The following is a 115,343-nucleotide window of genomic DNA, read 5'->3' as shown; positions in this document are numbered from 1 at the left end:
GAAGCAGTGGCGCTTCCGGTGATGGAAACAGCATATCCCCAGACAGGCGATATCCGGCTTACCACAAGTTTAATAGGAAAGGTGGAGCCTTCGGATGTGGTTTACATTTATCCTAAGGCAGCCGGGGATGTGACGTCGGTAAATGTAAAGGCCGGGGATGTTGTGACAGAGGGACAGGTCATATGTACCATAGACACAAAACAGGTGGAGACAGCCAAAAGCTCCATGGAAGCAGCGGCCCTGACCCTTAAGGAGGCCCAGGCCGAACTGGGAAGGCAGCAGATTCTCTATAACAGCGGCGGCATTTCAGAACAGGCCTATGAGCAGTACAGGAACAAGGTGGACAGCGCCCGGATCCAGTATGAGCAGGCGGAGTTTACATACAAAACCCAGCTGGAATACAGTCAGATTACAGCTCCCATAAGCGGTTTGGTGGAAATCTGCGACATGGAGGTTTTTGATACCGTATCCCAGAATAATTTGATCTGTGTTATTTCCGGCCAGGGGGCACGGGTAGTATCTTTTTCGGCAACGGAAAGAATACGGGGTTACCTTCATGAAGGCGATGAAATAGAGGTTGAAAAAGAGGGAATAAAAGGCAGCGGCGCCATTTATGAGGTCAGCACAATGGCGGACAGCACCACGGGCCTTTACAAGGTTAAGGCGAGGCTGGAGGATGGCGATACATTCCCTACTGGTTCAGAAGTAAAGCTTTACGTGGTTTCCGAAAAAACCGAGGATGCAATGACCATACCTGTGGATTCGGTTTATTATGATAACGGCAATCCCTATGTATATACCTGTGAGAACGGAACGGTCCACAAGGTATTTATCGAGACTGGTATCTACGATTCAGAGACAATTGAAGTATTGTCGGGACTTACCATGGAGGACCAGGTTATTACAACATGGAGCTCGGAGCTGTACGAAGGAGCACAGGTAAGGGTGCTGGGAGAAGAGCAGGAGCCGCAGCAGGTTCCGGGGCAGATACAGACAGAGGTACAAACCCAGACAACAGAACAGACAACAGAACAGACAACGGAACAGTAAGGGGGACATAAAGGTATGATTAATTTAACAAAATATGTCCTAAAACGGCCGGTGACTACCATAATGTGCATACTCTGCCTTATATTTTTTGGTTATACGTCGGTAACCGGAGCCACAATGGAGCTGACGCCTGAAATGGATATGCCTATGCTTCTGGTCTTAACTAACTACTCCGGAGCCAACCCGGAGGACGTAAATGATCTGATAACCAAAGAGATAGAGGACCAGGTGGGGTCTCTCAGCGGCCTTAAGTCCATTACATCCGCCTCCAGCGAGGGTATGTCCATGGTAATGCTGGAGTATGAGTATGGTACGGATACGGATGAGGCGTATGATGACTTGAAGAAAAAAATCGATCTGGTGACCACTCAGCTGCCGAATGACGCGGATACGCCGGTAATTATGGAACTGAACATGGATTCAGCCGCGGATATTACTCTGGCCATTGACAATGCGTCTCAGAACAATCTGTACAGCTACGTGAACAACGAGCTGGTGCCGGAGTTTGAAAAGATAGCGGTTGCCGCTGATGTAAGCATTCGGGGCGGTTCAGATGAATACGTGAAAATCGAGGTGATACCGGAAAAGGTAAGCCAGTATAAGGTCTCTATCTCTTCTATCGCGTCGGATATCCAGGCTGCAGACCTTTCCTACCCGGCGGGGGATACGCAGGTGGGAAGCCAGGAGCTGTCAGTATCCACCCGTATGACCTATAACACAGTGGAAAATCTGAAGAAAATTCCTCTTACTGTGCCCAGCGGGGATACGGTATATCTGGAAGATGTGGCAAATGTATATACAACCACGGACTCCAGCAGCAGTATAGCCCGTTATGACGGAAACGACACGATTTCTGTTTCCATCAGCAAACAGCAGAGCGCTACTGCAATGGAACTGTCAAACCAGGTAAAAAAGACCATCAGCCGTCTGATGGCAGAGGACCCGGATTTGAATATCATTCTGGTGGACGACTCATCTGATTCCATTATGGAGTCCCTGATGTCTGTTGTTGAAACCTTAATCATGGCGGTTGTGATCTCAATGATTATCATATGGCTTTTTTTCGGAGATATTAAAGCCTCCCTGATAGTGGGCAGTTCCATACCAGTGTCTATTCTGGCAGCATTTATACTTATGGATCTGATGGGATTTTCACTCAATGTAATTACCATGAGCGCCCTGACCCTGGGGGTTGGAATGATGGTGGATAACTCGATTGTAGTGCTGGAGAGCTGTTTCAGAGCCACGGCTTCCTCTGAAAAAAAGGCGGGTCTGGTGGAATTTATGGACAACGCTCTGGAGGGAACCCGGGTCGTGGGCGCTTCCGTACTTGGCGGTACTGCCACCACCTGCGTGGTATTTATTCCTCTGGCATTTCTTGAGGGCATGACAGGGCAGCTGTTTAAACCTCTCGGATTTACCATTGTATTCTGTCTGACCGCTTCCCTGATATCCGCTGTCACGGTAGTTCCGCTGTGCTATATGATTTACAGGCCGAGGGAAAGACAGAAGGCGCCTTTGTCCAAACCGGTTTACAGGCTTCAGGACACATACCGCAGCGCGATGCGCGTGATACTGCCTAAAAAAAAGACTGTCATGTTCATTTCCATAGGATTGCTGATGTTTTCTCTGTTCCTGGCAACAAAACTGGATATGGAGCTGATGGGCTCAGATGATAACGGTGAGATTACGATATCTGTTGATACCAGACCGGGACTTATGACTGAAAAAGCGGATGAGATTCTCAGGGAAATCGAAGGGATTATTGTTCAGGATTCCAATCTGGAATCTTACATGACCAGCTACGGCGGAGGCGGAATACGTGCTGATGATTCAGCTACCATAAACGCGTATCTGAAGGACGACAGGGACATGGATACGGTGGATGTGGTTAAGATGTGGAAAAAGCAGCTGGCGGATGTGAGAAACTGCGATATATCCGTGGAAATGAGCTCATCCATGAGCATGATGTCCTCGGCTCTGGAAAGCTATGAAGTGATTCTGAAGGGCGCTGATTATGACGAAGTAAAGAGCATCTCCAATAAGATTGTGTCCCAGCTTATGGAGCGGGATGACGTGACAAAGATACATTCGGATCTGGAAAATTCTTCTCCGGTAGTGGAGATAAGAGTGGATGCCCTGAAGGCTCAGGCAGCGGGATTAAGCGCGTCCAAAATAGGAAGCGCGGTTCACAATGCGATCAGCGGCGTGGAATCCACTGAAATTGAAATAGACGGAAACGATATAGATGTAAAAGTGGAATACTCGGATGAGGATTATAAGACCATTGACCAGGTAAAGGGCCTTGTTCTGACCACGGGAAGCGGAGGCTCAGTGGCGTTGACGGATGTGGCTGATGTGCAGTTCGTGGACAGCCCGGCCAGTATTTCCAGGGAAGACAAGGAATATAAGGTGACAATCAGCGGTGAGTATACAGAGCTGGCCACAAGGGAAACCAAGATGCGGATTAACCAGGAAGTGGTAACGCCAAATCTTACTCCGTCTGTGAGTATAGGCCTCAATTCCATTGACAGTTCTATGAACGAGGAGTTTTCAGCCCTTTATAAGGCCATCGGAACGGCCGTATTCCTGATATTCGTGGTTATGGCGGCCCAGTTTGAGTCGCCCAGGTATTCCTTCATGGTTATGACTACCATACCATTCAGTTTAATAGGAGCCTTTGGACTGCTGTTTTTAACAAACTGTAAGATTAGTATGGTATCCCTTATTGGATTTTTGATGTTAATTGGTACGGTGGTGAATAATGGTATTCTGTTTGTGGATACGGCTAACCAGTACAGGGAGACCATGGACATGGACACCGCGCTGATTGAAGCAGGAGCAACCCGAATCAGGCCCATTCTTATGACAACCCTGACAACAATCATTTCCATGATTCCCATGGCCATGGCTATCGGAAACTCAGGAAATATGACCCAGGGACTGGCAATTGTAAACATTGGCGGTTTGACCGCTTCCACGGTTATGTGTCTGCTGATGCTGCCCGGATACTATAAGCTCATGAGCGGAAACAGGAAAATCATAAAGGAAAAAAGAGGCGGCGGGAGAAAACCCTGGCCGGTAAATGCAGGCAGCTTTAAGAAGAACCTTAAGAGAAACAGAAAGGATAAGGGGAGGAGTGAAGAATGAAACCACAGATGACCTTTATGGCAAATGGCCGCTGCATCCTGGTTCTGGCGCTGACAGCTGTCATGGGGGGCTTGTCCCCCATGGCAGCCCTGGGAGCCATTCCGGAATTTGCCAGGACAGAGCAGGAGTGGGCCCGGCTGCAGGACAATGTAATAGAATACGATGAAATTCCGGATTTGATTCATGAATACAACGCAACGGTTCAAAATAACCAGTATGATTACCAGAAATTCCGTGAGGACTATGGGGATACCAATTCCGATGTGGCTGACGCGTACAATGATCTGGCTCAGGATTTTTACGATGACATGTCTGGAGAGACAGACGCCGGTTCCATGATGTCAGACCTTCAGCTGGATATTCAGGCGAGGAATATGCTGAAACAGGCAGACAATACACTGGAGGACAGCAAAATATATCTCCTGACCTATGAGATGGCCGAGGATAATCTGGCGGCCACGGCGCAGTCCAACATGATATCCTATCATAAAAAACAGCTGGAGCTGGAGCAAAAGCAGACGGACTTGGAGCTGGCAAGGGAAAAATATAGTTTAGAACAGGTAAAGCAGGCAGCCGGCACGGTTACGGCAGTGGATGTGCTTACTGCAAAGGAAAGTCTGCAAAGCAGCGAGAACAATATAAAAGAACTGGAATCAGGGATAGAGAATCTGAAGGAGGAATTGTACATTTCCCTGGGATGGAAGCATAATGATTCGCCGGATATAAAGGAGCTGCCGCAGATGGATGTAAGCCGCATTGACGGCATGGATCCGGACCGGGATCTGGAGACAGCCCTGGAAAACAACTATACATTGAAAATAAATAAGCGCAAGCTGGAAAATGCCAGATCAAAGACAACAAGGGAATCTCTGGAAACTAAAATCAGGAATAATGAAAAACAGATAGGGGCATCCCTTTCCAGCGCGTATAAAAACGTGCTTTCCGCCAGGCTTTCCTATGAACAGGCGGTGGCAGAGGCGCAGTTGGAGGAAACCAATACAAATATTGCAGCCGGAAAGCTTCAGGCCGGCATGATGACCAGCCTGGAATATAAGGAGCAGGAGTATAAAATGGAAAGCAGCCGTTTAAATGCCGAAATGGCGGCCGTCAGCCTGTTCCAGGCCATGGAAACCTATGACTGGTCTGTGAAGGGGCTGGCGTCGGCAGAGTAGGAGACAATGGGCGGACGTGCAGGACAGACGGCGGGGAGCAGGCAGAGCAGGAGGTGCGGAAATAGAATGGACAGGATAACAGGCAGAGCAGAAAAAAGGAGAAGAACAGGAAGGAAGCGTTTTCTCATCACTATGCTTTCCTTGTCCCTGGCAGCCGGATTATCAGAAGTAACGGCATTGACGGCAGCCGCGGCTGCCCAGAACGGACCTGGAGATACGGACCGCCAGGAGGAGTATCTGGGACAGGAGAGGAATGAAAAACTGAAGGATGATGTGCTGGAGTATTCGGAACTTCAGGACATGATACGGACCTATAATCCCACGGTCCTGGAGGTGGCGGATTCCTATAACAAAACCATCATGGACTATGAGAATGCCTGGGCTGAATTAAAACTTTATCAGGGAAGGGCTGATTCTGACAAGGATGACGCTAAGGATGCAGGCAATGCGGAACAGTATACTTATTATACTGCCCAGGAACAAACCTACAAGGCGGCAGCCAGTTCCTATTATAAGATGCTGGACAATATGAAAAAAACTGCATCCTCCACCAGTACCCAGAGACAGACGGAACGGCAGATGACCGTGGCAGCCCAGTCTCTGATGGTGAGCTATGAGACGCTGAGGCAGCAAAAATATACCCTTGAGAAGATGGAGGAACTGTATAAGACACAGTACGAGCTTGGAACCGTAAAGGAGCAGGCGGGGACTGCTGCCGCGGCGGAGGTGCTCTCATTTAAGAATCAGGTGCTGGCAGCTCAGGCATCTCTGGCTGAGGTGGAAGCCAATATGGAAAGTATATATAACAGTCTGTGTCTGATGGTTGGACGTGAGGCGGACGGAAGCCTTCAGGTTGCGTCCATTCCGGCCGCGGACCCCTCCAGGATAGGAACCATGAACCTGGAGGAAGATACCGCAAAGGCAATAGGGAACAATTATACGCTGATCAGCGACCGTCATTCACTGAAGGTGGATTCCACATCCAGCTCCAATTATAAGCTTAGGACCATGGAAGACGGGGAACAGAAGCTGACATCGAAAATGAAACGTCTGTACGAAGATGCAGCCATAAAGCGGGATGCCCTGGAGCAGGCCAGGACAGGATATGAGAAGGCCCGGATAAATAAGCAGCAGGCAGATACCAAATATGCAATTGGTATGCTGAGCAAGGACGAGTATTTGATGGAAGAACTGGATTACGTGCAGAAGGAAGCAGATTATAAAGCAGCGGATTTGGCGTTGCAGCAGGCCATGGACACATACGATTGGGCGGTGCTGGGCATAGCTGATATAGAATAAGGGTCAGGCGAAAGGAGGGATATGGATGAAAAAAATCAGAGTGGCAGGATGGATGACAGGTATGGGGGCAGCGGCAGCGGTACTTGCGCTGTCCGCCCAAACAGCCTGGGCCGGAAGCTGGATTGAGGAACCCATGGGCTGGTTCTATGAGAAGGATGACGGGGAGACGGTACGAGGCTGGAACCAGATTAACGGCATTTGGTATTATATGGACACGGAAACCGGCGTGTGGCAAAAAGAGCCTGCCATCAACCGGGCAAACGCCCCGTATCTCATGGAAAATATGATGGCAGAGGCAGGGCTTTACCAGGATGAAGAAAAAGAGATGGAATACAGGGTGCAGTACGAGACAAAAGACACCATAGAGGTTTTGGCAGGTTGGGAAGAAAAGCCGGGTGTATTCCACTCTGTTAATACGTTTGAAATAAATAAGAAAACAAAGACCGCAATATCGAGTGTAACCAAGGAGGAGTATGGAGTATATTAACCATATGGTGGGAATCTGTGTTACCGAAAAAGGAGAAAATGTCAGGCTGGACATCTATTGCAACCAGGGCAGATATATGGAAAGAAAGACAGTGAGATACAGGAAGGAAGAATCTGCCCTGTGTGATGCTGCCCTGTACGGATTGCTGAAAAGAAGAACAGGTGATGCCCCACAGGACTGTGTAAAGGGAGGAATAGAGCCAAGTCCCTCTCTGAAGGAAAAGAGCGAATTGTGCCGCTGTCTGTCCAAAACCTATATGGTGGGAAAGCGCATAGGTCCCTTTTGGTGCTTCAAGGGAATGCTTTCAGGCAGGCTGGGGCAGAGGAGGCCGTTATCAGCCCTTTTATATGATACAGAATACGGCCAGATTGTGATAGTAGCCTGCGGCCCTGAAGTCAAAACATGGTATTTGTTTGAGGGAGAGGCAGGGGCAGATATAGGAAAAAATGGAATGGATAATGGATATATATTATCTATTTGGGGCATGGGGAAGGTTCTCCAAAAATTTTTCTTTAAAACAATAGTAAGCTATTGAAAAATGCAAGTGATTGTGCTATGATTTTTTGCAGTAATAAGGAGGTGAAGAGATGATTGCTCAGAATTCATGCGGCGCCTGTATTAAACAGATACATGATGCGCTGGAAAAAAATGCAAATAATGCGCTGCGCCATCAGGATTTGACCATGGCCCAGGTAGGAGTTTTGCTTGCTCTGAGCGGTGCGCCGGATTATCAGCTGACACTAAAGGAGCTGGAGCATGCACTTCATGTGGCCCAGTCTACGGCAGCAGGTATTGTGGCGCGTTTGGAACAAAAGGGCTTTTTAGAGGGCTTCGGGGACCCGTCTGACCGGCGCGTTAAGATGGTGAGGCTTACTCCGGCAGGGATAGAATGCTGCTGCGAAGCGGAAGATAACATGAAAAGGGCGGAGAGGATGCTTCTGTCCGGTCTGACAGAGACAGAACAGGGGATTCTGGGTAGCCTCCTTCGCAAGGTTCGGGACAGTTTGATATAAATACCCGCTGCGCACAGCGGGTATTTTGCAGCAAAAATAATAGCATGATATTGATATGATGGAATTTATCTGGCGCAGCTATTCAATTATTAACTTGCGGCGGAGTGCGCCATTTTCCAGGATAGGAGGAAAACTAAATGAAAAAAAGCAATGCAGCAGACATATTTGGCAAAGCGCCTGTGTTTCAGGCGGTTTTTAAAAATGCTCTCCCTGCTATGGCGGCTATGCTTATGGTATTGATATATAATCTGGCAGATACTTTTTTTATAGGCCAGACACATGATGCCCTGCAGGTGGCTGCCGTATCTCTGGCGACACCGGTATTTCTTATATTTATGGCGGCAGGAACGATCTTTGGTATTGGCGGTACGTCAGTTATATCCCGCGCTATAGGGGAAGGCAGGCATGAGTATGCCAGAAGCGTGTGCGCGTTCTGTATGTGGAGCTGTGTTGCCGTAGGCATTGTTATGGCAGCCCTGTTTCTTATATTTATGAATCAGATACTGGGATGGATGGGCGCCAGCGCGGATACCTGGGAGCTTGCTGAGATTTACCTGACTATTGTAAGCCTGAGCGGTCCATTTGTCCTTATTTCCAACTGCTATTCCAATATAATCCGCGCTGAGGGACAGTCGGGGAAGGCCATGATGGGACAGCTCTTGGGAAATCTTCTGAACGTAATACTGGACCCAATTCTGATTCTTGGCTTTGGCTGGAATATCGCAGGAGCGGCGATTGCCACAGTGATTGGCAATATTGTTGGTGCAGGATACTACATCCTTTATTTTAAGGGAGGAAAATCTTCCTTAAGCATTCAAGTGAAAGATTTTACAACCAGGAATCGGGTGTGCAGCAGTGTTCTGGCTATCGGTATTCCTGCGTCTCTGGGCTCCCTGCTTATGAGTGTTTCGCAAATTATTGTCAACAGCCTGATTGCGGAATTTGGGGATATGGCACTTGCTGGAATGGGAGTGGCCATGAAGATAACCATGATTACCGGTATGATATGCATTGGTTTTGGCCAGGGGATTCAGCCTCTTTTAGGCTACTGCGTGGGCGCGGGAATGTGGCGGCGGTTTAAGCAGGTGATGAAATGTTCCATCCTTTGTTCCTTTGGGCTTAGCGCGGTGATGACTATAATCTGCTATTTTTTTGTCAATCAGATTGTCAGCGTATTCCTGACAGAAGCGTCTGCTTTTAACTATGCGGCCCGGTTTGCCCGAATCCTGCTGTGTACCAGCTTCCTTTTCGGTATGTTTTACGTTCTTTCCAACGCACTGCAGGCCATGGGGGCTGCAACAGAAGCCCTTATTATCAATCTGAGCCGCCAGGGGATTATCTATATTCCTTCACTGTTCCTATTGAAAATGGCCATTGGACTGGACGGTCTTGCCTGGGCCCAGCCTGTGGCGGATATACTCTCTACAGGACTGGTGGCTATCCTTTACATCAGGACTGTGAGGAAGATGGAATATAATTGCTCCATTTTATCCGGCGGCTGTCAGATGGAATCTTAATTTGTGACAGCGGATGACAGAATGGGATATGCTGTGATGAAATAAAATATGATAGTTGGATGTGGTATTGGCGAGGCGATGATTAAATTGCCTCGCCAATTGTATGTTTGCGCGTCCTCCAAGACTGTCATGCTATCTGAGCGCCGCCTTTCATAAGAAAGTGGCGGTTGAGTAAAAAAAGACTAAAGGTTAGAAATGACGGAAAGTTTACTATAAAAATGAAGGGTAAACTTTGAAAGGTTTACTGAGAAAACGAAACAGCGGGAAATAAGAGGGGAAATAAAGAAATTACCAGTTTATGGTGATGATATATGTGATAAATGCATAAAATATAGGGAAAAATACTATGCAATATGCAAGAAAAATATTTAAAACAAAAGAAGATATTGACAATCATTGTGAATAGTACTATACTCCAAATATCGGTAAACCAATTTACTAAAACGTGACATTTACAGGGGACGGAAAAGATTGCTTGAAGATGTAGTAAACTAATAGGAAGTAAACCTGGAGGAAAACTGACAGGAGAAAACAAACAGGAGAAAACAAAGCAGGAGGAAGGAAAACGCATGACAGGAATCATTGTAACAGGACACGGAACGTTTCCGGAGGGCATTCTGAGCGCCGTCTCCCTGGTGGCCGGGAAACCGGACAACACGGAAGCGGTTAACTTTGAGATGGGACAAAGTTCAGAGGATTTGAAGGAGTCCATGGCAAAGGCCATGGAATCACTGGAAGGGGATGAGATCCTGATTCTGGCTGATTTGGTGGGAGGCACCCCGTTTAACACGGCAGCAGCCCTGAGAAAAGCGCGGGCAGACAAGCGAATCAAGGTAATTGCCGGTGTGAACATGGCAGCCCTGGTGGAAGCCGTGTTCTCCAGACCTATGTATGGGCTGGACGAACTGGCGGCGGCGCTGCTGTCAGCAGGCAGGGAAGGCCTGCGGGATTTAGATGCCCTGGACAGCGAAGAGGAAGCACCGGAATTTGAGGACGGACTGTAAGAACGGATTATAAGAACGGATTGCAGGATTGGTTAACATTCCAATCCGGCTCGATGTAAGGAAAGGATGGGGATTGAGAACGTGATTAAGAAGATTCATGTGGAACCAATCAACAGGAAGGCTGAATACGAGGCAGCGGGGTTTCTGACCAGGGAAGAGGTTACGGCAGCCATGGACCGGGTGGCGGACCAGGTAAGATGCAATATGGAGTACTTGGGCACCAGATTCCCTTCATCAGCCACCAGGAACCAGACATACGGAGTCATAGACAACATCGAATGGACGGACGGATTCTGGACAGGACTTCTGTGGCTGTGCTACGAGTACACAGGAGACGATGCATTTAAAAATCTGGCTCTTAAAAATGTGGATTCCTTCCTGAACCGGGTAGAGAAGCGCATTGAGCTGGACCACCATGATCTGGGCTTTCTCTACAGCCTGTCATGCGTGGCCGGATATAAGCTGACTGGTTCTGCAGAGGGCCGGAAGGCAGGGCTTCTGGCAGCCGATAAGCTGATGGAGCGGTTTCAGGAAAAGGGCGGTTTCATCCAGGCCTGGGGAGAGCTTGGAGCCAGGGACAACTACCGCCTGATCATTGACTGCCTGCTGAATATTCCGCTGCTGCACTGGGCTTTTCTGGAAACCGGAAACCCTGTATACCGGAACGCAGCGGTGCGGCATTATGAGGCGGCCTGCAACAATGTGATAAGGGATGACGCCTCAGCGTACCACACCTTTTATTTTGACCCTGGGACAGGGGAACCTCTTAAGGGCGTTACCAGACAGGGATACAGCGATGACTCGGCCTGGGCCAGGGGCCAGGCATGGGGAATCTACGGTATACCTCTGAATTACAGATACGTCAAGGATGACAGCGCCTTCAATCTGTTTAAGGGAATGACCAATTATTTCCTGAACCGGCTTCCGGAGGATCAGGTATGTTACTGGGATCTGATATTCACAGACGGTTCAAATCAGTCCAGGGATTCATCGGCGGCAGCCATTGGGGTGTGCGGTATTCATGAGATGCTTAAGTATCTGCCGGAGGTAGAATCCGATAAGAATACCTACCGCCATGCCATGCACTGTATCCTGCGCTCCCTGATGGAACGCTATACGGCGCCGGAGATAAAACCCGGAAATCCGGTGCTGCTCCATGGAGTGTATTCATGGCATTCAGGCAAGGGTGTGGATGAGGGGAATATCTGGGGAGACTATTATTATATGGAAGCCCTTATGCGGTTCTATAAAGACTGGAATTTATATTGGTAAGAAAACATGAAAACCCATGGAGAATAAACAAAATGGGCTTATAACAAGGAGGATATGAAATGGCAGTACCTAATATAGTAGCATTCAGGATTGACGAGAGGCTGATTCACGGACAGGGACAGCTCTGGATTAAAGCTCTCGGCGTGAATACGGTTATCGTTGCAAATGATTCGGCCAGCGAGGATTCCATGCAGCAGACGTTGATGAAGGCAGTGGTTCCAAAGACCATCGCCATGCGCTTTTTCTCTATCCAGCACACCTGTGACGTAATCATGAAGGCATCTCCGAAGCAGACCATCTTTATTGTCTGCAAGACGCCGGAGGATGCGCTTAAGCTGGTGGCGGGCGGAGTACCTGTGAAGGAAATTAATGTGGGCAATATCCATCACGCTCCGGGAAAGGAGGAAGTGAGCAAGTATATTGCACTGGGCGGCGAGGATAAGGCAGCCTTAAGGCAGCTGCGTGACACGTATGGAGTTGTCTTTAATACCAGGACAACTGCTTCCGGCGACGACGGGGCAGCCAGGGTGGATTTAAATAAGTATCTTTAATTGTAAAATACACGTTTAAGAGGAGGGAATTATCGTGACAATCAGTATGTTTCAATGTTTGTTAATCGGTCTGTGGACAGCCTTCTGTCTGGCAGGCATGCTGTTCGGAATTTACACCAACCGGTGCCTGGTCATGGCAGCCGGCGTGGGACTTATTTTAGGGGACCTTCCCACCGGCCTGGCCATGGGAGCTGTAGGCGAGCTGGCATTTATGGGATTTGGCGTATCCCAGGGCGGTTCCGTACCGCCAAACCCCATGGGCCCGGGAATTGTGGGAACCATCATAGCCATTACCATGAAGGATTCCGGTATTGATGTGGGCTCTGCCCTAGCTCTTTCATTCCCATTTGCAGTGGCTTTCCAGTTTGTGATTACAGCCACCTATACCTTTGCCACAACCCTTACAAGCTATGCTTATAAGGCCCTGGATAAGAAGAATTTCCGCGGCTTCAGGATAGCTGCCAATGCAACAGTCTGTGTATTTGCGGTGGTCGGCTTTATTATCGGATTCGGCGGCGCCTTCAGCTCCGAGGGACTCCAGAAGGTGATTTCACTGATTCCCGCATGGCTCAGCGCGGGTCTGGGCGTGGCAGGCAAGATGCTTCCCGCCATTGGCTTTGCCATGATTCTCAATGTAATGGCAAAGAAGGAACTGATTCCATTTGTACTGTTTGGCTATATCGCCATTGCCTACCTGAACCTTCCTGTCATGGGAGTGGCTGTTATCGGTACGGCCATTGCACTGCTTGTATTTTTCCATGCCGGCAAAGGAAACGGCGAATCTGTAGAAGAAGTGGAGGTTGAATTTGAAGATGGCATTTAATCAGCTGGAGAAAAAAGATTATATGAAAACATCCCTGCGGGCCTATTTCCTGCAGAATGGATTTAACTATGGCAATTACCAGGGCCTTGGCTATGCAAATGTACTTTATCCCGCCCTTCGCAAGATGTACAAGGACGACGATGACAAACTCCAGGAAGCATTGAAGGAGAACATAGAGTTTTTTAACACCAATATTCATTTTCTCCCGTTTATCACCAGCCTTCATCTGGTCATGCTGGAGAATAAGACTCCTTCCAATGAAATCCGAAACATCAAAATGGCTCTCATGGGACCGTTGGCAGGTATCGGTGATTCTCTCGCCCAGTTCTGTCTGGCGCCGCTGTTCGCCACCATTGGTGCGTCCCTGGCCCAGGACGGCCTGATTATGGGGCCCATCCTGTTCTTTGTGGCCATGAACGTGATTCTTCTGGCCATGAAGCTTCTCACCGGCATGTGGGGATACAAACTGGGCACCAACATCATTGCCACCCTCAGCACGAAGATGGAACAGATTTCCAACATCGCCAGCATGATAGGTGTGACCGTTATCTCAGGACTTGCGGTAAATTTTGTGAAGATTTCCACACCGATTCAATACGTTGCCAATATGCCGGGAGACCAGCAGAAGGTGGTGGCCATCCAGGAGATGATAGATGCCATTGCCCCCAAGCTCCTTCCTGTATTGTTCACAGGACTTATTTTCTACCTGATAAAAGTGAAAAAGTGGACCACCTATAAGCTGGTCATCCTTACCATTATCCTGGGTGTGGTGCTTTCTGTCCTGCATCTGATTGCCTAGAAAAAAGCGGGGAGGTACCCTTTGGCATGTATGCCTGAAGCATACAGCAGGGGTGCCTCCCTCTCTGGTTTATAAATATGGAAGATCACAGGGGGCGCAGCAGCCCGCCTGAATGAGAGAAAGACCAAATGGAATAAAAAGGAGTTATCTATGGGTGATGAACGGTATGTACAAGTAAGAGAAAGAGCAGTGGCCTACGCAGCCTGGTATGAGAAGGAACGGGTGACCGCCCATTTCACTGAAAACTGCCGGGAGGAGGCAAAACAAATTCTGGCGCAGGCAGACAGGCTCATGGCGCATACATTTTCGTTTGAGGACAGATGGGATATGGAACCCTGCCGTGAACCGTTTACCCTTAAGGAAATGATATGGGACAGAAGCCCCAACGGGGATCCGGAATGGATTTTCATGCTGAACCGTCACGAATACATGAACAAACTGCTTATTGCCGGCTGGCTTACCGGCGATACGTCATATGCTGAAAAGCTGAAATGGTTCCTGCTTCATTGGATACAGGCAAACCCCATACTGCCAGAGGGAACCGTGACCACCAGGACCATTGACACGGGAATCCGGTGTATGAGCTGGCAGTATCTGCTGCTTCATCTTCTGGGAGAGGGACTTATAGAGGAAAGGGAAGCGGGTGAAATCCTGGAGAGCATGAAAGACCAGTTTGCCAGTTTGAGGAAGAGGTACATTGGAAAATATACGCTCAGCAACTGGGGCGTCCTTCAGACGGCATCCATATGCAGCGGGTACCTGTGGTTTCGCGAATATTTACCTTCAGACGGAACAGAGGACTGGGCCTGGAAGGAACTGGAACGTCAGATTGGGCTTCAGGTGCTGGATGACGGAGCCCACTGGGAGCAGTCCATGATGTATCATGTGGAGGTGCTTCTGGCCTGTATGAAGCTGCTGGCCTCCTGCCGGGCCATCGGCCGGATTGGAAGCAGGACTGATAAGGCCGGCGCGGGATATGGCTGGGGTGAACCTGGCGGGGATGGAGATAGCCGGAAAGAATTTTGGCGCAGTACAGACTGGCTGGAGAAGGCAGTTGACAGGATGAGCCGTTACGTGCTTTTTGCCACGGGACCGGATCATGTTCAGATAGCCCAATGTGACAGCGATGTTACCGATGTGAGGGATGTGATGGTGAAGGCTGCTGTTCTAACCGGTGACGGCAGGTATAAGTATGCGGGATATGATACCGCGGACCTGGACAGCGCCTGGCTGCTAGGCAGTGCCGGAATCGCCGGATACCGCGCCATGGAAGGCAGAAAGCCGGAGAGCCGGTCCCTGGAAGCAGCGGATGCCGGGCATATTTTTTTCAGAAGCAGCTGGGAGGAGGACAGCCATTTTACCTACCTGAAATGCGGTCCCCTTGGAAGCGGTCACGGACATGCGGATTTGACCCATATATCGCTCTATTACAGAGGCCGTTCCGTACTGGCGGACAGCGGCAGGTACTCCTATGTGGAGGAAGAACCGCTGCGCCCGTTTTTAAAGAGCGCCCAGGCCCACAATGTATGCGTTATAGACGGAGAATCCCATGGAAGGCCCAGGGGTTCATGGGGGTATGACAGCTTTGGACAGAGCTTTAAAAATTATTACCGGGAACAGGGGCCGGTCCATTACGGGGAAATGGCTTATCACGGATGTCTTATGTCCGGCGAACATTATCTGGTCATCCGCAAGGTGATGGCGGTGGACCAGGGAATCTGGATGATTGTCAATGATATACGCTGCGACGGCAGCCATGAGGTAAAGGAGTATTATCATCTGGACAGTGCCGTGCAGGCTGCCCGAACAGGACCGGGCAAGGACGGGACCGGGGAATACTGGAGACTGTGCTGCGGCGGGGATGTGTCAATGACGGTGCTGGGATCACGCCCCTTTGAGTCAGAGACCTGCATTATATCCAAACAATATAACCAGAAAGAAAAAAGCACCTGTCTGGTCAGGAAAACCGGCTTTACAGACCGTATCACAGACTGGACCTGTCTGTTGGGTGAAGGAACAGAGGCTAAGAAAACCCCTGTTTTCCAGTATGGAAGCAGCCGGCCTGAGCCGGAGGAACAGGTGACGGCCATGAGCTTTTGCATCTCGCCGGATGAATCCTGGGATTTCCTGATCTGGAATCAGGAGACATGGCAGGGCGGTAAAATCCATTATTGCAAAGGGGTGCCGGTTTATGCAAAGGCAGCAGCCATTCACACCATAAATGGGAACACGACACTTTACCGATTAAGGATTTAATGGTATATTTATAAGAGCGATGCAGGATGAGGCGGGTGGAGGTCAGAATGAAGAAGTTGACAATTAATGAGATTGCTGAACGGGCGGGTGTTTCAAAGACAACGGTGTCCTTCTATCTCAACGGCAAGATTAATAAGATGTCTGAGGAGACCAAACAGAGAATACAGCATATCATTGATGAGACCGGATATGAGCCAAGTGCTGCAGCCAGGGCCATGAAGGCCAAGAGCAGCGGCGTGGCGGGGGTCATTCTGGCGGACACGTCGGAGGGATACTGCGCCAGAGCTCTCAAAGGAATTGAGGAGGCGGCCAGTGCCCTGGAGTACCAGATTGTGGTCGGAAACAGCGGTCTCGCTTTCCAGCATGAGAAGGATTATGTGGAACGCATGCTCCGGCTGGGGGTTGACGGTTTTATAGTCCAGTCCACCTACCGCTTCGGCATGCTGGCCTCAGACCTGGAAAAAAAGAAAAAGCCCGTCGTATACCTGGATGCCAAGCCCTATGATTTCAAGGGGCGGTATGTAAAAAGCAATAATTATGACTGCGTGTATCAGGTGATTTCGGAATGCATCAAGAAGGGATATGAGAACTTTCTCATGATTTCCGACGGCGACTCCAATATCAGCGCGGGTTTTGAGAATACCCAGGGATATAAGGACGCCATTCAGGACGCCTGGAAGGAGGGCGCCACCCAGTATCTCCAGGAGGGCGTGAAGTCCGATCAGGTGTATGAAATGCTGAAGGACCAGATTGACCTGGAAAAAAAGACGCTGATTTATGTTGCCAGTCCGGGACTTTTGCAGGTGGTGTACCAGGCGATCCGCAGATACCCGGATTATATGAGGCTGTTTCCTGACACACTGGGCCTTATCGGCTTTGACGCGGAGGGATGGACCAGAATGACGACCCCAACCATTTCCGCCATCATCACGCCCGCTTATCAGGAAGGGGTCAGGGCCATGGAAGAGCTGGCCGACATCCTGGACGGCAAGAAAACAGACGGGGAAGTGGTGTTTAAGAATATAGTCAAGTGGAGGGAAACCACCCTTTGACCCTTTGATTTTCGGCTTCTGTTTTTTGCCGGGGCGGAATCGTCCATGATGGAATGGAGACTCTGACAGATGCGAAACAGGCTGAGGGCAGTGCCATTAGGCCGTTTCCTGTCATCCCAGGGTGAGCAGGGACAATGTTTACGTTGTTTCCAGGGTGGCCGTAAAATATTTATCATTTGTTTAGAAAGAAGTCAGAGTTTTTTAAATATAAATGTTGCCCAGTCTGCTATACTTGTAGAAAACAAAAGAAACGGACTGGACAAAGAATGAAATTCTGGGCTTACTTTTTAATTCCCGTATACACGGTTTTATTTACAAGAGGATATAATTGGTTTACCACCAATTTTTCTGTTATCGGCAATTTTTTTGACAGGAAAAAGTCGTTTTTCCTGTGGGGAGTTCTGGTGGGAAGTTATTTTTATATGATACACCGGAATATAAAATCCCGTGCAGCGCTGCACCCAATCTGCGCCAGATTGATACCGGCTGCACTGGTACTGTTGTTCTGCGCCATTACGACGCCCTACCTTCCGGAGGAATTGCCCCTCAAATCTGTACTGCATATCGTATTTGCATTTTTATCCGCAGTGCTGGTGCTTTTGTACCTGTTTTGGATAATCCGGACCAGGTATCAGACAGAGCCAGGAGCATACAGGCCTTTTCTGTATGGATGGGGAGCCATTGTGGGGGTGTCCGTAATCCTTTTGGCGGTGGCCGGAATCATCAGCAGCGCATTGGAGATTTATGTGACGCTGACATCCGTTGCCATGGCGCAGCGTCTGGCTTGCAGGGTTGCCGTACAGGAGGAAATGCCGGACAGCGGTGGAGACACATCCGAAAAAGCTTCGCGGAGAAAATCTCTGGGAAAACGCCGCAATCATCTATTGACATAAAAAACGGATTTACATATAATAAGGCTAGAAAAAACGTGCTTTTCCAGTGGATATACACGAATTCAGCCACAAAGAGAGAGTATATGGCACAGAGGTGTTATGACTCTCTCTTTCAATATCAGGGAGGATTTTTATGCCAGTATTTGATTTCAGCGACACACCAAAAAAGGAAGAAGAGCCACAGTGCACTTACACGGTATATTACTCCAATGAGCCGGCGGCTTCTCCGGAGAAGCCCATGCTTGTTCTGGATAACAGCAGCCGGGACTGGAGACACCATTCCTGCGGCGTTTTCACCAACCAGGCCAAGCGGACCGCTTTCGAGTTCAAGGAGGAGGACGGGACTGTCAGCGCGGATATCCTGCAGGTTGACGCCCGCTTCACCAGCCTGCTGCGCTGGCTGGGGGAAAACCATATCAGCGTCCGATTGTCCGGTCAGAACCGCGGAGACGGATACGCGGTCTATAAGATTCGGGAGGTGGCCTTTGGAGGAGGGACCAAGCTGTCTGCCGAGGACGGTTTTCTACAGTTTATGATTGAACGGCTGCTGGCAGGCAGCGCGCCGGAGCCAGAACTGGCAGAGGAGGACCAGGAGGAAAACGGTGACGACATGAAGCTGACCAGTATTCAGAGCCTTACTGATTTCATGAACTGCGCCGGCAGGACGCTGCCGGACAATATACGGATTTGGGCCCGCAGGAACCTGGCGGTGGCCCGCTCCCATGAAGTGACTCCGGAGGAGAGGCGCCATGCCCAGCGCGCCCTTTCCATCATGATGAACATTCAGTGGAAGAATCACTATTTTGAATCCATTGATCCTGTGGAGGCCCGCAGGATTCTGGATGAGGAACTGTACGGCATGGAACGGGTCAAACAGAGAATCATAGAGACCATCATACAGATTAACCGCACCCATACGCTTCCTGCATACGGCATGCTGCTGGTTGGCCCGGCAGGTACAGGAAAGTCACAGATTGCCTATGCGGTAGCCAGGATATTAAAGCTTCCGTGGACAACCCTGGATATGAGCTCCATCAATGATTCGGAACAGCTCACCGGCAGTTCCCGCATTTATTCCAATGCCAAACCCGGAATTATCATGGAAGCGTTCTCTATGGCAGGAGAATCCAATCTTGTCTTTATTATCAACGAACTGGACAAGGCGTCTTCAGGAAAAGGAAACGGCAATCCCGCCGATGTGCTGCTGACCCTCCTGGACAATCTGGGATTTACGGACAATTACATAGAGTGTATGATACCCACCGGCGGCGTGTATCCCATTGCCACTGCCAACGATAAGAGCCAAATCAGCGCGCCTCTCATGTCGCGTTTTGCGGTGATTGATATTCCGGATTATACGCCGGAGGAGAAGAAAATTATATTTTCAAAGTACGCCATGCCAAAGGTTTTAAAGCGCATGGGGCTGCATGAAAATGAGTGTGTGGTGACAGAGGATGCGCTTGACGCGGTCATTGAAAAATACGCGGACACCACAGGCATCCGGGATCTGGAACAGGCCGCGGAGCATATGGCCGCCAATGCCCTTTACCAGATAGAAGTGGACAATGTGGCTGCGGTGGTGTTTGACGGGGATATGGTGAGGGAGCTGCTGGGGTAAAGGCGTGTTCCTGCACAGAGCAGAACAGGGAGGAGCGTATCCAGATTCGCTGTGCAATCAAAAGATTGGGGAGGGAAATAGTATGTATTATACAACAGATTATATATCGCCGGTGGGCAGGATTAAACTGGCTGCTGACGGCGAAAGACTGGTTGGGCTGTGGCTGGAAGGACAGAAATATTTTGCCGGTACTGTTAAAGAAGAGATGACGGAGGCCCCGGAACTTGGGATTTTTAAAGATACAAAGGACTGGCTGGACCGCTATTTTGCGGGAAAGAGGCCTGAGTCCTCAGAGCTTTTGCTGGCTCCCCTGGGAGGAGAATTCCGGCAGGGTGTATGGGAAATCCTCTGTCAGATCTCCTATGGACAGCTCACTACGTATGGCGATATTGCAAAGAAAATAGCGGAGAAGATGAACCGGGAAACCATGTCAGCCCAGGCAGTGGGCGGAGCAGTGGGCCACAATCCTATTTCCATCATCATACCGTGCCACAGGGTGGTGGGCGCGGCCGGCAGTCTGACCGGATATGCCGGGGGCATTGATAAAAAGATATGGCTGCTGAAGCATGAAGGGGTGGACATGGAAGGCCTGTTTATACCTGAGAAGGGGACGGCACTTTGAAGGTAAAGAAATGTTACTGAAAAGCCCTGTTATGGGATTTGGCTGGGGACGATGACGGGGTGGTGGCGGGTGAGAAAGCAGGTTTGGTAACACAAATGGGCCGGCAGCTTCCTGCCGGCTCATTTTGTATGAGAAAAGTTGTATGAAAAGCATTACGCTTTATAAATCAAATATATCATCAAGGTATGAATAAGATATGAACAGGAATGACTTTTATTCTGTATTTTACCAACTATTTTACCTATACTTTTCTGACCGGACCATGACCAGCAGGAAGAGAGCGTAGGGACTGCATCTGTTCAAAATGCGGATAGAGAGACTATCTGGATGAGGATAAGGGGAAAAGGTGAGTCTCCCCCCAATCCTTTACGTGTTCCATTATGGGCATGAAGCTCTGTCCCAGGTCTGTCAGGGAATATTCCACCCTGGGAGGAAGCTCTTTATAGTCATGACGGCTGATAAAGCCGTCTTCTTCAAGGGAACGGAGCTGATTAATCAGGGATGATTCTGATATGCCGCCTATATGGCGGCGCAGCGCTCCAAATCTGTGTATATCCTGGAAACCAATATAGTACAGGATTTCAATTTTCCACTTCCCCCCAAGGACTCTCTGAACCTTCTGTATGATTTCACATCGTTCCGGAACTGATTTTTCTGTTTTCACGGTGACTCCCCCTGCTGCGTGCTTATAGTATTGGCTTTTATCAATATTCCGGCTGCTGTATCAGGAATATTGTTGAGTATGCAGAGTGATTATAACACCAACAGTATTGTTAAACAATGTACCACAAAAATTTTGGGTACTTTTCTTTTTGATGTATCATGTCTATAATCAGCGTATAACCAACAGGAGGGGAAAAAGATATGGAATCCGTGATATATTATTTTTCAGCAACCGGCAATAGTCTGCGTATTGCGAACATCATGGCAGAAAGGATGGATGGGCTGTTGCTTCCCATGTCAAAATATAAGGGGACAAAATGCAGCAGCCGGCAAATCGGCCTGGTTTTTCCCACATATTTCTGGGGCGTTCCCAGAACCGTGGCAGAGTTTGTGGATGAAATGAAAGTTGAGACAGATAACCCATATGTGTTTGCAGCCGCAACCTGCGGAGGGCTTGCCGGAGGTGTATTGGGGCATTTGGACGCACTTCTTAAGAAAAAGGGGCTCCATCTGGATTATGGAATAACGATTCCGTCTGTAGCGAATTTTATAGAGGAGTATAATCCCAAGACACGTTCGGCAGACAGAAAACTCAGGGAAGCTGATGAGATGGCTGAAAGGGCTTCGGCAGAAGTGATTGCAGCCAGGCGCAACGGACCATTTGGGTTCCATGTCTGGGACAGAATGTTTTATAAGCTTTATACGGATTATAAACTGAACAGAGACACAGGATTTCATGTGGATGATACTTGTGTCCGCTGCGGTATTTGCCAGAGGATCTGCCCCAGCCGGAATATTGTACTGAAAAATGAAAAACCGGAATTTCAGCACCGCTGCGAACACTGTGTAGCGTGTATCAACTGCTGCCCACAACAGGCCATCCAGTGGAAACATGCAACACAGAAGCGGGTCCGCTACCGGAATCCGGGTGTATCTGTTCACGATATCATAGAAGGTATGGGAAGTGCCCGGAATAGCTTTATATCGAAGGATCGAGACATATAAAGTGTGAAAACCATTCCCAAAAACCACTCCAAAAAATTACAGCTGTCCAAAACCAGTCTGAGATTGTACAGAATCAAAATTCAGTATATAATAAGTATGCTTTATTATGAATACTGGAGGAAGAAGAAAATGACATTTACGTACCCGGCGGTATTTACGCCTCATAAAAACGATAAAGGCTATCATGTAACATTTCCGGATCTGCAGTGCTGCGAGGCAGACGGACCGGACCTGGAGGATGCTGTGGAGCATGCCAGGGAAGCAGCCTACAACTGGCTCTATCTGGAGATTGAGGAGAAAACCTTTGAGTTTCCTCCCCAGACCCATATGGAGGATATCAGGCTGGAGGAAGGGGAGTTCCTGAAACACATCATGGTGACAGTAAAGCTGCTTCCGGATAATGATTGATTTTATTGCTTTTTTTTACATTAAGTGGTAGGATAAAGCATATCGAGTTAAGAACAGCTGGTGCCGCTGTCTGTCTTTGTCAGACAGCGGGTAATAGGGAAACAGGTGGAAATCCTGTACGATCTCGTCACTGTAAGTAAGGAGCCCATGGTTTATGTCAAGGACAGTCACTGATTCAGTTAGAATTGGGAAGGCAGCCATGGGTGTTGATATACGAGTCAGGAAACCTGCCAGTTGTTGGTACAGGAATAATTTTCCAAATCACGAGTAATTGGTTGTACCGATTTACGGTGTTTCGGCCGCGGATTTCTGACTCAGACGGTAACGGATTTTTACGCAGGGAAACTGTGTCCTGACGGAGGGTGATTCCCTCGGGGCACGGGTACGCTGCGTATTACATATCTGCAGAAAAACGTATATCCCCAGGACGCTTGCGGAATACGCTTATGCGCGTGTGGACTGCCGTTTGGGATTTGTCAGATACAGGCTGCATATTCCTCTACCTTGGTTTAACCGATACGGTGTCATAAAACAAGGAGGAAAGAGAAGATGAAGATGAAAAAACTGGCAGTATTTTTTGCGGCAGCAGCCCTGACAACAGTGACCGCAGCCGGCTGCTCCGGCGGGCAGAAGGAGACGGCGGCAGATGCCGCCAAAGATTCTGAGGCAGTGACAACTGCGGAGCAGACCACAGGGGCAAAAACAGAAGTACCAGAGACAACAGCAGAGGCAGCAGAGGCGGCAGCGGAGGCTGACGAGGAGAATTACGATACTGGCGATGCTTCAAAGGATAATGCCAGAAATCAGGATGGAATCGGTGAAAATGAGCTTCTGGTAGTCAGCTTTGGTACCAGCTACAATGACAGCAGACGTCTGACCATTGGTGCCATTGAGGACGCTGTTGAGAAGGCATTTCCTGATTTCGCAGTCAGGAGAGGATTCACCAGCCAGATTATTATTGATCACGTAAAATCCAGGGATAATGTTGCCATTGACAATGTAGGAGAGGCCCTTGACCGCGCGGAGAAGAACGGTGTCAGGAATCTTGTAATTCAGCCCACCCATCTGATGAACGGACTTGAGTATACGGATTTGGTCAATGAGGCGGCGGAGTATTCTGACGCATTTGACAAAGTGGCAATCGGAAAGCCGCTTCTCACCACAGAGGATGATTTCAGGGCAGTCATGAAGGCTGTCACAGAGGCAACTGCACAGTATGATGACGGTGAGACAGCCATCTGTTTTATGGGACACGGCACAGAGGCAGAGTCCAACCAGGTATATGCAAAAATGCAGGATATGCTTACAGAGGCAGGTTATAAGAATTACTATGTGGGTACCGTTGAAGCAGCGCCAAGCCTGGATGATGTCCTGGCAGCGGTGGAGGAAGGAAGCTACAAGAAGGTGGTTTTGGAGCCGCTGATGATCGTGGCAGGCGACCATGCCAACAATGATATGGCAGGAGACGAAGAAGGTTCCTGGAAGACTGCGTTTGAGGATGCGGGCTATGAAGTGACATGCCTTGTCAACGGACTCGGCCAGCTGGAAGCAATCCAGCAGCTCTTTGTAGAACATGCTCAGGCAGCGGTTGACAGTCTGACAAAATAAATCATAAGAATAAACGGGCGGTCGGGGCAATTTGCTGATCGCCCTTTTAGAGGTGGGAATATTGGAAGTAATATACATGAAAATGAAGCTCTGTGCCCTCCTGGCCGCCATAGGGCTGTGCGCAGGGAACCTTTCGGGCTGCGGAGGAAAGGCGCCGGCTGCCGCTGATACCAGTGCCGCCGCAAAATCTTCTATGGGGGAACTGGCCGATGTGGAACTGGCCGAAGCGGAACTGGCCGGAGGGGCATATGATGATGCCCCGGCAAAAAACACCCAAAACCAGGAGTCAGGCAGCCTCGGGGATGCGGTGAAAGACGGAATGGAGCCGGTTTCGGCGGATGCGCTGAAGGATGGGGTCTATGAGGTCAGGGTGGACTCCAGCTCCGGCATGTTCCGGATTACGGAGTGTGAACTTACGGTGCAGGATGGCGCTATGAGCGCGGTTATGACCATGAGCGGGACCGGTTATCTGAAACTGTATATGGGAACCGGGGCTGAGGCGGAGCAGGCTTCTGAGGCGGATTTTATTCCATTTGTGGAGAATGCAGATGGAAAGCACACCTTCAAGGTACCGGTGGAAGCGCTGGACAAGGAAATTAACTGCAGCGCCTTCAGCAGGAAAAAGGAAACATGGTATGACCGTGTGCTGGTATTTTGTTCCGGCTCCCTTCCGGCAGAGGCCTTTGCCGACGGTGAGGCGGCTACGGCGAAGAGCCTTAAGCTGGAAGATGGTTCGTATACGGTGGCAGTCAGGCTGGAGGGCGGTTCAGGCCGGGCGTCTGTGGAGACGCCGGCGGCGCTTAGGGTTGAGGACGGCAATGCATTTGCGGTTATTACATGGGGCAGTTCCAACTATGATTATATGAAGGTTGACGGGGAGAGGCTGGATCTGATAAGTACCGGGGGTAATTCTTCGTTTGAGATTCCGGTCCGTGTATTTGACCGGAAGATGCCGGTCATAGCGGATACCATTGCCATGAGCGAACCTCATGAGGTGGAATATACCCTTGTGTTTGATTCAACCACAATTAAAAAGGCTGAATGATGAGACGGATAAAGAGATTAATGGCAATTGCCGCCGCCGGAATCCTTATGACAGCAGTGTGTACAGGCTGTTCCTCGGCAGGGCGGACCGGGGCAGATCCGGCTGTCGCGAATAACCGGTCCCTGGGTTCCTCCCCTGCCCCGGTTCCGGAAGGCTGGAGCGGCATAAAGAGAACCGGCAGTATGGAGCTTCTCTATGCGGACCAATTTTCAGTGGACTATTACGATGGCGGTTACGCAATGATAACGATTAAGGACAGCGGCCGTTATCTGGTGGTGCCGGAAGGAAAATCACAGCCTTCCGGCCTTCCGGGTGACGTGGCGGTCATAAAGCAGCCTCTGGAGAATATTTATCTGGCGGCGACCTCGGCCATGGACCTGTTTTGCAGCCTGGATGGAACAGACCGGATTACACTGTCAGGGACAGATGCTTCCGGCTGGTACATAGAAGAGGCAAGGTCAGCCATGGAAGATGGCAGGATGCTCTATGCGGGCAAATACAACGCGCCGGACTATGAGCGGATTTTGTCCGGGTCCTGTGACCTGGCGGTAGAATCCACGATGATTTACCATTCCCCGGAAGTAAAGGAGCAGCTGGAGAGACTGGGGATACCGGTTCTGGTGGAGCGCTCCAGCTACGAGCGCCATCCTCTTGGAAGGATGGAATGGCTTAAATTATATGGGGTGCTGCTGGGCCGGGAGGAACAGGCAAACAGCTGTTTTGCCGGACAGGTGAAGCAGCTGGAACCTGTCATGGCTCAGGAGAGTACCGGAAAAACAGTATCATTTTTCTATATCAGTTCCAACGGCTATGTAAATGTCAGGAAGTCGGGGGATTATGTGGCTGAAATGATAGACCTGGCCGGAGGAACCTATGTGCCCCAGGGACTTACGGAAAATGAAAACGCGCTGTCCACCATGAATATGCAGATGGAAAGCTTTTATGCCGCCGCCAGGGATGCGGATTATATTATATATAACAGCACCATAGACGGTGAGCTGGACAATCTGAGCCAGCTTTTGGAGAAAAGCAGTCTCCTGGCTGATTTTAAGGCTGTGAAGGAGGGAAATGTGTGGTGTACGGAGAAAAGCCTGTTTCAGGAGACCATGGGCCTGGGGGATATGATTTTGGATATCCACCGTATACTGACAGAGGAGGAGCCGGAAGGCCTCAGGTATATGCACCGGCTGCGTTAAATAAGGAGTAGTCTGAATGATAAAAGGTACTTATATAAAAAACAGTATTTCATTTGCCCTTCTGGCGGTCATGATGTGCTTTTTATTTATCTGGAACATCAATTCCGGCAGTGTGCATCTGTCAGTGGAGGAAATAGGTGAAATTCTGTTCAGAAGGACAGGGGAGGCAGCCTCATACCGCATTGTATGGGACATACGCCTCCCCCGGATTCTCTCGGCCGTGATACTGGGCGGGGCGCTGTCCGTATCGGGTTTTCTGCTCCAGACGTTTTTTGCAAATCCCATAGCAGGCCCTTTTGTGCTGGGGATTTCATCCGGCGCAAAGCTGGTGGTTTCCCTTGTGATGATAGTTTTGCTGGGAAGGGGAATCTCCATCGGATCGGCGGGGATGATTCTGGCTGCCTTTGCAGGCTCCATGATTTCCATGGGATTTGTCCTGATGATTTCCGGTAAGGTGAAGAAGATGTCCATGCTTGTTATCTGCGGGGTGATGATTAGCTATATCTGTTCCGCCATAACTGATTTTGTGGTGACATTTGCAGAAGATGCCAACATTGTCAATCTCCACAACTGGTCCATGGGCAGCTTTTCAGGTACCTCCTGGGAGAATGTAAGTGTTATGACGGCAGTGGTTTTCCTGTCGCTGATTCTTGTTTTTCTCATGGCAAAGCCGATTGGAGCTTACCAGATGGGGGAAGTGTACGCCCAGAACATGGGGGTGAACATACTGCGGTTCAGGGTGGCCCTGATTCTTCTGTCCAGTATTCTTTCTGCCTGTGTGACTGCATTCGCAGGCCCTATATCCTTTGTGGGAATTGCGGTTCCGCATCTGGTGAAGAGCCTGTTTAAAACGGCAAAGCCCATACTCATGATTCCGGGCTGCTTCCTGGGCGGCGCAGTGTTTTGTCTGTTCTGCGATTTGGCGGCCAGGACCGTCTTTGCGCCCACGGAACTCAGCATCAGCTCCGTGACAGCTGTATTCGGCGCGCCTGTGGTCATTTACATGATGGTGCATAACCGGAAGGGTATGCAGTGAAATGAAGGAAAGATGCAGAAGAACTGCGGGTGAAATGCAGGAGAAATGCAGGTAAGATGCAGGAGAACTGCGGGTGAAATGCAGCAAAGATGCAGGAGAACTGCGGGTGAAATGCAGGAAAGAGGCAGGGAAAGAGCAGGAGAAATGCAAGCGAAATGGAGAGGCGGATTTCATGGCAGAAGATTACATATGGACAGAAAATATGACCGTCGGATACGGCAAAACGCCTCTGATACGGCAAATCGGAATTCATGTTAGGGCGGGAGAAATCGTGACGCTCATCGGGCCAAACGGGGCTGGTAAATCCACCATTCTGCGAAGCGTAATACGGCAGCTGGGACTGCTGGAAGGGACCGTTTACCTGGATGGCATGCCCATGAAGGGGATGGGGGAGAGGGAGATTGCAAAGAGGATGTCCATTCTGATGACAGAGCGGATTCACCCGGAGCTTATGAACTGTGAGGATGTGGTAGGCACAGGCCGCTACCCATATACCGGAAGGATGGGCATACTGACGGCAGAGGACAGAGGAAAGGTCAGGGAGGCCATGGAGCTGGTCCATGCATGGGATCTGGCTTCCCGGGATTTTTCGCAGATAAGCGATGGGCAGAAGCAGCGCATTCTTCTGGCCCGGGCCATCTGTCAGGACCCCAGTGTCATTGTCCTGGACGAGCCCACCTCCTTCCTGGATATCCGGCATAAGCTGGAGCTTCTGACCATTTTAAAGGACCTGGTACGCAGGAAGAAGGTAGCGGTGCTCATGTCCCTTCATGAGTTGGATTTAGCGCAGAAATTATCAGATTATATTGTCTGCGTAAAGGGTGAATACATTGAGCGGTGCGGAACTCCGGAAGAGATTTTCACCTCCTCCTATATTACCGGGCTGTACGGAATCACCAAAGGCAGCTATTATGCGGAATTTGGCTGCCTGGAGATGGAACCGGTGAAGGGTAAGCCTCAGGTATTTGTCATAGGCGGAAACGGAAGCGGGATTCCGGTTTACAGGAGACTGCAGCGCATGGGAATCCCATTCGCGGCAGGCATTCTCCACGAAAATGATGTGGATTACCCCATTGCCAGGGCGCTGGCCTCCCAGGTGATATCGGAAATGCCTTTTGAACCGATTCGGGAAGAGACATATGACCGCGCTGCAGAGGTTTTGGCGTCCTGCGGTCAGGTTATCTGCTGTCTGAAGGAATTTGGTACTTTAAATGATAAGAACAGGAAACTGGCTGAGCTGGGAAGGGATAAGCAGGGGGCTGACTTGCTGGTATAATCTAATCCACCTTTAACTGCAGCTCCGTCACCTGCTCCTCCACATGTTTTGTGGTATGGACGTCTATCCACAAAAGCTCCAGCAAGGGTCCCCGGATATTCATGGAATGTTCCCTGGCATAGTCCAGGAGCCGGGGAACATAGGTCCTGGTCTGGCGGAAGTTGCCGCTGTAGCAGACCGACAGATAGGTACCCTCCCCGATGCAGTGCTCGCCGTCAGGGTGAAGGATGAACACCGCGTCATACTGCTGGCATCGTCCGTCCATGGCATCAGACAGGCTGATAAAGGAGCCCATCTGGTTGTTGCCTATGATATACTGTCTGTCCGGTCCAAAGGAGACCAGCTGTTTAATGAGAATATCCATTTCTTCGTCCGTCTCGTAGCTCTGCATGATCCGGTGGCAGGCGCGGGGCGGCATTTCTTTTAATGTGATGGTCCCGAGAGGGAGTCCCCGTGCCTGGGAAATGGTTTCCCTGCGGGTGATGATATTGTCCCGGAGGGATTTAAGCCGTTCAATGTGCCGGTCAATCACATCCATCTCCTTCTGGAACAGTTCCAGGGAGGAATCAATGCTTCGGTTCTCAATATATGCCTTTATCTGCTCCATGGAAAATCCCAGTTCCCGCAAATCGCGGATAACATTCAGACACCACAGGTCCTCGGTGCGGTAAATGCGGTATCCGTTAGGCGCCCGGCGGGGGACCAGTATGCCCAGCTCCTCATAGTAGCGCAGTATATCCGTGCTTATGTTATAAAGGGAGGCAATCTCCCCGATTTTATAGAATGTTGACATGAATCTTCTCCCAAATATGGCAATATTTACTGTTTACCTTGGTATTATACCAAGGTTTATGATGGGAATGCAAGCAGAGCAGCAAAGTCATCATAAAGGAGTTGTATCATGAATTTAGAGGGAATGTCACTGAAGAAAAAGTTCTGGAGGTTTGTATGGCCTTCCGTGGTGGCCCAGTGGATCTTTGCGTTATATACCATGGTGGATGGAATGTTTGTGGCCAGGGGCGTGTCTGAGGTGGCCTTGTCGGCTGTGAATATTGCCTCTCCCTTTGTAAACTTCCTGTTTTCTGTTTCCATATTGTTTGCCGTGGGTACGTCCACCGTGGTGGCCATTTTCCTGGGGCAGGGCAGGCAGCGGGAGGCTAATCAGGCCAACACTCAGAACATGGTGGTGACAGGAGTCTTATCCCTGTTTATCATGCTCATGGTGTGGCTGTGCCTGGACCCTATTGTAAGCTTTCTGGGAGCCACACAGAGCACGCAGGAGTATGTAAACCATTATATTTTATCCCTGCTGCCCTTTACATGGTGGTTCATCATATCATATACATTTGAGACATTGGTAAAGACAGACGGATTTCCCCGGTTTGCGGCTGCGGCTGTGGCTTCGGGCGCCCTGGTAAACTGTGTGCTGGATTATCTGTTTGTCATGGTATTTCACTGGGGCATTGGGGGAGCCGGGGCAGCCACGGGACTTTCCCAGATGGTTCCGGTATTCCTGTATCTGAAACATTTCCTGGGGCCAAAGGCAACCATTCGCTTCGCCAGGCCGGTTTGGGACTTGGGACAGTTTATCCGGGTGGTGAAGATTGGCCTGTCCTCCGGTTTTACGGAGCTGTCAGCAGGCTTCACAGTATTTATGTTCAACCATGCCATTCTGCGGTATATTGGTGAACAGGGAGTGGTGAGCTACACAATCATCGCATATGTGAATACCATCGTGGTCATGTCCATGGCGGGAATCGCGCAGGGCATCCAGCCTTTAATCAGCTTTCATTACGGCAGACAGGAGCGGGATGTATGCAGCAGGCTTTTGAAGTACTCGCTGACAGCGTCCGTGGGCGTGGCGGGAATAGCCTTTATCTCTTCCATGGCAGGTGCTGACTGGCTGGTGGGTATTTTCATCTCTGAAAAGCTGGAAGGGCTCAGACAGTACTCTGCGTCTGTATTCAGGATATTCAGCCTGTCGTTTCTGGTGGTGGGATTTAATATTACAGGGGCAGGGTATTTTACAGCCATTGAGCGGCCGAAGGAGTCTCTGATTATCTCTTTGGGCAGAGGTATGGTTATCATAGCGGCCTCATTAGCAGTCTGTATTGGCGTGGGGGGAGGAGAAGGCATCTGGTGGGCGCCTGCTGTATCAGAGCTGATGTGCCTGGGCGTCACCCTGATTCTGGTGTATTTGTATACAAGAAGGGAAACTTTCAAATGCATATCTTGAAAAGGCAGAGTATCCTGTGCTAGAATGAAAAACAGAGGTATTAATTGCCCTTTGCCTCCATATATGGTACCATATTTAGTGTTTCGGACAAAACACCAGGTATGAGAAAAGAAAGAGGATTGAAAAATGGGAAAACTCTATGGAATCGGCGTAGGACCGGGAGACCCGGAACTGCTTACTTTAAAAGCGCACCGCATTCTCAATGCGGCGGATGTGATTTTTTGTCCTGAAAAGGAGGCCGGGGCAGGCAGCTTTGCCTTTGATATTATACAGGGACTTTTGGAGGACACAAAGGCGGAAATCGTAAATTTAGTTTATCCGATGCATTATCACGGCACGCAGCTGCGCGAAATGTGGAAGCAGAACGCGGGTTGTATCGCGCAGTATTTAAATGGGGACCGTACCGGCGCCTTTATTACGCTGGGGGATCCGGCGGTTTACAGCACATTTATGTATACCCTTCCCTACATAGAGGAAGCGGGCGTGGAGGTGGAGGTAGTGCCCGGCGTCACTTCCTTCTGCGCTGTGGCTGACTCCATGAAAATACCCCTGGTGGCCTGGAATGAGGACCTGGTGGTAGCCCCTGTGCGTAAAAACAGCAGTGAGGATTTGGGGAGGGTGCTCAGGGAACATGACAATGTGGTCCTGATGAAACCGTCCACTGACCCGCAGGCCCTGCTGAAGGCTCTTAAGGAGAACCATCTGGAGGACAGGTTTGTGCTGATTACCAAGACAGGCACAGGGGAGGAGCGTCTGGTGACTGACTTTGAGGAGCTGGAGCGGTATGATATACCGTATCTTTCCACGGTCATCATTAAGAAGCAGGGGAGGCAGTAATGATTCTATGTAATGACCTGCATAAACAGTTCGGTGATGTGGAAGCGGTGAAGGGTGTCTCCATGGAGATTCCCGACGGGATGTTTTTGGGCCTGCTGGGACCAAATGGGGCTGGAAAGACAACGCTGATGCGGATAATGACCGGACTTCTGGCGCCGGATACAGGCACCGTGGCCTTTGACGGACAGGTGATGGACCGGAATGCCGTGGCTGTCAAGCAGGCCATCGGCGTGACCAGCCAGCATGTCAATCTGGACAAGGAATTGACGGTGGAAGAAAATATGGAGTTTGCAGGCCGCCTTTACCGGATGGGAAAGGCGGATATTGCTGCGTCCACGGACCGCCTTCTGGCCTTTCTCGGACTGGACAGCGTCCGAAAAAGGGCGGCCCAGAACCTGTCAGGAGGAATGAAGCGCAAGCTGATGATTGCAAAGTCCCTGATTCACAATCCAAAATATCTATTTCTGGATGAACCAACGGTAGGCATCGACCCCAATGCCCGCCGGGATATATGGGATTTCCTGCACATACAGCACAAGGAGGGGAAAACCATACTTCTGACCACACATTATATCGAAGAGGCCCAGCACCTGTGCGATTATGTGATGCTGATTGACGGAGGGAAGATATTTAAGGAGGACACGCCCGCCGGACTGATTGATGAAATCGGGCAATTTAAGGTGGAGTACGAAGATGGGGACAGGATAAAGGCTGAGTTCTTTAAGGACCTGCCTGCTGCAAAGTCCAGGGCAGCCGGAATTGACGCGCTGTGCAGCGTGCTTCCTTCCACGCTGGAGGACGTATTTTTCCATTACACCAGCAAGGGGGTGGGAGGATGGAAATAACCACGATTTTGTGGCGGGAATGGCTGTTCCTCAAACGGAGGTTCTGGAGAGTTACATTTTCACAGATGGTATCGCCGCTTTTGTATTTTATTACCTTTGGGATGGGACTGGGGAGAGTGATGGAGATGGATGGAAGGCCCTATCTCTACTACCTGATACCGGGCCTCTTAGCCATGACCACCATGCGCAACAGCTACACATCGGTTTCCACCCGCATCAGCGTCATGCGCCTCCATGAAAAGAGCTTTGAGTGTTATCTGTATTCACCCACCAGGATGCATCTGCTGGCTATGGGCCATATCCTTGCGGGAGCCCTCCGCGGCATGTATTCCGGTGTGTTTATCGTACTGTTGGGAATCGTGTCGGGGGCCAGGCTGGCCATGAACGGGTGGCTTTTGACCGCGGTTATCCTGAATTCGCTGATCTTTTCCGCTCTTGGCTTTCTGGCAGCCATGATGATGGAGAGCCATTACGACATGAACAATTTTACTAATATTGTCATAACGCCCATGTCGTTTCTGTGCGGCACCTTCTTTTCCCTGGACGGCATACCGGAAGCGCTTAAGTGGGTGGTGAATATGATGCCGCTGACCCATACCACCCGGCTTATACGGGAAATTTCGTTTGGCGGCAGTGTCAGCTGGCCCTCCATGGCATCCGCGGTCTTGTTTGCGGCAGCGTTTACCGGAGGCTGCGTGTGGACGTGTTACCGGGAAGCAAAAGCATAAAAACAGGGATTATGGAAAAAACTATAATATTGAGGAAAATAGATTGAAGACAAAAAAGAATGAACATGTGATAAAAGAGGTATATCCCGGCTCTATTGCGCAGGAGATGGAAATAGAACCGGGCGATATACTGCTTTCAATCAATCATGAAGTGATTGAGGATGTATTTGACTACCGGTATCTGATTAAGGATGAGTACATTGAGGTGGTCATAAGAAAACCGGACGGGGAAGAGTGGCTGCTGGAAATCGACAAGGAGTATGACGATGACCTGGGTGTGGAGTTTGAAAACGGCCTGATGAGCGATTACCGTTCGTGCAGCAACAAATGCATATTCTGCTTTATTGACCAGATGCCGCCGGGAATGCGGGAGACCCTGTATTTTAAGGACGACGATTCCAGGCTTTCTTTCCTGCAGGGAAATTACATTACTCTGACCAATATGAAGGAGAGGGACATAGAGAGAATCATCCGTATGCAGCTGGCCCCCATCAACATATCGGTGCAGACTACCAACCCGCAGCTGCGCTGTAAGATGCTCAACAACCGTTTTGCGGGAGATAAGCTTAAGTATCTGCAGATGCTCTATGACGGCCATGTGGAGATGAACGGCCAGGTGGTCTGCTGCAAGAACGTCAATGACGGAGCAGAGTTAGAGAGGACCATCCGGGATTTATCCCGATACCTGCCTTTCCTGAGAAGCGTTTCCGTGGTACCTGCCGGAATTACAAAATTCAGGGAGGGATTGTTTCCCATTGAGTTATATACCAAGGAAGAGGCAGGCGCTGTCATCGACATGGTGGAAAGCCGCCAGCAGGAGTTTTATGAGCAATACGGCCTTCATTTCATTCATGCCAGTGATGAGTGGTACATTATTGCAGGCAGGGATTTCCCTGAGGAAGAGCGTTACGACGGCTATATCCAGCTGGAAAACGGCGTGGGTATGATGCGTATGTTCATCAATGAATTTAACGAGGCCCTGGAGGATGTGATCAGCAAAAAGGAGTATGAAGAGCTGGCCGGAACCGTTTCAAGGACCCTGACCATTGCAACGGGAAAGCTGACGTATCCCACCATCTGCGGCTTCGCAGGAAAGCTGATGGATGCGTTTCCCCATCTCACGGTTCATGTGTACGCTATAAGGAATGATTTCTTTGGGGAGACCATTACGGTATCCGGCCTTATAACGGGACAGGACCTGATAGGACAGTTAAAGGAACGGCAGGCAGCGGGGGAGGATTTGGGAGAAGTACTGCAGATTCCCTCCAATATGCTGCGGGTGGGTGAGCAGGTATTTTTAGATGATCTGACGGTCCGGGATGTGGAGCGGGAGCTGGGGATGAAGGTGGTGGCAGTGGAATCAGGAGGCAGGGAGTTCATTGACGCCATATTGGATCCGGAATACAGAATGGAACGAAGGAATGATAATTTTGTGTACATCCAGGCCTATGACCGGAAGTAAGATATAGTTTTAAACTATAGCTTCCCATAAAATTTACAAATTATCCCTTCCTTTTGTTTTGTGCTATGATTACTGCAATCAGAAAACATGAGCAGCCGGAAATCATGGCCAAGACTTATTGAAGGAAGGGAACAAACATACATGAAGACATCATCATTGTTCAACCATAAAACAGTACTGTCCCTGGAGGTTTTTCCTCCCAAAAGGACAGCGCCCGTTGACACGATTTATAACACGCTGGATGAGCTTAAGGGAATCACCCCTGATTTCATCAGCGTCACATATGGGGCGGGTGGCAGCGAGAACAGTCAGACAACGCTTAAGATTGCGTCTGCTATTAAGCATAAATACGGCATAGAGAGCGTGGCCCATATTCCGTGCCTGAACCTGACAAGGGACGATGTCCTGCTGATTCTGGAACAGCTGAAGGAACAGAAAATAGAGAATATACTGGCCCTGCGGGGGGACCGCACCGCGGACAGGGAGCCGGCTGGGGATTTCCGGTACGCGGCGGATTTGGTGGAGTTTATAAAGAACCATGGCGATTTTAATATAATAGGCGCCTGTTACCCGGAAGGCCATCAGGAATCCGGCGGCCTGGTAAGGGATATGAAACACTTAAAAGATAAGGTGGACGCCGGTGTCAGCCAGCTTATCACCCAGCTTTTCTTTGACAACGAGTATTTTTATCGTTTCAGGGAACGGATGGATTTGGTTGGAATCCATGTTCCGGTGGAGGCCGGAATCATGCCGGTGGTCAACAAAAAGCAGATTGAGCGCATGGTATCCCTGTGCGGCGTAAAGCTGCCGAAAAAATTCATCTCCATGATGGAGCGGTACGGGGATAACCCCATTGCCATGCGGGACGCGGGAATCGCCTACGCGGTAGACCAGATTGTGGACCTGGCAGCCGGCGGCGTGGACGGCATCCACCTGTATACCATGAATAATCCTTATATTGCCAACCGGATTTACGAATCCGTATTCCGGCTGATGGCGTCTTAGGGTAGGTTCTGCCTTAAGACTGACTGCTGATCAGCCGGTGTAATTCCTCCAGATATTTCCCGGCAAATTCGCTGAGATGGATCCTGGGGTCCCCAATCCATCCGATGACCATGTTTTCCTCTGTTTCCAGGGGAACTGCCATGATGGAGTCGCCGTTCAGGTTGCGGTTTAAAATGCCGCTGCATATGGTATATCCGTTTAGTCCGATGAGAAGATTGAACAGGGTGGCCCTGTCGCTGACATAGATTACTTTTTTTCTGGGAATGGTGCTGAGGATTTCCTCTGAGAAGTAAAAGGAATTTTTTTCGCCCTGCTCAAAGGCCAGGAAGGGGTAATCCTCCAAATCCTCAATGGCAACGCTGTCTCTGGCGGACAGGGGGTGGGTTACGCTGATGAATACATGGGGGCTGGCTTTAAACAGCGGATGGAATACAAGGCCGCTTTCCTTGAACAGCTTTTCCAGCACCTTCCGGTTAAAATCATTGATGTAGAGAATGCCCAGCTCACTCCTGTAATTCTTTACATCGTCGATAATCTCATAGGTGCGGGTCTCCCTCAGGGTGAATTCATATTCGTCCGTGTTCTGGCAGGATACCAGGTTGGCGAACGCATTGACGGCAAAGGCATAGTGCTGGGTGGATATGGAGCAGATACGCTTCACCGGTTTTTTGTTTGTGTAGTGCTGCTCCAACAGCTCGGCCTGCTCCAGCACCTGTCTGGCATAGGACAGGAACTCCATTCCCTGGGAAGACAGGGCAATCCCCTTGGAGCTGCGGTTGAAGATGGATATGCCCATTTCCTTTTCCAGCTCCCTTACTGAATTGGAAAGACTGGGCTGGGTTATGAAAAGATGTTTGGCTGCCTCGGAAATAGAGCCGCAGTTTACGATGGTTACAATATAGCGCAGTTGCTGCAGGGTCATGACTAATACCTCCATTGCATTTAATGCATGGAGGTATTTTAGCACGAAATGATATAGTTTAAAACTATGTCATTCCATATTTTTATGATTTTTGCGGTATCGTCCTGATGTCAGCCGGCTGATGCGTCTGTGAAGTTCGGAACAGATACAGTAAAAGGTTATGACGGTAAGGCAGACGGCTGTCAGCAGGAGGGCATAGTCTGTGAAGGTTTGGGGACTGTTTCTGTATGCCCTGTTAAGAAATGGTATCCCCAAAACAATGGAGAAATACCAGAAAGAAGGGGCAGCCCATCTTCCCAGGGCCCTTATGGGGTAAAATCCGGCCCGGGCCCGGCTGTTTCCCCGGTGGGATGTTCCGGGAGCAGCAGAGCATTTCCGGGAGACGTATTCTCCCAGCTGGCAGACGGCAAACAGGGCGGTAAAGTAAACAGCCGTTCCGATGATGGTATGAAGCTGTTTTGGCGTGAGCCATATGCTCCAGGCCCGGGCCGGTGCTGGGCCGGATGCTCCGGCCGTTTCTGCCCATGCAGAGCCGGATACGTCTGTCCATGCCGTGCCTGACATTCCCAGATATATGGGAATGAAAATGGAGAACAGGATACGAAAGCCGTTGACAAAGATGGTCAGCAGATAGGAAGCCAGGGCGCTTAGGGCCATCCATCCTATTTTTCCCTTTATGGTTCTCATCCGGTGAATATAGGAAAAGACCAGGGCTGTCATGGAAATCATCAGGAACTGGAGACCGGAGCAGGAGGCAGCTATGATGAAGCGGCAGGAGTGGCTGACATAACCTGTCTGAGGGACCTTTATGAAGGGAATTCCGCTAAGGGCGCTGACCCACCGGGCAGTGGGGGCCAGAATCCATGAGAGGCTGTCCGGGCCCCCGCGGCTGTAATAATATTTCATTCCCAGCAGCAGGAGGGCTCCTGCCAGATAGAAGGGGATGTTGCGGCGGATTAAAGATTTAGCGCTGGGAATGTCCATTGATTAAGCCTCCTCTGTTTTTCTCTTTTTTCTGTCAGCCCGGCTTCGGCGGATACAGCCTGCTGCCATTATGACTCCTGCGGCACACATCAGTATCAGGGTTCCTGGTTCTGAGCCAATGGTATATCCGGCTCCCACGGCAAAATTAGATACGTGCTGCGGCAGCGGAAGGGGCTGTTTCACATCCGCGGCAGAACCATCCTGGCTGCGGACTGTTTCAGTCACGGCAATAAAGGACGTGTAGGGCGTCATCATGCTGTAGTCCAGTCCCAGCTGTGTGACTGTTTTTTTGATCATGGCCTGTCTGACTGCATCCTGGACATCCTCCCGTGTGCCGTAATCTGTCAGACGTTCCACCTTTGTCCTGGCCCACAGATAGGGGATGGCCGTATTGTCTGCCGGGGCCTCTGCCCGGCCTACCGGTATTTCCTGCATATAATCCTGGTTTCCGGTTTTTCCGGTTATACGAATGGTGCCGGAAGGCTGGCCCCGCCATTTTCCAAACAGGACAATGGGTCTTTGGGCAAACAGGGTGGGAAGGATGTCCGGCTCTACATCGTAAACATCAAAACCGTCAAAGGAAACATTTATGCCGGTCATGACAGGGGACTGGATATAAGTGCTGAAATCACGGGCGGTGTCTGATGCCTGTGACGGTTCTGTTACAACAAAGGCTTCGCCGGAACCGGCTTTTGCGATTCCGTCGATTAAATAGCGGTTGACGGAGGTGCCGATTCCAAAGGAGAAGAAATCTGCTGTCTTAAGATTCCTGTTTATGAGGCTGAATATGGACGATTCATCGGACATATAGCCATCTGTGATAGTGACAATGCTTCTGGCCATCCGCGGGTCCCTTGGAAGGGAGACTGCCTGTTCAAGGGCCGGGGCCAGCTCCGTGCCGCCGCCTCCGTCCTGGCGCTCAATCAGGTCAATGGCCTGCCGGATGTTTTCTGCGGTGGCAGGTACGGATTTTGGCGCCATGGAAACGGCTGTATCTGAGAACAGGATCAGGTTAAACTGGTCAGAATCCCTGAGATTGCCCACCAGGTTCCCTATGAGCTCCTTCGCGGTGTCAAGGGGATACCCGAACATGGAGCCTGACACATCCAGCACAAATATGTATTCACGGGGCGGAATCTCTTCCGCCCTGACACGCTCCGGGGGCTGTACCATCAGCATGAAGAAATTTTCTTTTTCCCCGGTGTTCAGCATGAGTCCGCAGTTTATCTCCTGCCCGGTAAGTCTGTAATCCAGGATGAAGTCCCGGTCCCCTGCAAACTCCCCGGAATCAGAGAGGGTTACATGGGCAATGGATTCGCTTTCCTTTTCCACCTTGATTTTATGGGAACTGCTGGTCAGGCTGGAAATGGGGACGCCTGCGGAGAGGCTGACGGCAATTTCATAGGTACCCTGCGGGGCGGTCCCTTCCTCCAGGTAAGGACTTGCCGTCCACTCATCTCCCCCGCCTGTTTCCGGGGCAGAGCCGGCATACCGTGGGCCGGTCACGGTGGGGAACACAAACTGGTAAACCCCGTCCCTGGGGGATATCAGTTCGGTGTAGTGCAGTTCAATTCGCACCGTATCCCCGGGCATTACATTGGCTACATTCATGGTAAATACATTGGGACGCTGCTGCTCCAGCAGAGAGGCGCTTTTTCCTTCGCTTTTAGCTTCCTCGAATTCTGTTTTGGCCTCTTCCCTTTCCTTTATTTTTGCCGTGATTACCTCGTTCCCGATTTCCATTTTCATTCCATGTACCGTAACCCTGGCAGATGCCGGGAACACGTAACTGGCATTGATGGGTATTGTCCCTTCGTTGGCATAGGTCTGGATGACATAGGTTTCGGCAATGACGCCGTTTATTGTGGAGGACACACTTGTGTCCTTCAGGGGGAACTGGTCTGCCGCCTGTCCGGCGTCCTGTACAAAGAAATAGGGGGCAAGGGTCTTGTCCGCCGTATCCCCGTCCGGTTCCTCACCGTAGACCGCAGCAGGGGTCAGGGCCAGCATAAGTAGTGTCAGACATACATAAAGCCAGGTTTTCTTCCGTTTCATTGTTTGCACCTCGTTTGTTTTTGTTTGGGGTTTTCTTATAATCCAGATTACAATGGCCAGGCATCAAAATGGCATCAAAGATGCATCATATTTGCATCATATGAAAAAACAAGTGAAAACCAAATGAAAACCAAATGAAAAAGGAAATCATTGACATCCTGTAATTTTAGTTATAAAATAAGTACCGGGAATGAAGTTCTCCCTTAGTCTGACTAGAACCGCTTATAAAGCTGATGACTTCTGCATTATGTATTAACGCAGAAATGATCGGCTTTTTCTGCGTTTATAAGGAGGAAAAGGATATGCTGATTAGTATTGCTTTTATGTTGATGCTGGGAATGTTTCTGGGGTGGGTGTGCAGGAAGCTGCGCCTGCCCGGCCTTATGGGGATGATTTTTACCGGGGTTCTTCTGGGTCCCTATGCCCTGAATCTGATTGATGGGTCTATATTGAATATTTCTTCAGAGCTGAGACGGATTGCCCTTATTATTATATTGATGAGGGCAGGGCTTTCCCTGGATTTAAATGACCTTAAAAAGGTGGGGCGCCCGGCCGTGCTCATGTGCTTTCTTCCGGCCTGCTTTGAGATATTGGGAATGGTCCTTCTGGCGCCCCGATTGCTGGGGATTTCGGTTCTCGACGCCGCCATCATGGGAGCTGTGGTGGGAGCGGTGTCCCCGGCTGTCATAGTTCCCAAGATGTTAAAGCTGATTGAAGACGGGTACGGCACGGATAAGGGGATTCCGCAGCTGCTTTTGGCAGGGGCATCCGTGGACGATGTGTTTGTGATTGTGATGTTCACGGCGTTTACGGGCCTGGCCCAGGGCGGGAGCGTATCACCCATAAGCTTTGTTAAGATACCTGTTTCCATTCTGATTGGAAGTTTTATCGGACTGGCGGCCGGCTGGGGGCTGGCCGTATATTTTAAGAGAGTCCATATTCGGGATACGGTCAAGGTCATCATTCTGCTGTGTGTGTCTTTTATCCTGGTGACGTTAGAGGACAGATATTCGGATATTGTGCCCTTTTCCTCCCTGATTTCAGTCATGGGAATCGGAATCGCCCTTCAGAAGAAACGGGAGGAGGCAGCCCGCCGTCTTTCCGTTAAGTTCAATAAGGTGTGGGTCTGTGCCGAAATCATGCTCTTTGTCCTGGTAGGGGCAACTGTAAACATCCATTATGCATTGAGCGCAGGCGTGTGGGCGGTTATACTGATATTCGGCGTGCTGGTTTTCAGGATGGCAGGCGTGTTCTGCTGCCTGGCCGGGACCAGGCTTAATATGAAGGAGCGGGTATTCTGCATGATAGGTTATATGCCAAAAGCTACGGTACAGGCCGCCATAGGCGGGGTGCCTCTGGCCATGGGTCTGGCCTGCGGAGATATCGTGCTGACAGTGGCTGTGCTGGCCATATTGATTACCGCACCTTTGGGAGCTTTTTTGATTGACCTGACCTATAAGCGTTTTTTGCATGAAAGATTATAAGAAAGATCAGAAGAAAGATGAATCCTGCCATTGTGGAGATCAGAACCGCATGGTAAAATGAGAAAAGACTGGTTTGCACAAAGGAGAGGCCAAATGAAGGATGTAAAGAAAATATGCAAAATAGCTGTCATCCAGGCCGCGCCTGTCATGTTTGACAAGGATGCCTGCACACAGAAGGCCGTGGATTTGATTCAGGAGGCATCCCGGAGGGGAGCCCAGCTTATGGTGTTTCCGGAACTGTTCATACCGGGCTACCCTTACGGCATGACATTCGGGTTCCGGGTGGGCAGCCGCAGCGGGGAGGGAAGGCAGGACTGGAAGCTGTATCTGGATAACTCCATTCTGGTTCCCGGGAAAGAGACAGAAAAAATAGGCATGGCTGCGCGGGAAGCAGGGGCTTACGTCAGCATCGGTGTTTCCGAACGGGATGGGGTGACGGGAACGCTTTACAATACAAATCTGTTTTTCTCACCCCGGGGAAGCCTGGTTTGTGTACACAGGAAGTTAAAGCCCACAGGGGCTGAGCGGGTGGTATGGGGGGACGCCGACCGGGGATATTTTCCGGTTGAGGATACGCCCTGGGGGGTGATGGGAAGCCTGATCTGCTGGGAAAGCTATATGCCCCTGGCCAGGGCGGCCCTGTATGAAAAGGGAGTGGCCCTGTATATTTCCCCTAATACAAATGATAATCCGGAATGGCAGTCCACGGTACAGCACATTGCTCTGGAGGGAAGGTGCTATTTCATCAGCTGCGACATGTATATTACAAGAGACATGTATCCTGAAAGCCTGTGCTGCCGGGATGAGATTGACGGGCTGCCGGATACGGTGTGCCGGGGAGGCAGCTGCATTGTGGACCCATACGGGCACTACGTGACAGAGCCGGTGTGGGATAAGGAAGCCGTTATCTATGCGGATCTGGAGATGGACAGGGTAAGCGCCAGCCGGATGGAATTTGATGTCTGCGGCCACTATTCCCGTCCGGATGTGCTGAGGCTTCAGATTGACGACAGATAATCCAGAGGAAAGCAGGTTTTATGGGCGTGAAGACAGAATCAGATACAGGGCAGCATCAGCGGCTGGAGGATGTGAAGAAACTGGCCAGCCGTATTATGCACATGCACTATTGCGAGCATGATATAGAGGGAATCACCTCCTGCTTTTCAGAACAGTTTTCCTGGATGGGGGCTGGGGAGCAGGAGTATTTGTCAGGCCGGAAGGCCTGCGCGGACCACTTCCGCAAATTCAGGGAGAGCATACCTGACTGCAATATATGGGATGAGGAGTACGATGTGGTCTGTCCCATGGAAAACGTGTATGTTGTTATGGGAAGGATGTGGATAGCCACGGATCCCGGCACCCGGATGTACCTGAAAGTACATCAGAGGGTGACCTTTGTATTTCGGGATACGGAGGACGGGCTTACATGCTCCCATATCCACTGCTCCAACCCTTATCAGGAAATGCTGGACGGGGAAAGCTTTCCGGAGAAAATCGGCAGGCAGTCCTATGAGTATGTCCAGGAGCGCCTAAATGCTCTGGAGGAGGAGACAAAACAGCAGAACCGCCAGCTGGAGGTCATCATGTCCTCCATTGCGGGCGGATTAAAGATAAGCAATGACGATGAAACCTACTCCTTTGCATTTGTCAGCAAGGAGGCGGCAGCCCTGTTCGGCTATACCGTGGAGGAATTCATGGAGGTAACCGGGGGGACAGCTGTGGGCAACGTATATCCTCCGGACCTTCCCGGCGCCCTGGCTGACTGTGCCGAGGCGTTCAGGGACGGAAATCTTACATATTCCACCCGTTACAGGGTGCGCTGTAAGGACGGAAGCCTGAAATGGATCATTGACAGCGGAAAAAAAGCCCAGGACGCAGACGGGAACTGGATGGTCAACAGCCTGTACCTGGATGTGACCCGGTCAGAGGAGGACGCCCAGCGCCTGAGGGAGCAGACCCAGCTGCTGACCAGTATTTACGATACGGTTCCATGCGGCATCATCCGTTTTGTCAGGGACATAGAGGGCGGATACCGTCTTGTTTCCATCAACAGGGCCGTCCTGAATCTGATGGGCTACAAGGATATGGAGGAGGGTTTAAACGACTGGCACGACGGCGTCCTGGGAGCTGTGCTGGAGGAGGACCGCCTGATTCTGCAGGAGGCGTACCGCAAACTGAGGGAGATTGGTGACCGGCAGGACCAGGAATACAGGGTCAGGTGGAAGGACGGAAGTATCCACTGGCTGGAGGGGACCAGCATGGTGGTGGGGGTAACTCCCCAGGGTGAGGATATTTTACAGCGCACGGCTGTGGATATCACCCAGCGCAAGATTCTTCAGGAACAGCTGGAGCGGGAGCAGGAGATGTACCGGGTTTCCATGGAGGTCAGTTCAGCCGTCATGTTTGAGTACCGGATGGACGAGGATGTATTTATCAGCTATGAGCCAAAGACAGGACAGGGTGTGCTACGTAACGAACTGAGGGATTACTCCAGGACGCTGCTAAAACGGCAGGTGGTGCACCCGGATGATGTGCCCACAGTCATTGACAATATATGCAACGGCCGATCTGAGGTATTTGAAGTCCGCGTGTCCGTTCCCGGCGGTGAGCCCGGAACCTATATATGGCACAGGGTCAACAGCAGGCTGATGATGGAGAATGGGAAGCCCAGCCGGGTGGTGGGCGCGCTCCACAATATCCATTCCATGAAATCAAAACTGTCAGAGAACAGCGAGCGGCTGTATATGAGCCAGTCAGCGCTTCAGGCCATCAATGGCGTGTATATGAGTATTTTCTATGTGAACCTGCCGGAGGACAGCTATTATGCGGTAAGGCTGCCGGAGGCGCGCGGTGGGGCGGTGCTGCCGAGGAACGGGTGCTACTCCACAGAGCTTTGCAGCTATATCCTGTCCGATGTGGACCAGGCGGACAGAAAACGGGTGATGTCCATCTGTGAGCGTGAATGGCTTCTGGGGGAACTGGCCGGAGGAAACGAACACATTGAGGTGGAGTTCAGGCACGGCTTCTCTCCTCTGTGGCTGCGTCTGGAGGTCCACATGGTTGCCTCCAAGGAGGGCAGGCCCAGGACGGCTATTATAGCCCTGCGCAACATCAGCGCCGAGAAACAGCGGGAATTGGAGTATTATGATGAGGAGAAGAAGGCAAAGCACGCCCTGGAGGAGGCGTATGATTCACTGAACCGGGCCAACCAGGCAAAGTCGGATTTTCTTTCCAGGATGAGCCACGACATCCGCACGCCCATGAATGCAATCATGGGCATGACTGCCATAGCCCAGAGCAATCTTAACAACCGTGATAAGATAGAGGACTGTCTGTCTAAAATCAGTCTCTCGGGCAGCCACCTTCTGGATTTAATCAATAAGGTGCTGGACATGTCGAAAATAGAGTCCGGCAATGTGGGACTGAGCGAAGATGCCTTCTGCCTGGAGGAATTGGTGGAGGAGGTATCCCTTATCGTAAAACCGGATATGGACAGCAAAGGACAGGAACTGTCCATCAGCTTAAAAGAGATAGACCACCATGCCGTATATGGGGACGCGGTCCGGGTCAAACAGATTCTCATTAATCTGCTGTCCAACGCCGTGAAGTACACCTCTGACAGGGGGCATATAGCCGTATCCCTGGAAGAGAAGCTTTCCAGTGAAAGCGGGGTGGGATGCTTTGAGTTTGTGGTGGAGGACGACGGAATCGGCATGGCCCCGGAATTCCTGGAAAAGCTGTTCATGCCCTTTGAACGGGCTGAGGATTCCCGGGTCAGCCAGGTCCAGGGAACGGGACTGGGGCTGGCCATAACCAGGAATCTGGTGCAGATGATGAACGGCACCATCCGGGTGGAAAGCCAGCTGAACAGGGGAACCCGGTTCATTGCCACCATATATCTGAAACTTGCCGGGGAGGAAGATACCGGAGAACGGTCCCAGAACGGAAATACCCCCAGGACCCCGGCTTCATTTCCGCCCGGAACATGTGTGCTGCTTGCAGAGGACAATGAGCTGAACCGTGAAATCGTGGTGGAGCTGTTGTCTATGTTCAACATCACGGCTGTATGCGCTGTCAACGGCCGGGAGGCCGTGGAACGGTTTGAGACAGACCCGCCTGGGACCTACGCCCTTATCCTCATGGATATACAGATGCCGGTTATGGACGGTTACACGGCTGCCAGTGCTATCCGCAGCCTGGGAAAGACCGGCAGGCGGCCGGACGGGACTGGGATTCCCATTATCGCCCTTACGGCAAACGCATTTGCCGACGACGTGTACCGGGCCAAACAGGCGGGAATGGATGAGCATGTAACCAAGCCGCTGGAAATCAGCCGTCTGCTGGAAATCATGCACCGGTACCTGGACGTTCCAGCCCGGAACCGTACAGAATAAAAGTCCGGATTAAAAGTTTGTTAAAGAATGGGCCATCCCCTTGTGTAATCCCGGTTTATCCAATATAATAGGCCGTAAACAGAATTACATGAGGAGAAGACGGATTCCATGGATGACGAATTCGGCGGCACTGCCCCGAAGCATAGATATTTCGATACAATTTACCACATAAGTGGGATAAGGCATGGCTTGCGCACAATTGGGCGCAGGCCGTGTCTTTTTGTTTTTTACCGGCTTGCCCATAAAAGGTGCGCCGTCCATGGATGTTATTCCTGTCCGGACAGAAAGGAAGAATAATGAAGACCGAAGCAAGAAAAATATTTATCATTAACTGCATGTACTTTACAATCCTGCTGCTGGCAGCCTTTGTACTGCTGAAATACGGGCTGCCCATGGTGGCCCCCTTTGTCACTGCGTTTGTGATCGCGTATCTGTTAAGGAGGCCAATCTGCTTTGCGTCAGTCCGTCTGCACATGAACAGGAAGATTACAGCTATTCTTATGGTGCTCCTGTTCTACAGTGTGGCTGGGCTGCTGTTTACCCTTCTCTGCGTCAAGATGTTTTCCAACGGGAAATCGTTGGTGGCAAGCCTGCCGTCGGTTTATGCCAATTATGCGGAACCTGTGTTTACCGGGATTTTCGGAGGCATCGAACAATATCTTCTGCGGATGGACCCGTCTCTCCTTGGGGCCTTAGAGGAGCTGGAGGGACATTTTGTGCAGTCCGCGGGACAGATGGTATCAGGAATCTCCATGTCAGTCATGGGATGGCTTTCCGGCTTCGCCTCATCCCTTCCTGGTATGTTTATCAATCTGCTGCTCATGGTCATTACCACCTTTTTCATTGCGGCTGATTATGAACTGCTGACCGGATTCTGTCTGCGGCAGCTGGGGGAACGGCCCAAGGAGGTATTTATGGAGATACAGTCCTATGTGGTGGGCACCCTTTTTGTGTGTATCCGCTCCTATGCCCTGATTATGACCATTACCTTTGTGGAACTGTCCATTGGACTGACGCTTATTGGGGTGGAGAATTCACTGGTTATTGCGTTTCTTATCGCTGTATTTGACATTCTTCCCGTGCTGGGGACAGGGGGAATCATGATCCCGTGGACGGTCATCACTGCCCTTATGGGCAGCCACGGCCTGGCACTGGGGCTTCTGGTGGTGTATCTGGTCATAACGGTTGTGCGCAATATCATAGAGCCTAAAATTGTAGGGAGCCAGATTGGCCTTCACCCGGTGGTGACGCTGGTGAGCATGTTTGTGGGAGCGCAGCTTTTGGGGGTACTGGGATTATTCGGATTTCCCATTGGCCTGTCCCTGCTGCGCTATCTGAATGAGACAGGGTCCATCCGGCTGTTTAAGACGGCAGGGGAAGAATCGCAGCAGTTATTCCATAAGGAACAGATTTAAAGGAACAGATTGAAAGAACCAGATTTCAGGAACCAGATTTCCTTCCATCACGTATTGCATCCCTGCCGGTATGCTTGGTATAATGGTAGGGATAAGCGGGAGAGGAGGGAATGCAGAAGATTATGACTGAAAAAGAACGGATGTTGTCGGAAAAACTTTATATACCAATGGATGAGGCGCTTGCAGCAGACTGTGCCAGGTCCAGGCGGCTGGTCCGTCTGATTAATGGGACCACGGAAGAACAGGCGGAGTACAGGGTGCAGCTTTTTAAGGAACTGTTTGGCAGGACAGGGGAAAATCTATGGGTGGAGCCGCCTTTTCACTGCGACTACGGCTGCCATATTTCTGTGGGTGAAAATTTCTATGCCAATTTTGACTGTATCATTCTGGATGTATGTGATGTGACCATCGGAGATAATGTATTCCTCGCCCCCAGGGTTTGTATCTATACCGCAGGGCATCCCATCGACGCCGGAGTACGCCGCAGACAGCTGGAATACGGAAAGAAGGTAGTGATTGGGAATGATGTGTGGGTGGGAGGAAATACCGTCATCAATCCCGGAGTCACCATTGGGGACAATGTGGTCATTGGTTCAGGTTCCGTGGTTACGAAGGACATTCCATCCGGCGTCATTGCGGCCGGGAACCCCTGCCGTGTCCTCCGGCCTGTTACAGAGGAGGATACCAGGTACTGGGAGGAGCTTGAAAGAGAATATCGAAGGGACAGAGGAGAGTAAAGACATGGAACAGGAAGGCCAGAAGCATCAGCGCCGTGTGCGCTACAAGGGAACGCATCCCAAACGTTACGAGGAAAAATATAAGGAGCTCCAGCCGGAAAAGTACCCGGAAACCGTGGCAAAGGTCATCCAGAAGGGAAGCACCCCTGTGGGTATGCATATCCCTATCATGGTAAATGAGATACTGGAGTTCCTTCAGATACAGCCGGGCCAGACTGGCCTGGACGCCACCCTGGGATACGGGGGCCATACCAGCAGGATGCTGGAGCGCCTGGAGTCAAAGGGCCATATCTATGCCCTGGATGTGGACTCCATCGAGATGGAAAAGACCAGGCAGCGGCTTGAACATATGGGCTATGGGCCGGAGATACTCACCATCCGGAAACTGAACTTTGCCAATATAGACCAGATAGCCGGAGAATTCGGACCGCTGGATTTTGTGCTGGCAGATTTAGGCGTGTCATCCATGCAGATTGATAATCCGTCCAGAGGCTTTTCTTTTAAGAAAGAAGGCCCCCTGGACCTGCGTCTGGACCCTCTTAAGGGAGAGCCTGCATCAGAGCGGCTGAAGGGTCTTACCCAGGAGGAATTAACAGGCATGCTCATGGAGAATTCCGACGAACCCTACGCAGAGGAGATTGCCCGTACGGTTATGGGTGAAATCAAGCGGGGAAGGGAGGTTGCCACCACCACCAGGCTATATGAGATGGTAGACAGGGCGCTGGCGTTCATTCCGGAGGAGGAACGGAAGGAGGCAGTGAAGAAGTCCTGCCAGAGGACATTTCAGGCCCTGCGCATTGATGTGAACAGCGAATTCGAGGTGTTGTATGAATTTCTGGACAAGCTTCCCGGCGTATTAAAGCCGGGAGGAAGGGCAGCCATCCTGACCTTTCACTCCGGCGAGGACAGGATTGTGAAGAAATCATTTAAGGAAATGTACAGGGCAGGCCTTTACAGCCAGGTTGCCGGGGATGTGATACGTCCTTCGGCAGAGGAGTGCAGGATGAACAGCCGTGCCCATTCCACGAAAATGCGGTGGGCCATAAAAGCAGAAGACAGTAACAGTTAGGCAGAAACAGTTAGGCAGTAACAGTTAGTCAGAGGCAGGGAGGTATCATAATGAAAGCTTTATTTATAGGGGGAACAGGAACCATCAGCACAGCGGTGGCAGCGCTGGCCATGGAGAAAGGATGGGAGGTTACCCTTCTCAACAGGGGTTCCAAACCTGTGCCGGAGGGGATGGAGTCCATGGTTGCGGACATTCACGACGAGGCAGCAGTGGCCCGTATAATGGCGGGCAGGACATATGATGTGGTGGCCCAGTTCATTGCATATGGGGCGGAGGACGTGCAACGCGACATACGGCTCTTCCAGGAAAAGACAAGGCAGTATATCTTTATCAGCAGCGCGTCCGCGTACCAGAAACCAGCGGCAGGCTGTCCCATAACGGAGAGCACGCCTTTAATCAACCCTTACTGGGAATATTCACGTAAAAAGATTGATGCGGAGGAGGTGCTTACGGCAGCATACCGCAAGAATGGATTCCCGGTAACGATTGTGCGCCCCAGCCATACATATGATGGTAAAAAGCCGCCGGTAGCCATACATGGCCATAAGGGAAACTGGCAGATATTAAAGCGGATACTGGAGGGAAAGCCGGTTATCATACCGGGGGACGGCACCTCCCTGTGGACACTGACCCATTCCGCTGATTTTGCCAGGGGGTATGTGGGCCTGATGGGCAATCCCCATGCCATAGGCAATGCCTACCATATTACCAGCGATGAGTCCATGACATGGAACCAGATTTATGAAACGCTGGCAGAGGCATTGGACAGACCTCTTAACGCCCTTCATGTGGCATCTGATTTTCTGGCAGAGCACGGAAAGGAATATGATTTTGCAGGCCAGCTTCTGGGGGATAAGGCGTGTACAGTCCTGTTTGACAACACAAAAATCAAGAGGGCTGTGCCTGATTTTGTATGCACCGTATCCATGGCAGAGGGGATTAGAAGCTCGGTCCGCTATATGATGGACCATCCGGAGAGCCAGACACCGGATCCGCAGTTTGATGCGTGGTGCGACCGGATTGCCGGGGCATGGAAGGCTGCGGATGAGGCATTTGGAAAATAGGGATTGGTTGGGAAACGGTTGGATGCATCAGCAGTGAAAGCGGATATACGGCAGGAGGTCCGGGGCATATGGATGGATGTACATGGTGTCTGTGCAATGAAAAGATGAAGAAATACCACGATGAAGAATGGGGCGTCCCTCTTCATGATGACCACAGGCAGTTTGAGTTTCTCATGATGGAAGTTATGCAGTGCGGGCTGAACTGGAATATGATGATACAGAAACGGGAAATCTTCAGACAGTGCTTTGACGGGTTTGATTACGACAAGATTGCGTCATATGAAGAGGAGGATATTGAACGGATTCTGTCCTGTGAAGGAATGATTAAATCCCGCAGAAAGGTAGAGGCTGTTATCCATAATGCCAGGTGTTTCCAGAAGGTCAGGCAGGAATACGGCTCATTCAGCTCGTACATATGGGGCTTTTCCGGGGGAAAGACCATTCTCTACGCAGGCCATCAAAAGGGAAAAATCCCGGCCCAGAACGCCCTGTCCCAGCAGCTCAGCCAGGATTTGAGGAAACGCGGTTTCAAGTACCTGGGTCCGGTCACGGTTTACTCCCATCTCCAGGCCTGCGGGGTGATTAATGACCATGTGGAAGGATGTTTCCGGTATCATGATTTGATAGAGCATTACCCCACTGTGAAGAAGCGGGATAAGAAGTAGGATGTATCTATAATATTTGTCTGCAACATGGAGATGAAAGGGGTTCCAGGCTGTCCAGGGCTGGGAATCCCTTTTATCCGTATGGGCTGTTTTCTGCGGTCTCCGCCCGGAATTCCTCTGCTTTCTCCATACGACAGAAAAGCTTTAACTGAAATTAAGAATTACTAAAAGAACAAAGGCCCCATGTGTGCTACCATAGAATCATCAGAGATATCAGGGCGGTTGGGGAACCGGAAGCACCTGATGCAAGGAGGAGACTATTATGAAAATGAGATGGCGTGTGGCAGCGGTCATAGTATGTGTGGCGGCGTTGTCTTACTGTGCGGACAACAGGCCCGACCTGACGCTGGCTGAGAAACCGGTGATTTACCTGTACCCGGAACAGGCCCAGGAGGTCAGTGTCAGGCTGGACTATGATGGGAGGCTTACGGACACGATTCCGGCCTACGGGGATGGATGGAAGGTGACGGCCTGGCCGGATGGAAGACTGGTGGATCATAACGACGGGAAGGAATATCCCTATTTGTTCTGGGAAGGAGAAGACCGCACAGCGTATGACATGACGAAAGGGTTTGTGGTTTTGGGAAGCGGGACAGAGGCGTTTCTCAGGGAGAAGCTGGAGCATTTGGGGCTGAAGGAAAAGGAGTATGAAGCATTCATCGAATACTGGCTGCCCAGGATGGAGGGCAATCCTTATAACCTGATTACATTCCAGAAGGAAGCCTATGAGGAGACGGCCGGGCTTTTTATATCGCCAAAGCCGGACAGCATACTGAGGGTATTCATGGTATACATGCCGCTGGAGCAGCCTGTCCAGGCGGAGGAACCGGAGCTAGCCCCCTTTGAGCGCAGGGGCTTCACCGTGGTGGAGTGGGGAGGAAAGGAGATTTTGGCAGAATGAAAGTAACACCTGTTGTTTACTATAAGAAACCCGGATATCCCACCGGGGCTGACATGAAATCCCGTCCCGAACTGCTAAAAAAAGTGCCGCACAGATGGTCTGGGAACGGTGTGGTGCTGACGGCTCTGGGAATGTCCCTGGCATTGTGCGCATGCGCAGCCCGGGGAGATACGGAGCCGGGAGGTGTGAAACCTGGGAATACGGAACCGGGAGTTGGGGAGCCGGAAGATACAGGGGCAGGAGGTGCAGGTCAGGACTACCGGGGCAAAACAGAGGACGGAGAAGCTCATAAGGGGTTGGTGGCTCCTGTATTCATCCACGGGGAGGGGACAGGCGCCTATGGCTGTATAGCGGTGACCGCGCCATTTTTCCTGTCAGAGGAGGAGGCCTGGGAAATTATAAAATCCGAGGCGGAAAGCTACAAAGGGATTACATTTTCCCGGAACACCCCGCCTGTGCTTGAGGATGTAAAACTGCCGGAGAGCCGTCTGTTCAGCGGCAAAACAGAGAAAAAGCAGTCCCTCAGGGACGGTGATTTATGTCTGGACGGAGCGGACGCAGATAATAAGATAGCATTTGAATTCATCTCCCAAGATGATGTGTATGAATGGAGAAAGGAGAATGAGGAAGCCGCGGCCACCTTTACACTCTATGATACAAAGGGCACCGCAGAACAGCTGAGGGAGGAACTGGTTTCCTATGGACCTGACATAGCTCTGGGAATCTTTTATGACCCGTGTAATGATGTGGATATGGAAGGCGCGTATGACGCCATGGCAAAGGCAGAGGAACAGGGGATGACCTTTGACTGGGAAGGAGCCAAGCTGGAACAGGAGGCCATGGCAAGGGCAAAATCAGAGGAGGAGCTGCGCGCCCAGGTGCGCGATTTTCTGGATTGGCTGAAAGGACAGGGGGTAATCTGATGCATGTGACGCTTCACCTGACCAATGCCTGCAACCTGGCCTGCGGATACTGTTATGAGTGTCACCAGAAGGACTATATGACGGCGGAGACTGCCAAAAAGGCGGCTCTTCTGGCAGCCGGGAAAGGGCAGTCCTCCTGCGGCATCGTATTCTTCGGCGGGGAGCCCCTGCTGTGCAGGGATGTGATTTACCGCGCAACAGCTGCCTGCCGGGACATGGAAAACGCCCTGAATACCAGATTCCATTTTAAGATAACTACAAACGGAACGCTTTTAGACCGTGAATTTCTGGACTATTCCAGAAAAAACCGCATATTAATCGCGCTGTCCCATGATGGAACGAAAAGGGCCCATGACTTTTTCCGAAGGCATAAGGACGGAAGGGGCAGCTATGACGAACTGGAGTCCGTGACCGAAGAACTGCTGGCCGCCCACCCTTACGCGCCGGTTATGATGACGGTATGCCCGGAGACAGTTGGCGAGTATGCCAGAGGGATAAAGGAATTGTGGAATAAAGGTTTCCGGTATTTTATATGCAGCCTGAACTATGCAGGGGCATGGGACAAGGGATCCGTCAGCCAGCTGAAATCCCAGTACAGCGAACTTGCGGAATTTTACTATGAAATGACCTGCAGGGAGGAAAAATTCTATTTCAGCCCTTTTGAGGTCAAGATAGCCAGCTGGATTAAGGGGGATGCCTACTGCCATGAGCGCTGCGAGCTGGGCTTAAAGCAGATTTCCGTGGCTCCGGACGGCGTTCTCTATCCCTGTACGCAGTTTGCGGGCCACAGAGGCTATGCCATCGGCACTGTGGATGAGGGCATAGACCAGGCCAAAAGGCAGCGTCTGTATGCGCAGAGCCGGGGAGATAAACCTGAATGTAGCGGCTGCGCGGTAAAACAGCGCTGCAATTGCACCTGCGGGTGCCTGAATTATCAGGTGACAGGAAGCGTCCGACAGGTGGCGCCTATGCTGTGCACCCATGAGCGGTTAATCCTTCCCATTGCGGATAAGCTGGCTGCCCGGCTGTACAGGCAGAGAAACGGAATGTTCATCCAGAAACATTATAACGATATGTTTCCCTTGATTTCCCTGGTGGAGGACAAGACGGGAAAAGGAGGAAAAGAAAAATGAAGACGAGGACAGAGTACACATGTCCTTTGGAACTGACCCATGACATTACCAAGGGAAAATGGAAACCCATCATCCTGTGGCAGTTAGGCCAGGGGCCCCATTCCCTGGCCGGTTTAAAACGGGAGATAAAGGGAATCAGCCAGAAAATGCTCATAGAACAGTTAAGGGAGCTCTGTGATTACGGAATGGTGTCAAAGACATCCTATGAGGGATATCCTTTAAAGGTGGAATACGCGCTGACCAGCAGGGGGACTAAGATGCTGGAAGCAGTGGTTATCATGCAGGGAATCGGAATCGAGATGATGATGGAGGACGGAAAAGAAGAATTCCTGCGCAAAAAGGGATTGCTGGATTAAGGGGGTATCAGACACGCCTTACCCCATGGTTACAAAAAAGTGTGTAATTTACAGAGAGCATCTTTCATGTTAGAGTGTGGCTGAGGGAATGGGGACCGGCAGTATGCGCATTTCCAGAGGTAACAGGAAGAAATATGAAGGGAATATGAGAGGAGGCATTTTCATGAGGGATGCAGAAACAACCATAGGGAATCTGGCGGATAAACAGACCGTGGCCTTTATAGGAGCGGCGGATGAGGAGGGATTTCCCGTTGTCAAGGCCATGCTGGCGCCGCGGAAACGGGAGGGGATAAAGGTGTTCTATTTTACCACCAATACCTCATCCAGACATACAGCGCAGTACCGTGAGAATCCGAAGGCCTGTATCTATTTCTGCGACAGGCGCTTCTTCCGGGGGGCCATGTTAAAGGGAACCATGGAGATACTGGAGGACAGCGAAAGCAAGGAAATGATATGGCGTGAAGGAGATACCATGTATTATCCGGGAGGAGTCACGGACCCGGATTACTGTGTGATGCGTTTTACGGCTGTCTCAGGAAGGTTTTACAGCAATTTTCACTCAGAGGATTTTGAGGTGTAGGCAGAAAATACGTTGTGCCGCCGATACGTCATCCGTCATCTCTGGGGCGGTGTCCGTGACTTAAGAAAGGCCTGGTCTCTGTCAGCTTTTGCAGGGCAGAGGCCCTTTTTTGATCAAAAGGACCGGAGCCAGACGCAGCGGGCCGGCCGGTGAATGCAGATATGCCAATATGCAAAGGCTGCTTTTATCCCCTATTTTATCCGGTATTTTATCCGATATGGGATTACCATGTGATTTTCGCGTAATGCTTGCAGATGATTCCCAGGAAATGTTTGCAGGTGATTCACAGGTGATTTCCGGGTAATGTTCTTCTTGACAAAACTGGAATATCTGGTTATTATGATATTATCAAAAAGATAATAATTAAAAGATAATAACTGTAAAATAATATCTATCCGGTAATAACTGCCTGAGGACAACAGACAATGTCAGCCCCAGGGATTTACGGCAATGCAGCACAATGGCGGATTACACGGATTTCACAGTTTTCACAGGGAGGTAAAACACAATGGTATATACATGGGAAGCACTTAAAAAAGCATACATTGCAGGCCAGCATTTTAAATTTTTATTTTTCTGGGGACACACCCCATCGGCAGACGGGCTTATCACGGAAGCATGTCTGAGCCAGTGGTGGAAATGCAGCTTCACGGCAGACGGCACAGTTTATTCCTGCGCAGAGCAGTTTATGATGGCGGAGAAGGCTAGAATGTTCGGTGACAGGGACATGCTGGGGAACATTATGGAGGCCAGGGAGCCAAAAGCCATGAAAGCCTATGGGAGGGCAGTGAAGAATTTTGACAAGGAAACCTGGGATGCCGCCTGCTATGAACTGGTGCGCAAAGGGAATATGGCAAAATTTTCCCAGAATCCGGAGCTGTGGGAGTTTTTAAAATCCACCAGGAAACGGATTCTGGTGGAGGCCAGTCCAAGGGACCGTATCTGGGGAATCGGTATGGGAAAGAACAACCCGGACGCAGAGTGTCCGCTGAAATGGAAGGGCAGCAACCTGCTGGGGTTTGCCCTGACAGAGGCCAGGGATTTGCTGCTTGAAAAAGAGGAGGGGATGGACTGATATGGGAGAAAAGAAAGAAAACACTCCCTGTCTGCGGGACAGGAACGGTCTGACAGAAGAAGAGTTTCTGAAAAGCTACAATCCCGGTCATTATGCCCGCCCGTCAGTGGCGGCGGATATGGCCATTTTCACGGTGACGGACCAGGAGGAATCCAATTACAGGAAGCTTCCGGAAAAGAACCTAAGCATTCTCCTGATTCAGAGGGGAGGTCATCCCTATCTGGGATGCTGGGCCCTGCCGGGCGGTTTTGTGAGGCCGGAGGAGACAACGGAGCAGGCAGCCAGAAGAGAGCTGAGAGAAGAAACCGGACTGGATTATGGGTATATGGAACAGCTGTACACGTTCAGTGAACCGGGAAGGGATCCCAGAACCTGGGTCATGAGCTGTTCCTATATGGCATTGGTGGACTGCAGCCGGCTTACGATACAGGCCGGTGATGACGCCGACAATGCCAGATGGTTCCGCATTTCCTACAGGCTGACCGATGAACACCGGGATTACAGGCGCAGCCAGGATACCGGGCAGGTGGAGTCAGTGGAACATATACAGCACTATGAACTTAAATTATGGACGGATGATACGGTACTTTGTTCCGGAATTGAGAAGATAACCAGGAAAAACAGACAGGCAGAGACCGTGGAATATAAGATAACGGATAACCGGGGGCTGGCATTTGACCACGCCAGAATCATATCCTGCGCCCTGGAAAGGCTTCGCGGAAAGGTGGAATACACGGGATTGGCCCTGCATCTGATGCCGCAGGAATTTACCCTGACACAGCTGCAGCAGGTATATGAAGTGATTCTGGACAAATGCCTTCTGAAGCCTGCGTTCCGCCGCAAGATAGCTTCTCTGGTGGAGGAAACCGATTCCTTTACGGAACGGGAAGGCCACCGCCCCTCGCGCCTTTACAGGAGGAAATGGGAGGAATTTTAAGATATGGACAGAAAAGCAATTGCAAGACAGACATTGGACATTATGGAAAAGGGCTGGTATGAGACAGAGGGAACTGTGGTGGAAATCAGAGCCCGCCAGCAGGAGTCAGTGAAGAAAAGCGTGCTTTTTACGCCGGAACAGGGGGAGCGGCTGCTGGAGCAATATGAGACGGTTACTAAAAAGACAGCAAAATATAAGTGCTGTACATGGAATTGTTCCACAGTGGATGCCATTCTTAAGCTGGCAGGAGAGAATCAGTGCAGATGCGCTGTCCTTAATTTTGCCAGCGCCAAGAATCCGGGCGGCGGATTTATAAACGGAGCCATGGCCCAGGAGGAAAGCCTGGCTGCCAGCAGCTGCCTCTATAAAACACTTACGGCCCACGAAACGTATTATAGGATGAACCGGGCATGCAGTACCATGATTTATACAGATCACGCCATATTTTCGCCGGATGTGGTGTTTTTCCGGGACGGAAGGTTTGGCCTGCTTAAGGAACCTGTGGAAGCGTCTGTGCTCACCCTTCCGGCTGTCAATATGGGGCAGGTGATCCTGAAGGGGGAAGACAGGGCTTTAGCAGAGCAGTCCATGAAGCGCCGCATGAAGCTGGCCCTTGCCATCTTTGCCTCCCGGGGCTGCCGAAACCTGATACTGGGCGCCTACGGATGCGGCGTATTCCGCAATGATCCGGTTAAGGTGGCGGGCTGGTGGAAGGAGCTTTTGGAGCAGTATTTTCCCGGTGACTTTGACATCATTGTATACGCGGTTTTGGACCGCTCCGCCACCCAGGCGTGTTACAGGGCATTCCGGGATATCTGAAATGTGTGCATGACAGCTGCAGCAGTACCTATTGACTTTTAAAATGAGCCGTAGTATACTTGTCCCAACAATGAAAAGGGGTGCTGGAGTGGAATCCGGCTGAGATGGAATATGTTCTGAACCCTGATACCTGATCTGGATAATGCCAGCGTAGGAAGCCTGCAGAAGATGTGAATTTTTGTAAGTTTTATCCCGCCCGGACTATCCGGACGGGATTTTTTATTCCGTATGATTTGAAGAGAAAAGGAGAAATAATATGAACGCAAGCGTAGCAATCCAGTCACTTCCCAAGGCAGCAAATGACGAAGAATTAATCCGTATCGTGGACCAGGTCATCGACTACATCAAGAGTACGGGGTTAAACTATTATGTAGGTCCCTTTGAGACAACCATTGAAGGGGATTATGACCAGCTGATGGATATTGTAAAAGAGTGCCAGCATATTGCAGTCAGGGCAGGGGCGCCCTCAGTGGCTGCATACATTAAGGTTTCTTACCACCCCGAAGGAGATGTGCTTACCATTGAAAAGAAAGTCACCAAGCATCACCAGTAAACTGTGGTCTGTTTCAGCCATCTTCTCTATCCTTATCCTGTGGCAGCTTTCTGTATCCCTTGGTCTGGTGGAGGGATTTATGCTGCCTTCACCGGTCCAGGTAGCAGAGGCGTTTATAAAGGAATTCCCGGCCCTTATGGAGAATGCCAGGATTACACTGACCGAGGCAGGGATGGGACTTGTTTTGGGAATTGCCACGGGCTTTGGGGCGGCCGTGCTGATGGACCGGTTTGACAAGGCATACAAGGCATTTTATCCCATCATTGTACTGACCCAGACAGTGCCGGCTGTGGCCATTGCGCCTCTTCTGGTACTGTGGTTTGGCTATGAAATGACTCCCAAGGTCATACTCATTGTGATTACCACTTTTTTCCCCATAACGGTGGGGCTGCTCACCGGATTCAGGGCAGCGGACCCGGATGCTGTGAACCTGCTAAAGGCCATGGGAGCGGGCCGGTTCCAGATATTTTGCTATATCAAGCTGCCGGGTGCCATGGGCCAGTTCTTTTCCAGTCTCAAGATATCAGCCTCCTATGCAGTGGTGGGAGCCGTGATTTCTGAGTGGCTGGGCGGATTTGGCGGACTGGGCGTATACATGACAAGGGTTAAGAAGGCATTTTCCTTTGACAAGATGTTCGCGGTGATTTTCCTGATATCGGCCATCAGTTTAATTCTGATGTGGGCCGTGGAACTGCTTCAGAAAAAATGTATGCCATGGGAAACCAGTCAAAAACAGAAATAGAACATGGAACAGATATCCAGCGTTTCATTAAGAGGAGAGATTGAAAATGAAAAATAAGTGCGCAAGTATGCTGCTGGCCTCCCTGTGCCTGGGCGTACTTCTCACCGGGTGCGGCAAGGCTCCGGATTCAGGAGAGAATACCGCCCCTGTCCAGGCGGCGAAACAGGATGTAAGAAAGCTGACATTTGTCCTGGACTGGACGCCTAACACCAACCACACAGGCATCTATGTTGCCCGGGAAAAGGGCTATTTTAAGGATGCCGGCCTGGAGGTGGAGATTGTGCAGCCGCCGGAAAACGGGGCAGAGGTGCTGGCTGCCTCCGGAAAGGCTCAGTTTGCGATGTCCTTCCAGGACAGCCTGGCGCCGGCGTTTTCAGGGGATAATCCCCTTCCGGTGACAGCTGTGGCAGGCGTCATACAGCACAATACATCAGGTATTATATCCAGAAGGGGCGAGGGTATGGACCGCCCAAAGGGACTGGAGGGGAAAAAGTATGCCACCTGGGACCTTCCTGTGGAAAAGGCGACCATTAAGGATGTGATGGAAGCAGACGGAGGGGATTTTGATAAGGTGGAACTCATTCCCAGCACCGTGACGGACGAGGTGACGGCGCTGAAGACAAAATCCGTGGATGCCATATGGATTTTTTATGCATGGGCAGGAGTCAAGACAGAGCTGGAAGGTCTGGAAACTGACTACTTTGCGTTTGCGGACTTGGATCCTGTATTTGATTTTTATACGCCGGTTATCATAGCCAACAATACATTCCTCGCAGAGGAGCCGGAGACAGCCAGGGCGTTTCTGGACGCTGTCAGCAGGGGATACGAGTTTGCGATAGAACATCCCCGTGAGGCAGGGGAGATTCTGTGCAAGGCAGCTCCGGAGCTGGACCCGGAGCTGGTAAAAGCCAGCCAGGAATACCTGGCGGACAAGTACCAGGCGGATGCGCCCCAATGGGGATATATTGACCAGGAGCGCTGGGATGCATATTACGCATGGCTGAATGAAAAAGGGCTTACGGAAACGCCCATTGAGGCGGGAACAGGATGTTCCAATGAATACCTTCCGTAAGGCCGGGGACGGCAGTGCTGTGCCAGGAGGAGAACATGGAGCAACTAAAGGTAGAGGGAATCTCAAAATCCTTTGACGGGGAGCCGGTGCTGGCGGATATATCCATCACCCTGAATAAGGGGGAGCTGGTGTCTCTGCTGGGAATCAGCGGAGGCGGAAAGACCACCCTTTTTAACATTATTGCTGGTCTGTCAAGGCCGGACACAGGGCATGTCCTTCTGGACGGAGAGGACGTAACCGGATGCCCCGGGCGGGTGAGCTATATGCTGCAGAAGGACCTGCTCCTTCCCTACCGGACCATAGAGGACAATGTGGCCCTTCCTCTGATTGTAAAAGGAATGAAGAAGAGGGAGGCACGGGAGGCTGCCTTTCCCTATTTCCGGCAGTTCGGCCTGGAGGGCACCCAGAAAAAGTATCCGGCCCAGCTGTCCGGGGGCATGCGCCAGAGGGCGGCTCTGCTTCGGACGTATCTGTTTTCCGGCAGCGTGGCCCTGTTGGATGAGCCATTTTCCGCACTGGATATGCTGACCAAAAAATCCGTCCATAACTGGTATCTGAAGGTGATGGACGAAATCCATCTGTCCACCCTGTTTATTACCCACGACATTGACGAGGCCATATTGCTGTCCGACCGGATTTACCTGCTGACAGGCAGGCCCGGAAGGATAACGGAGGAACTTATCATAAAAGAGACAAAGCCCAGGGACAGGGATTTCGGCCTTACGGAAGAATTTCTGGAATATAAGAGGCATATACTGAGACATCTTGAAACCACCGCCTGAAAAATGAGGAGCCATGATAATGGTTCCTTATTTTATTGCGGTATTTTTAATCCGGCATTTTACGATAAGGTTGACGGGGACAGGTAAAGAAGATTATAATTAATATATTTCAATGAAAAGCTGCGTGCGGAAAAGAGGTACTTGCATGAGTACGAAAGGAAGCAGTGAGAAGACAAGCATCTATATCATAGACAGGGATTACAGGCTGGTGCATTTCAACGATGCCCTGAAGCGGCGGTTTAAGGATGTGCGCTGCGGTGACGTCTGTTATGAGAAGCTGTGCGGAGAGGACCGGCCCTGCCAGGGCTGTCCGCTGAATCGGGATTCGGACGGGGCTGTCATGTTTTATAATAAAGCGATCCAGCAGTGGGTGGAGGTGAGTTCCGGGAACATGGACTGGCCGGGCCTGGGGCCCTGCCGGGTGATTCTGGTGCGGGAAATCAATGAGGGCAACAAGAATCTCTTTTACAATCTTACCAGTATTTCTGCCTATGACGAATTGTTTGAGTTGAATTTTACCAGGGACTATTATAAGATACTGTACCATCAGGAAGGAAAGTATGTGATTCCTGCGCCGGAGGGAACCTTAAGCTCCATGGTGCAGGAGGTATCGGAACATATGATTCACCCGGAGGACGCCCGGCGTTTTTTGGAATTCTGGGAGCCGGGGCGCATTGCATCGTGCCTGTCGGACCAGCACGCAAGCCGTATCCTTAAAGGTGAGTTCCGCAAACGGAAGGTGGATGGAACCTGGTGCTGGGTGGCGCAGATTGTGGTGCCTATTTTAAGCGGCGCTGAGGACGAGGACATCGTCATGTGCTTTATCCAGGACATCGACGAACAGAAACGCAGGGAAGAATCCTTGGCCCTGGGAAATCAGTTGACAGAGGAGGGCTTAGATCCCATTACCGGACTTTGCAGGAGGCCGGTGTTTTTCAGGCAGTCGGCTGCCTTTCTTAAACATGTGAAAAATCCTGAAGATTACTGCCTTATGGCTATTGATATTGAGCATTTCAAGCTTTTTAATGACTGGTACGGACAGGAGGCGGGGGACCGCCTTCTGGCCATGATAGGAGAACTTCTGAACAAGACGCAGTCGGAGGAGGGCGGCCTTGCCGGATATATGGGCGGAGACGATTTCGTTATACTTCTACCTGATTCGCCTGCTGTCCTGCGCAGGCTGCAGGAGGAGATAACCAGGTATATGAAGGAGCAAGGCGGTACAGCCGGATTCCTTCCGGCCTTTGGCATCTATGGTATTGACGGCGGGGGCCTTGCTGTCAGCAATATGTACGACCTGGCTGTTATAGCCCTGTCGTCTGTGAAGGGCAATTACGCCCAGAGGGTCAGCCGGTATGACAGCCGCATGAAGCAGAAGCTGGAGGAGGACCACAGGCTTCTCTCTGAGATACAGCGGGCCCTGGAAAACGGCGAGATTACCTTCTATGCCCAGCCCAAGTGCAACATGAGGACAGGAAAGATTGTGGGGCTTGAATCTCTGGTGCGCTGGAATCACCCGGAGCGGGGCCTCATAGCTCCGGGGGTGTTCATCCCGCTTTTGGAGAATAATGGTCTGGTGACAAAGCTGGATCTGTATGTCTGGGAGGAAGTCTGTAGAAATGTAAAGAAATGGATAGACAGCGGCCGCAAACCGGTCCCCATATCGGTCAACGTATCCAGGATAGACATATATACCCTGAACGTGACCCGTGTATTCCAGGAACTCATCAGCCGTTACTGCCTGGATCCAAGGCTTATAGAGATCGAAATTACGGAGAGCGCCTATGTGGAGGAGTACAAGGTTATAACAGCCGTGGTGGAGGAACTGCGGTCCGCGGGCTTTACCGTGCTGATGGATGATTTTGGCAGCGGTTACTCCTCCCTTAACATGCTTAAAGATGTGAATGTAGATGTCCTGAAAATTGATATGAAATTTCTGGACATGGACCACGAAAGCGTGGGTAAGGGCATGGGAATCCTGGAGGCAATCACCCGCATGGCCAATATTGTGGGCATCCGTATGATTGCAGAGGGGGTTGAGAGCAAAGAGCAGATGGAGCTGCTTCAGGATATGGGCTGCACCTATGGACAGGGATATTATTTCTACCATCCCATGCCCATTGAGGTTTTTGAGCAGATCCTGTCAGATGAGGCCAACATTGACTTCAGGGGAATCAAGGCGCGACAGATTGAGCGAATCCGCCTTCAGGAGCTGATGAACGGGGACATGGTGAGCGATGCCATGATGAACAACATATTGGGCGCTGTTGCATTTTACGACCTATACGATGGAAGGCTGGAGCTGCTTCGGGTCAATGAGCAGTACTGTTCCGTCACCCGGACCACAGGCATGGACCTGGAGGAGGTGCGCAAAACCATTCTGGGCACCGTATTTGAAGATGACCGGGACCAGGTGATGGAAATATTCAGCCGGGCCAGGCAGAATCCTATAAAGGGGGCGGAGGGGGAACTGCGCAGCAGGCGGGGGGACGGCACCTCCATGTGGATGCATCTGAGGGTATTCTTCCTCAGGGAGCAGGACGGCCACTGGCTTTACTACGGGGCCATAAGCGACATATCCCAGCAAAAGCAAAGGGAGCAGCAGCTGGAGGCCTCCCAGCGCGCCCTGTCATCCGCGGTACATATATCAGAAAAGGACGAGTCCTTCATGACGCTGACCGAAGAGAACCGCAGGGCCGCAGCCGCCATCTTTGCCCAGATGACGCCCGGAGGCATGATAGGAGGCTACTGCGAGGAAGGATTTCCGCTGTATTTTGCCAATCATGAGATGGTAAAGCTGCTGGGCTATGAAACCTTTGAGGAGCTGTCAGAGGCAATCCGGGGAAAGGTGGTCAATACCATCCATCCTGATGACCGGCAGCGGGTGGCGGCAGACATAGGCCCGCGATATTACACCGGCCTGGAATACACCACCACCTACCGCATGCCCAAGAAGGACGGCACCTGGTTCTGGACCCTGGACAAGGGCCGTGTCATCGAGGCGGAGGACGGCCGCCTGGCCATCATCAGCGCATGCACGGACATCTCCGAGAGCATGGAAGCCCAGCGCCTGTTAAGGGAGCGCAACAGCGCTCTGGCCAGGGAAAATGCAGAGTTAAACATTCTCAACAACGACATGCCCGGCGGATACCACCGCTGCGCCAGGACAAAGGACTTTGACTTCACTTATATCAGCAGCCGTTTCCTTGAGATATTTGGTTACAGCCGGCAGCAGATAAAGGATCTGTTTGACAACAAATTTATCAACATGATACATCCGGAGGACCGCCGGAGAGTCACCGGAGAGGTAGACTGCCTGGCCTGCCAGGTAAGCTGCGGCATCATGGTTTACCGCATGCAAAGCTCACGGGGCTACATCTGGATTATGGACCAGACCAACTACCTGATTTACGAAGACAGGGAATACCTTCAGGGAGTGGTCACCGATCTTTCCGAGCTTCAGAGAATCATGGATTCAACCAAATCAATCAAACTGCCGTGACGCAAAAGACGGACCATCAGCTGTATGCCGATAGTCCGTCTTTTCCATACTCTCCCCAAAAGAACATGGCTGGTAATGAATTTTTTTACCAATGTTGTATTCATGCCCTCTGTCCGCTATAATGGTTAATGAACTAACAACCACGATGTAAGCGCAGACGTAACCCAACAGAAAGAGACAGCCCGTTTAACCAGCCTTATCCGCACAAGCGTACAGCATATCAGCCCACAGCCATAAAGGCAGAAGGAGACAACAGCCATGATTCTATATTTTTCAGGAACAGGAAACAGTGAATACACCGCGAAAAGAATCAGAGAAGAGACAGACGACAATATCATGAATCTGGGAGAGAAAATACGCAGCCGCGACTTTTCAAGCATACACTCAGACACCCCGTGGGTTGTGGCCGCCCCCACCTATGCGTGGAGAATTCCCCGCATTCTGCAGGAATGGCTGGAAAAAACAGAACTAACCGGAAACAGGACCATATACTTCGTAATGACCTGCGGCGGAAACATTGGAAACGCAGGCAGGTACCTAAAAAAGCTAACCGACGCAAAAGGCCTCAACTATGCGGGCTGCGCCCAGATAATCATGCCTGAAAACTACATTGCCATGTTCGCCACTCCCACCCAGGAAGAAGCAGCCGGAATAATCCGCGGTTCCCTGAGGGCAATAGACGAAGCCGCCCGGCAAATCAAGGACAGCAGGCCATTCCCCCAGCTTCCCATAACACGAAAAGACAAAATCAACAGCAGCATAGTAAACATCCTCTTTTACCCAATGTTCGTCCACGCCAAAAAGTTCCAGGCAACCAGCGCCTGCACATCCTGCGGCAAATGCGCCGCTATCTGCCCCTTAAACAACATCCGTCTGACAAACGGAACCCCGGTCTGGGGGAAAAACTGCACCCACTGCATGGCCTGCATAAACCGCTGTCCAAGCCAAGCCATCGAATACGGAAAACACACCCAAACCCTCCCCCGCTACACCTGCCCCAAAAGCATATAATGAAAATAAACCAAGCCCTATTTAATCCCACCCGCAAGCGTGGAAGCGCCAGCGGACATGAGAAAGAATAAGCTGGAAAAGGTGTGGGGGACGGGCGGGGAGTTTTGGAGAATTTTACCGAGGGATTACAGCCCCCTCTCCTGGATTAGAGACTGTTCCCGAGGGAACCATGAGCCAAACCTCCCCGCCCGTCCCCCACGCCTTTTCCCGACTCAAATCCCCCGTCCGCGTACCTTCCACCTTACAAATCCAACTTCAAATCCCCATCCTTTATCCACCCCATCCTGCGCAGTACCTCCCCAAACACAAAGGTCAGCACAGCAGGAAGCAGGAAGCACACCAGAAGGATGCCCACCCACATACTGGTTCCGCCGCCCATGGCCGTATATATGCCGATGGGGCCTACCAGCCCGCAGGTACCCATGCCTGACCCGGCCGGGATGTTTTCCAGGCGGAAGACCATGGTGGCTATGGGGCCGGTAATCATGGATGCCAGTGTGGGAGGTATCCAGATACGGGGATTGAGTACAATATTGCCCATCTGCAGCATACTGGTGCCCAGGCCCTGGGCCATCAGTCCGCCGATTTTATTTTCGCGGTAGCTCATAACGGCAAATCCAATCATCTGGGCGCAGCAGCCGGCTGTGGCAGCGCCTCCGGCCAGTCCGTCCAGGGACAGGGCAATGCAGATGGCAGCGCTGCTGATGGGAAGGGTCAGGGCAATGCCGATAAGGGCTGACACCAGGATCCCCATGATGAAGGGCTGCATTTCCGTGGCTGTCTTTACCAGATTTCCGAACCAGTTCATGAACCCGGCCACGCCTGGTCCCACGAACTGGGCCACCAGCACACCGGAGATAATGGTGATGCCGGGCGTTACGATGATATCAAGACGTGTTTCCTTGGATACAATCTTGCCCAGTTCAGCCGCCACAATGGTGGCGACCAGGGCGCCCACAGGACCTCCCAGGGCATTGCCCGCGATGCCTACCGTGGCAGCGGAAAACAGCACCAGCTGAGGTGCCTTTAAGGCGTGGGCAATGGCGATGCCCAGGGCTGCGCCGGTAGCGCTTTTGGCATAGTCGGCAATGACATTGAAAATTTCTATCTGGAACTGCTGGCCCAGGGTACCGAAGATGGTGCCGATGAGAAGGGAAGCAAACAGGCCGAAGGCCATGGCTCCCAGGGCGTCAATCAGATAGGTCTGCACCGTGATGTTTACATTTTTCCGTTTCAGGAATTCTTTCACACTTGATTTTGCCATACTCATATTCTCCCTTTATGGGGCTGAGGAATGTATCGGAATTTATACGCTCCGGAGCCTTTATTTTGTTAGGGATTTTATCACATATTTATAAAAATGCAAGGTTTTTGACTAAAATCGCATTTTTTGTTAAAATATTAACAGATTGCAAAATAATACTGTGTGGGATATAATGGTATGAACAGGGGATATTAACCTGGAAATGAGGTGGACGTTATCGAATTCCAGATTTTATATACACTGCAGGAACTTCGCACGCCTTTGGTAGACGGGCTTATGGTGTTCATTACCTCTCTGGGCGACCACGGATGGTTCTGGATCCTTATGGGTGTCCTGCTTTTTTCATTTCCCAGGACCAGGATATTAGGCGGATGTATGCTTATATCCATAGCAGCCGGATTTCTCCTGGGCAATGTAATGCTTAAAAATATAGCGGCCAGGCAGCGTCCCTGCTGGCTGGATCCTTCCGTGGAACTGCTGGTCGCTGTTCCAAAGGATTTCTCCTTTCCATCGGGGCATTCCCTGGTGAGCTTTGAGGGAGCGGTCTGCATCTTCCTTTTTAACAGGAAATGGGGGATTCCGGCCCTGATGCTGGCGGTGCTTACCGCGTTTTCCAGGCTGTATCTCTTTGTACATTTTCCAACGGATGTGCTGGCGGGAATTGTCATGGGAACCGTAATCGCGTGGTCCGTGGTGAGAACAGCGAAAAGGCGGATGAAAAAAACGGACCGGATGTCAGGGAAACCATGACATGGCGGCAGGCCGGACAACGGATATGGCTATAGAATGACAGAATGAAAGACAGGTGGAAGTTATGTTGGAACGCGCTCCGGGAATTTTTGAAGTGGAGCTTCACAGCAATCAGAAAAGCATTGATGAGATTAAGATATTCCTTATTCCGGGAAAGGATGGGGAGAGAAGCCTGATGGTGGACGCGGGCTTTCGCAGCAGGACGTGTCTGCACGTCATGGAAGAGGCGCTGGGAAAACTGGGAATCACCTATGACAGGCTGGATATATTCCTGACCCACAAGCATCATGACCACTGCGGTCTGGCCAGCGAGTATGCGGCCAGAGGCGCGAGGCTGTTCATGAATCCCCAGGAAGACAGGCATTGCTATGACTGTCTGTACTATAACCATAGCCATGGATCCACGGAGGACCAGCCCCAGGTGCTGCAAAGCGTCGGGGTGACAGAGGATGGGACGCCGGAGATATGGAACATGTTTATGGAAGTAAACCAAAGGATCCGGGAGAACAGGGGATGGGAATTCGAGATTCCGGGATATCCCTATACGCCGGTCAGTGAGGGACGGATTCTGAGCTATGGGGATTATGACCTGGAGACAGTGGGGCTTAAGGGACATACCTACGGGCAGATGGGGCTGTACGACCGGAACCATAAGATACTTTTTTGCGCGGACCAGGTCATTGACGGCATTGTGCCTATTGTGGGCACCACCTATCCCGACGAGCATCTGCTTAAGGGGTATTTTGACTCTCTGGAAAAGCTGAAGCACCAGTATGTGGACTGCCTGATTCTTCCGGCTCACAAGGAGCCCATCCGGGATGTGAAGCGGGTGGTGGACCGGATTGTCTTTGCCTATCTGGATAAGACGGATTTGATCAAGCATATCCTGGACCACGGCCACCACAGGATGACCACCAAGGAGGTGGCGTGTCTGGCTTACGGTATAGACCATGTGCCCAGGGACCAGTCTGAGTTCATCAAGCTTAAGATGGTCATAAGCAAGACCTTTTCCTGTCTGGAATACCTGTATGATGAGGATTTTGCCATCCGTACCCTGGAGAACGGTACCTATTACTGGGAAGCGCCGTAATAAGCCGCGGAGGAAGATGTCAAAAAAGTGCTTGCATATCTTCATATATAGTGTATAGTAGAAGGTACAATAAAAACAGAAGCAGAGTAGGTATATGTGCGTTAAGTGCCGGCTGGACAGGGAGTTGTCAGCTGGACGAAAGAGGATTCCCAAAGGGAAACTGTCTGCGGTACATATGCCGCATCCCGCTGCAACAGAGATAGATGGAGCGGCCTGTTTTATGTGCAGCCGGTTTACGCCGGCCAAAAGCGTGTGTGAAAATCAATGATACAGCACGTTCTCGCACAGGGAAGCCATGTCCGGGCATAATGGTGCACCGGATGGGTTTTCGGGGCCGTTTTTTGTATGCCAGGAAGAAAGGTTCCTGCACCTGCCATTGTATATCTCCGTTTGTAGTCCGTGAAATCTGCAAAGGAGGTAATGAATCATGAAGAAATTAGCAGAACTGTTCGGCAGCTCGTCCCGGGAGCTTAAGAGTGTCAGGACCATCACTGTGTGCGCCATGCTGGCGGCAGCGGCAATCATCCTGGTAAATTTCCGCATCGAACTGACGAACACCCAGAGAATCGGTTTTTCCGGCATACCCAACCAATTAGTGGCCTATCTGTTTGGCCCCGCAGTCAGCTGCCTGTTTGCGGGGGCGCTGGACATCATCAAGTATCTCATCAAGCCGGTGGGGGCCTTCTTTCCCGGCCTGACCCTGGTGACCATGCTGGCTGGCCTGATTTACGGGTTTTTCTTTTATAAGAAACCATTAAAGCTGACCAGGGTGCTGGCGGCCCATTTTCTGGTCTGCCTGGTGTGCAATGTGATTCTCAATACCCTGTGTCTCAGCATCCTGTACGGGCAGGCATTCATGATACTCCTGCCTCCCAGGGTCATACAGAACATAGTGAAATGGCCCATTGATTCCTTTATTTTTTTCAATGTGGCCAAGATGCTGGAGATGTCCGGCGTGTTCCGGGTGGTCAGAGGAAGCAGGGCAGCCGTACAGCGGTAGCAGGAAGAGGCAGCAGAAACCGGCAGAGAAACCGGCAGCAAAAACCGGCAGCCGCCAGGAGAAGATTAAAAGTTATTTATTTAACGGGTGAAGCATTTAACGAGAGCAGAGAGGGACAGATACCGGTTGTCCCTCTCTGTTTACAGCAAAATGCCCTCGGGATTCAGGTATGAACCTGTCCCGGGGGCATTTTGCTGTCAGGTGGTCCGGGCAGGTCAGAACAGTCCCTGAGAATTGCCGGTTTGTCCTGTTAATTTTGCGACGGGCTGTTTTGCAAAAAGTACACCGGCTCTGTTGATTCCCCTGTATGGCTGTGCTATGATTGGGGCTGCAAAAATGAGATGAGAGCAGTTTAGAGGAGGAATCATGCCATGGCAGTTCATGTAATCGACGAAGCCAACCGTTGTCTTCAGTGTAAGAAACCCATGTGTCAGCAGGGATGCCCAATCCACACCCCCATACCAGCCATGATTAAGGCCCTGAAAGAGGGGGGACTGGAGGAGGCAGGGGCCATGCTGTTTTCCAACAACCCCATGTCACTGGTGTGTTCCCTTGTATGCAATCATGAGCGGCAATGCGAGGGCCACTGTGTCCTGGGAAGGAAGGGGCAGCCGGTTCATGTGAGCAGCATAGAGAATTATATATCGGACACATGCCTGGAGCGTATTGACGTCCAGTGCCAGCCAAAGAACGGGAAAAAGGTGGCTGTTATCGGGGCGGGGCCTGCGGGTATCACAATCGCCATCCTTCTGACAAAGAAGGGGTACAGCGTAACCATCTTTGACTCCAGGGACAAGATTGGCGGCGTACTGCAGTACGGCATACCGGAATTCCGTCTGCCCAAGGCGATACTGGAGCGCTATAAGAAAAAGCTTCTGTCCATGGGAATCAGGATTCGTCCCAATACCACCATAGGAGGGGCTCTGGAAATCAAGGACCTGTTCCGGGACGGATATGAGAGCATCTTCATCGGCACCGGCGTATGGCGTCCCAAGAAGCTGGGAATCAAGGGAGAATCCCTGGGAAATGTGCATTTTGCCATTGATTACCTGGCTAATCCGGATGCCTACGACTTAGGGGACAGGGTGGCTGTCATCGGAGTGGGCAATTCCGCCATGGACGTGGCCAGGACCGTCATCCGAAAAGGGTCCCACCATGTGACCCTCTATGCCAGGGGAAGCCATTCGGACGCCAGCCTTCATGAGACGCAGTATGCCATGCTGGACGGAGCTAAATTTGAGTTCAGCAGGAATATTGTGGAAATCAATGACAACGGGCCTGTATTTCAGCAGATACTGTATGATGAGGAAGGCAATGTGACGGGGTATTCCGGGGAAAAAGAGCAGGTTTACGCTGACTCTGTTATTATTTCCATCAGCCAGGGGCCAAAGAGCAAGCTGGTCAATACCACAGAGGGGCTGAAGGCCACCAGAAACGGCCTTCTGCAGACGGACGAACAGGGGGAGACAACAGTGGAGGGAATCTTTGCCTCCGGCGATGTGGTTCTGGGAGCCAAGACCGTGGTGGAGGCAGTGGCCTATTCCAAGACCGTGGCGGATGCCATGGATGCCTATATGAAGGAAAAAGCCGGTAAAGAAAAAAATGAAAAAGACGGGAAAGGACTGGCAGACCGGGAATAACCGTGGTAAAATAGGACTTGAAAACGTTTGCAAAGGAGAAGGATCCATGAAACTGAATACAGGCATGAGATGCCATGATTTATGTCCGAAGATGGAAATGGAGAAGCTGTTTGCCCAGGTAAGGGAACATGATATCCGTCAAATCCAGCTGGCATTCGGAAAGTCCATCAGCGATTATGATTTTACCGCAGGCCATTACAGCTCCGGTTTTGCCCGGACCATTGCCCGGGAGCTGGAGAAGAACCAAATCCATGTGGCTGTGCTGGGCTGCTATATCAATCCTGTCAATCCCATTGAATCCAGACGTCAGGCAGAGGTGGCGCGTTTTATCGAACATATGAAATATGCCAGAATCATAGGGGCTGATATGGTGGGAACCGAGACAGGACGCCTGGATCCGGATTTCAGGGTCACAGAGGAATCCTATACAGAGGACGCCTACCAGCTGCTTTTAAGGAGCATGAGGGAGATCGTGGCTGCGGCTGAGAAGCTGGGAGTTATTGTAGGTGTGGAGGGCGTATTTAACCACACGCTGTACAGCCCTGCCCGGATGAAGCGGTTCCTGGAGGACATTGATTCCCCCAATGTGGAGGTGATACTGGACGCCGTGAACCTGATCCACCCCGAACAGGCGGAGCCGGAGGCACAGAAAGAGGTTATTGACAGGGCTTTTGCATATTACGGCGACCGAATAGGCGCCCTTCATGTAAAGGATTTTGTCTTTGACGGCCAGGAACAGCTGTTCCGCCATGTGGGTGACGGCCTTTTCCGGTATGAACCCCTTATGAGGCATGTAAAGGAGAGGAAGCCCCATATTGCCATGCTGTTGGAGAATTCCAGCAGGGAGCGGTATCATGAAGATGTGAAGTTCTTACAGACGATTTACGATCGGGTGTAGATATGGAACACCCCAAAGCTGATAAAAGGCTTTGGGGTGTCTTTTGATATAGGATAGCCCTATCTGTCCGTCAGATGCGGATACAATCAGGCATTGGCTCCCAGCTCCCGTTTCATTTTCCGGAAGGAAAGAAGGAACAGTGTTACCGTGGTGCATACGGCTATGGTATCGGCAATGGGTTCTGCCACGAATACCGCAAACACTTTGTTTTCAAAGAGGTTAGGCAGAACGTAAATCAGCGGTATCAGCAGGATGACCTTCCGCAGCAGAGCCAGGAACAGGGAGGTTTTGCTGTCTCCGATGGCGATAAAGGTCTGCTGGCATGCCAGCTGGGCTCCAAAGAGCAGGGACGCGGCCATATAGATGCGGATGGACCACTCGCTGAAGGCTGTCAGGGCTGCATCCTGGGTAAAGATGCGGATATACACCATGGGCACAAACATGGCCACAGCCCAAAGTACGGTTGAGTAGGTCATACATGAGGTCAGAAGCAGCCGGAAGGTCCTGCTTACGCGGTCCAGCTTTTTGGCGCCGTAGTTAAAGCTGATAATGGGCTGGGCGCCCTGGGTCAGTCCCTGAAGGGGCAGTAGGGAGAACTGCATCACGCTTCCCATGATGGTCATGGCCCCTACTGCCACATCTCCCCCGTACTTTAAGAGGGAGGTATTAAAGCAGATATTCAGGATGCTTTCCGTGAACTGCATGACAAAAGGGGCCGCGCCCAGCGCAATGGCCGGCATGAGAATTTCCCTTTTGGGCCGCATGAAGCAGGTGCGTATTTTAAGGTAGCTCTTATTCGATATCAGGAACAGGACAACCCAGGCAGCGGAGATTCCCTGGGATATGATGGTGGCCAGGGCAGCGCCCCGAACGCCCATGTGAAACACAAACATGAGAATGGGGTCCAGGATGATGTTGCATATGGCCCCGATGAGCACGGTGTACATACCTGTCTTGGCATATCCCTGGGCATTGATAAAGGCGTTGAGTCCAAGGGCCAGCTGTACAAAAATGGTTCCCAGGGAATAAATCTGCATGTAAGCCCACCCGTACTCTATGGTATTGCCGCTGGCTCCGAACATCAGCAGGATGCGGCGGCCGAAGATAAGGAAGAAGGCAGTCAGCACAACGGCCACGGTTATAAGGGCAGTGGTACAGTTGCCCAGGATGTTTTCTGCTTCGTCCTTCCTGCCCTTGCCCAGCATGATAGATGCCCTGGGAGCGCCGCCCATGCTTACCAGGGCGGCAAAGGCGGAAATCGCCATGATAACCGGGAAGGTGACGCCTACCCCTGTAAGCGCGTTGGCGCCTTCGCCGGGCAGGTGGCCGATATACATACGGTCCACCATATTATACAGAACGTTGATGATTTGGGCTGTAATGGCCGGCAGGGCCAACTGAAAAAGAAGCTTCCCCACGCTGCCCGTGCCCAGGTCCACCTCTTTTGCTTCTTTGTTTTTCTCCATATAAATCTCAATCCTTTCGTATTTCAAAAATAGCCATTTAAATACTATATCTCGAAACCAAGGGAAAGTCAACCAGAGGGCCGGCTGGCAAAAAGCCGAAAAAACAGGCCCTGCCGGACTAAATTTACTCTGCGGGGATACCGGATCTAACCTGTATGGCCTGCTTTTTTATGCGGCAGCCGGAAAGAGAGGAGAGAACAGAACTCACCTTAATTATACATATCATACAAAAAAATAGAATAATAGCGAAAAAAACAGTATTATTTTACAGCTATATGCATAAAAATGTAATTTTATATTGACAGGAATGTCAGATAATATTATAATGCAAATAACAATACAAGTTGTAATAACAATATGTAATAATAAATTGCCAGGAGGTAACAGTATGAGAGACAAAATTGCCGGAGCCCTTTACGGGATGGCCCTGGGCGATGCCATGGGGATGCCTGCCGAGTTGTGGGGAAGAAAGAGAGTAAAGGCCTTTTTTGGACGGATTGAGGGATTCTTGGACGGACCGGCTGAGAATGATGTGGCGTTCAACTATAAGAAGGGCCAGTTCACCGACGATACGGGCCAGGCCCTTGTTCTTCTGGACTCCATTGAGTCCACTGACTATGAACCGGACACCAGAGACATTGCCCTGAGGATGCTGGCCTGGGCTGAGAAGGAAAATGCCTTTGAAAACAATATTCTGGGTCCCACCTCCAAGGTGGCCCTGGCAAATTTCAGGGATAACATCCAGGATTCCAGGATTACGGATAAGGCGCTGTCCAACGGAAGCGCTATGAGGATAGCACCCATCGGCTGCCTGTTCCGGCCGGAACAAAAGGAGGACATTGCCAGATATGTCTACCTGGTGTCAAGAGCCACACACACCAGTGATGTGACCATAGCCGGGGCTGCCATGATTGCCGAGGCTGTGAGTTCGGCTATTGTGAAGGATGACTTTGAGAAAGTAATGGAGGATGTGTTTGGGATTGAGGAGATTGGTTACGGCATGGGCTGCGAGACCTTCAGTCCAAGGCTGGGAGAGCGCTTAAGGATTGGCCTGGACATCGCCGGATCCTATAAGGGGGATGATGAGGGATTTATCCATAAGCTCTACGATGTGGTGGGTACCGGGGTAGGTATTATTGAGTCTGTCCCTGCCGCCCTGTCCGTGGCATACTATGCCCAGGATCCAAACCTGTCCTGCCTGCTCTGTGCCAACATGGCAGGTGACACAGACACCATCGGAGCCATGGCCACTGCTGTCTGCGGGGCATTTACAGGGATGGGAAGGATAAAACCGGAATACATCCGGACCCTGAGGCAGCAGAATGATGCGGACTTTGACCATTACATCCGTATACTGGAAAAGGGAAGGGAGAGATTTGCATGAAAACCCTTGTAATAGGTGCGGCCATCATTGATATTATCATGAAAATAAAGCGTCTGCCTAAAAGCGGAGAGGATATCCTGTGCAGCGAAACCGTGTCCGCGGTGGGAGGATGTGCTTACAACGTGGCAGGTACGCTGCGGGGCTTTGGCGTGGACCACGACCTTTTCGTGCCTGTGGGAAGGGGCATGTACGGGGATATGATCGCAGGCGATTTGGAAAAGCTGGGATACCAAATCCTTATCAGGGAAGAGGAGTCGGACAACGGTTACTGCCTGTGCCTGGTGGAGGAGGATGGAGAGCGCACATTTATCACGGTCAAGGGCGCGGAAGGGCGCTTCAGGCCTTCCTGGTTTGAACAGCTGTCTCAGGATGCCTACGACAGCATCTATGTGGCCGGATACCAGGTGTGCGGTACCAGCGGCGGGGTCATTTCCGATTGGATGGCGGGCGCGAAGGACAGGATGAAGGAAAAACGCGTTTTCTTTGCCCCGGGACCGGTCATAACCGACATTGACCAGGCTGTGATGGAGCGCATCCTTTCAGTGGGTCCCATTCTCCATCTCAATGAAAAGGAAGCCTTTGATTACGCAAAGCAGCCGTCTGTGGAGGACTGCCTGAAGTACCTGTACGGCCTGAATCATAACCTTGTGGTGGTCACCATGGGAGCTTCCGGCACCATGTATTATGACGGCAGCGTGATGAGGCAGGTCCCTGCTTATAAAACACAGGTAAAGGATACCATAGGTGCAGGCGACAGCCATGTGGCTGCCATGATTGCCGGGTACTCCAAAGGGCTGGATACGGAACAATGCGTGAGGCTTGCCAACCGGGTGGCCTCGGCAATCGTTAGCATCCAGGGGCCGGTGATGACCGGGGAAATGTTTGAACAGCAGGATTTTGCGCCGTATATCCTGAACGGGTGCAGTAAACATACGAATGTGGAGGGGTAGTTTAAATGAATAAGATAAAAGAGTTCTTTCGTGATTGGAGTATATTTGAGAAAGTCTGGCTGATTTTCGTGTGTTCCCTGATGACTGTCATATGGTTTATCAACGGGGATACGCCGTTCATGCTTGTCTTAAGCCTTACAGGCAGCCTGAACCTGGTGCTGGGAGCAAAGGGCAAGGTGGCAGGACTTTATTTTGCCATCATCAACAGCGCCATGTACGCGTACCAGTGTCTGGGAATCCCGCTGTACGGCGAGGTCATGTACAATGTGCTCTACAGCATTCCGGTCAGCGCCACGGCCATCTATCTGTGGAAGAAGAACGCAACCAGCGACGGCGAGGTCAGATTCCGTACCATGACGCTTAAGCTTGTGGCAGGGGTAGCCATAGCCACAGCCGTGGGAGTCTGGGGATATTCAGAATTGTTAAAATACATGGGCGGTTCCTTTGCGTTCATGGATTCACTGACCACAGTGGTATCCGTTATAGCCAGTATGCTCTATCTGCTGCGTTATTCCGAGCAGTGGCTTATGTGGGTTATTGTCAACGCTCTGTCTATTATCATGTGGATTATGGTGTTTGTATCAGGGGACACCACGGCCCTGCTTATCATTGTAATGAAAACAGTGAATCTGCTGAATTCCCTCTACGGATACATGAACTGGAGGAAAATATCGCAGAAAACAGCGGAATGAACCCTTTTCTCTCTCCAATAAGTTGAAAGAATGTCGCTCTCAGTATATAATGATAAAAACAAAAAGAGAGCGGATTGAGGTTATTATGAGAGAGAAATTAGCCAAATATGAGCAGATCAGGCAGGATATCATACATAAAATCGAGAGCATGGAATACAGGCCCAACCAGGTCATTCCGTCGGAAAATGAACTGTGCGCATCCTATGGGGTAAGCAGGATTACAGTCAGGAAGGCCATAGACGAGCTGGTTCATGAGGGGCTGCTCTACCGAATCAAGGGAAAAGGAAGCTTTGTCAGGGACCATGGCTCGGAGGGGCTGTCGCGTATCTACAGCTTTACCGAGGCCATTCTCCATCAGGGAAAGACGCCGTCCAAAAAGCTGCTGTCACTGAAGGTGGAGGAAGCAGACGCGGATATAAGGCGAAGGATGGGGCTGGAGGAAGGGGAGGAGGTCTATGTCATCAAGAGCATTTATTATGCGGACGGCAGGCCCTACTGTATCAATACCTCTATCCTCCCAAGGAAGCTGTTTCCCAAGCTGGAGTTATTTGATTTCAACCGCAACTCCCTGTATGAAGTGCTTAAATCCTTTTACCAGCTCTCCTTCACAAAGGCGCGCCAGATTTTAAACGCAACAGTGGGAAGCAGTGAAATCTACGGATATCTGGAGACAGAGCAGAACCAGCCCTTGCTCAGAATCAACGCTGCCTCATTTTGTCTGTACCATGATAATGAAACTGTATTCGAGATATATGAATCCTATATATTGACGGACATCCTCAGCTATTATGTGGAAAAATATAACACGTAAGTACGCTTACGTTAATATATGGGCGGCAAAGCAAGAAAAGAGCGGTCCCTGTTTAAGGCAGGGGCCGCTTTTTGTGGAACAGGAGCAGAAGTCCCATGTAGCTGAAGCTCAGGAACAGAATCTGCACGGCTGTCATGATAAAGAGGGGAAGCTCCTTAAGCCAGAAGCAGGACTGGGAAAATGCCAGGTACATGCCGATGGAAATCAGTAAAAGGAGCACGGGCTTAACTATCATGTTGACGGTATCCCAGCAAAAGGGTACCAGTCGCTTTACCGCCAGGAAGCTCATGAGGGCCAGGGCCAGTTCACTGACCAGCATGCCCCACAGGTATCCCAGGATACCGTATCTGGGAATGGCAAAGAGTACAAACGCCAGCCGTATGACCATGGCAAACACATTCTGGAAAAAGGTGGATGAAGTCCTGCCAAGACCGTTTAAGATGCTTCCCATGGTAGTGGCCAGGTACATAAAGGGGCACAGCCATGACAGGATGGTGATATATGTACCTGCATTCTGATCGTGGAATACACTGACGCCCAGCTGGTTCCCAAAGATGGTAAATATGCCGATGCACAGCACACCCATATAGCAGCTGTAGCGCAGGGACATGGATATCATGGAGGAAATACGGGCCTCGTTGCCGTCGGCCTGGGCTTCGGCCACCGTGGGCAGCAGGAGCACGGCCATGGAGTTGGTGATGGCAGAGGGAAACAGGATGAAGGGCAGGGCCATGCTGGTCAGCACGCCGTATACGGACAGGGCCTCTGAGTTTGTGAGGCCGGAGCTCATCAGCCTGTTGGGGATCCATATGGCTTCCGCGCTTCCCAGGACATTTAATATCAGACGGTTTCCCATAAGGGGAAGGGCCAGAGCCATAAGGGGGGCCGCAGTGGCGCCAAAGGAAAGGGGGATGGCCGGAGCGCGGCGGGAATCCCCGTCTTTGCAGGGCGGGAAGAAGCCAAGGCAGAACACAGTGAACACGGCAGATGCCATCTCACCAATCAGGTGTCCGTATACAGCCAGGCTTACCGTAATCTGGCGTCCGGATTCCAGCCAGATGCTGGCGATGAGGAACACGGCGCCCATGCGTATGACCTGCTCCGCCACCTGGGAAAAGGCGGGGACACGGGCTTTCTGCATGCCGTAGTAGTAACCGTTGATACAGGCGTGGAGGGCTGCAAAGGGAACAGACACTGCCATCACCGGCAGATAGGGGGCGCATCTTGGTTCCAGCAGAAGCTTTTCTGCCAGGAAACCGGCATTTCCATAGATGACCCAGGCCAGGAGAAAGGACATGCCCATGGCAATGACCAGACCCGTCCTGAATACGGCCCTGCCCCTGGTCTGGTTGGCAGCCACGTACTGCGACAGGGCGGTCTGGATGGAGCCTGCGCAGACAGCGAAACAGATACTGAATATGGGGTGCACCATATTGTAAATCCCCAGTCCCTCGGCGCCGATGGTCCTGGACATGAAGATTCGGTAGAAGAATCCCAGTATCCTGCATATGAACCCGGTGGAGGTCAGGAGTAGGGTCCCGGTGATGAAGGCCATTTTCCTGGGTGACAAGCGCTTGGAGACAGGGGAGGATGCGGTCAATGAGTGATTCATAAACGCTCCTGGAGATGGGAATTATTAAAAATATATGATAAATTCCAGGATGTAGAACACATTGGACGGCGATTTAGAGGCCCTCTAACTTGTTAAATTCCCTGAAGATGCCCCGGATTATGACTAAGGTGAGAACCAGGGTTGCGATGTCGGCAACGGGCTGGGCCAGCTGGATGCCCAAAAGGCCCAGGAAATGGGCGGCGATGAGAAGCACCGGAATGAGGAACAGACCCTGGCGTGAGATAGCCAGAAGGGTGGCGCGGAATCCGTAGCCGATGGACTGGGACATCATGTTGCTCATGGTCAGAAATCCGTTCATCCACATGGTGGCTATCTGCAGGCGCAGGGCCAGCGTGCCGATGGCAATGACTTCAGGATCGTTTTTCCGGAACAGGCTGATTACATGACCGGAGACCAGGAAGCCGCCTGCGCACACCACAACCAGTATGCAGGTGGTAAATTTCACGCAGAACCAGTAGGCCTGGCGGACCCGGCTGTATTTTCTGGCGCCGTAGGAAAATCCGCACACGGGCTGGAACCCCTGGCCGAAGCCGATGACGGCTGAGTTGACAAAGTAAATCAGGCGGTTCACAATGGCCATGGCAGCGATGGCCGCGTCGCCAAATGGGTGGGCCGTGGTATTTAACACAATAGTCGCTATGCTGGCCATACCCTGGCGGGTCAGGGAGGGAAGGCCTCCGCTTAAGATCTTGCCGTAAAGGAAAAGGGAGGGACGGAAATTGCCAATGCGGATATGGATACACTCCCTGCGCAGGTTGCACTGGGCGAGGAGAATGCAGAAACTGATAAACTGGGACAGGCCGGTGGCAATGGCAGCCCCGGATGTGCCCAGACCAAGGCCGAAGATGAAGATGGGGTCCAGGGCAATGTTAAGGATGCCGCCGGCGGTGATTCCCACCATGGCAAAGGCAGCCAGGCCCTGGAGCCGCAGCAGGTTGTTCATGATAAAGGAACACATCATAAAAGGCGTGGCCAGGAAAATATAGCGGGCATATTCCACTGCATAGGGCTTGATGGTTTCCGTGGCGCCCAGAAGCATCACAACCTGGTCAATGTGGAACAGGCAGAAAACGCCCAGACAGGTACCCAGGAGGAAGCCGGTGAAAAACGCGACAGAGACAGCGCGTTCCCCGTCCTCATGGCGTCCGGCGCCCAGACACCGGGCCATGTAGTTGCCGCTGCCCATGCCGATGGTAAAGGACAGGGCCTGGATGATGGCCATGGCTGAGAATATGATGCCCACAGCGCCGGAGGCGCTGGTGCCAAGCTGGCTCACAAAAAATGTATCTGCCATGTTGTAGATGGCGCTGACCATCATGCTGATGATGGTGGGGACGGCAAGCCGCGGGATAACCTTGTGTATGTCCCCGTTCACCAGCATTTCGTACCGTTCGTTTTCTGATTCATTAGAGCTCATGATATACCGTCCTTTTGGAATATTGTTGAAGTTTTGAAAGGTATGGCCTCTATGTACGTATCATAATAGTTCATCAGCCTTCCTTCACAGGCAGAAACCAGCACCCTCCCGATAGCAGGACCGGGGCGGTAATTATGCATTTTAAGATAATCATAATAGATGGCCAAGTCATTATCAGCCGGATCCTCATATGAGCTTTTTAGAAGTACATGCAGATAAACACGCGGCGCATCATCCTTGGGACGAAGGAGCGTACCCGGATTTGCCGGGACGGCAGTAAACCGGCCATAGTCATATCTGGATGGGGTTTGCGGCTGTATCAGGATGACTAATTCCTTTTCGTGGTCATACAGGTGGGACAGGTTTTCTTTATTCAAAAGCTCATAAGCGCAGATGGCCGGAAGGGAGAGGGATAAAAAGCTGGGTTCAGAATACAACATTGTTCTGACGGTATTGACCTGGTCTGATTTAATGTCAATGTGTTTCAGCTTATCCTGTAGATCCTCAATCATATCACATATGTATTCACGGCGGCACTGGAGAAGGGAATAGATTTCTTCTGCATTTAATTCATGTATATGCTTTAAATCCTGGATGGGTATGGAAAGCTGCCGGTATAAGGTGATGTCGCACAAGGTGCGCAGTGTGTGCATGGACCAGGTGCGGTAGCCATTTTCTTCGCTGTGGTCGAATTTGACCAGGCCTTCCTTTCCCCAGTATCTCAGTGTTGCAATTGAAACGCTGAATAAATCGGCTATTTTCCCTATATAATTTTTTTTCGGCATAACACCATCCTTTTGTATTGATAAACATGTTGACTCTAAAGCTACTTTATGGTTTATAGTACAATCATACATTTTTTATATGTATAGCTTAATTTCCTGCAGGAATTGAGTACTATTGCATATTTTTTTCCATTATAACAAAAGGGAAAAAATATAACAATAGGAATAGTACCATAAAATATGAAGGGAAGTGATGTAAAAGTGGCACCTGTTATTGCAATCGTAATTTGCTTTGCCTTTGTTTCATTAGGGGATATTGTATCGTTGAAAACGAAAGCAAAATTTCCGTCCCTGGCAGTTGCTATTGTCGCGTATCTTATCGCCATATGGTGTGGAATGCCTAAGACCTATCCTGATGTATCCGGACTGGCGGCATTGGGGGATATATTGTTTCCTGTGTTTGTTGCAGGGCTTGCAACAAGTATCCTCCCAATATCAATTGTAAAGAACTGGAAATTTATCATCATAGGCTGTATTGCAGTACTGGCAGGTTTTTTATGTACCGTAGTAGTCGGAGGCCTTTTTTATGACCCGAGAGAGATGTTTGCGGCGGCAATGACGACCTGCGGCTCCGGCCTGACCGGAGGGCTGATTGTATTAGACCGTTTGAAGGGAACCGGCCTGACAGAGATGGTCACCATACCGCTCTTGCTGGCGTGTACCATTGACGCAATCGGACAGCCGGTGGGTTCGTTGATTACAAGAAAATATGCTGGGAAGCTTATTGCATCGGACGCTTATCTGACAGACAAAATTGTGGATCATTCCGATGGGGGAAAGCTCAACAAATGGGGGGCGCCTTTTAATTCTTCTGAAAATCCAAGTCCGCGGTTTTGTGCCTGGATTCCTCCAAAGTATGAGACAGAGGCAGTTGCCTTCTTACAGTTGATTGTCGTTACGGCACTAGCCATGTGGCTGGGAGGCATTACCGGCCTTGGCTGGTCAATCGTGCTGATTTTACTTGGCTTTGGCGGTACATTCATCGGACTGTTCCGGATGAACATGCTGGACCGTACGCAGACCGGAGGATTTGTAATGGCTGCTATCTACGCCCTGCTGTTTCAAATGCTCAACGATATGACGCTCCAGGAAATCATGGCTAAAATCGTTCCGCTGCTGCTGGTTATCCTGTTAAGCGGAGTGGGACTGGTTCTGGGCGGAATGCTGGGAGCGAAAGTATTTGGTTTTGATCCGTGGTTAGGCGCCTCGGCCACCATTGGTTTGTTTTACCTGTTTCCCGGTGTGAGGAATGTAATCAATGAGGTTGCCAGAAGTTTATCCAGGAATGAAGAAGAGAGGCTTTACCTTGTAGAAAAAATTTCTCCGTCCTGTATAATAGCGGCCTCCATGGGCAGTAAATTTTGTTTGTTGGCAGGAGTTCTATTGATGCCGCTTATCATCCGGTAATGTGATGCGGCAATGTATGAGTAAGAATCACAGGAGGTAATAAAATGAAGGTGTATATCAGTGTTGATATCGAGGGAACCGCCAATGCGGTTGGCTGGGACTCAACAGCGCCGGGCGGATTGGACTATGAGCGCAACCGTCTGGAGATGACAAAAGAAGCGGTTGCCGCCGCCAGGGGAGCACACGCTGCCGGGGCTGATGAAATCGTAATTAAGGATGCCCATGGCCACGGAAATAACATTCTCCCGGAATACATGCCGGAGTATGTGGAGCTGATCAGAAGCTATACATATGCCCCGGATGTAATGGTAGAGGGCATCGACGAGAGCTTTGACGCTGCTTTTTATGTGGGCTATCACAGCGCGGCAGGGTGTGAGGGCAATAATCTCGCCCATACCATTTCGCATTCAAAGGTACATTCCATCAAAGTAAATGGGGAGATAGCCTCTGAGTTTATGATTTACAGCTATATGGCAGCCTACCGCAATGTCCCCAGTGTACTATTGACCGGTGACAGAAGCCTGTGCCAGACAGGGAAGAAGTATCACCCATGCCTTGTGACAGTACCGGTAAAGGACGACATCGGAGGCAGGAATAGAGGAATCAGCGGGGAATTGGCATGTAAACAGATTGAGAAGGCTGCAAAGCATGCCTTGGAACAGGATTTGGCAAAAGCCAGAATTGTACTGCCTGGACATTTCGATGTAGAGCTGTGTTTTAAGGACCATACACTGGCGAAATCAGGAAGCTATTATCCCGGCGCAACCCAGAAAGATCCTTATACCATAACCTTCCAGTCAGATGACTGGTATGATGTGGGAAGATTCCTTATTTTCACCATTTTATAAAAGGATATCTGTATATAACAAATCCCATTGGAAAAAGAAAGCAACGGCGCTTAAGGACATAATGGTATCACATCAATGTCCCCAGGCGCCTTTTTCCATGATGTGAAAAGGAAATATATCCTCCTTGCCCTTATAACCTAATTGCGCAAAAGCCCGGCTGAGTGTGTAAACATGCGTTACTGCTATTATTCCTCATCCTCACAACCGCAGGTGGGATGCGTCAGCTGGTAGCGGTCCCCCATATTTTTATATCCCCAGTCACACATGAGGCTGAGAATCGGAAAAAGTGTCTTTCCGTGTTCTGTTATGGAATATTCAACCTGGACAGGAAGCGTGGGAATGACTGTCCGGTCAATAATTCCATCCTCCTCTAATTCTCTCAGCTGCGCGGTCAGCGTCTTTTTGGGGGCGGTTCCCAGATAACGCAGGATTTCATTATAACGTTTTACACCCCCGTACTGCAGGTAGTGCAGAATCAGCGGCTTCCATTTCCCGCCGATGACCTTGAGAGTCACCTCTATTTCGCTGGAAACAATTTTTATGTCTGGCATTCGTGACGCCTCCTTTAAGTGTTTTAAGGAACTGTGTTTATTATATCAGATTTTTTGCCTGTCTGCACTATACTTGTCTGTAAGATGAATGCGCCTGAAATGAAGGTTGGCAGAAAGCGGAAGGGAGAGCATGGGTAAGAAATGGAAGAAAGGGGGAAGAACGGGGAGGAAAGGAGAGGAAAGGGCGAGAGGGAACGTGATAAGCAGCAATAGGGGGAGAAACCTGCGGACGGGTTGCCCCCCTTTTTTGCTTGTGATTTGTTAGGCCAGGGGCCTGTTTTTGATGGTACTAGAAATTAAAATGCTCCGGATCCGCCCCAACCCTGGCTGCGCGGTTTAAGCGGGTGACTGCTTCCATGTCCTGGTCGGATAATTCAAAATCGAAAATAGACTGGTTGGAGACAATCCGCTCCCGGTGTGTGGATTTGGGAATGACTACCACATTTCTCTGGATATCCCAGCGCAGGACAATCTGGGCCGGTGTCCTGCCGTATTTTTGTGCCAACCGGACCAGCGTTTCATCCTGAAGCAAATTTCCGCCGGTTCCCCCCAGGGGACTCCATACTTCCACGGCAATATCGCGGCTGAAACAATAATCAATCAGTTCATTATTATTAAAGTAGGGATGGGATTCCACCTGATTGACGGCAGGCATGACGTCTGCCCTCTTCTCCAGTTCATCCAAATGGCATTTGTGGAAATTGCTGACCCCGATGGCCCTTATTCTGCCTTGTTTATAGAGCTTCTCCATGGCAGTCCAGGCCTCGGTGAAACCCTCTGCAGGCCAATGAATCAGGTAAAGGTCGATGTAATCTGTCTGAAGGGCGGCCAGGCTTTCATTAAATGCTTCCTCTGTCCGTCCGGCCCGTATATCATCATTCCACAGCTTTGTGGTAAGGAAAATCTGCTGGCGGGGAATTTTGCTTTCACGAATTGCGTCTCCCACGCTTTTTTCATTTCCATATATCTTTGCAGTGTCGATGTGCCTGTATCCGGCCTCCAGCGCCCAGCAAACAGCGTCCATGGTCTGCTGTCCGTCTGCGGTTTGATAGACACCCAGGCCTAACTGGGGAATTTTATTCCCCTGGTTCAATTGTACATAGTGCATAGGATACTCCTTCCTGTCCTAATGTGCGGCAGTCTTTTCAGGTCCATGGTCCGCCATTCTGTATATTGCCAGCATATCATCTTCATGAAGAACCATGGCAGAGCCTTTCTGCCCGCCGGACGCCACCGCGCATTTGCGGGCCATTGTCTTTAAATCCCCGTCCGTGGGCGCGATTCCCAGCTCCTGCAAGGAGGTGGGCATATGGATGGCGCGGTAAAAGTCCTCCATTGCGCAGATGCCCTTAAGGGCTGTATCATCAGGTGCGCCGAGGTCCTCAATTCCCATTACATTGACGGCAAAGCGGTGGAACCGGGGCAGGCAGTTTTTATAGACATATCTTGCCCAGCTTCCCCAGATTGCAGCCAGTCCGGCTCCATGGGCAACATCAAACAGTCCGCCGATTTCATGCTCCAATGCATGGGAGGCAAAGTCACCCCCGGCATTTCCGCAGCCGGTAAGTCCATTGTGGGAAAGGCTGCCGGCCCATAAAATTTCTGCGCGGGCATCGTAGTTAAGGGGATCCTCCGCAAGGATTTTTGCATTTTTAATGACGGTGCGCATCAGTGCTTCCGCCATACTGTCCGTTATTTCCATGTTGCCGCCGTTTGTGAAGTACCGCTCCATGGTGTGCATGAGGATATCCGTACACCCGCAGGCTGTCTGGTAATCAGGAAGTGTTTTTGTGAGATCCGGGTTCATGACTGCAAATCTGGGGCGGCTGAGGTCATTGCTGTAGCCGCGTTTGATCCATCCGTCTTCCTTGGTGATGACAGAGGAATCGCTCATCTCGCTGCCGGTGGCGGCAATGGTCAGGACAACGCCGATGGGGAGGCAGTGGGACGGCTGGCGCTTATAGTCATAAAAATCCCATACATCGCCCTCATTTACCGCTCCATAACCGATTGCCTTTGCAGAGTCGATGGCGCTTCCGCCTCCAACGGCCAGGATGAAATCAACGCCCTCTTTTTTACATAATTCAATGCCTTCATAGACCAAACCCAGCCTGGGATTGGGCACAGCGCCTCCCAATTCCACAAAATCCATGTGTTCGGCCGCCAGTGAAGCCTTAACCCTGTCAAGAAGACCGGAACGTATCACGCTTCCGCCTCCGTAGTGGATCAGGACCTTTTTGCCTCCCTGCTCCTTTACAAGAGATCCGGTCTGTTTTTCCGTGTCCTTTCCAAAAACCACTTTTGTAGGTGTGTAATACTGAAAATTGTGCATTTTCTTCTTCCCTTCTTTAATGAGTGCTGTGTGAATAGATGCTGTTTGTGTTTTCTTTACACTGCAAGTATAAGAGGATTGCCTGAAAAGCACAAGAAGGCACATTTTTTTCACCAGGGTACTTTAAAGTGCCCTTACGGCCTGTTTATTGCTTTTTTCCTTTTCCAGCACTCTTTTTGATTATCTGGTGCCTCAGGAGTATGGCTGCCATGCGGATACACACTGGGTTAAATTGTATGGGCCGGCGGACGGAGCAGGCACGGCGTTTGCAGGTGAATCCGGCGCGGCAGGCCAAAGAAGCCGCTGTCTGGAGATTTCCATGGAAGAAAAGCCATTTTATTTTTCAGCCATCCCATATACGCCCCAGGAACTGGAGAGCGCCCTTCACCGGGAAGAGCTTCCCGCTCCGCGCCGGACCGTGGTATCCATCCTGGGAGCCATGCGTGGCGTGGGCGGGATGGGGGAATACGAAGCTGTCCAGACGGCTTTGAGGCGAAATATAGCCGCAGCGGATTGTGCCCGGCAGCCGGATGGTTTATAATAGAGTCATTGGGTGATTTTACGGGAGGTATTATGAGAGAGCTGATTTGGGGGAAGACGCTGCGGTCCCGGCTGATCCGGTATAACTTTTTTATTATCTGGGTTATAGCCATATTTGTCAGTGTTTGTACCTATATTACGGCCAGCAGGAAAACGCTGGAGGTGGCCAAGAACTCGCTGCAGCATCATGTGGAGAGTATATCCTACCGGTATCAGCTGGCCTACGAGGAAATGATTAACATTGTCCTCAACTGTACGGAGAGAAAGACCTTTAACCTGGGGGAAATCGGGCGGGGACTTACGCCCGGGGCCAGGAAGAAGGGGCTGGATTACGCGGAGCTTATCAAGGATTACTGCGCTATTTCGGAGTATGGGGATTATATTGTGAAGCTGTCCGTGTTTGATGACCGGGGAGGGATGGTGCAGACCGGTTCTTCCTTTGGAAGCACGGATGATGCGAAGGGGATTCTGGATGGGGGATGGCTGGACCGGGAGCTGGATAAGACCATGGACAGCTATGAGCTGGATTTGGTGGACTCTCCCTTTTTCCAGCATGAAGGACAGGTCCTGCCCATTGCCAGGACACTGACCGGAAGCAGGGCGGTTCCGGGAGGATGGGTGGTGCTCTGCCTGTCCACGGATCTGTTTCAGGATGTGCTTAAGGATACCTCGGGAGGCCAGGAGGCCGTGGTGGTGACCAGCGAGGGAAAACGCATTGCCTCCCTCTATGAACCGGAGGACCATCGGGAGGAAAATGACAGGGTAATCAGGCAGCTGCAGCAGTCGGGGCAGGACAAGGGGCTGCTGGAGATGAAGATTCACGGCAGGAACAGCCTGGTGGCCTTTGAACAATATGACCGCAGCGGCGTCATGGTCTATGAGACCATTACCCTGGACAGTCTCAGCAATGACAGGCTCATGATTATCCAGACCGTCATCATCATGTTTGCGGCCTGCCTGATTTTCGGATTTATTCTGTCGGTGCTGATTACCAATCAGATTAAAAAGCCCATTGACCGGCTGGTCAGGCACATCGGCCATGTGGCTGCGGGAAATTTCACCAGGGACCCGGATATAGAGGGGGAGGATGAAATCGGCACCGTGGGCAAGGTTGTAAATGACATGTCGGAGCGGATTGATACCCTGATGGCGGAACGGCTGGAACATGAGAAGGAGAAGGGGGATTTGGAGCTGAAAATGCTTCAGGCCCAAATTAATCCCCATTTTCTCTACAATACCCTGGATTCCATACGGTGGATTGCCGTCATACAGAAGAACAGCGGGATTGTCAAGATGGTTACGGCCCTGTCCGGCCTGCTTAAGAATATGGCCAAGGGATTCAATGAAAAGGTGACCCTGCAGAAGGAACTGGATTTCCTGGGGGATTATGTCACCATCGAAAAGGTGAAGTATGTGGAGCTCTTCGACCTGGAGGTCCGGGTGGATGAGCCGGAGCTTTATGAGGCTCTGGTCATCAAGCTTACCCTTCAGCCCCTGGTGGAGAATGCTATTTTCAATGGAATTGAACCGGGAGGAAAGCACGGCACCATCTTAATCCATGCTTACAGGGAAGGGGATGTGTTCATCATCAAGGTGAGGGATAACGGAGTGGGAATTGCGCGGGAAAAGATGGCCTCGATTCTGAACCATACGGAAAAGGTAAAGGGCAGCTCCATGAGCGGAATCGGCCTTCCCAATGTGGACCGGCGTATCAAGCTTAACTATGGAGAGGAATACGGCCTTACGATTGAGAGCCAGGAAGGGGAATTTACAGAAATCACCATAAAAATGCCGCTTGAATATGAATGCGAAGGTGAATCCAGATAAAACAGGTAAGGGGAAGAGACAGATGTATCGTGTGATGATAGTGGATGATGAGCCGTTGATTCTGGCGGGTATCGCATCCCTTCTTGATTGGAATGAGTATGGATGTGAGATTTCCGGGAAGGCCGCAAACGGCCAGCAGGCTCTAAAGCTTATGGAGGAACAGAAGCCTGATATTGTGATAACGGATATCAAGATGCCTGGAATGGACGGAATCGGGTTTATGAAGGCCGTGAAGGAACGGGGATGGGATGATGTGATTTTTATCCTGCTGACCAATCTGGAGGAATTCAGCCTGGCCAGACAGGCATTGTCCCTGGGTGCCGTGGAGTATCTGGTAAAGATGGAGCTGACAGAGGAAAAGCTGGCGGACAGCTTAAAGCTTGCCATGGAACGGCGGGAGATGAAGCGCAAGGCAGAGGCGGCGGGTACGGCTGTGACTGTTTCCAGGGAAGAGGCTGTCAGGGGATACATCGAAAAGCTTCTGACAGATGGAGGAACATTTAGCGGAGGAGCCAGCTCCGGTAATGCAAGTGAAGCCAGCGCACAAAATCAGGGGGAGGGGTACGATTCGTGTCTGAGGCGGCCGGTGCTGGCCATTATCAGCTTTAACTACGGATATGAAGGATTCTCCTCTGATTTTACAAGGGAGGATCAGAAAAAGGTCATTTCCTTTGCGGAAAATATCATCGAACAGATGGTGAAGGGGTATTTTGACCACAGCTGCCTGGTGCGCCGGGAACTGAACAGTCTGGTGTTAGTGATGTCCACAGATGGAATAGAGGACTACAGGGAACAGATACGCAGCCTTGGGGAGAAAATCATATCCGTGGTTAAGGATTATTTTGAAGTGTCTGTGTCCGTGGCTGTCAGCAGCAGGAAGGAGAGCCTGGGAGAGTTCGGAGCCCTTCTGTACGAGGCCATGAGCGCCACCAACCATTATTTTTATCACTCCCTGGACCCGGTGGTATTCTATTCCGAGGAATGCGAGACCAGCGCCAGGCATACGGGAAGCTTCCACATCGGATTCCTGAAAAAGGATCTGTCCCAGGCAGTGGCTTTAAATGACAGCGGACGCCTGGAGGAGATACTGGACCAGGTGGCATGTCTGCTAAGGGAGCATAATCCTTCCAGGCAGCAGGCGGTCAATGCCTGCGCCAATCTGTATTTTTTCCTGTCCTCCTTCTTTGAGGACGGGGAGGAGCCGGATTTTCCCTATGAGGTCAATATTATGGAAAAGCTGGGACGGCTGGGGACCCTGGGGCAGATCATACAGTGGATTAACTGGTTTAAGGAGGCGGTTTCGGGGATTCTGGAGCGGCGCAGGGATACCAGGGTGGATAAGATTGCGGAGATGGTCAGGGAGTATGTGATGGAGCATTATAAGGAGCGCATTACCCTGGGACAGGCAGCCGAGGCGCTGAATATAAGCCAGGGTTATCTGAGCACTGCCTTTAAGAAGCAGTCCGGTGAATCCTTTACAAACTATGTGTCCGCCATCAAGATTGAGAAGGCAAAGGAGCTGATAGCCAGCCACCAGTATATGATGTACGAGGTATCGGATTTGCTGGGCTTTGATACGCCTTTTTATTTCAGCAAGGTGTTTAAGAAGGTTACGGGCATGTCGCCGAAAGAATATGAGGCCCAGTGCCTGAAGCAGAAAAAATTATAAAAACATGAAAATTTTATATAAAACAATAAAACCCATCTGAAAATTTTACAAAAAGTATGATTTGGGTCGATTCGGTTTGGGAATCGGTTCTGGTATAGTTATATCAGAATTTGAAATGCAAATTTTAAGGAGGGTTTTATTATGAGATTAAAGAAAACAGTGGCATTGGCTCTGGTGACCGCCATGGCGGCAACCATGGCAGCGGGCTGCGGCAGTTCATCCTCAGACAAGGGTTCAGCGGCACCTGAGAGCACGGCGGCAGGCAGCGAAGCAGCAGGCGGCGAGGCTGACAGCAAGGAGACAGAGAAAGGGGCTGCCTCAGGGGAAAAGCAGAAACTGACCGTATCTGTGTGGGACAACGACGCTACACCTCAGTTTACTTCCGTGACAAAGGCATTCATGGAAAAATATCCGGATGTGGAAGTGGAGTATATTGACGCCCCTTCTGATGAGTACGCAAACAAGGTGACTGTCATGCTGGCAGGCGGCGATGCTGACCCGGACGTGATTTTCATAAAGGATACAGAGAACCAGGTTACCATGAAGGACAAGGGACAGATTCTGAACCTGGATGAGTATATTGCAAAGGACGGAATCGACCTGACCATGTACAACGGTGTTGCCGACCAGTTAAAGATGGATGGCAGCAGCTACACCCTTCCTTTCCGTAAGGACTGGTATATGCTCTACTTTAACAAGGATTTATTTGACAAGGCAGGGGTTCCTTATCCTTCCGCAGACATGACATGGGATGAGTATGAGGAGCTGGCTAAGAAGATGACAAGCGGCGAGGGCAGCGCAAAGGTATACGGAACACACAACCATACCTGGCAGGCGCTGGTGTCCAACTGGGCCGTACAGGATGGCAAGAACACCCTTATGAGCGAGGATTACAGCTTCTTAAAGCCATATTATGAGCAGGCATTAAGGATGCAGGACGAGGGCGTGGTACAGAGCTATGCCAACTTAAAGACAGGCAGCATCCATTATATCAGCGTATTTGAGCAGCAGCAGTGCGCCATGATTCCCATGGGTTCATGGTTCATCGGAACCCTGACACAGGATAAGGACGCGGGCAAGTTTGACTTTAACTGGGGCGTGACCGCCATTCCTCACCCGGCTGATACAAAGGCAGGCGCTACGGTTGGTTCCACCACACCGGTTGCCATCAATGCAAAGTCCGATGTGCCGGATCTGGCATGGGAGTATGTGAAGTTCGTGACCGGCGAAGAGGGCGCCCAGGTACTGGCTGACAACGGAATCTTCCCGGCAGCAGAGTCCCAGGCCATCAGCGACAAGCTGGCAGCAATCCCCGGATTCCCTGAGGATGGACAGGACGCGCTTAAGACCACCAGCTGGGTACTGGACCGTCCGCTGGATGCCAAGATGGCAGCTGTGAGAAAGGTGCTGGAGGAAGAGCATGACCTGATTATGATTGGCGAGGAGGATGTGGACACAGGCATCGCCAATATGAACCAGAGGGCACAGGAAGCCAGAGAAGACTAATGGCAGAAACAGGATTGTGATGCAGTAAGAGTATTAGGATAACAAGCAAAGAGCGTCTGATTAACGTAACAGCGAGGGTTGGGCGCTCTTTTTGCGCCTTAAAATAAGGAAAATGGTGATTAAAATGACAGGAAAACAGAAAAAAAAATGGAAGAGGAACGCCATCGGTTACTCTTTTATCCTTCCTAATTTTATCGGATATTTTATATTTATCTTTGTTCCGGTAATATTGACATTTGTCTTATGTGTGATGAAATGGGACGGATCCAGCACACCTATGGAGTTTGTGGGGCTTAAAAATTTCGCGAAGCTGTTTCATGACAGCGGCTTTCGGATTTCTGTCACAAACACCCTGTATTACGCGGTGTTTACCGTGCCTCTTACCATGGTGGCGGCCCTTCTCATCGCTGTGCTGTTAAATTCCAAGATAAAGGGCATTGTGGTGTACAGGACTGCGTTTTTCTTCCCCTATGTGGCCTCCCTGGTAGCGGTGGGCGCAGTGTGGAACATGCTGTTCCAGCCGGAATTCGGCCCTGTCAATGAATTCCTCAAATTCATCGGCATTGCCAATCCGCCCAAGTGGTGCGCATCCACGGACTGGGCCATGACCGTTATTATCATTGTCAGCGTGTGGAAGTATATGGGGTATTACATGGTGGTGTATCTGGCGGCTCTCCAGGGTATTTCCCAGGATTTGTACGAGGCTGCCAGCATCGACGGCGCCACGGGCTTCAAGAAATTCCGCTATATCACCATTCCCATGTTAAAGCCAACCACGTTTTTCGTTATCATCATGATGACCATTCAGTGCTTTAAGGTATTCGACCTGATCTATGTCATGACTGGCGGCGGGCCCGGAAGATCCACCAATGTACTGGTGAACCATATCTACAACGCGGCCTTTGTGGACTTTAAGTTCGGCTATGCCAGCGCCAGCGCCCTTGTGCTCTTTGCCATTGTGCTGGTGGTGACCCTGGTCCAGTTCCAGGGCGAAAAGAAGTTCACGGATTACGTATAGGAGGGGCAGAGGATGGAAACGAGAACGTTAAAAAGTAAAATAGGTATCTATATGCTGCTGAGCGTGCTGGCAGTGCTGGTGGTCATTCCCTTTGGGTGGATGCTCCTGGCGTCCGTAAAAACCAGCAATGAGGTGTTCAGCATTCCCATGAAGCTGTTTCCAAAGGAATTCCAGTGGGTGAACTACCAGACCATCTGGGATAAGATACCCCTTCTGGTTTTCTTTAAGAATACCTTTAAGATAGCGGTGTGCACCACCCTGCTCCAGGTGCTGACCAGCTGTTTTGCCGCTTACGGTTTTTCCAAGGTGGAGTTTAAGGGAAGGGATTTCCTGTTCCTGGTATCGGTCACCACCTTTGCAGTGCCCTGGCAGGCATATATGGTGCCTCAGTTTGCCCTTATTTCCAGGATGGGCCTTACGGATTCCCATCTGGGGCTGATTCTTATGCAGGCTTTTTCCGGCTTTGGCGTGTTCCTAATCCGTCAGTTTATGATAGGGGTGCCCAATGAGCTTTTGGAGGCGGCCAGGATAGACGGTCTTTCCGAGTATGGGATTTTCGCGAAGATTGCCCTGCCCCTTGTGAAGCCAGGCATCGCAACCCTGGTGATCTTTACATTTGTAAATATCTGGAATGATTTTATGGGACCATTGATTTATTTAAACAGCACCAAGTTAAAGACCATCCAGTTAGGTATCCGCATGTTCATTTCCCAGTACGGGGCCGACTATGCGTTGATTATGGCGGCGTCTGTGTGCTCCCTGGTTCCGGTGCTGATTGTGTTCATGGTATGCCAGAAGTGGTTTGTGGAGGGCATTACGGCCGGCGGTGTAAAGGGCTGATGGATGACGGCCTGACAGGGGAATGTAAGTGACGCGCAGAAACAATTGACGCGCAGATACAACTGACGCGCAGATTCAACTGATGCGCAGATGTAAAACCGGGGAGGACAAAGATGGAGAATAAGAAGATTGACATGAAATGGTGCAGCGGATACTGCAGGCAGTACTGGCCGGAGGAATGTGCCCATATTCTGCGGATTGCAGATGACGCAGTGGCACAAAGATTCCTGTTTGACCTTCCCTGGGACATGGAACAGACCGTAAAGGCCGTGACATTTGAGGGAAAAATCGACTGGCGGCATATGCCCGAAGGCGACCCGGAATTCATATACCAGTTTAACCGCCACCGGTACTGGATCTGTCTGGGCCAGGCATATGCCCTGACCGGGGACGGGAAATATGCCGGGTGTTTTGTGAACCAGCTGTATTCCTGGCTGGAGGACAATCCCATAAACCAGGAGACAAAGAACACTACCTGGAGGACCATAGAGGCAGGTATCCGGGGAGAAAACTGGGTAAAGGCCATGGAATATTTTGAGGACTGTCCTGTGGTGACCCGGGCGGTAAGGGAACGGTTTCTGGAAGGGCTCCGGGTCCACGGGGAATATCTGATGGACTGCCGGGTGCCGTTCAGTGATAAGAGCAACTGGGGAGTGCTGGAAAGCCACGGACTGTTTGCCATTGGCGCATATCTTATGAAATGTAGAGGAAATGCCTCGGGCGCAGCTGCTCATGATACAGCTGCCCATGATACAGCTGCCACGGACGCAGCCGCGGGCCTTGCACGCCGGGGGGAAGCCTATGTAGCAGAGGCCGTCCTGCGCCTGGTGCGGGAACTGGATATCCAGATTATGGATGACGGAGTCCAGTGGGAGCAGTCTCCCATGTACCACAACGAGGTGCTGCGCTGTCTGCTGGAGGTGCTGCGCGTGGCAGGGCAACAGGGAATCAGCCTGCCCCGGTCCCTTCCTGAAAAAGCCAGGGCAATGGCCTTGGCGGACCTGGCCTGGATGAAGCCTGACAGGACCCAGCCCTTAAATGGTGACAGCGACAGGACGGACCTGCGGGATGTGTTCACCCCTGCGGCCTGGATTTTAAAGGATAACCGGCTCAGGTATGCCGGATACGACCGCCTGGATTTTGAGAGCGTCTGGGATCTTGGGGCGGATGCTGCCCTGGAATACGAGAGCATGAGATCCGAGACGCCGGAATGCCTTTTTCATGCCCTGGAGCAAAGCGGAAACTGGTGCCTCCGGTCCGGATGGGACAGAAATGCGGATTACCTCCACTTTAAGTGCGGTTCCCTGGGAGGCGGCCATGGACATTTTGACAAACTGCATGTGGATTTGTCCATAGCCGGGGAAGATGTGCTTATTGATTCCGGAAGATATACCTATGTGGACGGCAGCCTGCGCAGGCAGCTTAAGTCCTCCTGTGCCCACAATGTGCCTGTGGTGGACTGGCAGGAATATACCCAGTGCACCGGTTCCTGGGACGTGAAAGGAAGGACCGCGCCCGCGGGACAGGACTGGAGCCAAAAGGGGCCGTATACATTTTTACAGGGAACCCATCTGGGATATCTGCCTGCCGGGGTTCTGGTAAACCGCAGAATTATATCCATAGGAACCAGGATTCATGTGATCGCCGATGAATTTTATGGAACGGGAACCCATGTGCTGAGCCAGGTATTCCATCTGAATCCCGCCGGAAGCGTGGAAATGCGGGAGGATGTCTTTCTGTACCATGGAATTAGGGCAGAGGCAGCGTTTTACAGGGTGGCCCCGTGGTCTGGTGGGGGCGGCGGCAAAATGGAGCTGGAAGAGACTCCGGTGTCCTTTCACTATAACCAGCTGGAATACGCACCCTGCGTCAGTCTGTGGCGGGAATCCGCTCTGCCCTGCTCCATGCTGACAGTGGCAGCCGGATACGAAACAGGCAGCGGCAACCCCTATACGGTCAGCCGCGTATCTGTCACCTCCCCTGTTACCGGCAGATGCTTAAAGGACGAGGAGGCGGAAGCGGTGCGGATACAGGATGGAAAACATTCCTGGCTGGTAGTCCTGAACCATCTGGAAACTGGGGCGGACGGCGAATACATCGGCGCGGAAGGTAGATACGGCCTGGGGCGGGTCATGGTCTGCGACGAAGCGGACAGGGAAGGCCGGATGACCGTGCTCCAGTGGTAAACAGGACCAGTACCAATGCCGCCCGGCGGCACCAGAATCATATAAAGGAGCAGACAAAGGAGCAGACAAAGGAGCAGACAATGCAAACAAAGGACAGTTTACAAACCTATACAATCATGGAAAAGAGTGAAGCCGAAGCCTGCCTGGACCTGGCGGTAAGCCTGGTGCGGGAGAACCTGAAGACCTTTACCCGCTGTTTTCCGGATTCCAACAGCCGGAACCAATTCTATCCCCAAAGCAGCAACCGGGAATGGACCACCGGCTTCTGGACCGGGGAAATATGGCTGGCATATGAGCGGACCGGGGAGGAGGTATTTAAGGAGGCAGGAACCATACAGGCAGAATCCTTCCTGGAGCGCATAAAGGAGCGGGTGGACGTGGATAACCATGACATGGGATTTCTCTATACCCCTTCCTGCGTGGCCGCGTACCGTCTTACAGGCAATGAGACAGCCAGGAAGGCCGCCCTCATGGCTGCGGATAACCTGATGGGAAGATTCCAGGAAAAGGGACAGTTTTTCCAGGCCTGGGGAGAGCTGGGGGCAAAGGACAATTACCGTCTGATTATCGACTGCCTCCTCAACATGCCGTTACTGTTCTGGGCCAGTGAGACAACGGGAGACCAGACGTACCGGAAAAAGGCAGAAGCCCATATAAGGACAGCCATGGACTGTGTGATTCGGCCGGACCACAGTACGTACCACACCTATTTCTTTGACCCGGAGACAGGAGCTCCTGTAAAAGGCGTCACCCACCAGGGCAACCGGGACGGCTCTGCCTGGAGCAGGGGCCAGGCCTGGGGGATATACGGAAGCGCCCTGAGCTACCGGATTGAGAGAAAACCGGAGTATGCGGATGTGTTCCGGAAGGTGACGGATTATTTTCTAAAGCGTCTGCCGTCAGATTTAATCCCTTATTGGGATTTTGATTTTGACGACGGCAGTTCAGAGCCTAGGGATTCCTCCTCCGCGGCAATTGCGGCCTGCGGTATGCTGGAGATGGTTAAGTATATGGAAGGCGGGGAGGCGGCATATTATGGGGATATGGCCAGGCGTCTGGTGAAGGCGCTCAGTGACCGGTGCGCAGTGAGGTGTCATGAGGAGTCCAACGGCCTTCTTCTCCACGGTACCTATGCCAGGGCCAGCGCAGGCAATCCCTGCTCCAACCGGGGCGTGGATGAGTGCAATACCTGGGGCGATTATTTCTATATGGAGGCGCTTACAAGACTTGCGGGGGATTGGGAGCCGTACTGGTATTAATAGAATACGTAATAGAATATATAATAGAATATCCTGTTAAATGATGAGAGGGCAGAACGAATTTTTATATGATTCGTCTGCCCTTTTACGGTTCCTTTGGGCCTGAATAATCCGGCCTATGATTGTTTAAGCGCACACGTGCTTCATATAATAACAGTAGTACCATATAAAACAAGTATTCCTATTGAAATTGTAGGAATACTATGGTATAGTAAAAAGCGTAGATGAAGCTTTTAACTTTAGGACTACAGAAAGGCGGATTTTTATTATGAAGCAATTGATTTATCTGGATAACGCAGCCACCACAAAGACCAGGCCGGAGGTGGTGGAGGCCATGCTTCCATACTTTACAGAATATTACGGTAATCCCTCCTCGGTCTACGATTTTTCCACTGAGAGTAAAAAGGCTGTAAACCATGCAAGGGAGACCATTGCCCAGTCACTGGGGGCAAAGACCAATGAGATATATTTCACGGCCGGAGGCAGCGAGGCCGATAACTGGGCCCTGGTGGCCACGGCGGAGGCCTATGGAAATAAAGGAAAACACATCATAACCACCAAGATTGAACACCACGCCATCCTTCACACCTGCCAGTACCTGGAGAAAAGGGGATACGAGGTCACATATCTGGATGTGGATGAAAATGGAGTGGTCAAGCTGGATGAGCTTAAGAAGGCTATCAGGCCGGATACCATCCTCATATCAGTGATGTTTGCCAATAATGAGATCGGCACCATTGAGCCTATCAAGGAAATCGGGGCCATTGCCAGGGAAAACGGGATTCTGTTCCACACCGATGCGGTACAGGCATTTGCCCATGTGCCCATCCATGTGGATGAGTACAATATTGACATGCTCAGCTCCAGCGGACACAAGCTGAACGGGCCCAAGGGAATCGGATTCCTCTATATCCGCACAGGCGTAAAGATTCGTTCCTTTATCCACGGAGGCGCCCAGGAGCGCAAGCGCCGTGCGGGAACAGAGAATGTGCCCGGCATAGTGGGATACGGCAAGGCAGTGGAGCTGGCCATGGCCACCATGGAGGAACGGGCTGCCAGGGAAACGCAGCTGCGGGATTATCTGATGAAGCGGGTTATGGATGAGGTGCCCTTTACCAGAATCAACGGATCACGCACCAGCCGCCTTCCCAACAATGTGAATTTTGCTTTCCAGTTTATTGAAGGTGAATCCCTTCTCATCAAACTGGATATGGCGGGAATCTGCGGATCCAGCGGTTCCGCCTGTACCTCTGGGTCACTGGACCCCTCCCATGTGCTTTTGGCCATCGGGCTGCCCCATGAGATTGCCCACGGCTCCCTCCGTCTTACCTTAAGCGAGGAGAACACAGAGGAAGAGATGGATTATGTGGTGGAGCAGATTAAGGATATCGTGGGATACCTGCGCAGCATGTCGCCTTTGTATGAGGATTATATGAAGCACAATGGCAGTGAGAAAAAATAATATACAGGGAAAATCCTGTATGAAAGATAAACTTGCAACGATTCAGGAGGAATATAGATGTACACAGAAAAAGTAATGGACCATTTTGAGCACCCCAGAAATGTGGGTGAGATAGAGAACCCCAGCGGAATGGGGACAGTGGGAAATCCCAAATGCGGCGATATCATGCGGATTTACCTGGATATTGATGAGAATCAGGTTATCCGTGACGTGAAGTTCAAAACCTTTGGCTGCGGGGCTGCCGTGGCAACCAGCAGCATGGCCACGGAGCTGGTAAAGGGAAAGACAGTCCGGGAGGCCATGGCTGTTACCAATAAAGCAGTCATGGAAGCACTTGACGGACTGCCGCCTGTTAAGGTACACTGTTCTCTGTTGGCAGAGGAAGCAATCCATGCGGCCCTCTGGGATTATGCACAGAAAAACGGTATTACCATTGAGGGCTTAGAAAAGCCCAAGGATAATATTGAGGAAGAGGAAGAAGAGGAGAACTATTGAGCAGGAAGGTAGTAGTAGGCATGTCAGGAGGAGTTGACTCCTCCGTGGCAGCCTGGCTGTTAAAGGAACAGGGTTACGATGTGATTGGCGTGACCATGCAGATTTGGCAGGATGAGGATACTGAGGTCCAGGAGGCAGAGGGCGGCTGCTGCGGTTTAAGCGCGGTGGATGACGCCAGAAGGGTTGCCATGGACCTGGGTATCCCTTATTATGTCATGAATTTTAAGGAAGAGTTCCGTAAAAACGTGATGGATTATTTTGTGGGTGAGTACGTGGAGGGAAGGACGCCCAACCCGTGTATTGCCTGCAACCGCCATGTGAAGTGGGAGTCGCTGCTCAGGCGGAGCATGGCCATTGGGGCTGATTACATCGCCACCGGCCATTATGCGCAGATAGACAGGCTGCCGGGAGGGCGTTATTCCCTGAAAACCTCGGTTACAGCCGCAAAGGACCAGACATACGCTCTCTATAACCTGACCCAGGAACAGCTGTCCCATACCCTGATGCCTGTGGGAAGCTACCACAAGGAGGAGATACGGGATATGGCAAAGCGCCTGGGGCTGCCGGTGGCGCATAAACCGGACAGCCAGGAGATTTGCTTTATCCCTGACCACGACTACGCGTCGTTTATTGAGGAGTACACTGGAAGGGAGCTGCCGCCGGGAAACTTCGTGGACCTGGACGGCCATGTTCTGGGGCGCCATCGGGGCATTACACACTATACGGTGGGCCAGAGAAAGGGGCTGAACCTTTCCATGGGACGCCCTGTTTTCGTGGTGGAAATACGCCCTGAAACGAATGAAGTTGTCATCGGTGACAATGAGGATGTATTTACAAATGTGCTCCGCTGCGATAAACTGAACTGGATGGCAGTTGACGGACTTCACGGAAAGCCCATGGACGTCATGGCCAAAATCAGATACAGCCACAGAGGAAGCCCCTGTACCATCCGCGAAATCGGGGATGATATGGTGGAATGCTGTTTCCATGAGCCGGTCCGGGCTGTGACTCCCGGGCAGGCCGTGGTATTCTACGACGGGGATTATGTGGCAGGCGGAGGTACCATAATAAGATGAAGCGGAAGATAAGAGAAAGAAGCGCCGGATGTAAAAGCAGCGGGGCGCCCACAGACAGAATAGAACATAACGGAACGGCACGCAGCAAACGGCGGGCAAATGGTCTGGCCGCCATTGGTCTGGCAGGCATCCTGGCCGCCGGCATGGGACTGACCGGTTGCCAAAACTATGAGTCCAGCAGGGAGATGAAGGCCAGAATCCAGTCCGAAGGCGGGGAGGCGTCCTGGAGCCGGGAGAGCCCGGCAGCCGTCGGGGCCTCAGCTGTACAGGGAGAAGGCAGTGCGGATAATGGCAGTAAGGCTGAGACCATCAAACTGGACACAGAGCGGACCACAGCCCCCATGCCCCAGTTTGAGGATGTGTCGGACACGGTTTATGTGAAATCATCAGACGGCGGCAGTGTGCGTATACGCTCTGCCTGCGATACCGGGGATGATTCCAACATTCTTACATACGCCAGTCCCGGGACAGCGCTAAAGCGCACCGGGAAGGGAGAGCAATGGACCAGAATTGATTATAATGGGACAGCGGGCTACATATCATCGGGATATATAACCACCCAGGTTCCGGAGACCGCAGCTTTGCCGCCTCAGGCATGTGTGGACAGCGGGGAGATAACCCTGAATCCTTCGTGGAAATACGCGGAGTTTTCCAAGATTAATTCGGGTGCGGCAGTCCTGTACCGTTCCGAGGCAGCCAGTCCCAAGGGCATCACGGTTTGTGTCAACGCGGGTCATGGAACAAAGGGGGGAGCTTCTGTCAAGACGCAGTGTCATCCCGACGGCACTCCCAAGGTAACCGGAGGCACTACCGGCGCAGGGGCCACCTCTGCGGCAGCCGTGTCAGGCGGCATGACCTTTTCTGACGGAACTCCTGAGAGTAAGGTGACGCTGTCCATGGCAAAAATACTTAAGGATAAGCTGCTGGCGGCAGGATATGATGTGCTGATGATCCGGGAGAGCGACGATGTCCAGCTGGACAACATAGCCAGAACCGTCATTGCCAACAATGCAAGCGACTGCCATATTGCCCTTCACTGGGATTCCACCACCAATAACAAAGGGGCATTTTACATGAGTGTTCCCAATGTGGAATCATACCGCAGCATGGAACCTGTAAAGTCCCACTGGCAGCAGCACAACGCCCTTGGTGAAAGCCTGGTGGCTGGCCTTAAGGGGGCGGGAGTCAAGATATTTTCCGGCGGCTCCATGGCCATGGATCTGACCCAGACTTCCTTTTCCACGGTGCCTTCTGTGGATATAGAGCTGGGAGATAAGGCATCCGACCACTCTTCGGCCACGCTGGCCACGCTGGCAGACGGACTGGTGGCCGGGGTGAACCAGTATTTTGGACAATAAAGAACAATTGTAAATGTAAGGAAAACGTAAATCCTTCCACATTTACAAATAATACCTGATGCGTTACAATGGACATAACACCAAAGGTTTGTTTAAGACAAGGAGGGATTACATGAAATTGATGAAACGTCTGGCGGCAGTGGTTCTGGGAGTTGCCCTTTTATGTCCCATGACCGCCTATGCGGCCCAGTCACAGGAAGCATTGGAGCTGTACAAGGCAGTGGAAGCCAGAAACCAGAACATGACGGATATGAACGCCTTTTACGATTTCAAGATGAAGATGTCAGGCAGCCTGTTTGAGAATGAAGGTATTGATCCCGTTGATATGCGGCTGGAGATGAATATGAAGATGAATCATATACAGGATCCCAGCCAGATGCGCTACATGGCCTATTGCCGTATGACGGTTCCGGAAAGTGAGCCTATCACCTATTCCATGTATTATCTGGACGGTTATATCTACATGGATATGCTGGGCCAGAAGGTTAAGTACCCTGTGGCCATGGGAGACATGATGAACCAGGCCCTGGCGTCATCCAAGGCATTCGATGTGCCGGAAGATTTGGTTGGAGACTTTAGCCTGTGGGATGAGGGAGAGAACAAGGTCATCGGCTATACCATCAATGATGCCAAGATGAACGAGTACATGCAGATGGTACTGGGTTCCACCGGACTTACAGGCATGCTGGACGGCCTTGATATGAAGCTTCACAATATCCGCGGAGAATATGTGGTTAATCCGGCCGGCGACTGCATTAAGATGCGCCTTAAGATGGATATGGATATGACCATGCAGGGTGAGACCTTCAGTGTGAATCTGGACGGCGATGTGGGAATAGCGGATCCCGGCCAGCCCGTGGATGTGCCTGTTCCAAATCCTGCGGAATATACCGAGATGCAGGCAGCAGCCAGTTAGAGGAAATTTGAGGCTGTATGAAAGGCAGTTTTAGAATTTGCGAAAATGTCTAAAAAATTAACGCCAACTACTACACAAAACACGGATTTTAGTGTATAATGCAGTAGTTGGCATTTTTTTGGAGGAGTACCCAAGTGGCTGAAGGGTCTGGCTTCGAACACCAGTAGGTCGGTAGCACCGGCGCGAGGGTTCAAATCCCTCCTCCTCCGTTTATGCAATGAGGACAGTCCGTAAGGACTGTACCTGAAACAGAACACATACCAGCACAATGCCCGGAGCGGGCCGTATCTGCGGTCCTCCGGGCATTGTGCTGTTTTGTGCTGTGACGATTGCAGGCATCTGCGCCGGCCCGGGAAGGAAGGGGGTAAAAGTGCGCGGAAAAATGCAGCCCTGATTCATCAGGACTGCATGCGGTTTTCAGGAAATTCCTGAGGAAAATCATGGGTGGCGTTATCAGCACCGGGTAAATCTATTTCAGGAATGTCTCCATCCCCATAGGTGCTGCTGTTTCTTCCTGGAAGTTCCAGGGGTTCCTGTCTGCCGGGATCCTGCTTTCCGGGTGTCTGTATTCTGTCCATGTGCCATCATCCTTCCGTAAACATATTTTCCACGTAGTTGCGCATTTCCTCATGGCTCATTATGTTTCTGGCCCTGTTTACCACCTGTTTCTGCTCCGGCTCCGTAAGACCGGAGAAACGGCTCATGGCTTCGGGATTCATGGCCAGCTCCATGGTAAATCCAATGGGAAGTTCATCTCGCTCTATCATATTCATCACCTCAGGATTAGTATGGAAGGCGGGGATGGAAAATATGCATGGCAGGATTGGGTATTTAGCAGGATTCGGTATTTAAAATGTACCTGTAACGGAACCGGGAATGGTGAATTGTACGGCACCCATGTATCCCGGCGCCACATCATATTCATTAAAGGTAATCACAAGTTCGCCGTTTTCATTGAAGTAATAACTTTCATCGCCTGTTAGTCCCTTGAAATCCTCATCCGGCATATCGGATTGGTAGAAGTACACCACAGAGTCATCCTTTGCCATCTGTTGGGCCATCTGGCTCTTTATATTATCGCTGACGGCCTCCAGCATTTCCGGACGGTCATGGAACAGGTCTTTTAAGGAGATGATGCTGCCGGTAACCTTATCTATGGTAAATACCTTGACAAACTGAGTGCCGCTGGCCATGGTAAGGGTGGTATCAATGCGGATGGACAGGTATTTGCTGTTGTCTGTCACCACTTCATACTGTGAATCCAGGCCATAGTGCCCCTCTCCGTTGTCCCTGGACAATTCTTCCTCGTACATGGCGATAAGCTCATTGCCGTAATCCTCTATGGATTTGTTGGCCGGTACCTGGGCGCCCTCGGTCCCTTCAATCGTCACCTGGGGAACCTTGATATCTGCCTCAAAATTATCTTTTTTATCTTCATAGGTGCGGAAGGTTACCACCTTTGCAATGGATCCAATGACCGGAATCTGTTCCATGGCATTGGCAAGGGCCGGAGTGGCGTTGACCAGCACGGTAATGGCAATCATGGCAGCGGCAGCGGCCCCGCCTGTTTTTTTTGCGAATTTCATGATAATCACACCTTTCTGTTCTTTTTTTGCCTGGGCAATGCCCGCAAGCATGCGTTCCTTTGCTTCCGTTGGAACCGGTATGCTTTCATAATCTGATTTCAGCTTATCCATCGGTCTGTTTTCTTCCTGTTTCATGAGCATGGCTCCTTTCTGAAAAATGGTTCTGGTTTGCGCCCAAGGGCATTGGCTCCAGTTCCAGCCTTAGTTTTTTCAGGGTACGGTAAAGCCTGGCCTTTACTGTATTGAGATTTTCACCTACTATATCAGCAATATCTTCTAATTTAAGATCCTCAAAATACCGCAGTATGATGACGGTCCTGCTTTTGTCATCCAGCCGGTTTATCATCTGTTTTAAGTCCAGGTCCTGGTAATGGTCCTCTGTGGGAGTCTCCGGCATTTCTTCTGTGGGTGTTTCTTTCTTTTTCCTGCGCAGCATATCCAGGCTTGTGTTGACCACGATCCGGTAAATCCATGTGGACAGGTAGTCTTTATTTCTGACCCCTTTGCAGTCCTTAATTGCCCGATAGGCGCTTTCCTGGACTACATCCAGGGCATCATCCTGGTTTCGCATCAGCTTAAATGCCAGGCGGTAGTAGCGTTCATAATTTTCTGTAAGGAGACGTTCTGTTTCCGCCGTATTGTTGTATAAGCCCATGTATCTGCATCCTCCTTTCGTATCCTTCTGACTGTTAGACGTCTGAGGCGGGGATAAAGTTGCATCTATTTTAAGATTTTACAGATTGGTTTATAAAATGCAACATCCATTGTGTTTTAAGCTGAAAAATGTTATATTGTTCATGTGACAGAATCAGCGGAACATGAATCAATGAAAGGTGTACGAAAGGATGAAAGAGGAACGGACCAACGATATAGACAGGATGAGAGAATACGAAGATATCCGGCAGGTACCGCTGGAGCCCAACAGGCCTGCGTCAGGCCGGCAGAATCCTCCTGTGGGGGATTCCTACATAGGGGGCAGGCCCAGACGAGAGCGGATTTCCAGGAGAAAGCCCGGTATAGGAGATGGGGCGCCGGAGGCCAGAACGTCTGCAGCCAGAACATCTGCAGCCAGAAAGTCTGCTGACAGAACGGCGCAGGAGGTCCAGAACACCGGAAAGAAGGCTGACCGGTCCCAAAGAAGTAAAAAAGCAGGAAATTCAGGCTCAGGAGAACACCGGAACCGTTCGGGCAAAGGCGTGTCCTTCCTTGCACTTTTGCTGGTGCTCATATTGGGCGCCGGCGCCGGTCTGGGCGGAGGCTATTACCTCTGGGGATGGGAGCGGCCTTATACCGTGGATTTGAAGGCGGTGGAGGTGCCGGATTATGTAGAGCAGGATTTTATAAGGAAGAATATATTTTCCAGACCGGACGTGGGGCGTCAGAAGGTGGATAAGATTGTCATACACTATGTGGCCAATCCCGGCTCCACGGCCAAGAATAACAGGGACTATTTTGACAGCCTGGCTGACCAGGACCCGCAAAAAAGCGGTTCGTCTGCCAGCAGCCATTTTGTGGTGGGGCTGGAAGGTGAAGTTATCCAGTGCATCCCTGTAAATGAGATTGCCTATGCCAATGCCCCTTTAAACAACACCACAGTCGCCATAGAGGTGTGCCATCCGGACGACAGCGGAAAGTTCAATGATGCCACCTATGAATCCCTGGTGGATTTGACAGCCTTCCTCTGCAGGCAGCTGAAACTGACGCCCGGGGACGTTATACGCCATTATGATGTGAATGAAAAACTCTGCCCCAAGTATTATGTGGAGCATGAGGACGCATGGGAGCAGTTTCTTAAGGATGTAAAGACGGCCATGAAGACGGAAAGTGCGGGATGAGGTGCATAGACATATTAAACTAAATACATAAATATAATAAATGCCGTACAGTCTTGAGGTAAAAGATTGTACGGCGTTTTCAGACGCAGACGGAAACTCCCGGCTAAAGAGGAATGAATTCCGGCTTTCTGCCATGGTACACAGTAAAATATCTATAACCGCAGTCAGACAGCAGTTCGCGGCAGGTGTCAAAGGCATAACCCACATATTCCGGGGTATGGGCGTCGGATCCAATGGTTATCATCTCGCCTCCCAGCTCCCGGTAGCGCATGAGAATCTTCCGGCAGGGATTGGGCTGGCCCAGGCCGTACTTGAAACCGCCTGTGTTGCACTCCAGGGATTTGCCGTTTTCAATAAGAATCTTTAAGAGAGGGTCAATCCACTGGCTCAGATGCCGGTAGTCGTAAAAGTCATTCTGGTGGGGAGCGTAGCGCACCGCATAATCCAGATGGCCAAAGGAATCAAAGGTGCGGCACAGGTCTCTGACACGCACCAGGGAGGCTTCAAAGAAATCCTCAAAGCCGGGCACCTCGCCCCGCTTGTTCCAGTATTCCGGGTCATATGGGTCCATGCTCTTTACAAAATGGCTGGATCCGATGATGAAATCAAAGGAATCCCCGTAGCGCTTTACAAAGTGCTCCAAATATTCCTTAAGATGATCCTGAAGTCCCAGCTCGATTCCGATGTTGATGCGGATGCGGTCCCTGTACTCTGCCTGGAGCATGCGCAGGGACGTGAGATAGGTGGGGATATCCAGGATAAAATCACAGTCGCAGAATCCGGAATCGTAGTCGTGGTGGTCGGTAATGCACATCTCCTTCATGCCCAGTTCTATGGCTTTCTCAATCTGCAGGCTGATGGGGGTGTTGGAGTCACCGGAAAATTCAGTGTGCAGATGGCAGTCGTATATCATCGGAGCTTCTCCTTTGCTTCTATATAAATAATAGCTTCTTAATAAAAAAAACAGCAGTATTTTTATTAATACCGGCATTTTCATACGCATTTCATAACAACATTATAGCAGAAAATACCCGAATGGCAAGATTCCAGTCTTTTCTTCGTATAAAAAGGTCAAAGATCCGTAAAAATAAAAAAAGGACTTGCCATTTCTTTAGAAATTGATTACAATAGAGAGAAGTTGATTAATATTTAACAATAATATATTTTTTAACAAACTAGGAGGAATTGAATCATGGCAGTAAAAGTAGCGATTAATGGATTTGGACGTATTGGACGTCTGGCTTTCCGTCAGATGTTCGGAGCAGAAGGTTACGATGTAGTAGCTATCAATGACTTAACCGATCCTAAGATGTTAGCTCATCTGTTAAAGTATGATACAGCACAGGGCGGATATGCCGGCGTTTATGGCCAGGGTCTGCACACTGTTGAGGCTGGAGAGGATTCCATCACTGTAGACGGCAAGAAAATCACCATCTACAAGGAGCCAAAGGCTGCTGATCTTCCATGGGGCGAAATCGGCGTAGACGTAGTTCTGGAGTGTACAGGATTCTACTGCTCTAAGGACAAAGCTCAGGCACACATCGAGGCAGGCGCTAAGAAAGTTGTTATCTCCGCTCCTGCAGGCAATGACCTTCCTACTATTGTATACAGCGTTAATGAGAATGTACTGACAGCTGATGATAAGATTATCTCCGCAGCTTCCTGTACAACAAACTGCTTAGCTCCTATGGCTAAGGCTCTGAATGATTATGCTCCTATCCAGAGCGGTATCATGTCCACCATCCACGCTTACACAGGCGATCAGATGATTCTGGACGGACCACACAGAAAAGGCGATTTAAGAAGAGCAAGAGCCGGCGCAGCTAACATCGTTCCTAACTCCACTGGTGCAGCTAAGGCTATCGGCCTGGTTATCCCAGAGCTGAACGGCAAGTTAATCGGTTCCGCACAGCGTGTACCTGTACCAACCGGTTCCACCACAATCTTAACAGCTGTTGTTAAGAAGGCTGGTGTTACAAAGGAAGACATCAACGCAGCTATGAAGGCAGCTGCCAGCGAGTCCTTTGGATACAATGAGGATGCCATCGTATCTTCCGACGTTATCGGCATGAGATATGGTTCTCTGTTCGATGCAACACAGACCATGGTAGCTCAGATTGCAGATGATCTGTATGAAGTACAGGTTGTTTCATGGTATGACAATGAGAACTCCTACACAAGCCAGATGGTAAGGACAATCAAGTACTTTGCTGAGTTAGGCTAATTGTGACAACAGGACAGTAATTTCTAAGTAGACTCATGAAGGGTCCGGTCGTTTGGGCCGGGCCCTTTGTTCGCCAAATGTATCAATGACTCTGAAAGGGGAAAGAAATATGTTAAACAAGAAAACAGTTGATGATTTAAAAGATTTACAGGGAAAAAAAGTACTGGTACGCTGTGATTTCAACGTTCCGTTAAAGGAAGGCGTTATCCAGAACTATAACCGTATTGACGGAGCCATCCCTACCATAAAGAAGCTTCTTGACCAGGGCGCCAAGGTTATCCTGTGCTCCCATTTAGGCAAGCCAAAGGGCGAGCCCGTTCCGGAGATGAGCCTTGCTCCTGTTGCTCCTGCTCTGAGCGAAAGACTGGGCGTAGAGGTTAAGTTTGTGGACGATCCAAAGGTAACAGGGCCTGAGACACAGAAGGTAGCTGCTGAGTTAAAGGACGGAGAGGTTCTGCTTCTTCAGAATACCCGTTACAGAGTTGAGGAGACCAAATTCAAAGACGGCGATGCTGCAAGCGAGGCTTATGCAAAAGAGCTGGCTGACCTGTGCGACGGCATTTTCGTAAACGACGCATTCGGCACAGCCCACAGGGCACACTGCTCCAACGTAGGCGTTACCAGATTTACCAAGGAGAACGTGGTGGGATACCTGATGGAAAAGGAAATCAGGTTCTTAGGACAGGCGGTTGAGAATCCGGTTCGTCCATTCGTGGCCATTCTGGGCGGCGCCAAGGTTTCCGATAAGATTAATGTAATTAACAATCTGTTAGACAAGGTTGACACCCTGATTATCGGCGGAGGTATGGCTTACACCTTTGCAAAGGCACAGGGCCAGGAAATCGGCAATTCCTTATGTGAGGCAGATAAGCTGGACTATGCACTGGAGATGATTAAGAAGGCAGAAGAGAAGGGCGTTAAGCTGCTGCTTCCTGTTGACCATGTGGAAGGAAAGGAATTCTCCAACGACACCGAGCATAAAGTAGTGGATGTAATTGACGCAGGCTGGTCAGGATTTGACATCGGACCTAAGACCATCGCGCTTTACAAGGAAGCACTGCAGGGCGCCAAGACGGTTGTGTGGAACGGACCTATGGGCGTGTTCGAGTTCTCCAACTTCGCAGAAGGCACACTGGAAGTATGCCGTGCGGTTGCTGAACTGGCAGATGCCACCACGGTTATCGGCGGCGGCGACTCTGTCAATGCTGTGAAGAGACTGGGCTTTGCTGATAAGATGACCCATATCTCCACCGGCGGCGGCGCTTCCCTGGAATTCCTGGAGGGCAAGGAACTGCCAGGTGTGGCTGCAGCTGACAACAAAGCTTAATTCGGTTTTCCCATAAGTGATTACAGTGTGAAAGGGAGAGGTAAAATACAATGTCAAGAAAGAAAATTATAGCAGGCAACTGGAAGATGAACATGACTCCGTCAGAGGCGGTTGCCCTTGTAAACGAGTTAAAGCCATTGGTAGCGAATGAGGATGTGGATGTGGTATTCTGTGTGCCTGCCATTGACATTATTCCTGCTATGGAAGCAGCTAAGGGATCCAATATCTGTATCGGAGCCGAGAACATGTACTATGAGGAGAAGGGCGCTTATACAGGCGAGATTTCTCCCAACATGCTGGTAGACGCCGGCGTTAAGTACGTAATCATCGGTCATTCAGAGAGACGCGAGTATTTCGCAGAAACAGATGAGACCGTGAACAAAAAGGTGTTAAAGGCCTTTGAACACGGCATCACACCGATTGTCTGCTGCGGAGAGACACTCACACAGAGGGAGCAGGGAATCACCATTGACTGGATCCGCCAGCAGATTAAGATTGCATTCCTGAATGTGACAGCTGACCAGGCTAAGACTGCGGTTATTGCTTACGAGCCAATCTGGGCAATCGGCACCGGCAAGGTGGCTACCACAGAGCAGGCTGAGGAAGTCTGCGCAGCTATCCGTGTATGCATTGGAGAGATTTACGATGAGGCTACAGCTGAGGCAATCCGTATCCAGTACGGCGGCTCTGTATCCGCATCTTCCGCTCCGGAGCTTTTCGCACAGCCGGATATTGATGGAGGACTGGTAGGCGGCGCTTCCTTAAAGCCTGACTTTGGCAAGATTGTAAATTACAACAAGTAATAACGGAATGTGTGCCCTGCTCCTGACCGGAGCGTGACCCAATGCGGGATTCACGCGCCATAAGGCGGCAGGGCATTTAAAACAGAAGGAGATTGAAAATGAGTAAAAAACCAACCGTATTAATGATTTTAGACGGCTACGGACTGAACGATAACTGCCAGCACAACGCTGTATGCGAGGGCAAGACTCCGGTTATGGACCAGCTCATGAGCCAGTGCCCCTTTGTAAAGGGCGAGGCCAGCGGCATGGCAGTGGGACTTCCTGAGGGACAGATGGGCAACTCTGAGGTAGGTCATCTGAACATGGGAGCAGGCCGTATCGTATACCAGGAACTGACCAGAATCACAAAATCCATTCAGGACGGGGACTTTTTCCAGATTCCGGAGTTCCTCACAGCAATTGAAAACTGCAAAAAACATGATTCTGCCCTTCATATGTTCGGGCTGGTGTCTGACGGCGGCGTACACAGCCACAACACCCATATTTACGGCCTGCTGGAGCTGGCTAAGAAGAACGGCTTAAAGAAGGTTTATGTACACTGTTTCCTGGATGGCCGCGATACGCCTCCTGAATCAGGAAAGGGCTTTGTGGAGCAGCTGGAAGCAAAGATGAAGGAGATCGGCGTAGGCGAGGTAGCGTCTGTCATGGGACGTTACTATGCCATGGACCGTGATAAGAGATGGGACCGCGTGGAGCTGGCTTACAACGCTCTGACAAAGGGCGAAGGAAATCAGGCTGAAAGCGCTGCTGCAGGCATCCAGGCTTCTTATGACAGCGGCAAGGCAGATGAGTTCGTCATCCCCTTTGTGGTGATGAAGGACGGCAAGCCTGCGGCCACCATCCAGGATAAGGATTCCGTGATTTTCTACAACTTCCGTCCGGACCGTGCAAGGGAGATTACCCGTGCATTCTGCGACGACAGCTTTGACGGCTTCCCAAGGGAGAAAAGGCTGGACCTGGTGTATGTATGCTTTACGGATTATGATGAGACCATCCAGAACAAGCTGGTTGCCTTTAAGAAGGAGAGTATCACCAATACCTTTGGCGAATTCCTGGCAGCCCACAAAAAGACACAGGTAAGGATTGCGGAGACTGAGAAATATGCGCATGTGACCTTCTTCTTCAACGGCGGTGTGGAAGAACCCAACGAGGGTGAGGACCGCATTCTGGTTCCTTCTCCAAAGGAAGTTGCAACCTATGATTTAAAGCCTGAGATGAGCGCCAACGGCGTGTGCGATAAGCTGGTGGAAGCCATCAAATCCGGCAAATACGATGTCATCATCATCAACTTTGCAAACCCTGACATGGTAGGCCATACCGGGGTAGAGGACGCAGCCATCAAGGCCATCGAGACAGTGGACGCCTGCGTGGGCCGTGCAGTGGAGGCCATCAGGGAAGTGGACGGCGTCATGTTTATCTGTGCGGACCATGGAAATGCGGAGCAGCTGGTGGACTATGAGACCGGGGAGCCATTTACAGCTCATACCACCAATCCGGTACCATTCATCCTGGTAAATGCAGACCCATCCTGCAAGCTGCGTGAAGGCGGCGCCCTGTGCGATATCGTTCCCACTCTTATTGAGCTCATGGGAATGGAGCAGCCTAAGGAAATGACCGGCAAATCATTGCTGGTTAAGTAAGAAGAATGAAGTGAGAATAAATATGCGTAAAAGCCAGCTCCGAATGTCCGGGGCTGGCTTTTTTTGCCGAAGAGTGCTGGATTAGGCGCAAATGAATCTAAAATCAGTCAGACGACAGCATGCCTTGGGCGGACTTGCTGGGCCGATACCGTATCATTTGTATCATTGCCGGTGTCCGGGGCTTTTTTTCGTGTCTGTTCTTCCAAAGCCGCGGCGCCCGCTTTATGCACAGGCTGTTCAACTCCGTCTGCTTTGGCGATATCTGGTCCGCTTGCAGAAGAACTGCCGGCAATCACTTTCTCAGCAGCGGCCTTTTCAGCAGCGGCCTTCCCAGCAGCGGCCTTTTCAGCAGCGGCCTTCCCAGCAGCGGCTTTTCCAGCAGCTGCCTTATCAACAGCTGCCTTTCCCGGAACGCTTCCGGATAACTTGATGGAAGCTTTTGCGCAGGCAGGCCCTACCATTTCATACAAAAGCCCGCTGGACAGGATGATGGTTGAGAGCAGCTGGCCGCTTTCGGCAGGGAGCATGCGCTGCCCCAGCACAGCCAGGCCGATGGAAACGCCGGCCTGAGGAATCAGCGCCAGGCCAAAGTAGCGGCGGATTTCCGGTGAAGCGTGGGTAACCGCGGCGCCCAGGGCGGAACCGGTGTATTTCCCGGCAATGCGGACCAGAAAGTAAACAATACCGATCACGCCGGCAGCTGCCAGGCTGGGAATGGAAAGCCTCATACCGGAAAGCACGAAGAACATCACCAGGAGGGGAGGTGTGAACTGGTTTAACTGCTTAAATAAGTGTTTGTTGCCGCTGGCATTGATATAGGCTGCGCCGGAGGCCATACATGCCAACAGAGGAGAAACATTAAGAGAAGTACAGATTCCGGCCACGCCCATAATGGTGACACAGGCCAGAACCAGGCTGTGGTCCTTGCTGCGGCGCTTGTGTATCAGCCTGCTGAGCACCACACCGGATAGTCCTCCCAGCGCCAGGGCCAATAAGTTAAAGAGCACCGGAAAGGCAATCTGCGAAACCGTCACAGAGCCGTTTGAGGAGCTGGCCTGGACAAAGGCCGCGCACACGCTGAAGGCTATCAGGGACACTGCATCGTCCAGGGCAACCACCTGCAGGATGGTGTCCACAAAGGGCCCTTTGGCCTTGTACTGCCGGATGGTCATAATGGTGGAGGCAGGGGCCGTGGCGCAGCCGATGGCTCCCAAAAGCAGACTGAAGGACAGGGATAACCCCATAATCAGCATGACAATTGTGATAAAGATGCCTGCGGTCAGGGATTCAAACAGGGTCAGAATCACCATTTTCTTTCCATTGGCTTTCAGGGATGACAGTTTGAAATATTTTCCTACTCCAAATGCGATAAATGCCAGGGCAAGGTCTGTGATAAAATCCATCTGTCCAATATATTGTGAAGGGACAAGATTCAGGCACCAGGGCCCGATGATGACTCCCGCAATAATATAACCGGTAACATTAGGCAGGTGAAGCCGTTTTGTGATTCGTGTCAACAGAAAGCCGGATGCCAGCATGACTGCTATGGTCAATATGATTCCTGCTGCTCCCAGGTTTGATAAAAATAGTGCCATAATCAACACTCCTTTCTGCGTTTTTTTGTTTTGCTTGATTATAGTAGTGTTTGGTGATAAAATCAAATGATATTATTTGATTGGGATATAAAAAATATTTATATATGGAGGGGGACTGGCCTGTGTTTGACATGAAAGTAAAGACTCTTCTGGCTGTTATCGAGTCCGGAAGCTATACTAAGGCAGCTCAGAAGCTGAATCTGACCCAGCCGGCGGTGAGTCATCAGATTCGTTTGCTGGAAAATGAGTTCGATATAAAAATATTTTATAGGAGCAAAAACAAACTGAAGCTGACTCCCCAGGGAAAGATTCTGGTGCAGTATGCCCGCAGGGCAGCTGCCGTTTATTCCAACGCCTGCCAGGCTATTGAGGATAGCAAGACGGAGACCAGCCATCTGAATGTAGGCATCACTCCCACGGCGGGGGAGACCATTATTCCCCAGGTGCTGGCCACCCTCTGTAATGAGAATCCGGATATACATATAAATATTTCTGTCAATACCATTCAAAAAATTTATAGCCGCCTGAAGGCATATGAATTGGATTTTGCCGTGGTGGAGGGAGGGGTGCCGGATGCGGCGTTAGTGTCCACCACCCTGGACACGGATTACCTGTGTCTGGCTGTTTCGCCCATGCACCGTCTGGCCAGGGCCAAGACAGTGTCCGTGGAGGAGATACGCCATGAAAAGCTGATTCTGCGCAGCCGCAGCGCAGGCACAAGGCAGCTGTTTGAGAAACATCTGGGGGCCAGGGACATGAGCCTGGAAGAGTTTAACGTGATGATGGAACTGGATAACGTGTCCATGATCAAGGAGTTGGTAACCATGGATTTGGGAATTACCATCATTGCCAAAAGCGCCTGCCGCGAAGAACTTGCCAGCGGCCGGCTGGCCATTATACCCATTGAAAATTCCTCTATGGTGCGCCAGATCGACATGGTATATCAGAAGGATTTCCTGCATCCGGAGTTTATCCAGAATATTCGCGGTATCTATGAACAGCTGAAGGCAAAGTAATATTTCCTGTGAGGGGCTTTTCCGGCCGGGAAGATGGGCTGCCTGAGCGGTTGCGGCTTTAAAGCTGCGGCTTTCTGTAGGTTACCAAGATATTTGACAAAACCGAGACAGAGGAGGAGTAAGTGGGATATGGCGGGAAGTGACGGTATATCAAGGGTTTCGGCGGTTTTTAGAGGAAAATCGCTATTGACAAATAAAATGAGAATAATATAGAAAAAGGACCTTTTCCAAGAAAATTGCCGGAAAGGTCCTTTTTTTGAGCCGTTAAAAATTAACGTTAATCAATGTTATAGAATTATGTGAAAAGTACGTAAAATCAGGATTTGACGCGTTAACAAGGAGCGTTTAAAAGGACGCTTTGTAACACAATTTTGGAAAAAAGCAATTCTCATTTTGAACAACTTTAAAGAATGGTGAGAATTGGCATAAATACGTAGTTTTTTGGGCTTAAAGTAAACTAACAGCAATTCTCATATTTTGGACTATAAATAAACCAAAATAGACAAAAAAATTAAGCTATTTCGCTATTCCCTTCCATGTTGTTTTTTCCATGATTCGATGTTGATGATAACCCTTGGGAATGGGATTGCTCATAGATTTTATAGTTACAAAAATCCTTTAAAGAAGATTTATTTGCTGGATTTAATTTTCGATAATTTTCAACTAAGGATAGTTCATCAGGTGTTATTGGAAGTCCGTTTATTGTTGGTATAGGCGGTTCAGATATTAAAACATTATTTTGTTCAGAATTCCAATTTTCACCAGTAAGAATCCAGTCTATCGAACAATCTAAAACTCTTGATAGTTCTAGCAAAGCCTTGGATGAAGGAAGGTATTTAGCATTTTCGATGCCGCTTAAATTTCCTTTAGATATGTGGGTCATTTCGCATACTTGATTAAAACTTAATTTTAATTCAGCGCGTCTTTTTTGTATTCTTAAACCAATCATTTTGTCATTCTCCATAAAATATGCCTCCTAGTAACATATGCATAGTACAAAAAATAGAACTAAGGTACTAAAAACAGAACTTATCTATTGACAGGTTCTGATATCTGTACTATAATGCATATGGATGATTTATAAGCCACTACAAAAGTAACATACTTTGAAGATTACTTCAAGCAAAAGAACTTTAATTCATCA

General features: G+C 50.8%; 103 protein-coding genes, 1 tRNA gene and 4 riboswitches (1 of these 108 running past the window's edge). Of the genes, 84 read left to right on the top strand and 20 right to left on the bottom strand.

Annotated features, from left to right (window positions below):
• The 18 genes from LI015_RS12235 to LI015_RS12150 all read left to right on the top strand — a co-directional run.
• A protein-coding gene (locus LI015_RS12235) for an efflux RND transporter periplasmic adaptor subunit (RefSeq protein WP_002569553.1) crosses the window boundary here: on the top strand, window positions 1–1,050 show its 3' portion. 90 nt of this gene lie to the left of the window's left edge; only the last 1,050 of its 1,140 coding nucleotides appear in the window; its start codon lies beyond the left edge, outside the window; it ends in the stop codon at window positions 1,048–1,050.
• A gap of 15 nt (window positions 1,051–1,065) precedes the next feature.
• Window positions 1,066–4,200, top strand: coding sequence for an efflux RND transporter permease subunit (locus tag LI015_RS12230; protein ID WP_227125171.1), 3,135 nt, complete (start codon window positions 1,066–1,068; stop codon window positions 4,198–4,200).
• Window positions 4,197–5,372 (top strand): TolC family protein, encoded by a 1,176-nt coding sequence (locus LI015_RS12225; protein WP_227125169.1) that lies wholly within the window; start codon window positions 4,197–4,199, stop codon window positions 5,370–5,372. Before LI015_RS12230 ends, LI015_RS12225 begins: the two co-directional genes overlap by 4 nt.
• A 66-nt stretch (window positions 5,373–5,438) precedes the next feature.
• A complete protein-coding gene (locus LI015_RS12220) occupies window positions 5,439–6,671 on the top strand; it encodes a TolC family protein (RefSeq protein ID WP_002569550.1) in 1,233 nt (410 codons plus the stop codon).
• Between the two features lie 25 nt (window positions 6,672–6,696).
• Window positions 6,697–7,158 carry a hypothetical protein gene (locus LI015_RS12215; RefSeq protein ID WP_002569549.1) on the top strand — a complete coding sequence of 154 codons (462 nt, stop codon included), beginning with the start codon at window positions 6,697–6,699 and terminating at the stop codon, window positions 7,156–7,158.
• A complete protein-coding gene (locus tag LI015_RS12210; protein WP_227125167.1) occupies window positions 7,145–7,693 on the top strand; it encodes a hypothetical protein in 549 nt (182 codons plus the stop codon). Before LI015_RS12215 ends, LI015_RS12210 begins: the two co-directional genes overlap by 14 nt.
• A gap of 52 nt (window positions 7,694–7,745) precedes the next feature.
• Window positions 7,746–8,171, top strand: coding sequence for a MarR family winged helix-turn-helix transcriptional regulator (locus LI015_RS12205; protein WP_002569547.1), 426 nt, complete (start codon window positions 7,746–7,748; stop codon window positions 8,169–8,171).
• A gap of 137 nt (window positions 8,172–8,308) precedes the next feature.
• Entirely contained in the window at window positions 8,309–9,688 is a 1,380-nt protein-coding gene (locus tag LI015_RS12200) for an MATE family efflux transporter (protein WP_227125165.1), read from the top strand.
• Between the two features lie 569 nt (window positions 9,689–10,257).
• Window positions 10,258–10,692 (top strand): PTS sugar transporter subunit IIA, encoded by a 435-nt coding sequence (locus LI015_RS12195; RefSeq protein WP_117626300.1) that lies wholly within the window; start codon window positions 10,258–10,260, stop codon window positions 10,690–10,692.
• A 66-nt stretch (window positions 10,693–10,758) separates the two neighbouring features.
• Complete coding sequence (locus LI015_RS12190) at window positions 10,759–11,964, top strand: glycoside hydrolase family 88 protein (RefSeq protein ID WP_227125163.1); 1,206 nt, start codon at window positions 10,759–10,761, stop codon at window positions 11,962–11,964.
• Window positions 11,965–12,023: 59 nt separating this feature from the next.
• The gene (locus LI015_RS12185; RefSeq protein ID WP_002569542.1) at window positions 12,024–12,515 is read left to right on the top strand and encodes a PTS system mannose/fructose/N-acetylgalactosamine-transporter subunit IIB; all 492 of its coding nucleotides are present in this window, start codon (window positions 12,024–12,026) and stop codon (window positions 12,513–12,515) included.
• Window positions 12,516–12,549: 34 nt separating this feature from the next.
• Window positions 12,550–13,338, top strand: coding sequence for a PTS mannose/fructose/sorbose/N-acetylgalactosamine transporter subunit IIC (locus LI015_RS12180; RefSeq protein WP_002571274.1), 789 nt, complete (start codon window positions 12,550–12,552; stop codon window positions 13,336–13,338).
• Window positions 13,328–14,137, top strand: a complete 810-nt coding sequence (locus LI015_RS12175; protein WP_002569540.1) for a PTS system mannose/fructose/sorbose family transporter subunit IID — start codon at window positions 13,328–13,330, stop codon at window positions 14,135–14,137. The genes LI015_RS12180 and LI015_RS12175 overlap by 11 nt, the downstream gene beginning before the upstream one ends.
• A gap of 150 nt (window positions 14,138–14,287) precedes the next feature.
• The gene (locus LI015_RS12170; protein ID WP_227125161.1) at window positions 14,288–16,393 is read left to right on the top strand and encodes a heparinase II/III domain-containing protein; all 2,106 of its coding nucleotides are present in this window, start codon (window positions 14,288–14,290) and stop codon (window positions 16,391–16,393) included.
• A 47-nt stretch (window positions 16,394–16,440) separates the two neighbouring features.
• Window positions 16,441–17,445 (top strand): LacI family DNA-binding transcriptional regulator, encoded by a 1,005-nt coding sequence (locus tag LI015_RS12165; protein WP_002569538.1) that lies wholly within the window; start codon window positions 16,441–16,443, stop codon window positions 17,443–17,445.
• 266 nt (window positions 17,446–17,711) lie between these two features.
• Window positions 17,712–18,338: a hypothetical protein gene (locus tag LI015_RS12160; protein ID WP_002569532.1), complete on the top strand. Its 627-nt coding sequence runs from the start codon at window positions 17,712–17,714 to the stop codon at window positions 18,336–18,338.
• Window positions 18,339–18,471: 133 nt separating this feature from the next.
• The gene (locus LI015_RS12155) at window positions 18,472–19,956 is read left to right on the top strand and encodes an AAA family ATPase (RefSeq protein ID WP_002571267.1); all 1,485 of its coding nucleotides are present in this window, start codon (window positions 18,472–18,474) and stop codon (window positions 19,954–19,956) included.
• A gap of 82 nt (window positions 19,957–20,038) precedes the next feature.
• Window positions 20,039–20,578 (top strand): methylated-DNA--[protein]-cysteine S-methyltransferase, encoded by a 540-nt coding sequence (locus LI015_RS12150; protein WP_002569530.1) that lies wholly within the window; start codon window positions 20,039–20,041, stop codon window positions 20,576–20,578.
• Window positions 20,579–20,897: 319 nt separating this feature from the next.
• Here LI015_RS12150 and LI015_RS12145 read toward each other — a convergent pair whose 3' ends face one another.
• Window positions 20,898–21,242, bottom strand: a complete 345-nt coding sequence (locus tag LI015_RS12145; protein WP_002569529.1) for a winged helix-turn-helix transcriptional regulator — start codon at window positions 21,240–21,242, stop codon at window positions 20,898–20,900.
• Between the two features lie 200 nt (window positions 21,243–21,442).
• On the opposite strand from LI015_RS12145, the gene LI015_RS12140 reads away from it, so the two are divergent.
• The 7 genes from LI015_RS12140 (at window position 21,443) to LI015_RS12110 (ending at window position 28,815) form a co-directional block, all read left to right on the top strand.
• Window positions 21,443–22,246 carry an EFR1 family ferrodoxin gene (locus tag LI015_RS12140; RefSeq protein ID WP_227125157.1) on the top strand — a complete coding sequence of 268 codons (804 nt, stop codon included), beginning with the start codon at window positions 21,443–21,445 and terminating at the stop codon, window positions 22,244–22,246.
• A 129-nt stretch (window positions 22,247–22,375) separates the two neighbouring features.
• Window positions 22,376–22,654, top strand: a complete 279-nt coding sequence (locus LI015_RS12135) for a type II toxin-antitoxin system HicB family antitoxin (RefSeq protein ID WP_002569527.1) — start codon at window positions 22,376–22,378, stop codon at window positions 22,652–22,654.
• Between the two features lie 41 nt (window positions 22,655–22,695).
• A riboswitch (cobalamin riboswitch) is annotated at window positions 22,696–22,903 on the top strand.
• Between the two features lie 300 nt (window positions 22,904–23,203).
• Window positions 23,204–24,262 (top strand): sirohydrochlorin cobaltochelatase, encoded by a 1,059-nt coding sequence (locus tag LI015_RS12130; protein ID WP_007037681.1) that lies wholly within the window; start codon window positions 23,204–23,206, stop codon window positions 24,260–24,262.
• A gap of 31 nt (window positions 24,263–24,293) precedes the next feature.
• Complete coding sequence (locus tag LI015_RS12125; protein WP_227125155.1) at window positions 24,294–25,307, top strand: hypothetical protein; 1,014 nt, start codon at window positions 24,294–24,296, stop codon at window positions 25,305–25,307.
• A complete protein-coding gene (locus tag LI015_RS12120; protein WP_227125153.1) occupies window positions 25,304–26,503 on the top strand; it encodes an ABC transporter substrate-binding protein in 1,200 nt (399 codons plus the stop codon). Before LI015_RS12125 ends, LI015_RS12120 begins: the two co-directional genes overlap by 4 nt.
• A gap of 16 nt (window positions 26,504–26,519) precedes the next feature.
• A complete protein-coding gene (locus LI015_RS12115; RefSeq protein ID WP_002569523.1) occupies window positions 26,520–27,539 on the top strand; it encodes a FecCD family ABC transporter permease in 1,020 nt (339 codons plus the stop codon).
• Between the two features lie 172 nt (window positions 27,540–27,711).
• Window positions 27,712–28,815, top strand: coding sequence for an ABC transporter ATP-binding protein (locus LI015_RS12110; RefSeq protein WP_038294701.1), 1,104 nt, complete (start codon window positions 27,712–27,714; stop codon window positions 28,813–28,815).
• A 1-nt stretch (window position 28,816) separates the two neighbouring features.
• Here the strand turns inward: LI015_RS12110 and LI015_RS12105 are convergent, their stop codons facing one another.
• Window positions 28,817–29,608: a MerR family transcriptional regulator gene (locus tag LI015_RS12105; protein WP_002571259.1), complete on the bottom strand. Its 792-nt coding sequence runs from the start codon at window positions 29,606–29,608 to the stop codon at window positions 28,817–28,819.
• 108 nt (window positions 29,609–29,716) lie between these two features.
• On the opposite strand from LI015_RS12105, the gene LI015_RS12100 reads away from it, so the two are divergent.
• The 6 genes from LI015_RS12100 to metF all read left to right on the top strand — a co-directional run bounded on the left by LI015_RS12100 (window position 29,717) and on the right by metF (window position 35,928).
• Window positions 29,717–31,051 carry an MATE family efflux transporter gene (locus tag LI015_RS12100; protein WP_227125151.1) on the top strand — a complete coding sequence of 445 codons (1,335 nt, stop codon included), beginning with the start codon at window positions 29,717–29,719 and terminating at the stop codon, window positions 31,049–31,051.
• 126 nt (window positions 31,052–31,177) lie between these two features.
• Window positions 31,178–31,888, top strand: coding sequence for a precorrin-2 C(20)-methyltransferase (cobI, locus tag LI015_RS12095; protein WP_002569519.1), 711 nt, complete (start codon window positions 31,178–31,180; stop codon window positions 31,886–31,888).
• Entirely contained in the window at window positions 31,888–32,733 is an 846-nt protein-coding gene (locus LI015_RS12090; protein ID WP_002571256.1) for an ABC transporter ATP-binding protein, read from the top strand. Before cobI ends, LI015_RS12090 begins: the two co-directional genes overlap by 1 nt.
• A complete protein-coding gene (locus tag LI015_RS12085) occupies window positions 32,724–33,461 on the top strand; it encodes an ABC transporter permease (RefSeq protein ID WP_002569517.1) in 738 nt (245 codons plus the stop codon). The genes LI015_RS12090 and LI015_RS12085 overlap by 10 nt, the downstream gene beginning before the upstream one ends.
• A gap of 43 nt (window positions 33,462–33,504) precedes the next feature.
• Window positions 33,505–34,923, top strand: a complete 1,419-nt coding sequence (locus LI015_RS12080) for a DUF512 domain-containing protein (RefSeq protein WP_002569516.1) — start codon at window positions 33,505–33,507, stop codon at window positions 34,921–34,923.
• Window positions 34,924–35,064: 141 nt separating this feature from the next.
• Window positions 35,065–35,928, top strand: coding sequence for a methylenetetrahydrofolate reductase [NAD(P)H] (gene metF / locus LI015_RS12075; protein ID WP_002569515.1), 864 nt, complete (start codon window positions 35,065–35,067; stop codon window positions 35,926–35,928).
• Between the two features lie 13 nt (window positions 35,929–35,941).
• Here the strand turns inward: metF and LI015_RS12070 are convergent, their stop codons facing one another.
• The 3 genes from LI015_RS12070 to LI015_RS12060 all read right to left on the bottom strand — a co-directional run bounded on the left by LI015_RS12070 (window position 35,942) and on the right by LI015_RS12060 (window position 39,889).
• On the bottom strand, window positions 35,942–36,850 hold the full coding sequence (locus LI015_RS12070) for a LysR family transcriptional regulator (RefSeq protein WP_117626313.1): 909 nt from the start codon (window positions 36,848–36,850) through the stop codon (window positions 35,942–35,944).
• Between the two features lie 69 nt (window positions 36,851–36,919).
• Complete coding sequence (xrtK, locus tag LI015_RS12065; protein WP_227125148.1) at window positions 36,920–37,834, bottom strand: exosortase K; 915 nt, start codon at window positions 37,832–37,834, stop codon at window positions 36,920–36,922.
• A 3-nt stretch (window positions 37,835–37,837) separates the two neighbouring features.
• Window positions 37,838–39,889 carry a VIT and vWA domain-containing protein gene (locus LI015_RS12060; RefSeq protein WP_118019134.1) on the bottom strand — a complete coding sequence of 684 codons (2,052 nt, stop codon included), beginning with the start codon at window positions 39,887–39,889 and terminating at the stop codon, window positions 37,838–37,840.
• Window positions 39,890–40,066: 177 nt separating this feature from the next.
• Window positions 40,067–40,139, top strand: a riboswitch (Fluoride riboswitch).
• A 52-nt stretch (window positions 40,140–40,191) separates the two neighbouring features.
• On the opposite strand from LI015_RS12060, the gene LI015_RS12055 reads away from it, so the two are divergent.
• The 22 genes from LI015_RS12055 to LI015_RS11950 all read left to right on the top strand — a co-directional run bounded on the left by LI015_RS12055 (window position 40,192) and on the right by LI015_RS11950 (window position 65,103).
• The gene (locus LI015_RS12055; protein WP_119205019.1) at window positions 40,192–41,373 is read left to right on the top strand and encodes a cation:proton antiporter; all 1,182 of its coding nucleotides are present in this window, start codon (window positions 40,192–40,194) and stop codon (window positions 41,371–41,373) included.
• Between the two features lie 93 nt (window positions 41,374–41,466).
• Window positions 41,467–42,390, top strand: a complete 924-nt coding sequence (locus tag LI015_RS12050; RefSeq protein ID WP_227125146.1) for a carbon-nitrogen hydrolase family protein — start codon at window positions 41,467–41,469, stop codon at window positions 42,388–42,390.
• 20 nt (window positions 42,391–42,410) lie between these two features.
• Complete coding sequence (locus LI015_RS12045; RefSeq protein WP_002571251.1) at window positions 42,411–45,767, top strand: ATP-binding protein; 3,357 nt, start codon at window positions 42,411–42,413, stop codon at window positions 45,765–45,767.
• Window positions 45,768–46,063: 296 nt separating this feature from the next.
• Window positions 46,064–47,182 carry a sporulation integral membrane protein YtvI gene (gene ytvI, locus LI015_RS12040; protein WP_002569508.1) on the top strand — a complete coding sequence of 373 codons (1,119 nt, stop codon included), beginning with the start codon at window positions 46,064–46,066 and terminating at the stop codon, window positions 47,180–47,182.
• A gap of 110 nt (window positions 47,183–47,292) precedes the next feature.
• A complete protein-coding gene (locus LI015_RS28730; RefSeq protein WP_002569507.1) occupies window positions 47,293–47,919 on the top strand; it encodes a sugar O-acetyltransferase in 627 nt (208 codons plus the stop codon).
• Window positions 47,920–47,923: 4 nt separating this feature from the next.
• A complete protein-coding gene (gene rsmH, locus LI015_RS12030) occupies window positions 47,924–48,988 on the top strand; it encodes a 16S rRNA (cytosine(1402)-N(4))-methyltransferase RsmH (RefSeq protein ID WP_002569506.1) in 1,065 nt (354 codons plus the stop codon).
• Between the two features lie 50 nt (window positions 48,989–49,038).
• On the top strand, window positions 49,039–50,052 hold the full coding sequence (locus tag LI015_RS12025) for an SDR family oxidoreductase (protein ID WP_227125144.1): 1,014 nt from the start codon (window positions 49,039–49,041) through the stop codon (window positions 50,050–50,052).
• A gap of 68 nt (window positions 50,053–50,120) precedes the next feature.
• A complete protein-coding gene (locus LI015_RS12020; RefSeq protein WP_002569504.1) occupies window positions 50,121–50,717 on the top strand; it encodes a DNA-3-methyladenine glycosylase I in 597 nt (198 codons plus the stop codon).
• Between the two features lie 262 nt (window positions 50,718–50,979).
• Entirely contained in the window at window positions 50,980–51,618 is a 639-nt protein-coding gene (locus LI015_RS12015; RefSeq protein ID WP_227125142.1) for a hypothetical protein, read from the top strand.
• Window positions 51,615–52,541 (top strand): hypothetical protein, encoded by a 927-nt coding sequence (locus tag LI015_RS12010; RefSeq protein WP_227125140.1) that lies wholly within the window; start codon window positions 51,615–51,617, stop codon window positions 52,539–52,541. Before LI015_RS12015 ends, LI015_RS12010 begins: the two co-directional genes overlap by 4 nt.
• Window positions 52,541–53,674 carry a radical SAM/SPASM domain-containing protein gene (locus LI015_RS12005; protein WP_002571246.1) on the top strand — a complete coding sequence of 378 codons (1,134 nt, stop codon included), beginning with the start codon at window positions 52,541–52,543 and terminating at the stop codon, window positions 53,672–53,674. The genes LI015_RS12010 and LI015_RS12005 overlap by 1 nt, the downstream gene beginning before the upstream one ends.
• Entirely contained in the window at window positions 53,671–54,030 is a 360-nt protein-coding gene (locus LI015_RS12000; RefSeq protein ID WP_002569500.1) for a winged helix-turn-helix transcriptional regulator, read from the top strand. The genes LI015_RS12005 and LI015_RS12000 overlap by 4 nt, the downstream gene beginning before the upstream one ends.
• Window positions 54,031–54,193: 163 nt before the next feature.
• On the top strand, window positions 54,194–54,610 hold the full coding sequence (locus LI015_RS11995; protein WP_002569499.1) for a pyridoxamine 5'-phosphate oxidase family protein: 417 nt from the start codon (window positions 54,194–54,196) through the stop codon (window positions 54,608–54,610).
• 508 nt (window positions 54,611–55,118) lie between these two features.
• A complete protein-coding gene (locus LI015_RS11990) occupies window positions 55,119–55,685 on the top strand; it encodes an NADAR family protein (RefSeq protein ID WP_002571244.1) in 567 nt (188 codons plus the stop codon).
• A gap of 1 nt (window position 55,686) precedes the next feature.
• On the top strand, window positions 55,687–56,622 hold the full coding sequence (locus LI015_RS11985) for an NUDIX hydrolase (RefSeq protein WP_002571243.1): 936 nt from the start codon (window positions 55,687–55,689) through the stop codon (window positions 56,620–56,622).
• 3 nt (window positions 56,623–56,625) lie between these two features.
• Window positions 56,626–57,441 (top strand): TIGR02452 family protein, encoded by an 816-nt coding sequence (locus LI015_RS11980; RefSeq protein WP_227125138.1) that lies wholly within the window; start codon window positions 56,626–56,628, stop codon window positions 57,439–57,441.
• Between the two features lie 66 nt (window positions 57,442–57,507).
• Window positions 57,508–57,617, top strand: a riboswitch (TPP riboswitch).
• Between the two features lie 80 nt (window positions 57,618–57,697).
• Window positions 57,698–57,994, top strand: a complete 297-nt coding sequence (locus tag LI015_RS11975; RefSeq protein WP_002569495.1) for a thiamine-binding protein — start codon at window positions 57,698–57,700, stop codon at window positions 57,992–57,994.
• Entirely contained in the window at window positions 57,963–58,736 is a 774-nt protein-coding gene (locus LI015_RS11970) for an ABC transporter permease (RefSeq protein WP_119205016.1), read from the top strand. The genes LI015_RS11975 and LI015_RS11970 overlap by 32 nt, the downstream gene beginning before the upstream one ends.
• Before the next feature lie 46 nt (window positions 58,737–58,782).
• Window positions 58,783–59,808, top strand: a complete 1,026-nt coding sequence (locus LI015_RS11965; protein ID WP_227125130.1) for an ABC transporter substrate-binding protein — start codon at window positions 58,783–58,785, stop codon at window positions 59,806–59,808.
• 35 nt (window positions 59,809–59,843) lie between these two features.
• Window positions 59,844–60,590 (top strand): ABC transporter ATP-binding protein, encoded by a 747-nt coding sequence (locus LI015_RS11960; RefSeq protein WP_117626326.1) that lies wholly within the window; start codon window positions 59,844–59,846, stop codon window positions 60,588–60,590.
• Window positions 60,591–60,735: 145 nt separating this feature from the next.
• A complete protein-coding gene (locus LI015_RS11955; RefSeq protein WP_118019142.1) occupies window positions 60,736–64,092 on the top strand; it encodes an EAL domain-containing protein in 3,357 nt (1,118 codons plus the stop codon).
• A 258-nt stretch (window positions 64,093–64,350) separates the two neighbouring features.
• Window positions 64,351–65,103, top strand: coding sequence for an EFR1 family ferrodoxin (locus LI015_RS11950; RefSeq protein WP_227125128.1), 753 nt, complete (start codon window positions 64,351–64,353; stop codon window positions 65,101–65,103).
• 241 nt (window positions 65,104–65,344) lie between these two features.
• Here LI015_RS11950 and LI015_RS11945 read toward each other — a convergent pair whose 3' ends face one another.
• The gene (locus tag LI015_RS11945; protein WP_227125126.1) at window positions 65,345–66,367 is read right to left on the bottom strand and encodes a PTS transporter subunit IIC; all 1,023 of its coding nucleotides are present in this window, start codon (window positions 66,365–66,367) and stop codon (window positions 65,345–65,347) included.
• 207 nt (window positions 66,368–66,574) lie between these two features.
• Here LI015_RS11945 and LI015_RS11940 point away from each other — a divergent pair, with 207 nt between their 5' ends.
• From LI015_RS11940 to LI015_RS11920, 5 genes are all read left to right on the top strand, one after another.
• A complete protein-coding gene (locus LI015_RS11940) occupies window positions 66,575–67,117 on the top strand; it encodes a phosphatase PAP2 family protein (RefSeq protein WP_002569486.1) in 543 nt (180 codons plus the stop codon).
• Between the two features lie 64 nt (window positions 67,118–67,181).
• Window positions 67,182–68,207, top strand: a complete 1,026-nt coding sequence (locus LI015_RS11935; RefSeq protein ID WP_002569485.1) for an MBL fold metallo-hydrolase — start codon at window positions 67,182–67,184, stop codon at window positions 68,205–68,207.
• 80 nt (window positions 68,208–68,287) lie between these two features.
• Window positions 68,288–68,400: riboswitch (THF riboswitch) on the top strand.
• A gap of 234 nt (window positions 68,401–68,634) precedes the next feature.
• Window positions 68,635–69,207, top strand: coding sequence for a folate family ECF transporter S component (locus LI015_RS11930; protein WP_002569484.1), 573 nt, complete (start codon window positions 68,635–68,637; stop codon window positions 69,205–69,207).
• Window positions 69,208–69,578: 371 nt separating this feature from the next.
• Complete coding sequence (locus LI015_RS11925; protein WP_227125124.1) at window positions 69,579–70,847, top strand: NAD(P)-dependent oxidoreductase; 1,269 nt, start codon at window positions 69,579–69,581, stop codon at window positions 70,845–70,847.
• 46 nt (window positions 70,848–70,893) lie between these two features.
• Window positions 70,894–71,745 (top strand): sugar phosphate isomerase/epimerase family protein, encoded by an 852-nt coding sequence (locus LI015_RS11920; protein ID WP_227125122.1) that lies wholly within the window; start codon window positions 70,894–70,896, stop codon window positions 71,743–71,745.
• 86 nt (window positions 71,746–71,831) lie between these two features.
• On the opposite strand, the gene LI015_RS11915 is transcribed toward LI015_RS11920, so the two are convergent.
• Window positions 71,832–73,211: an MATE family efflux transporter gene (locus tag LI015_RS11915; RefSeq protein WP_002569481.1), complete on the bottom strand. Its 1,380-nt coding sequence runs from the start codon at window positions 73,209–73,211 to the stop codon at window positions 71,832–71,834.
• 388 nt (window positions 73,212–73,599) lie between these two features.
• Here LI015_RS11915 and LI015_RS11910 point away from each other — a divergent pair, with 388 nt between their 5' ends.
• The 4 genes from LI015_RS11910 to LI015_RS11895 all read left to right on the top strand — a co-directional run bounded on the left by LI015_RS11910 (window position 73,600) and on the right by LI015_RS11895 (window position 77,048).
• Window positions 73,600–74,595: an ADP-ribosylglycohydrolase family protein gene (locus LI015_RS11910; RefSeq protein WP_002569480.1), complete on the top strand. Its 996-nt coding sequence runs from the start codon at window positions 73,600–73,602 to the stop codon at window positions 74,593–74,595.
• Entirely contained in the window at window positions 74,592–75,545 is a 954-nt protein-coding gene (locus LI015_RS11905; protein WP_118019146.1) for a PfkB family carbohydrate kinase, read from the top strand. Before LI015_RS11910 ends, LI015_RS11905 begins: the two co-directional genes overlap by 4 nt.
• Before the next feature lie 5 nt (window positions 75,546–75,550).
• A complete protein-coding gene (pnuC, locus tag LI015_RS11900; RefSeq protein WP_002569478.1) occupies window positions 75,551–76,237 on the top strand; it encodes a nicotinamide riboside transporter PnuC in 687 nt (228 codons plus the stop codon).
• Between the two features lie 85 nt (window positions 76,238–76,322).
• Window positions 76,323–77,048, top strand: a complete 726-nt coding sequence (locus tag LI015_RS11895) for a GntR family transcriptional regulator (RefSeq protein WP_118019147.1) — start codon at window positions 76,323–76,325, stop codon at window positions 77,046–77,048.
• 52 nt (window positions 77,049–77,100) lie between these two features.
• On the opposite strand, the gene LI015_RS11890 is transcribed toward LI015_RS11895, so the two are convergent.
• From LI015_RS11890 to LI015_RS11880, 3 genes are all read right to left on the bottom strand, one after another.
• Window positions 77,101–78,660 (bottom strand): putative polysaccharide biosynthesis protein, encoded by a 1,560-nt coding sequence (locus tag LI015_RS11890; protein WP_002569476.1) that lies wholly within the window; start codon window positions 78,658–78,660, stop codon window positions 77,101–77,103.
• A 73-nt stretch (window positions 78,661–78,733) separates the two neighbouring features.
• Window positions 78,734–80,098 (bottom strand): MATE family efflux transporter, encoded by a 1,365-nt coding sequence (locus LI015_RS11885; protein ID WP_002569475.1) that lies wholly within the window; start codon window positions 80,096–80,098, stop codon window positions 78,734–78,736.
• Window positions 80,095–80,883, bottom strand: coding sequence for a MerR family DNA-binding transcriptional regulator (locus tag LI015_RS11880; RefSeq protein WP_002571232.1), 789 nt, complete (start codon window positions 80,881–80,883; stop codon window positions 80,095–80,097). The genes LI015_RS11885 and LI015_RS11880 overlap by 4 nt, the downstream gene beginning before the upstream one ends.
• A 180-nt stretch (window positions 80,884–81,063) precedes the next feature.
• On the opposite strand from LI015_RS11880, the gene LI015_RS11875 reads away from it, so the two are divergent.
• Both LI015_RS11875 and LI015_RS11870 read left to right on the top strand, forming a co-directional pair.
• A complete protein-coding gene (locus tag LI015_RS11875; protein ID WP_002571231.1) occupies window positions 81,064–82,290 on the top strand; it encodes a hypothetical protein in 1,227 nt (408 codons plus the stop codon).
• 44 nt (window positions 82,291–82,334) lie between these two features.
• Window positions 82,335–83,138, top strand: coding sequence for a M55 family metallopeptidase (locus LI015_RS11870; protein ID WP_227125120.1), 804 nt, complete (start codon window positions 82,335–82,337; stop codon window positions 83,136–83,138).
• A gap of 185 nt (window positions 83,139–83,323) precedes the next feature.
• On the opposite strand, the gene LI015_RS11865 is transcribed toward LI015_RS11870, so the two are convergent.
• The 3 genes from LI015_RS11865 to LI015_RS11855 form a co-directional block, all read right to left on the bottom strand.
• Window positions 83,324–83,689: a winged helix-turn-helix transcriptional regulator gene (locus LI015_RS11865; protein ID WP_002569471.1), complete on the bottom strand. Its 366-nt coding sequence runs from the start codon at window positions 83,687–83,689 to the stop codon at window positions 83,324–83,326.
• Window positions 83,690–83,978: 289 nt separating this feature from the next.
• Window positions 83,979–84,797: an aldo/keto reductase gene (locus LI015_RS11860; RefSeq protein WP_002569470.1), complete on the bottom strand. Its 819-nt coding sequence runs from the start codon at window positions 84,795–84,797 to the stop codon at window positions 83,979–83,981.
• Window positions 84,798–84,815: 18 nt separating this feature from the next.
• The gene (locus LI015_RS11855) at window positions 84,816–86,021 is read right to left on the bottom strand and encodes an iron-containing alcohol dehydrogenase (RefSeq protein WP_002569469.1); all 1,206 of its coding nucleotides are present in this window, start codon (window positions 86,019–86,021) and stop codon (window positions 84,816–84,818) included.
• Between the two features lie 148 nt (window positions 86,022–86,169).
• On the opposite strand from LI015_RS11855, the gene LI015_RS11850 reads away from it, so the two are divergent.
• The 14 genes from LI015_RS11850 (at window position 86,170) to LI015_RS11785 (ending at window position 102,382) form a co-directional block, all read left to right on the top strand.
• The gene (locus LI015_RS11850) at window positions 86,170–86,562 is read left to right on the top strand and encodes a beta-galactosidase small subunit (RefSeq protein ID WP_227125118.1); all 393 of its coding nucleotides are present in this window, start codon (window positions 86,170–86,172) and stop codon (window positions 86,560–86,562) included.
• A gap of 32 nt (window positions 86,563–86,594) precedes the next feature.
• Complete coding sequence (locus LI015_RS11845; RefSeq protein ID WP_021894181.1) at window positions 86,595–88,388, top strand: sensor histidine kinase; 1,794 nt, start codon at window positions 86,595–86,597, stop codon at window positions 88,386–88,388.
• Window positions 88,389–88,410: 22 nt separating this feature from the next.
• On the top strand, window positions 88,411–90,057 hold the full coding sequence (locus LI015_RS11840; protein ID WP_227125116.1) for a response regulator transcription factor: 1,647 nt from the start codon (window positions 88,411–88,413) through the stop codon (window positions 90,055–90,057).
• Between the two features lie 141 nt (window positions 90,058–90,198).
• On the top strand, window positions 90,199–91,563 hold the full coding sequence (locus LI015_RS11835; protein WP_002569465.1) for an ABC transporter substrate-binding protein: 1,365 nt from the start codon (window positions 90,199–90,201) through the stop codon (window positions 91,561–91,563).
• 124 nt (window positions 91,564–91,687) lie between these two features.
• Window positions 91,688–92,581, top strand: coding sequence for a carbohydrate ABC transporter permease (locus tag LI015_RS11830; RefSeq protein WP_195632361.1), 894 nt, complete (start codon window positions 91,688–91,690; stop codon window positions 92,579–92,581).
• A gap of 12 nt (window positions 92,582–92,593) precedes the next feature.
• A complete protein-coding gene (locus LI015_RS11825; RefSeq protein WP_002569463.1) occupies window positions 92,594–93,421 on the top strand; it encodes a carbohydrate ABC transporter permease in 828 nt (275 codons plus the stop codon).
• A 113-nt stretch (window positions 93,422–93,534) separates the two neighbouring features.
• A complete protein-coding gene (locus tag LI015_RS11820) occupies window positions 93,535–95,607 on the top strand; it encodes an alginate lyase family protein (protein ID WP_227125114.1) in 2,073 nt (690 codons plus the stop codon).
• An 80-nt stretch (window positions 95,608–95,687) separates the two neighbouring features.
• Window positions 95,688–96,866, top strand: coding sequence for a glycoside hydrolase family 88 protein (locus LI015_RS11815; RefSeq protein ID WP_227125112.1), 1,179 nt, complete (start codon window positions 95,688–95,690; stop codon window positions 96,864–96,866).
• A 268-nt stretch (window positions 96,867–97,134) separates the two neighbouring features.
• Entirely contained in the window at window positions 97,135–98,328 is a 1,194-nt protein-coding gene (gene nifS / locus LI015_RS11810; RefSeq protein ID WP_002569460.1) for a cysteine desulfurase NifS, read from the top strand.
• 57 nt (window positions 98,329–98,385) lie between these two features.
• Window positions 98,386–98,823 carry a Fe-S cluster assembly scaffold protein NifU gene (nifU, locus tag LI015_RS11805; RefSeq protein WP_002569459.1) on the top strand — a complete coding sequence of 146 codons (438 nt, stop codon included), beginning with the start codon at window positions 98,386–98,388 and terminating at the stop codon, window positions 98,821–98,823.
• On the top strand, window positions 98,820–99,899 hold the full coding sequence (mnmA, locus tag LI015_RS11800; protein WP_117626335.1) for a tRNA 2-thiouridine(34) synthase MnmA: 1,080 nt from the start codon (window positions 98,820–98,822) through the stop codon (window positions 99,897–99,899). Before nifU ends, mnmA begins: the two co-directional genes overlap by 4 nt.
• The gene (locus LI015_RS11795) at window positions 99,896–101,257 is read left to right on the top strand and encodes an N-acetylmuramoyl-L-alanine amidase (RefSeq protein ID WP_227125110.1); all 1,362 of its coding nucleotides are present in this window, start codon (window positions 99,896–99,898) and stop codon (window positions 101,255–101,257) included. Before mnmA ends, LI015_RS11795 begins: the two co-directional genes overlap by 4 nt.
• 112 nt (window positions 101,258–101,369) lie before the next feature.
• On the top strand, window positions 101,370–102,173 hold the full coding sequence (locus LI015_RS11790) for a DUF6612 family protein (RefSeq protein WP_002569456.1): 804 nt from the start codon (window positions 101,370–101,372) through the stop codon (window positions 102,171–102,173).
• Between the two features lie 120 nt (window positions 102,174–102,293).
• Window positions 102,294–102,382 (top strand) — tRNA-Ser (locus LI015_RS11785).
• A gap of 189 nt (window positions 102,383–102,571) precedes the next feature.
• Here LI015_RS11785 and LI015_RS11780 read toward each other — a convergent pair.
• The 4 genes from LI015_RS11780 to LI015_RS11765 all read right to left on the bottom strand — a co-directional run bounded on the left by LI015_RS11780 (window position 102,572) and on the right by LI015_RS11765 (window position 104,414).
• Window positions 102,572–102,751 carry a hypothetical protein gene (locus LI015_RS11780; RefSeq protein WP_002569455.1) on the bottom strand — a complete coding sequence of 60 codons (180 nt, stop codon included), beginning with the start codon at window positions 102,749–102,751 and terminating at the stop codon, window positions 102,572–102,574.
• Between the two features lie 6 nt (window positions 102,752–102,757).
• On the bottom strand, window positions 102,758–102,940 hold the full coding sequence (locus LI015_RS11775) for a hypothetical protein (RefSeq protein WP_002569454.1): 183 nt from the start codon (window positions 102,938–102,940) through the stop codon (window positions 102,758–102,760).
• Window positions 102,941–103,021: 81 nt separating this feature from the next.
• The gene (locus tag LI015_RS11770; RefSeq protein ID WP_227125108.1) at window positions 103,022–103,894 is read right to left on the bottom strand and encodes a DUF3298 and DUF4163 domain-containing protein; all 873 of its coding nucleotides are present in this window, start codon (window positions 103,892–103,894) and stop codon (window positions 103,022–103,024) included.
• Window positions 103,863–104,414, bottom strand: a complete 552-nt coding sequence (locus tag LI015_RS11765; protein WP_002571219.1) for a sigma-70 family RNA polymerase sigma factor — start codon at window positions 104,412–104,414, stop codon at window positions 103,863–103,865. Before LI015_RS11765 ends, LI015_RS11770 begins: the two co-directional genes overlap by 32 nt.
• Before the next feature lie 190 nt (window positions 104,415–104,604).
• On the opposite strand from LI015_RS11765, the gene LI015_RS11760 reads away from it, so the two are divergent.
• Entirely contained in the window at window positions 104,605–105,594 is a 990-nt protein-coding gene (locus LI015_RS11760; RefSeq protein WP_002569451.1) for a peptidoglycan recognition protein family protein, read from the top strand.
• A gap of 103 nt (window positions 105,595–105,697) precedes the next feature.
• Here the strand turns inward: LI015_RS11760 and LI015_RS11755 are convergent, their stop codons facing one another.
• On the bottom strand, window positions 105,698–106,507 hold the full coding sequence (locus LI015_RS11755) for a histidinol-phosphatase HisJ family protein (RefSeq protein WP_002571218.1): 810 nt from the start codon (window positions 106,505–106,507) through the stop codon (window positions 105,698–105,700).
• Between the two features lie 279 nt (window positions 106,508–106,786).
• On the opposite strand from LI015_RS11755, the gene gap reads away from it, so the two are divergent.
• The 4 genes from gap (at window position 106,787) to gpmI (ending at window position 111,588) form a co-directional block, all read left to right on the top strand.
• Entirely contained in the window at window positions 106,787–107,818 is a 1,032-nt protein-coding gene (gap, locus tag LI015_RS11750; protein WP_002569449.1) for a type I glyceraldehyde-3-phosphate dehydrogenase, read from the top strand.
• Between the two features lie 109 nt (window positions 107,819–107,927).
• On the top strand, window positions 107,928–109,145 hold the full coding sequence (locus LI015_RS11745) for a phosphoglycerate kinase (RefSeq protein WP_002569448.1): 1,218 nt from the start codon (window positions 107,928–107,930) through the stop codon (window positions 109,143–109,145).
• A gap of 50 nt (window positions 109,146–109,195) precedes the next feature.
• A complete protein-coding gene (gene tpiA / locus LI015_RS11740) occupies window positions 109,196–109,948 on the top strand; it encodes a triose-phosphate isomerase (RefSeq protein WP_002569447.1) in 753 nt (250 codons plus the stop codon).
• A gap of 98 nt (window positions 109,949–110,046) precedes the next feature.
• A complete protein-coding gene (gene gpmI, locus LI015_RS11735) occupies window positions 110,047–111,588 on the top strand; it encodes a 2,3-bisphosphoglycerate-independent phosphoglycerate mutase (protein ID WP_002571217.1) in 1,542 nt (513 codons plus the stop codon).
• 107 nt (window positions 111,589–111,695) lie between these two features.
• Here the strand turns inward: gpmI and LI015_RS11730 are convergent, their stop codons facing one another.
• A complete protein-coding gene (locus LI015_RS11730; RefSeq protein ID WP_002571216.1) occupies window positions 111,696–113,183 on the bottom strand; it encodes a cation:proton antiporter in 1,488 nt (495 codons plus the stop codon).
• A gap of 122 nt (window positions 113,184–113,305) precedes the next feature.
• Here LI015_RS11730 and LI015_RS11725 point away from each other — a divergent pair, with 122 nt between their 5' ends.
• On the top strand, window positions 113,306–114,199 hold the full coding sequence (locus tag LI015_RS11725; protein ID WP_002569444.1) for a LysR family transcriptional regulator: 894 nt from the start codon (window positions 113,306–113,308) through the stop codon (window positions 114,197–114,199).
• A gap of 511 nt (window positions 114,200–114,710) precedes the next feature.
• On the opposite strand, the gene LI015_RS11720 is transcribed toward LI015_RS11725, so the two are convergent.
• Entirely contained in the window at window positions 114,711–115,163 is a 453-nt protein-coding gene (locus LI015_RS11720) for a helix-turn-helix domain-containing protein (RefSeq protein ID WP_002594756.1), read from the bottom strand.
• Window positions 115,164–115,343 lie beyond the last annotated feature (180 nt).

The organism is Enterocloster sp. 210928-DFI.2.20, assembly GCF_020554465.1.
Classification (GTDB): Bacteria; Bacillota; Clostridia; order Lachnospirales; family Lachnospiraceae; genus Enterocloster; species Enterocloster bolteae.
This window is presented reverse-complemented; position numbering and strand designations above follow the sequence as displayed.

Bases quoted from the DNA above. Each gene is read 5' to 3' on its own strand.
- LI015_RS11820 (WP_227125114.1), top strand. From the start codon at position 93,535: ATGGAGAATAAGAAGATTGACATGAAATGGTGCAGCGGATACTGCAGG.
- LI015_RS11770 (WP_227125108.1), bottom strand. From the start codon at position 103,894: ATGAAACAGGAAGAAAACAGACCGATGGATAAGCTGAAATCAGATTAT.
- LI015_RS11815 (WP_227125112.1), top strand. From the start codon at position 95,688: ATGCAAACAAAGGACAGTTTACAAACCTATACAATCATGGAAAAGAGT.
- LI015_RS11860 (WP_002569470.1), bottom strand. From the start codon at position 84,797: ATGCACTATGTACAATTGAACCAGGGGAATAAAATTCCCCAGTTAGGC.
- LI015_RS11925 (WP_227125124.1), top strand. From the start codon at position 69,579: ATGGCAGTTCATGTAATCGACGAAGCCAACCGTTGTCTTCAGTGTAAG.
- LI015_RS12230 (WP_227125171.1), top strand. From the start codon at position 1,066: ATGATTAATTTAACAAAATATGTCCTAAAACGGCCGGTGACTACCATA.
- xrtK (WP_227125148.1), bottom strand. From the start codon at position 37,834: ATGGACATTCCCAGCGCTAAATCTTTAATCCGCCGCAACATCCCCTTC.
- LI015_RS11840 (WP_227125116.1), top strand. From the start codon at position 88,411: ATGTATCGTGTGATGATAGTGGATGATGAGCCGTTGATTCTGGCGGGT.
- LI015_RS12050 (WP_227125146.1), top strand. From the start codon at position 41,467: ATGAAGGATGTAAAGAAAATATGCAAAATAGCTGTCATCCAGGCCGCG.
- LI015_RS12110 (WP_038294701.1), top strand. From the start codon at position 27,712: ATGGCAGAAGATTACATATGGACAGAAAATATGACCGTCGGATACGGC.
- LI015_RS11945 (WP_227125126.1), bottom strand. From the start codon at position 66,367: ATGGCAAAATCAAGTGTGAAAGAATTCCTGAAACGGAAAAATGTAAAC.
- LI015_RS11980 (WP_227125138.1), top strand. From the start codon at position 56,626: ATGGACAGAAAAGCAATTGCAAGACAGACATTGGACATTATGGAAAAG.
- LI015_RS11760 (WP_002569451.1), top strand. From the start codon at position 104,605: ATGAAAGAGGAACGGACCAACGATATAGACAGGATGAGAGAATACGAA.
- LI015_RS12000 (WP_002569500.1), top strand. From the start codon at position 53,671: ATGAAGACGAGGACAGAGTACACATGTCCTTTGGAACTGACCCATGAC.
- LI015_RS12185 (WP_002569542.1), top strand. From the start codon at position 12,024: ATGGCAGTACCTAATATAGTAGCATTCAGGATTGACGAGAGGCTGATT.
- LI015_RS12015 (WP_227125142.1), top strand. From the start codon at position 50,980: ATGAAAATGAGATGGCGTGTGGCAGCGGTCATAGTATGTGTGGCGGCG.
- LI015_RS11985 (WP_002571243.1), top strand. From the start codon at position 55,687: ATGGGAGAAAAGAAAGAAAACACTCCCTGTCTGCGGGACAGGAACGGT.
- LI015_RS12135 (WP_002569527.1), top strand. From the start codon at position 22,376: ATGACATTTACGTACCCGGCGGTATTTACGCCTCATAAAAACGATAAA.
- LI015_RS12210 (WP_227125167.1), top strand. From the start codon at position 7,145: ATGGAGTATATTAACCATATGGTGGGAATCTGTGTTACCGAAAAAGGA.
- LI015_RS11950 (WP_227125128.1), top strand. From the start codon at position 64,351: ATGATTCTATATTTTTCAGGAACAGGAAACAGTGAATACACCGCGAAA.
- pnuC (WP_002569478.1), top strand. From the start codon at position 75,551: ATGAATAAGATAAAAGAGTTCTTTCGTGATTGGAGTATATTTGAGAAA.
- LI015_RS12160 (WP_002569532.1), top strand. From the start codon at position 17,712: ATGAAATTCTGGGCTTACTTTTTAATTCCCGTATACACGGTTTTATTT.
- LI015_RS12105 (WP_002571259.1), bottom strand. From the start codon at position 29,608: ATGTCAACATTCTATAAAATCGGGGAGATTGCCTCCCTTTATAACATA.
- LI015_RS12045 (WP_002571251.1), top strand. From the start codon at position 42,411: ATGGGCGTGAAGACAGAATCAGATACAGGGCAGCATCAGCGGCTGGAG.
- LI015_RS12010 (WP_227125140.1), top strand. From the start codon at position 51,615: ATGAAAGTAACACCTGTTGTTTACTATAAGAAACCCGGATATCCCACC.
- nifS (WP_002569460.1), top strand. From the start codon at position 97,135: ATGAAGCAATTGATTTATCTGGATAACGCAGCCACCACAAAGACCAGG.
- LI015_RS12060 (WP_118019134.1), bottom strand. From the start codon at position 39,889: ATGAAACGGAAGAAAACCTGGCTTTATGTATGTCTGACACTACTTATG.
- LI015_RS11865 (WP_002569471.1), bottom strand. From the start codon at position 83,689: ATGCCAGACATAAAAATTGTTTCCAGCGAAATAGAGGTGACTCTCAAG.
- LI015_RS11845 (WP_021894181.1), top strand. From the start codon at position 86,595: ATGAGAGAGCTGATTTGGGGGAAGACGCTGCGGTCCCGGCTGATCCGG.
- LI015_RS12220 (WP_002569550.1), top strand. From the start codon at position 5,439: ATGGACAGGATAACAGGCAGAGCAGAAAAAAGGAGAAGAACAGGAAGG.
- LI015_RS12155 (WP_002571267.1), top strand. From the start codon at position 18,472: ATGCCAGTATTTGATTTCAGCGACACACCAAAAAAGGAAGAAGAGCCA.
- LI015_RS11920 (WP_227125122.1), top strand. From the start codon at position 70,894: ATGAAACTGAATACAGGCATGAGATGCCATGATTTATGTCCGAAGATG.
- LI015_RS12055 (WP_119205019.1), top strand. From the start codon at position 40,192: ATGCTGATTAGTATTGCTTTTATGTTGATGCTGGGAATGTTTCTGGGG.
- gpmI (WP_002571217.1), top strand. From the start codon at position 110,047: ATGAGTAAAAAACCAACCGTATTAATGATTTTAGACGGCTACGGACTG.
- LI015_RS11855 (WP_002569469.1), bottom strand. From the start codon at position 86,021: ATGCACAATTTTCAGTATTACACACCTACAAAAGTGGTTTTTGGAAAG.
- LI015_RS11875 (WP_002571231.1), top strand. From the start codon at position 81,064: ATGAAGGGAAGTGATGTAAAAGTGGCACCTGTTATTGCAATCGTAATT.
- LI015_RS12190 (WP_227125163.1), top strand. From the start codon at position 10,759: ATGGGGATTGAGAACGTGATTAAGAAGATTCATGTGGAACCAATCAAC.
- rsmH (WP_002569506.1), top strand. From the start codon at position 47,924: ATGGAACAGGAAGGCCAGAAGCATCAGCGCCGTGTGCGCTACAAGGGA.
- LI015_RS12025 (WP_227125144.1), top strand. From the start codon at position 49,039: ATGAAAGCTTTATTTATAGGGGGAACAGGAACCATCAGCACAGCGGTG.
- LI015_RS11830 (WP_195632361.1), top strand. From the start codon at position 91,688: ATGACAGGAAAACAGAAAAAAAAATGGAAGAGGAACGCCATCGGTTAC.
- LI015_RS11825 (WP_002569463.1), top strand. From the start codon at position 92,594: ATGGAAACGAGAACGTTAAAAAGTAAAATAGGTATCTATATGCTGCTG.
- LI015_RS11880 (WP_002571232.1), bottom strand. From the start codon at position 80,883: ATGCCGAAAAAAAATTATATAGGGAAAATAGCCGATTTATTCAGCGTT.
- LI015_RS11895 (WP_118019147.1), top strand. From the start codon at position 76,323: ATGAGAGAGAAATTAGCCAAATATGAGCAGATCAGGCAGGATATCATA.
- LI015_RS11790 (WP_002569456.1), top strand. From the start codon at position 101,370: ATGAAATTGATGAAACGTCTGGCGGCAGTGGTTCTGGGAGTTGCCCTT.
- LI015_RS11835 (WP_002569465.1), top strand. From the start codon at position 90,199: ATGAGATTAAAGAAAACAGTGGCATTGGCTCTGGTGACCGCCATGGCG.
- LI015_RS11965 (WP_227125130.1), top strand. From the start codon at position 58,783: ATGAAAAATAAGTGCGCAAGTATGCTGCTGGCCTCCCTGTGCCTGGGC.
- LI015_RS12100 (WP_227125151.1), top strand. From the start codon at position 29,717: ATGAATTTAGAGGGAATGTCACTGAAGAAAAAGTTCTGGAGGTTTGTA.
- LI015_RS11795 (WP_227125110.1), top strand. From the start codon at position 99,896: ATGAAGCGGAAGATAAGAGAAAGAAGCGCCGGATGTAAAAGCAGCGGG.
- LI015_RS11775 (WP_002569454.1), bottom strand. From the start codon at position 102,940: ATGATAGAGCGAGATGAACTTCCCATTGGATTTACCATGGAGCTGGCC.
- LI015_RS11960 (WP_117626326.1), top strand. From the start codon at position 59,844: ATGGAGCAACTAAAGGTAGAGGGAATCTCAAAATCCTTTGACGGGGAG.
- LI015_RS12225 (WP_227125169.1), top strand. From the start codon at position 4,197: ATGAAACCACAGATGACCTTTATGGCAAATGGCCGCTGCATCCTGGTT.
- LI015_RS12120 (WP_227125153.1), top strand. From the start codon at position 25,304: ATGATGAGACGGATAAAGAGATTAATGGCAATTGCCGCCGCCGGAATC.
- LI015_RS12130 (WP_007037681.1), top strand. From the start codon at position 23,204: ATGAAGATGAAAAAACTGGCAGTATTTTTTGCGGCAGCAGCCCTGACA.
- LI015_RS11975 (WP_002569495.1), top strand. From the start codon at position 57,698: ATGAACGCAAGCGTAGCAATCCAGTCACTTCCCAAGGCAGCAAATGAC.
- nifU (WP_002569459.1), top strand. From the start codon at position 98,386: ATGTACACAGAAAAAGTAATGGACCATTTTGAGCACCCCAGAAATGTG.
- metF (WP_002569515.1), top strand. From the start codon at position 35,065: ATGAAGACATCATCATTGTTCAACCATAAAACAGTACTGTCCCTGGAG.
- LI015_RS12070 (WP_117626313.1), bottom strand. From the start codon at position 36,850: ATGACCCTGCAGCAACTGCGCTATATTGTAACCATCGTAAACTGCGGC.
- LI015_RS11780 (WP_002569455.1), bottom strand. From the start codon at position 102,751: ATGGACAGAATACAGACACCCGGAAAGCAGGATCCCGGCAGACAGGAA.
- LI015_RS11935 (WP_002569485.1), top strand. From the start codon at position 67,182: ATGTTGGAACGCGCTCCGGGAATTTTTGAAGTGGAGCTTCACAGCAAT.
- LI015_RS11990 (WP_002571244.1), top strand. From the start codon at position 55,119: ATGGTATATACATGGGAAGCACTTAAAAAAGCATACATTGCAGGCCAG.
- LI015_RS12020 (WP_002569504.1), top strand. From the start codon at position 50,121: ATGGATGGATGTACATGGTGTCTGTGCAATGAAAAGATGAAGAAATAC.
- cobI (WP_002569519.1), top strand. From the start codon at position 31,178: ATGGGAAAACTCTATGGAATCGGCGTAGGACCGGGAGACCCGGAACTG.
- ytvI (WP_002569508.1), top strand. From the start codon at position 46,064: ATGAAGACCGAAGCAAGAAAAATATTTATCATTAACTGCATGTACTTT.
- LI015_RS11930 (WP_002569484.1), top strand. From the start codon at position 68,635: ATGAAGAAATTAGCAGAACTGTTCGGCAGCTCGTCCCGGGAGCTTAAG.
- LI015_RS11955 (WP_118019142.1), top strand. From the start codon at position 60,736: ATGAGTACGAAAGGAAGCAGTGAGAAGACAAGCATCTATATCATAGAC.
- LI015_RS12195 (WP_117626300.1), top strand. From the start codon at position 10,258: ATGACAGGAATCATTGTAACAGGACACGGAACGTTTCCGGAGGGCATT.
- LI015_RS12170 (WP_227125161.1), top strand. From the start codon at position 14,288: ATGGGTGATGAACGGTATGTACAAGTAAGAGAAAGAGCAGTGGCCTAC.
- LI015_RS11890 (WP_002569476.1), bottom strand. From the start codon at position 78,660: ATGAATCACTCATTGACCGCATCCTCCCCTGTCTCCAAGCGCTTGTCA.
- LI015_RS11995 (WP_002569499.1), top strand. From the start codon at position 54,194: ATGAGGGATGCAGAAACAACCATAGGGAATCTGGCGGATAAACAGACC.
- LI015_RS11765 (WP_002571219.1), bottom strand. From the start codon at position 104,414: ATGGGCTTATACAACAATACGGCGGAAACAGAACGTCTCCTTACAGAA.
- LI015_RS11745 (WP_002569448.1), top strand. From the start codon at position 107,928: ATGTTAAACAAGAAAACAGTTGATGATTTAAAAGATTTACAGGGAAAA.
- gap (WP_002569449.1), top strand. From the start codon at position 106,787: ATGGCAGTAAAAGTAGCGATTAATGGATTTGGACGTATTGGACGTCTG.
- LI015_RS11870 (WP_227125120.1), top strand. From the start codon at position 82,335: ATGAAGGTGTATATCAGTGTTGATATCGAGGGAACCGCCAATGCGGTT.
- LI015_RS11730 (WP_002571216.1), bottom strand. From the start codon at position 113,183: ATGGCACTATTTTTATCAAACCTGGGAGCAGCAGGAATCATATTGACC.
- LI015_RS12090 (WP_002571256.1), top strand. From the start codon at position 31,888: ATGATTCTATGTAATGACCTGCATAAACAGTTCGGTGATGTGGAAGCG.
- LI015_RS11720 (WP_002594756.1), bottom strand. From the start codon at position 115,163: ATGGAGAATGACAAAATGATTGGTTTAAGAATACAAAAAAGACGCGCT.
- LI015_RS11910 (WP_002569480.1), top strand. From the start codon at position 73,600: ATGAGAGACAAAATTGCCGGAGCCCTTTACGGGATGGCCCTGGGCGAT.
- LI015_RS11755 (WP_002571218.1), bottom strand. From the start codon at position 106,507: ATGATATACGACTGCCATCTGCACACTGAATTTTCCGGTGACTCCAAC.
- LI015_RS11915 (WP_002569481.1), bottom strand. From the start codon at position 73,211: ATGGAGAAAAACAAAGAAGCAAAAGAGGTGGACCTGGGCACGGGCAGC.
- LI015_RS12165 (WP_002569538.1), top strand. From the start codon at position 16,441: ATGAAGAAGTTGACAATTAATGAGATTGCTGAACGGGCGGGTGTTTCA.
- LI015_RS11885 (WP_002569475.1), bottom strand. From the start codon at position 80,098: ATGAGCTCTAATGAATCAGAAAACGAACGGTACGAAATGCTGGTGAAC.
- LI015_RS11905 (WP_118019146.1), top strand. From the start codon at position 74,592: ATGAAAACCCTTGTAATAGGTGCGGCCATCATTGATATTATCATGAAA.
- LI015_RS12175 (WP_002569540.1), top strand. From the start codon at position 13,328: ATGGCATTTAATCAGCTGGAGAAAAAAGATTATATGAAAACATCCCTG.
- LI015_RS12215 (WP_002569549.1), top strand. From the start codon at position 6,697: ATGAAAAAAATCAGAGTGGCAGGATGGATGACAGGTATGGGGGCAGCG.
- LI015_RS12005 (WP_002571246.1), top strand. From the start codon at position 52,541: ATGCATGTGACGCTTCACCTGACCAATGCCTGCAACCTGGCCTGCGGA.
- LI015_RS12115 (WP_002569523.1), top strand. From the start codon at position 26,520: ATGATAAAAGGTACTTATATAAAAAACAGTATTTCATTTGCCCTTCTG.
- LI015_RS12085 (WP_002569517.1), top strand. From the start codon at position 32,724: ATGGAAATAACCACGATTTTGTGGCGGGAATGGCTGTTCCTCAAACGG.
- LI015_RS12140 (WP_227125157.1), top strand. From the start codon at position 21,443: ATGGAATCCGTGATATATTATTTTTCAGCAACCGGCAATAGTCTGCGT.
- tpiA (WP_002569447.1), top strand. From the start codon at position 109,196: ATGTCAAGAAAGAAAATTATAGCAGGCAACTGGAAGATGAACATGACT.
- LI015_RS12200 (WP_227125165.1), top strand. From the start codon at position 8,309: ATGAAAAAAAGCAATGCAGCAGACATATTTGGCAAAGCGCCTGTGTTT.
- LI015_RS28730 (WP_002569507.1), top strand. From the start codon at position 47,293: ATGCAGAAGATTATGACTGAAAAAGAACGGATGTTGTCGGAAAAACTT.
- LI015_RS12205 (WP_002569547.1), top strand. From the start codon at position 7,746: ATGATTGCTCAGAATTCATGCGGCGCCTGTATTAAACAGATACATGAT.
- LI015_RS12150 (WP_002569530.1), top strand. From the start codon at position 20,039: ATGTATTATACAACAGATTATATATCGCCGGTGGGCAGGATTAAACTG.